Source organism: Dokdonella fugitiva (genome assembly GCF_014138265.1).
Lineage (GTDB): Bacteria > Pseudomonadota > Gammaproteobacteria > Xanthomonadales > Rhodanobacteraceae > Dokdonella_A > Dokdonella_A fugitiva_A.
Map to the genome: position 1 here is coordinate 1,084,987 of NZ_JACGXL010000001.1, position 112,561 is coordinate 1,197,547.

General features: G+C 69.3%; 108 protein-coding genes, 1 tRNA gene and 1 pseudogene (2 of these 110 running past the window's edge). 56 read left to right on the forward strand and 54 right to left on the reverse strand.

The features are described 5' to 3' along the window. Nucleotides 1–213 carry the start of a MerR family transcriptional regulator gene (locus FHW12_RS04955; protein ID WP_182529847.1) on the reverse strand. It extends 252 nt beyond the left edge of the window, so only the first 213 of its 465 coding nucleotides appear in the window; it begins with the start codon at nucleotides 211–213; its stop codon lies off the left edge, out of view. A 75-nt stretch (nucleotides 214–288) separates the two neighbouring features. Here FHW12_RS04955 and FHW12_RS04960 point away from each other — a divergent pair, with 75 nt between their 5' ends. The 3 genes from FHW12_RS04960 to FHW12_RS04970 all read left to right on the forward strand — a co-directional run bounded on the left by FHW12_RS04960 (nucleotide 289) and on the right by FHW12_RS04970 (nucleotide 2,195). Then, the gene (locus FHW12_RS04960; RefSeq protein ID WP_182529848.1) at nucleotides 289–1,155 is read left to right on the forward strand and encodes a class I SAM-dependent methyltransferase; all 867 of its coding nucleotides are present in this window, start codon (nucleotides 289–291) and stop codon (nucleotides 1,153–1,155) included. Then, on the forward strand, nucleotides 1,155–1,655 hold the full coding sequence (locus FHW12_RS04965; RefSeq protein ID WP_182529849.1) for a DUF2938 domain-containing protein: 501 nt from the start codon (nucleotides 1,155–1,157) through the stop codon (nucleotides 1,653–1,655). The genes FHW12_RS04960 and FHW12_RS04965 overlap by 1 nt, the downstream gene beginning before the upstream one ends. Before the next feature lie 96 nt (nucleotides 1,656–1,751). After that, nucleotides 1,752–2,195 (forward strand): hypothetical protein, encoded by a 444-nt coding sequence (locus FHW12_RS04970; protein WP_182529850.1) that lies wholly within the window; start codon nucleotides 1,752–1,754, stop codon nucleotides 2,193–2,195. Between the two features lie 7 nt (nucleotides 2,196–2,202). On the opposite strand, the gene FHW12_RS04975 is transcribed toward FHW12_RS04970, so the two are convergent. From FHW12_RS04975 to FHW12_RS05010, 8 genes are all read right to left on the reverse strand, one after another. Beyond that, nucleotides 2,203–2,865 carry a hypothetical protein gene (locus tag FHW12_RS04975; RefSeq protein WP_182529851.1) on the reverse strand — a complete coding sequence of 221 codons (663 nt, stop codon included), beginning with the start codon at nucleotides 2,863–2,865 and terminating at the stop codon, nucleotides 2,203–2,205. Continuing rightward, entirely contained in the window at nucleotides 2,862–3,014 is a 153-nt protein-coding gene (locus FHW12_RS04980; protein WP_182529852.1) for a hypothetical protein, read from the reverse strand. Before FHW12_RS04980 ends, FHW12_RS04975 begins: the two co-directional genes overlap by 4 nt. Nucleotides 3,015–3,134: 120 nt before the next feature. Beyond that, nucleotides 3,135–3,917: a LytR/AlgR family response regulator transcription factor gene (locus tag FHW12_RS04985; RefSeq protein ID WP_182529853.1), complete on the reverse strand. Its 783-nt coding sequence runs from the start codon at nucleotides 3,915–3,917 to the stop codon at nucleotides 3,135–3,137. Next, nucleotides 3,914–4,990 carry a sensor histidine kinase gene (locus FHW12_RS04990; RefSeq protein WP_182529854.1) on the reverse strand — a complete coding sequence of 359 codons (1,077 nt, stop codon included), beginning with the start codon at nucleotides 4,988–4,990 and terminating at the stop codon, nucleotides 3,914–3,916. The genes FHW12_RS04985 and FHW12_RS04990 overlap by 4 nt, the downstream gene beginning before the upstream one ends. Nucleotides 4,991–5,045: 55 nt before the next feature. Next, entirely contained in the window at nucleotides 5,046–5,900 is an 855-nt protein-coding gene (locus FHW12_RS04995; protein WP_259392821.1) for a DUF2306 domain-containing protein, read from the reverse strand. A 180-nt stretch (nucleotides 5,901–6,080) separates the two neighbouring features. Further along, a complete protein-coding gene (locus FHW12_RS05000) occupies nucleotides 6,081–7,793 on the reverse strand; it encodes a cellulose-binding protein (RefSeq protein WP_182529855.1) in 1,713 nt (570 codons plus the stop codon). A 90-nt stretch (nucleotides 7,794–7,883) separates the two neighbouring features. After that, nucleotides 7,884–9,428: a choice-of-anchor Q domain-containing protein gene (locus FHW12_RS05005; RefSeq protein WP_182529856.1), complete on the reverse strand. Its 1,545-nt coding sequence runs from the start codon at nucleotides 9,426–9,428 to the stop codon at nucleotides 7,884–7,886. A 271-nt stretch (nucleotides 9,429–9,699) separates the two neighbouring features. Beyond that, nucleotides 9,700–11,742: an amidohydrolase family protein gene (locus FHW12_RS05010; protein WP_182529857.1), complete on the reverse strand. Its 2,043-nt coding sequence runs from the start codon at nucleotides 11,740–11,742 to the stop codon at nucleotides 9,700–9,702. 151 nt (nucleotides 11,743–11,893) lie between these two features. On the opposite strand from FHW12_RS05010, the gene FHW12_RS05015 reads away from it, so the two are divergent. From FHW12_RS05015 to FHW12_RS05040, 6 genes are all read left to right on the forward strand, one after another. After that, the gene (locus FHW12_RS05015) at nucleotides 11,894–12,256 is read left to right on the forward strand and encodes a hypothetical protein (protein WP_182529858.1); all 363 of its coding nucleotides are present in this window, start codon (nucleotides 11,894–11,896) and stop codon (nucleotides 12,254–12,256) included. Between the two features lie 14 nt (nucleotides 12,257–12,270). Beyond that, complete coding sequence (locus FHW12_RS05020; RefSeq protein WP_182530149.1) at nucleotides 12,271–12,681, forward strand: VOC family protein; 411 nt, start codon at nucleotides 12,271–12,273, stop codon at nucleotides 12,679–12,681. 78 nt (nucleotides 12,682–12,759) lie between these two features. Further along, entirely contained in the window at nucleotides 12,760–13,119 is a 360-nt protein-coding gene (locus FHW12_RS05025) for a low molecular weight protein tyrosine phosphatase family protein (RefSeq protein WP_182529859.1), read from the forward strand. Nucleotides 13,120–13,154: 35 nt separating this feature from the next. Next, nucleotides 13,155–13,655, forward strand: a complete 501-nt coding sequence (locus FHW12_RS05030) for an AAC(3)-I family aminoglycoside N-acetyltransferase (RefSeq protein ID WP_182529860.1) — start codon at nucleotides 13,155–13,157, stop codon at nucleotides 13,653–13,655. Next, entirely contained in the window at nucleotides 13,652–13,996 is a 345-nt protein-coding gene (locus FHW12_RS05035) for a gamma-glutamylcyclotransferase family protein (RefSeq protein WP_220484302.1), read from the forward strand. Before FHW12_RS05030 ends, FHW12_RS05035 begins: the two co-directional genes overlap by 4 nt. A gap of 301 nt (nucleotides 13,997–14,297) precedes the next feature. Beyond that, on the forward strand, nucleotides 14,298–14,735 hold the full coding sequence (locus FHW12_RS05040; RefSeq protein WP_182529861.1) for an ACT domain-containing protein: 438 nt from the start codon (nucleotides 14,298–14,300) through the stop codon (nucleotides 14,733–14,735). Here the strand turns inward: FHW12_RS05040 and FHW12_RS05045 are convergent. Further along, the gene (locus tag FHW12_RS05045; protein WP_182529862.1) at nucleotides 14,728–16,287 is read right to left on the reverse strand and encodes a choice-of-anchor Q domain-containing protein; all 1,560 of its coding nucleotides are present in this window, start codon (nucleotides 16,285–16,287) and stop codon (nucleotides 14,728–14,730) included. The two genes, FHW12_RS05040 and FHW12_RS05045, sit on opposite strands and share 8 nt — an antisense overlap. A 191-nt stretch (nucleotides 16,288–16,478) precedes the next feature. Between FHW12_RS05045 and FHW12_RS05050 the strand changes: the two genes are divergently transcribed. The 3 genes from FHW12_RS05050 (at nucleotide 16,479) to FHW12_RS05060 (ending at nucleotide 18,233) form a co-directional block, all read left to right on the forward strand. Next, on the forward strand, nucleotides 16,479–16,886 hold the full coding sequence (locus FHW12_RS05050; RefSeq protein WP_182529863.1) for a hypothetical protein: 408 nt from the start codon (nucleotides 16,479–16,481) through the stop codon (nucleotides 16,884–16,886). Nucleotides 16,887–16,997: 111 nt separating this feature from the next. Further along, entirely contained in the window at nucleotides 16,998–17,345 is a 348-nt protein-coding gene (locus FHW12_RS05055) for a hypothetical protein (protein WP_182529864.1), read from the forward strand. Between the two features lie 417 nt (nucleotides 17,346–17,762). Continuing rightward, nucleotides 17,763–18,233 (forward strand): hypothetical protein, encoded by a 471-nt coding sequence (locus FHW12_RS05060; RefSeq protein ID WP_182529865.1) that lies wholly within the window; start codon nucleotides 17,763–17,765, stop codon nucleotides 18,231–18,233. A 710-nt stretch (nucleotides 18,234–18,943) separates the two neighbouring features. On the opposite strand, the gene FHW12_RS05065 is transcribed toward FHW12_RS05060, so the two are convergent. Beyond that, nucleotides 18,944–19,906 (reverse strand): integron integrase, encoded by a 963-nt coding sequence (locus FHW12_RS05065; protein ID WP_259392886.1) that lies wholly within the window; start codon nucleotides 19,904–19,906, stop codon nucleotides 18,944–18,946. Nucleotides 19,907–20,522: 616 nt separating this feature from the next. Here FHW12_RS05065 and FHW12_RS05070 point away from each other — a divergent pair. The 3 genes from FHW12_RS05070 to FHW12_RS05085 all read left to right on the forward strand — a co-directional run bounded on the left by FHW12_RS05070 (nucleotide 20,523) and on the right by FHW12_RS05085 (nucleotide 23,935). Further along, complete coding sequence (locus FHW12_RS05070) at nucleotides 20,523–20,894, forward strand: hypothetical protein (protein WP_182529866.1); 372 nt, start codon at nucleotides 20,523–20,525, stop codon at nucleotides 20,892–20,894. Between the two features lie 1,938 nt (nucleotides 20,895–22,832). Beyond that, the gene (locus FHW12_RS05080; protein WP_182529868.1) at nucleotides 22,833–23,312 is read left to right on the forward strand and encodes a hypothetical protein; all 480 of its coding nucleotides are present in this window, start codon (nucleotides 22,833–22,835) and stop codon (nucleotides 23,310–23,312) included. 122 nt (nucleotides 23,313–23,434) lie between these two features. Continuing rightward, on the forward strand, nucleotides 23,435–23,935 hold the full coding sequence (locus FHW12_RS05085) for a hypothetical protein (RefSeq protein WP_182529869.1): 501 nt from the start codon (nucleotides 23,435–23,437) through the stop codon (nucleotides 23,933–23,935). Nucleotides 23,936–24,050: 115 nt separating this feature from the next. On the opposite strand, the gene FHW12_RS05090 is transcribed toward FHW12_RS05085, so the two are convergent. From FHW12_RS05090 to FHW12_RS05105, 4 genes are all read right to left on the reverse strand, one after another. Beyond that, nucleotides 24,051–24,692 carry a lysophospholipid acyltransferase family protein gene (locus FHW12_RS05090; RefSeq protein ID WP_182529870.1) on the reverse strand — a complete coding sequence of 214 codons (642 nt, stop codon included), beginning with the start codon at nucleotides 24,690–24,692 and terminating at the stop codon, nucleotides 24,051–24,053. A 79-nt stretch (nucleotides 24,693–24,771) separates the two neighbouring features. Next, nucleotides 24,772–25,725, reverse strand: a complete 954-nt coding sequence (locus FHW12_RS05095; protein ID WP_220484303.1) for a phosphatidate cytidylyltransferase — start codon at nucleotides 25,723–25,725, stop codon at nucleotides 24,772–24,774. Then, a complete protein-coding gene (locus tag FHW12_RS05100) occupies nucleotides 25,722–26,339 on the reverse strand; it encodes a CDP-alcohol phosphatidyltransferase family protein (protein WP_310735143.1) in 618 nt (205 codons plus the stop codon). Before FHW12_RS05100 ends, FHW12_RS05095 begins: the two co-directional genes overlap by 4 nt. A 96-nt stretch (nucleotides 26,340–26,435) precedes the next feature. Beyond that, complete coding sequence (locus FHW12_RS05105) at nucleotides 26,436–28,655, reverse strand: AsmA family protein (protein WP_182529872.1); 2,220 nt, start codon at nucleotides 28,653–28,655, stop codon at nucleotides 26,436–26,438. A 204-nt stretch (nucleotides 28,656–28,859) separates the two neighbouring features. On the opposite strand from FHW12_RS05105, the gene metX reads away from it, so the two are divergent. The 5 genes from metX (at nucleotide 28,860) to FHW12_RS05130 (ending at nucleotide 32,234) form a co-directional block, all read left to right on the forward strand. Then, complete coding sequence (metX, locus tag FHW12_RS05110) at nucleotides 28,860–29,981, forward strand: homoserine O-acetyltransferase MetX (protein ID WP_182529873.1); 1,122 nt, start codon at nucleotides 28,860–28,862, stop codon at nucleotides 29,979–29,981. 155 nt (nucleotides 29,982–30,136) lie between these two features. Next, nucleotides 30,137–30,442: a hypothetical protein gene (locus FHW12_RS05115; RefSeq protein ID WP_182529874.1), complete on the forward strand. Its 306-nt coding sequence runs from the start codon at nucleotides 30,137–30,139 to the stop codon at nucleotides 30,440–30,442. Between the two features lie 8 nt (nucleotides 30,443–30,450). Continuing rightward, on the forward strand, nucleotides 30,451–31,320 hold the full coding sequence (locus FHW12_RS05120; protein WP_220484304.1) for a hypothetical protein: 870 nt from the start codon (nucleotides 30,451–30,453) through the stop codon (nucleotides 31,318–31,320). Between the two features lie 200 nt (nucleotides 31,321–31,520). Beyond that, entirely contained in the window at nucleotides 31,521–32,099 is a 579-nt protein-coding gene (locus tag FHW12_RS05125; RefSeq protein WP_182529876.1) for a cysteine dioxygenase family protein, read from the forward strand. A 51-nt stretch (nucleotides 32,100–32,150) separates the two neighbouring features. Then, nucleotides 32,151–32,234: transfer RNA gene (locus tag FHW12_RS05130), tRNA-Leu, on the forward strand. Between the two features lie 333 nt (nucleotides 32,235–32,567). On the opposite strand, the gene FHW12_RS05135 is transcribed toward FHW12_RS05130, so the two are convergent. The 3 genes from FHW12_RS05135 to FHW12_RS05145 form a co-directional block, all read right to left on the reverse strand. After that, complete coding sequence (locus FHW12_RS05135) at nucleotides 32,568–32,891, reverse strand: hypothetical protein (protein WP_182529877.1); 324 nt, start codon at nucleotides 32,889–32,891, stop codon at nucleotides 32,568–32,570. A 160-nt stretch (nucleotides 32,892–33,051) separates the two neighbouring features. Further along, on the reverse strand, nucleotides 33,052–33,315 hold the full coding sequence (locus tag FHW12_RS05140) for a hypothetical protein (protein WP_182529878.1): 264 nt from the start codon (nucleotides 33,313–33,315) through the stop codon (nucleotides 33,052–33,054). A gap of 9 nt (nucleotides 33,316–33,324) precedes the next feature. Then, on the reverse strand, nucleotides 33,325–33,504 hold the full coding sequence (locus FHW12_RS05145) for a hypothetical protein (protein ID WP_220484305.1): 180 nt from the start codon (nucleotides 33,502–33,504) through the stop codon (nucleotides 33,325–33,327). Between the two features lie 335 nt (nucleotides 33,505–33,839). Here FHW12_RS05145 and FHW12_RS05150 point away from each other — a divergent pair, with 335 nt between their 5' ends. Further along, nucleotides 33,840–34,241 (forward strand): DUF2946 domain-containing protein, encoded by a 402-nt coding sequence (locus tag FHW12_RS05150; protein WP_182529880.1) that lies wholly within the window; start codon nucleotides 33,840–33,842, stop codon nucleotides 34,239–34,241. A gap of 66 nt (nucleotides 34,242–34,307) precedes the next feature. After that, complete coding sequence (locus FHW12_RS05155; protein ID WP_182529881.1) at nucleotides 34,308–35,303, forward strand: transporter; 996 nt, start codon at nucleotides 34,308–34,310, stop codon at nucleotides 35,301–35,303. Nucleotides 35,304–35,359: 56 nt separating this feature from the next. Here the strand turns inward: FHW12_RS05155 and FHW12_RS05160 are convergent, their stop codons facing one another. Further along, entirely contained in the window at nucleotides 35,360–35,578 is a 219-nt protein-coding gene (locus FHW12_RS05160; protein ID WP_182529882.1) for a hypothetical protein, read from the reverse strand. A 415-nt stretch (nucleotides 35,579–35,993) separates the two neighbouring features. Between FHW12_RS05160 and FHW12_RS05165 the strand changes: the two genes are divergently transcribed. From FHW12_RS05165 to FHW12_RS05195, 7 genes are all read left to right on the forward strand, one after another. Continuing rightward, complete coding sequence (locus tag FHW12_RS05165) at nucleotides 35,994–36,218, forward strand: DUF2188 domain-containing protein (RefSeq protein WP_182529883.1); 225 nt, start codon at nucleotides 35,994–35,996, stop codon at nucleotides 36,216–36,218. 405 nt (nucleotides 36,219–36,623) lie between these two features. Beyond that, nucleotides 36,624–36,941: a hypothetical protein gene (locus FHW12_RS05170; protein ID WP_182529884.1), complete on the forward strand. Its 318-nt coding sequence runs from the start codon at nucleotides 36,624–36,626 to the stop codon at nucleotides 36,939–36,941. A gap of 430 nt (nucleotides 36,942–37,371) precedes the next feature. Beyond that, complete coding sequence (locus tag FHW12_RS05175) at nucleotides 37,372–38,193, forward strand: SH3 domain-containing protein (protein WP_182529885.1); 822 nt, start codon at nucleotides 37,372–37,374, stop codon at nucleotides 38,191–38,193. 94 nt (nucleotides 38,194–38,287) lie between these two features. Further along, entirely contained in the window at nucleotides 38,288–38,446 is a 159-nt protein-coding gene (locus FHW12_RS05180; RefSeq protein ID WP_182529886.1) for a DUF3309 family protein, read from the forward strand. Between the two features lie 86 nt (nucleotides 38,447–38,532). Further along, nucleotides 38,533–39,489, forward strand: a complete 957-nt coding sequence (locus FHW12_RS05185; protein WP_182529887.1) for a GGDEF domain-containing protein — start codon at nucleotides 38,533–38,535, stop codon at nucleotides 39,487–39,489. Between the two features lie 442 nt (nucleotides 39,490–39,931). Then, nucleotides 39,932–40,651 (forward strand): Crp/Fnr family transcriptional regulator, encoded by a 720-nt coding sequence (locus FHW12_RS05190; protein WP_182529888.1) that lies wholly within the window; start codon nucleotides 39,932–39,934, stop codon nucleotides 40,649–40,651. A 166-nt stretch (nucleotides 40,652–40,817) separates the two neighbouring features. Further along, the gene (locus FHW12_RS05195) at nucleotides 40,818–41,039 is read left to right on the forward strand and encodes a DUF1328 domain-containing protein (RefSeq protein ID WP_182529889.1); all 222 of its coding nucleotides are present in this window, start codon (nucleotides 40,818–40,820) and stop codon (nucleotides 41,037–41,039) included. Here FHW12_RS05195 and FHW12_RS05200 read toward each other — a convergent pair. Further along, complete coding sequence (locus FHW12_RS05200; protein ID WP_182529890.1) at nucleotides 41,036–41,311, reverse strand: hypothetical protein; 276 nt, start codon at nucleotides 41,309–41,311, stop codon at nucleotides 41,036–41,038. The genes FHW12_RS05195 and FHW12_RS05200 overlap by 4 nt on opposite strands. A 289-nt stretch (nucleotides 41,312–41,600) precedes the next feature. Between FHW12_RS05200 and FHW12_RS05205 the strand changes: the two genes are divergently transcribed. The 3 genes from FHW12_RS05205 to FHW12_RS05215 all read left to right on the forward strand — a co-directional run bounded on the left by FHW12_RS05205 (nucleotide 41,601) and on the right by FHW12_RS05215 (nucleotide 43,775). Beyond that, entirely contained in the window at nucleotides 41,601–42,353 is a 753-nt protein-coding gene (locus tag FHW12_RS05205; RefSeq protein WP_259392823.1) for a Crp/Fnr family transcriptional regulator, read from the forward strand. Between the two features lie 90 nt (nucleotides 42,354–42,443). Then, nucleotides 42,444–42,893: a hypothetical protein gene (locus tag FHW12_RS05210; RefSeq protein ID WP_182529892.1), complete on the forward strand. Its 450-nt coding sequence runs from the start codon at nucleotides 42,444–42,446 to the stop codon at nucleotides 42,891–42,893. 27 nt (nucleotides 42,894–42,920) lie between these two features. Beyond that, nucleotides 42,921–43,775, forward strand: coding sequence for a BON domain-containing protein (locus FHW12_RS05215; RefSeq protein WP_182529893.1), 855 nt, complete (start codon nucleotides 42,921–42,923; stop codon nucleotides 43,773–43,775). A gap of 104 nt (nucleotides 43,776–43,879) precedes the next feature. On the opposite strand, the gene nhaA is transcribed toward FHW12_RS05215, so the two are convergent. The 8 genes from nhaA to FHW12_RS05255 form a co-directional block, all read right to left on the reverse strand. After that, nucleotides 43,880–45,232 carry a Na+/H+ antiporter NhaA gene (gene nhaA / locus FHW12_RS05220; protein WP_182529894.1) on the reverse strand — a complete coding sequence of 451 codons (1,353 nt, stop codon included), beginning with the start codon at nucleotides 45,230–45,232 and terminating at the stop codon, nucleotides 43,880–43,882. 204 nt (nucleotides 45,233–45,436) lie between these two features. Then, a complete protein-coding gene (locus tag FHW12_RS05225) occupies nucleotides 45,437–45,709 on the reverse strand; it encodes a hypothetical protein (protein WP_182529895.1) in 273 nt (90 codons plus the stop codon). Between the two features lie 7 nt (nucleotides 45,710–45,716). After that, nucleotides 45,717–46,016: a hypothetical protein gene (locus FHW12_RS05230; RefSeq protein ID WP_182529896.1), complete on the reverse strand. Its 300-nt coding sequence runs from the start codon at nucleotides 46,014–46,016 to the stop codon at nucleotides 45,717–45,719. A 210-nt stretch (nucleotides 46,017–46,226) separates the two neighbouring features. Further along, nucleotides 46,227–46,487, reverse strand: a complete 261-nt coding sequence (locus FHW12_RS05235; RefSeq protein WP_182529897.1) for an RNA recognition motif domain-containing protein — start codon at nucleotides 46,485–46,487, stop codon at nucleotides 46,227–46,229. Beyond that, nucleotides 46,484–47,500 carry a fatty acid desaturase gene (locus FHW12_RS05240; protein ID WP_220484306.1) on the reverse strand — a complete coding sequence of 339 codons (1,017 nt, stop codon included), beginning with the start codon at nucleotides 47,498–47,500 and terminating at the stop codon, nucleotides 46,484–46,486. The genes FHW12_RS05235 and FHW12_RS05240 overlap by 4 nt, the downstream gene beginning before the upstream one ends. Nucleotides 47,501–47,526: 26 nt before the next feature. Beyond that, nucleotides 47,527–47,823: a hypothetical protein gene (locus FHW12_RS05245; RefSeq protein WP_182529899.1), complete on the reverse strand. Its 297-nt coding sequence runs from the start codon at nucleotides 47,821–47,823 to the stop codon at nucleotides 47,527–47,529. 252 nt (nucleotides 47,824–48,075) lie between these two features. Continuing rightward, nucleotides 48,076–48,321, reverse strand: a complete 246-nt coding sequence (locus FHW12_RS05250; RefSeq protein ID WP_182529900.1) for a hypothetical protein — start codon at nucleotides 48,319–48,321, stop codon at nucleotides 48,076–48,078. A gap of 127 nt (nucleotides 48,322–48,448) precedes the next feature. Next, nucleotides 48,449–48,847, reverse strand: a complete 399-nt coding sequence (locus tag FHW12_RS05255; RefSeq protein WP_182529901.1) for a hypothetical protein — start codon at nucleotides 48,845–48,847, stop codon at nucleotides 48,449–48,451. Between the two features lie 149 nt (nucleotides 48,848–48,996). On the opposite strand from FHW12_RS05255, the gene FHW12_RS05260 reads away from it, so the two are divergent. Further along, entirely contained in the window at nucleotides 48,997–49,326 is a 330-nt protein-coding gene (locus FHW12_RS05260; protein WP_182529902.1) for a hypothetical protein, read from the forward strand. 17 nt (nucleotides 49,327–49,343) lie between these two features. Further along, entirely contained in the window at nucleotides 49,344–49,631 is a 288-nt protein-coding gene (locus FHW12_RS05265) for a hypothetical protein (protein WP_182529903.1), read from the forward strand. Between the two features lie 54 nt (nucleotides 49,632–49,685). On the opposite strand, the gene FHW12_RS05270 is transcribed toward FHW12_RS05265, so the two are convergent. Next, complete coding sequence (locus FHW12_RS05270) at nucleotides 49,686–50,075, reverse strand: hypothetical protein (protein ID WP_182529904.1); 390 nt, start codon at nucleotides 50,073–50,075, stop codon at nucleotides 49,686–49,688. A gap of 183 nt (nucleotides 50,076–50,258) precedes the next feature. Here FHW12_RS05270 and FHW12_RS05275 point away from each other — a divergent pair, with 183 nt between their 5' ends. Beyond that, complete coding sequence (locus FHW12_RS05275; protein WP_310735164.1) at nucleotides 50,259–50,795, forward strand: DUF924 family protein; 537 nt, start codon at nucleotides 50,259–50,261, stop codon at nucleotides 50,793–50,795. A gap of 19 nt (nucleotides 50,796–50,814) precedes the next feature. On the opposite strand, the gene FHW12_RS05280 is transcribed toward FHW12_RS05275, so the two are convergent. The 3 genes from FHW12_RS05280 to FHW12_RS05290 all read right to left on the reverse strand — a co-directional run bounded on the left by FHW12_RS05280 (nucleotide 50,815) and on the right by FHW12_RS05290 (nucleotide 57,072). Beyond that, a complete protein-coding gene (locus tag FHW12_RS05280; RefSeq protein ID WP_182529906.1) occupies nucleotides 50,815–53,097 on the reverse strand; it encodes a beta-N-acetylhexosaminidase in 2,283 nt (760 codons plus the stop codon). An 84-nt stretch (nucleotides 53,098–53,181) separates the two neighbouring features. Further along, a complete protein-coding gene (locus FHW12_RS05285) occupies nucleotides 53,182–55,902 on the reverse strand; it encodes a TonB-dependent receptor (RefSeq protein WP_182530153.1) in 2,721 nt (906 codons plus the stop codon). A 93-nt stretch (nucleotides 55,903–55,995) separates the two neighbouring features. Continuing rightward, complete coding sequence (locus FHW12_RS05290) at nucleotides 55,996–57,072, reverse strand: glucokinase (RefSeq protein WP_310735144.1); 1,077 nt, start codon at nucleotides 57,070–57,072, stop codon at nucleotides 55,996–55,998. 276 nt (nucleotides 57,073–57,348) lie between these two features. On the opposite strand from FHW12_RS05290, the gene FHW12_RS05295 reads away from it, so the two are divergent. The 8 genes from FHW12_RS05295 to FHW12_RS05330 all read left to right on the forward strand — a co-directional run bounded on the left by FHW12_RS05295 (nucleotide 57,349) and on the right by FHW12_RS05330 (nucleotide 64,850). Further along, nucleotides 57,349–58,620 carry a sugar MFS transporter gene (locus FHW12_RS05295; RefSeq protein WP_182529907.1) on the forward strand — a complete coding sequence of 424 codons (1,272 nt, stop codon included), beginning with the start codon at nucleotides 57,349–57,351 and terminating at the stop codon, nucleotides 58,618–58,620. Between the two features lie 70 nt (nucleotides 58,621–58,690). Continuing rightward, the gene (locus FHW12_RS05300; protein WP_310735145.1) at nucleotides 58,691–59,728 is read left to right on the forward strand and encodes a LacI family DNA-binding transcriptional regulator; all 1,038 of its coding nucleotides are present in this window, start codon (nucleotides 58,691–58,693) and stop codon (nucleotides 59,726–59,728) included. Then, complete coding sequence (locus FHW12_RS05305) at nucleotides 59,725–60,789, forward strand: SIS domain-containing protein (protein ID WP_428993610.1); 1,065 nt, start codon at nucleotides 59,725–59,727, stop codon at nucleotides 60,787–60,789. Before FHW12_RS05300 ends, FHW12_RS05305 begins: the two co-directional genes overlap by 4 nt. Continuing rightward, on the forward strand, nucleotides 60,789–61,910 hold the full coding sequence (gene nagA / locus FHW12_RS05310; RefSeq protein WP_182529909.1) for an N-acetylglucosamine-6-phosphate deacetylase: 1,122 nt from the start codon (nucleotides 60,789–60,791) through the stop codon (nucleotides 61,908–61,910). Before FHW12_RS05305 ends, nagA begins: the two co-directional genes overlap by 1 nt. Nucleotides 61,911–62,094: 184 nt before the next feature. Further along, on the forward strand, nucleotides 62,095–62,472 hold the full coding sequence (locus tag FHW12_RS05315; RefSeq protein WP_182529910.1) for a YciI family protein: 378 nt from the start codon (nucleotides 62,095–62,097) through the stop codon (nucleotides 62,470–62,472). Then, nucleotides 62,469–62,879, forward strand: a complete 411-nt coding sequence (locus tag FHW12_RS05320; RefSeq protein ID WP_182529911.1) for a VOC family protein — start codon at nucleotides 62,469–62,471, stop codon at nucleotides 62,877–62,879. Before FHW12_RS05315 ends, FHW12_RS05320 begins: the two co-directional genes overlap by 4 nt. Nucleotides 62,880–62,929: 50 nt before the next feature. Further along, the gene (locus FHW12_RS05325) at nucleotides 62,930–63,460 is read left to right on the forward strand and encodes an SRPBCC family protein (protein ID WP_182529912.1); all 531 of its coding nucleotides are present in this window, start codon (nucleotides 62,930–62,932) and stop codon (nucleotides 63,458–63,460) included. Between the two features lie 127 nt (nucleotides 63,461–63,587). Further along, entirely contained in the window at nucleotides 63,588–64,850 is a 1,263-nt protein-coding gene (locus FHW12_RS05330; RefSeq protein ID WP_182529913.1) for an RNA polymerase sigma factor, read from the forward strand. A gap of 4 nt (nucleotides 64,851–64,854) precedes the next feature. Here FHW12_RS05330 and FHW12_RS05335 read toward each other — a convergent pair whose 3' ends face one another. The 7 genes and pseudogenes from FHW12_RS05335 to FHW12_RS05365 all read right to left on the reverse strand — a co-directional run bounded on the left by FHW12_RS05335 (nucleotide 64,855) and on the right by FHW12_RS05365 (nucleotide 74,636). After that, entirely contained in the window at nucleotides 64,855–68,040 is a 3,186-nt protein-coding gene (locus FHW12_RS05335; RefSeq protein ID WP_182529914.1) for an efflux RND transporter permease subunit, read from the reverse strand. 10 nt (nucleotides 68,041–68,050) lie between these two features. Continuing rightward, a pseudogene (locus FHW12_RS05340) lies at nucleotides 68,051–68,860 on the reverse strand (efflux RND transporter periplasmic adaptor subunit); the annotation flags it as partial. Between the two features lie 128 nt (nucleotides 68,861–68,988). Beyond that, nucleotides 68,989–70,272, reverse strand: a complete 1,284-nt coding sequence (locus tag FHW12_RS05345; protein WP_182529916.1) for a TolC family protein — start codon at nucleotides 70,270–70,272, stop codon at nucleotides 68,989–68,991. Between the two features lie 55 nt (nucleotides 70,273–70,327). Further along, nucleotides 70,328–70,648 carry a hypothetical protein gene (locus tag FHW12_RS05350; protein WP_182529917.1) on the reverse strand — a complete coding sequence of 107 codons (321 nt, stop codon included), beginning with the start codon at nucleotides 70,646–70,648 and terminating at the stop codon, nucleotides 70,328–70,330. 101 nt (nucleotides 70,649–70,749) lie between these two features. Further along, the gene (gene serS, locus FHW12_RS05355) at nucleotides 70,750–72,027 is read right to left on the reverse strand and encodes a serine--tRNA ligase (RefSeq protein WP_182529918.1); all 1,278 of its coding nucleotides are present in this window, start codon (nucleotides 72,025–72,027) and stop codon (nucleotides 70,750–70,752) included. Nucleotides 72,028–72,073: 46 nt separating this feature from the next. Next, nucleotides 72,074–73,255, reverse strand: a complete 1,182-nt coding sequence (locus FHW12_RS05360) for an MFS transporter (RefSeq protein WP_182529919.1) — start codon at nucleotides 73,253–73,255, stop codon at nucleotides 72,074–72,076. A gap of 100 nt (nucleotides 73,256–73,355) precedes the next feature. Then, entirely contained in the window at nucleotides 73,356–74,636 is a 1,281-nt protein-coding gene (locus tag FHW12_RS05365) for an MFS transporter (RefSeq protein WP_182529920.1), read from the reverse strand. Nucleotides 74,637–74,708: 72 nt separating this feature from the next. Here FHW12_RS05365 and FHW12_RS05370 point away from each other — a divergent pair, with 72 nt between their 5' ends. Continuing rightward, nucleotides 74,709–75,314 carry a TetR/AcrR family transcriptional regulator gene (locus tag FHW12_RS05370; RefSeq protein ID WP_182529921.1) on the forward strand — a complete coding sequence of 202 codons (606 nt, stop codon included), beginning with the start codon at nucleotides 74,709–74,711 and terminating at the stop codon, nucleotides 75,312–75,314. A 48-nt stretch (nucleotides 75,315–75,362) separates the two neighbouring features. Here FHW12_RS05370 and FHW12_RS05375 read toward each other — a convergent pair whose 3' ends face one another. From FHW12_RS05375 to FHW12_RS05395, 5 genes are all read right to left on the reverse strand, one after another. Beyond that, complete coding sequence (locus FHW12_RS05375; RefSeq protein WP_182529922.1) at nucleotides 75,363–76,700, reverse strand: replication-associated recombination protein A; 1,338 nt, start codon at nucleotides 76,698–76,700, stop codon at nucleotides 75,363–75,365. A 62-nt stretch (nucleotides 76,701–76,762) separates the two neighbouring features. Continuing rightward, nucleotides 76,763–77,188 carry a hypothetical protein gene (locus FHW12_RS05380; protein WP_182529923.1) on the reverse strand — a complete coding sequence of 142 codons (426 nt, stop codon included), beginning with the start codon at nucleotides 77,186–77,188 and terminating at the stop codon, nucleotides 76,763–76,765. Nucleotides 77,189–77,344: 156 nt separating this feature from the next. Further along, nucleotides 77,345–78,346, reverse strand: a complete 1,002-nt coding sequence (locus FHW12_RS05385) for a copper resistance protein B (RefSeq protein ID WP_182529924.1) — start codon at nucleotides 78,344–78,346, stop codon at nucleotides 77,345–77,347. Further along, nucleotides 78,343–80,091 carry a copper resistance system multicopper oxidase gene (locus tag FHW12_RS05390; RefSeq protein WP_182529925.1) on the reverse strand — a complete coding sequence of 583 codons (1,749 nt, stop codon included), beginning with the start codon at nucleotides 80,089–80,091 and terminating at the stop codon, nucleotides 78,343–78,345. Before FHW12_RS05390 ends, FHW12_RS05385 begins: the two co-directional genes overlap by 4 nt. A 99-nt stretch (nucleotides 80,092–80,190) precedes the next feature. Continuing rightward, nucleotides 80,191–80,586, reverse strand: coding sequence for a hypothetical protein (locus tag FHW12_RS05395; RefSeq protein WP_182529926.1), 396 nt, complete (start codon nucleotides 80,584–80,586; stop codon nucleotides 80,191–80,193). A gap of 66 nt (nucleotides 80,587–80,652) precedes the next feature. On the opposite strand from FHW12_RS05395, the gene FHW12_RS05400 reads away from it, so the two are divergent. The 4 genes from FHW12_RS05400 (at nucleotide 80,653) to FHW12_RS05415 (ending at nucleotide 82,796) form a co-directional block, all read left to right on the forward strand. After that, nucleotides 80,653–81,504, forward strand: a complete 852-nt coding sequence (locus tag FHW12_RS05400) for a 23S rRNA (adenine(2030)-N(6))-methyltransferase RlmJ (protein ID WP_182529927.1) — start codon at nucleotides 80,653–80,655, stop codon at nucleotides 81,502–81,504. Nucleotides 81,505–81,599: 95 nt separating this feature from the next. Next, nucleotides 81,600–81,884 (forward strand): hypothetical protein, encoded by a 285-nt coding sequence (locus FHW12_RS05405; RefSeq protein WP_182529928.1) that lies wholly within the window; start codon nucleotides 81,600–81,602, stop codon nucleotides 81,882–81,884. A gap of 44 nt (nucleotides 81,885–81,928) precedes the next feature. Continuing rightward, nucleotides 81,929–82,390, forward strand: coding sequence for a YciI family protein (locus FHW12_RS05410; protein WP_182529929.1), 462 nt, complete (start codon nucleotides 81,929–81,931; stop codon nucleotides 82,388–82,390). 4 nt (nucleotides 82,391–82,394) lie between these two features. After that, on the forward strand, nucleotides 82,395–82,796 hold the full coding sequence (locus tag FHW12_RS05415) for a GFA family protein (RefSeq protein ID WP_310735146.1): 402 nt from the start codon (nucleotides 82,395–82,397) through the stop codon (nucleotides 82,794–82,796). A 15-nt stretch (nucleotides 82,797–82,811) separates the two neighbouring features. Here the strand turns inward: FHW12_RS05415 and FHW12_RS05420 are convergent, their stop codons facing one another. The 3 genes from FHW12_RS05420 to FHW12_RS05430 form a co-directional block, all read right to left on the reverse strand. After that, nucleotides 82,812–84,983, reverse strand: coding sequence for a hypothetical protein (locus FHW12_RS05420; protein ID WP_182529930.1), 2,172 nt, complete (start codon nucleotides 84,981–84,983; stop codon nucleotides 82,812–82,814). Further along, nucleotides 84,980–87,211 (reverse strand): FG-GAP repeat protein, encoded by a 2,232-nt coding sequence (locus FHW12_RS05425; RefSeq protein WP_182529931.1) that lies wholly within the window; start codon nucleotides 87,209–87,211, stop codon nucleotides 84,980–84,982. Before FHW12_RS05425 ends, FHW12_RS05420 begins: the two co-directional genes overlap by 4 nt. A 215-nt stretch (nucleotides 87,212–87,426) precedes the next feature. Next, entirely contained in the window at nucleotides 87,427–89,769 is a 2,343-nt protein-coding gene (locus FHW12_RS05430; protein WP_182529932.1) for a winged helix-turn-helix domain-containing protein, read from the reverse strand. 294 nt (nucleotides 89,770–90,063) lie between these two features. On the opposite strand from FHW12_RS05430, the gene FHW12_RS05435 reads away from it, so the two are divergent. From FHW12_RS05435 to FHW12_RS05460, 6 genes are all read left to right on the forward strand, one after another. Beyond that, nucleotides 90,064–95,022: an alpha-2-macroglobulin family protein gene (locus FHW12_RS05435; RefSeq protein WP_182529933.1), complete on the forward strand. Its 4,959-nt coding sequence runs from the start codon at nucleotides 90,064–90,066 to the stop codon at nucleotides 95,020–95,022. Between the two features lie 71 nt (nucleotides 95,023–95,093). After that, on the forward strand, nucleotides 95,094–96,386 hold the full coding sequence (locus tag FHW12_RS05440; RefSeq protein ID WP_182529934.1) for a hypothetical protein: 1,293 nt from the start codon (nucleotides 95,094–95,096) through the stop codon (nucleotides 96,384–96,386). Nucleotides 96,387–96,389: 3 nt separating this feature from the next. Then, a complete protein-coding gene (pbpC, locus tag FHW12_RS05445) occupies nucleotides 96,390–98,765 on the forward strand; it encodes a penicillin-binding protein 1C (protein WP_182529935.1) in 2,376 nt (791 codons plus the stop codon). A 68-nt stretch (nucleotides 98,766–98,833) separates the two neighbouring features. Continuing rightward, a complete protein-coding gene (locus FHW12_RS05450; RefSeq protein ID WP_259392892.1) occupies nucleotides 98,834–99,595 on the forward strand; it encodes an HvfA family oxazolone/thioamide-modified RiPP metallophore in 762 nt (253 codons plus the stop codon). 1 nt (nucleotide 99,596) lies between these two features. Continuing rightward, the gene (locus tag FHW12_RS05455; RefSeq protein WP_182529936.1) at nucleotides 99,597–100,472 is read left to right on the forward strand and encodes an HvfB family MNIO-type RiPP peptide maturase; all 876 of its coding nucleotides are present in this window, start codon (nucleotides 99,597–99,599) and stop codon (nucleotides 100,470–100,472) included. Beyond that, on the forward strand, nucleotides 100,456–101,232 hold the full coding sequence (locus FHW12_RS05460; protein ID WP_182529937.1) for an HvfC family RiPP maturation protein: 777 nt from the start codon (nucleotides 100,456–100,458) through the stop codon (nucleotides 101,230–101,232). Before FHW12_RS05455 ends, FHW12_RS05460 begins: the two co-directional genes overlap by 17 nt. Nucleotides 101,233–101,267: 35 nt before the next feature. Here the strand turns inward: FHW12_RS05460 and FHW12_RS05465 are convergent, their stop codons facing one another. Both FHW12_RS05465 and FHW12_RS05470 read right to left on the reverse strand, forming a co-directional pair. Then, nucleotides 101,268–102,173 carry a sensor domain-containing protein gene (locus FHW12_RS05465; protein WP_182529938.1) on the reverse strand — a complete coding sequence of 302 codons (906 nt, stop codon included), beginning with the start codon at nucleotides 102,171–102,173 and terminating at the stop codon, nucleotides 101,268–101,270. Beyond that, the gene (locus FHW12_RS05470; protein ID WP_182529939.1) at nucleotides 102,170–102,529 is read right to left on the reverse strand and encodes a PadR family transcriptional regulator; all 360 of its coding nucleotides are present in this window, start codon (nucleotides 102,527–102,529) and stop codon (nucleotides 102,170–102,172) included. Before FHW12_RS05470 ends, FHW12_RS05465 begins: the two co-directional genes overlap by 4 nt. A 135-nt stretch (nucleotides 102,530–102,664) precedes the next feature. Here FHW12_RS05470 and FHW12_RS05475 point away from each other — a divergent pair, with 135 nt between their 5' ends. Next, the gene (locus FHW12_RS05475; protein WP_182529940.1) at nucleotides 102,665–104,236 is read left to right on the forward strand and encodes a tetratricopeptide repeat-containing sulfotransferase family protein; all 1,572 of its coding nucleotides are present in this window, start codon (nucleotides 102,665–102,667) and stop codon (nucleotides 104,234–104,236) included. Nucleotides 104,237–104,239: 3 nt separating this feature from the next. Here FHW12_RS05475 and FHW12_RS05480 read toward each other — a convergent pair whose 3' ends face one another. Further along, the gene (locus FHW12_RS05480) at nucleotides 104,240–106,006 is read right to left on the reverse strand and encodes a glucan ABC transporter ATP-binding protein/ permease (protein WP_259392894.1); all 1,767 of its coding nucleotides are present in this window, start codon (nucleotides 106,004–106,006) and stop codon (nucleotides 104,240–104,242) included. 121 nt (nucleotides 106,007–106,127) lie between these two features. Between FHW12_RS05480 and FHW12_RS05485 the strand changes: the two genes are divergently transcribed. After that, on the forward strand, nucleotides 106,128–106,841 hold the full coding sequence (locus tag FHW12_RS05485; protein WP_182529942.1) for a PDZ domain-containing protein: 714 nt from the start codon (nucleotides 106,128–106,130) through the stop codon (nucleotides 106,839–106,841). 78 nt (nucleotides 106,842–106,919) lie between these two features. Here the strand turns inward: FHW12_RS05485 and FHW12_RS05490 are convergent, their stop codons facing one another. The 4 genes from FHW12_RS05490 to FHW12_RS05505 all read right to left on the reverse strand — a co-directional run. Continuing rightward, nucleotides 106,920–111,314, reverse strand: coding sequence for a beta strand repeat-containing protein (locus FHW12_RS05490; RefSeq protein ID WP_182529943.1), 4,395 nt, complete (start codon nucleotides 111,312–111,314; stop codon nucleotides 106,920–106,922). 67 nt (nucleotides 111,315–111,381) lie between these two features. Beyond that, nucleotides 111,382–111,891: a GNAT family N-acetyltransferase gene (locus FHW12_RS05495; protein ID WP_182529944.1), complete on the reverse strand. Its 510-nt coding sequence runs from the start codon at nucleotides 111,889–111,891 to the stop codon at nucleotides 111,382–111,384. 8 nt (nucleotides 111,892–111,899) lie between these two features. After that, nucleotides 111,900–112,418 (reverse strand): phage tail protein, encoded by a 519-nt coding sequence (locus tag FHW12_RS05500; protein WP_182529945.1) that lies wholly within the window; start codon nucleotides 112,416–112,418, stop codon nucleotides 111,900–111,902. Nucleotides 112,419–112,427: 9 nt separating this feature from the next. Further along, nucleotides 112,428–112,561, reverse strand: partial view of a phage tail protein gene (locus FHW12_RS05505; protein WP_182529946.1) — the 3' portion only. 385 nt of this gene lie beyond the right edge of the window; the window shows 134 of its 519 coding nt (coding positions 386–519); the start codon falls outside the window, past its right edge; the stop codon is at nucleotides 112,428–112,430.

Consider the following 112,561-nt stretch of genomic DNA (forward strand, 5'->3'; position numbering starts at 1 on the left):
CGTCGCGAAGATCGACGCGATCTCCTCGAGCGCGAAGCCTGCCGCGCGCCCGAGCGCGACGAGCGCGAGTCGCTCGAGCACGGCCTCGTCGTACTGGCGGCGCAGGCCGCGCCGGCCGATCGGACGGACCAGACCGATCTCTTCGTAGTAACGCAGAGCCGACGCCGACACGCCCGAGCGTCGCGACACCTCGCCGATGTCCAGTTCACGCACGGGCTTGACCTCAAGTCGACTTGAAGTCGTACCTTGCTCTCCCTGCTTCGCGCAAGCAAGCACCGGAGACCGATCATGCATCCCGAACGCCCAGAATCGATCGACCAGGCCGCACTGTGGAACGGCAGCGCCGGACAGGCCTGGGTCGACGCCCAGGCGCTGCTCGACGCGCTGTTCGAACCGATCGAGCGCCGGCTCGTCGACGACGCGTGCCGCCGATCCGCACGCCGCGTGCTCGACATCGGCTGCGGCAGCGGCGCGACGACACTCGCGATCGCTCGCGTGCTGGCTGCCAGGGGCCGCTGCACCGGCGTCGACATCTCGCAGCCGCTGATCGCTGCCGCACGCGCTCGCCCGGGCGCAGGCGCGGACGTCGACTTCGTGTGCGCGGACGCGCAACGCCACGCGTTCGACGCCGGCGCACACGACCTGCTCGTCTCGCGTTTCGGCCTCATGTTCTTCGACGATCCGGTCGCCGCGTTCGCGAACCTGCGCCACGCCGCGACGCACGACGCCGCGCTGTGCGGCTACGCTTGGCGCAGCGCGGCCGAAAACCCGTTCATGACGACCGCCGAACGCGCCGCTCGCCCCTGGCTGCCGCGGATGTCCGTCGCCGATCCGCATGCACCGGGGCAGTTCGCGTTCGCCGAACGCGACCGCGTCGCGCGCATCCTCGCCGGGGCCGGCTGGGCCGACGTGGAGATCGACGCGCTCGACGTGCCGATGCGCTTGCCGACCACGTCGCTCGAGCACTATTTCACGCGGCTCGGACCGCTCGGGCGCACGCTGGCGGACGTCGACGCGACGACGCGTGCGCGCATCGTATCGGCCGTGCGCGAGGCGTTCGAGCCGTTCGTGCACGGCGACGACGTGCGCTTCGACGCAGCATGCTGGCGCATCGTCGCGCGATCGACCACGGTGGCAGGCAGTGGAGTCCGGTGATGAACCGCATCGACCAATACCTGATCCATGCCGTCCCGATCGGCCTCGTCGCGACCGCCTTCATGGACCTGTTCGCGCTTGCGCGTCGGCGCGTGTCCGGCACGCCGCTGCCCGACTACGCACTGGTCGGCCGCTGGATCGCGCATATGCGCCGCGGCCGTTTCCGTCATGCGGCGATCGCGAAGACGCCTGCGGTTCGCACGGAACGCGGGCTCGGCTGGGCAGTGCACTACGCGACCGGCATCGTGTTCGCGGGCGCACTGCTCGTGCTCGCGGGCATCGACTGGGCGCGCGATCCGACCCTGTTGCCTGCACTCGCGATCGGCATCGGCAGCGTCGCCGCGCCGTTCCTGCTCATGCAGCCCGGCATGGGCGCGGGCATCGCCGCGCGGCGCACGGCGGACCCGACGACCGCGCGTGTGCGCAGCCTGGTCGCGCATGCGGTGTTCGGTGTCGGCCTGTACCTCGCCGGCTCGGTGCTGCGATTCGTCGCGGCGTGACGTCTCGATGTCGGCGTGCGCGATACGGTTTCGCCCTTGTGCGCCACCGCGACGGCCCCAAGCTTTCGGCTCGTCCCTGACCCGACGATGTCCGTCATGCCGCCAGCAGTACCCGTCACCGGCACCGGTGCCGCGAATGCACGCACGCGAGACGTGCCGTCGAGGGCGTTCGTGGCGCTCGTCGCGGTCTACTTCGTCGCGAGCCTCGCCCACTTCGCGCACAACGCCGAGTACATCTCGATCTACCCGAACATGCCCGCCTGGCTCACGCGCGAGAAGGTCTACCTCGCCTGGCTCGCGGTCACCGGTGTCGGCGTGGCCGGGCTCGGTCTCGTGCGGTCCGGCCTGCACGCGCTCGGGCTCGCATTGGTGAGCGCGTACGGCGCACTTGGCGTCGACGGCCTCGGTCACTACACGCTCGCGCTCTGCTCCGCGCACACGCTCGCGACGAACGCGACGATCCTGTTCGAAGTCGCCAGCGGGTTCACGCTCATGCTGGTCGCCGCCGTCGCGGCGACGCGACGCGCCACCGCGCGATGACGACGGATCAGTGGACCGCAGCGGCCACGCGCGGACGGCGGTGCACTTTCACGAGCCAGTAGACCATCACCGCGAGCACGAGCAGCACCGGCGCGACGAGCAGCGGCAGCTTGCGCAGCGGCTCGGGTATGAACTTCGCCTGGCCGAGGAAGGCCGACGTCGTCGCGATCCACATCGCGTAGCTCATGCGCCAGAGATGGCGCGCGAGTCGACGCGCGCCTTCGATCCGGCCCGCCTGGAGCATGCGCAGGTCGCCGAACGCGGCGAGCAGCGCGACGGTGCCGAACATGAACAGCGGCGGCGCGGGAATGCCGTCGACACGATGCGTCGTCGACGACAGGGCTTCGGCGCCGAGCGCGAGCGCGTGCGCACCGACGGCGACCGCGACGAGCATGAGCCCGGTCGCGCGCAAGCGCATCTGCGGCACGGTGCGGCGCACGGCCAGCACGCCGGTCGCGACGAGGTAGAACGTGAGCACGGCGGCGACGACGTTGACGCGGTTCGGCGAGAAGAATTGCGCGATCACCGCCGCGGTCGTCGTCATCGTCGCCATCGCGACCGCGAACATCCAGCCGCTGCGCCGATGCAGCGGCGAGCCCTTCGTCGCATAGAGCGCGACCGCGCCAGCGACGAGCGCGAGCAGCCCGGCAATGATATGGATGGCTTTCATGGCGTCCCCTGCGCGACCGTGATCGCTGCAGGGTCCGGCGCGGCCGCGCGCGCGACAAGGCGGCATGTGACGGACCACGAGGCGGAGATGACGAACGACGACAGAGACGGATGATCGTCGGCCAGAATCGCGGCTTCCACCTTCCACATGCGCGGGCCTCCAGTTCGCGTACCGCCGGCGCGCATTTGTGGGAGCGCCGGAAGGCGCGATGCCTTTCGTTCCGTCCAGGAAAAAGCATCGCGGCTTCCGCCGCTCCCACATGTGACCTGCTACATCTGGCGGAACAGGTGCAGGTAGCTGCGGCTGACCGGCAGCACGCCCTTGCGCCCGCGCAGGTGTACGTCGGCGGTCTCGTTGTCGCCGCGCGTGACGTGGCTGACCGCGCGCAGGTTGACGACGACGGAACGATGCACCTGGGCGAACTGCGCCGGGTCGAGTTGCACGAGCAGCTCCTTCAGCGGCGTGCGCACGAGCGCCTCGCCGGGCTGGCCGTCGTCGCCGCGCCAGGCGACGAGCGTGTACTTCGTGTCCGAACGCAGGTAGTCGATATCGTCGATCGCGATGAGCCGCAAGGTCTGCCCGACCTGCGCGCGGATCCAGCGCAGCGGTGCCGGCGCGGCGCCGCGCTGCAACTGCGCGGCGAGCTGCTGCAGCAAGGCTTCCGTATCGATCGCGGGCTGTGCCGCGCGCAGGCGCTCGCGCACGCGTGCGACGGTCTCGGCGAGGCGCTCCATCTCGACCGGCTTGACCAGGTAGTCGAGCACGCCCTGCGCGAACGCCTGCACCGCGTACTGGTCGTACGCGGTGACGAACACGAGGTGCGCGCGGCAGCCTATGTGGCGCGCGGCTTCGATGCCGGAGATGCCCGGCATGTGCACGTCGAGGAAGCAGACGTCGGGCATGCGCGCGTCGAACAGGCGGATCGCCTCGCGCCCGTTGCGCGCGAGCGCGACGATCTCGAGTTCCGGCCACGCCTGCGCGAGCTGGCGCGCGAGTGCGTCGCGCAGCAACGGTTCGTCTTCGGCGATCAGCGCGGTCGGGCGGGCGTTCATGCGCGGGCCTCGCGCGCGGGCAGGTCGAGCTCGGCTTCGACGCCGTGCGGCACGACGCCGTCGAGGCGCAGGCGGGCGGCTTCGCCGAACACGAGCTGCAGGCGCTCGCGCAAGGTGTCGAGCCCGGTACCGAGGCCGTCGCCGCCAGCGCCGAGGCCGACGCCGGTATCGCGCACGCGCACGAGGCAACGGTCGGCGCGCCGACGCACCTCGATGTCGATGCGCCCGCCCTCCTCGCTCGGATCGATGCCGTGGCGCACCGCGTTCTCCACCAGCGTGAGCACGCTCATCGGCGGCAGCACGAGGCCGCGCGCGAGCGGGTCGACGTCGAGCGCGAACTGCAGGCGGTCCGGCATGCGCATGTGCATGACCTCGAGGTAGGCGCGCACGAGTTCGATCTCCTGGCCGAGCGTCGTCGACGGCTCGTGCAGGCGCGGAACCGCCGCGCGCAGGTAGGCGATCAGGCTGCCGAGCACGCTCGACGCCTGCGGCGAACCGCGGTCGACGAGTTCGCGCACGTTGGCGAGCGTGTTGAACAGGAAGTGCGGCTCGACCTGCGCCTGCAGCAGGCGCAGGCGCGCGTCGAGTGCCCGGCGTTCGTATTCGCTGCGCTCGAGTTCGAACGCGAGCGCCTGCTTCTGGGCGACTTCCTTGATCTGCCGCAGCAGCGCGGCGACGGCGATCCACGGCGAGGTGAGCAGGGCGAGCATCGTCATCGCCGAGTAGCCGCCGAGGCGATCCTTGTCCTTGTACCAGGGCGGATCGAGGCCGAGCGTCGTGAGCCAGTACGCGATCGCGACGACGAACGGCACCGCGATCGCGACCGTGATCACCTGCAGCGCCCAGCGCGCGAACCAGCGCGGCAGGCGCCGCGGCCAGCGCTCGAAAACGCCGAACACGCACAGCAGCGCAAGCGCGATGAAGAACACGCGACCGTACAGGATCGCGTACGAAACCTTCCATCCCGGCGCGAGCGGCAGGCTGATCACGGCGGCGGCGATCAACACGGCGCGCACGCGCCGCCAGCCGAAGATCGGCGCTGGCGGCTCGTCGATGGGCGCGTTCGTGTTCATGGCACGAGCATAGTGCAGCCGGGCCGCGCGTGGCGGCCGCACCGCGCCGGCCGCATCAGATGCGCGGCAGCCAGAGGATCGCGCCCGCGGCCGCGATGCCGCCTGCCATCACGAGCGTCGCCGCGCCGAGTCCGAATGCCATCGCGAGCTGCACGCGCGCGCTGCCGCGCTGCGCGCGCAGGTAGAGTTCGAGCAGCGCGAGCGGCACGAGGTACTGCGCGAACGCGAGGAACGACAGGAACGGCCCCGAGAACGTCTTCGGATCGAAGCCGGCCGGCCCCTGGTTCGCGACGATCCACGCCATCAGGCCGATGCGGAAGAACCAGACGCCGCCGACCGCGAGGAACAGGCGCAGCGCCCAGCGCCGATGCACGTCGTAGCGGCGCGCGCGCGCGGCACGCACGGCGAGGAACGCGAAGACGAGGATGAGCACGGCGTCGAGACTGATGCCGAGGTGCTGCACGAACTGCTCCGGCTTCGGATGGCTCCACACCATGAACAGGCCGCCGAGTGCGGCGATGACGCCCGCCGTCGCGAACACGCGACCGTTCCAGCGATGCACCGCAGGCCACCGGCTGCGGATGCGCGGCACGAGCTGCAGCGCTCCGCCCGCGACGACCGCGAGGGCGAACACGAGGTGCGATGCGAACACGAGGTTGCCGACCGTGTCGCCGGGCGCGTAGGCGCCCTTGACCACCGCATTCCACGCTTCCGGCCGGCCGGCGAGCGCGCTGCGCGCATAGAACGTCACGATGTAGAACGCGAACAGCAGCTGGCCCGCGACTGCAACCACCCACCAGGTCGCGGCGACGCCGCGCAGGGCCCTGCCGCCCGCCCGTGCTGGCGCTTGCGGCATCGCAACGGCTTCGGCGGGTTCGAGCGTATCGGCGGTGGCGACTGACGGCGGCATGCGAGCATCCTCGATGAGATGCGCGCAGCCTAGCGACGCCTTGCTCGCGCACGAACCCGCGTGCGACGAGCGACGGTGGCGACGGCACGAACGACGTCCCTGCGCGACGGAACGCGCGGCAGGGATCCGCCCTTCAGCCCGCCCGGCGTACCCGTCCGTGGTCCCGCGCCCGGTTTCGCATCATTGCGTGCAGCCGCTCCACCAGCACGGATTCGCATCGATGAAGCCGAGCAGCGCCTGCTGCTTGGGCGTGTCCTGCGCATCGAGGTATTCGACCGCACCCCAGCTGCCGAACTTGCCGTAACCGCTCGACGCCGTGAAGTTCATGAACAACTCGCCGCCGTGCTCGCGCCAGTCGACGAGGTGCTGCGCGTACGCGGCGCCCATGCGCGCGTCGCGATTGGCCGACGTGAACAACGCGGTGATCGCGTCGTTGTTTTCGACGCCGAGGATGCCGACGAGATGCTGGCCGCCTTCGTAGCTCACCAGACGCAGGCTGCGCGCGACGGCGGCGCCGTGGTGCGCATCGATCCAGCCACGCACGTCGGCCAGCGCACCTCCGGGAGGGCCGCCCGCGACCTGGCCCCCGTTCGTGAGCTCGGCGAACAATGTCGTCGTCGTCCAGCCCTGCACGGTCGCCGCGGTATCCGGGCCGTCGAGGTAGCCACCGAAGTACGGCGCGATCGCGACGGCATCGATGCCGTGCGCGCTGCACGGTGCGCCCGCGCTCCACAGCGGGCAGTCGGCCGACTGCGTCTGCGTGTACGCGTTCGCGGCCTGGGCGCCGAGCACGCAGGTCACGCGCGAGGCTTCGCCGCCCCACGCGGCCTTCCACAGGTCGCACATCTGCGCGGTGCGTTCGCCGTGCCAGTTGAGACGCCGATCGAAGCCGGAGCCGACGTTGCCATACTCGGCCGTGCCCATCGCCTCGACGTACGCGCCCTGGCCGAACTGGCCGTTCCACACCTCGTTGGAGTACTCGACGTAGACGCGCAGGTCGCGTCGCAACAGCGCCTTCACGCGGAGGGCGAACTGCGTGATGTAGTCGTCCGTGGCGCGGTGCGGCATATTGAACCACGGCTGCGCGTCGGTGCGATTGGCGAGTTCGACCATCATCTCGAGCGGCACGCCGTGCTCGGTCCAGCGCACGTCGTCGAGCATCGGGCGGTCGACGAAATCCTGCTGCGCGGAATTGTTGGTCTGCATCCAGTCCATGAAGCGCAGCACCTTGTTGCGTCGGACCAGCGACAGGAAATCCGGATGGAACAGCTGCGACGGACCCGAGTGCTCGTCGTAGCCGGGCATCCAGACGTGGATGTCGCGCGGCGGGTCCGCCGCGTCGATCGCATCGAAGCGCATCATCCAGCCGCCCGATCCCGCGTCGACGTCGAGCACGTCCCGTCCAGGCGTCGACAGCGCCGCGTTGCGATGCGCGGCGAAGAAATAGCTGATCGTTCCCTGGCCTTGGTAGGTGACGACGTAGCGGCCACTCGGATAGTGGCCCGGAAAGTCGCCGAAGAAGAACAGGGTCGCGACCGCGTTGTACGACGTACCCGCGCATCCCGGTCGGCTCGCCACCGGCGCGAGCGTGCGCAGGTAGCCGTTGGCATCGAGGTCGAGGCAGTCTTCCTCGCCGGTGTCGAACACGCCGCTGCCGGTGGTGTCCTGGGTGATCCAGGCGCGCGACTGCTTCATCGCGTCGACGAAGTTGTAGCTGGTCGAATAGTCGACCACGCCGTCGAGGTTCGCGCCGAGCGGCGAATCGTAATTGAGCGGATGCTCGAAGCCATTGCGGAACAGCGTGTCGAACGCGCGCGCCTCGCGCACGCCGGCGAACATCGCCAGCAGCGCCAGCACGACGTGCGCGCCCCTTCCCTGCGTGATTGCCCGCATCGCGTCGCCTCCCCGGTTCGATCGTGCGGCGATCCTAGCCGCGCGCGCGGAGCGGGACTGTGAGCCAGCGCCGCATTGCAGCGCGCCGGCTCACGGCGCGGCGGAACCGGCTTCGACCGCGCCCGCGTCGCACGCGCTGCCGCTGCGCCGCGCATAGCCGCGCTGGTCGACCGGCATCGACAGGCAGCCGTAGTCGGTGCCCGCGTCGATCGCGATGCTGCCGGCGGCGGGGAGATAGGTGAGCGTAGGGCCGCCGTGGTCGCCGAGCGTGCCGAGCGCGAGCGCCGCCTTGGTCGCGTGCACGATGTTCATCGCCGCATCGAAATGGCAGCGATCGTCGCCGGTGCCGACATTGCCTTCGGCATGGTCGAGCACGAGTCCGCTCGCGCAGCTGCCTTGCACGATGCTGTTGTAGATGCGCAGTTGCGCCTGCGCCGCGCTGCCGTAGCCGCCGATCGCCGAGCCGTTGATGCCCGTCGCGAAAACCTCGGGAGCGACCACCGTCGTGCCGATCAGGCGCAGGATCGTCTGCGCCGGACTGCCGCGATAGCCGACCGCGCCGCCGCGCGGGCCGCTCGCCGCGATGGCCGTGCTGAACGTGTTGCCGGAGAAGGTGCTCTGCGTGATCACGAGTGCGGCGCCGCTCTCGACGAGCGCCGCGCCGCCGGCGTCGGCCGTGCCGCGGTTGCGCTCGAACGTGGAGCGGTCGACGCCGACGATCGCACCCGCGCCATGCACCCACAACGCGCCCGGCTGGGCGGCGCCGTCGAGCGCGACGTTGCGCGCGAACGTGCTGTCGCGCAGCAGCACCGCGGCGTCGCCGCTGATCTCGACGGGCTCGCTGTTGCCGGTGTACGTGAGCCTGTCGACGACGACGCCGGGCGAATCGCCGGCGATGACGAAGCCGTAGCGCGTGTCGCGCACGGTGACGTCGGCGAGTTCGACGTCGCCGAGCGAATCGATGCGCAAGCTCGAACTCGCGTAGGTCGCGCCGTCGACGGCGACGCGCTCGAGGCTCGTCGTGTACGGCGTCGGGTTGCCGGCATGGTCCTGCGCGATCGACAGCTTGCCGAACGTGCTGTCCTCGACGATCACGTCGATCGCACCGTCGACGACGACCGACCCGGCGACGTGCGTCGCGCGGATCGTCGTGCCGCAGCCGTACGCGTCCTCGATCCACACCTTCGCCGCTACGTTCGGCAGGTCGACGCCGTCGAGGGTGATGCAGGAATTCGCGAGCCCGCGCAGCTCGTAACCGCCGCTCGCGTTGAGCGAGAGGTCGCGCAGGCCGAACCACATCGGCGTCGCCTCGTCGATCTGCAACGCGGGATACAGCGCCGCGGTCGTCGTGATGCGCGTCGAACCGGCCCCGACGCCGGTGATCGTCATCGAGTTGCGCACGCTCAGCGTGCTCTTGAGGATGTACGTGCCGGTGCCGAGCTGCACGACGTCGTGGGTCGGATAGCGGCCCGATTCGGTCACCGCCTCGCGCAGCGAGCAGTCGGTCGGGCGGCAGCCGTCGGGCACCGGGTCGTCCGTGCGCGTGACGACGTAGGTCACGTTCGGCGGTGCTGCGTGCGCGCCGTGCGCGACGACGGCGGCGAGGACGGTGGCGACCAGGGTGATGCGCGGCATGACGGCTCCGGAGGTGGGAAGCAATGCTTCCTCACACGCAGTGCCGCATCGCGAAGGGCCAGTCGACGCGCGGAGGGCGGACGGAACACGTCTATCCGCCGTCGGGACTCCCGGCGTGCGGTCGTCGGGATGCCGCGCGTGACTCCCCTCACCCGCCGCGCTGCACGCGTCGACCTCTCCCGCGCGCGGGAGAGGCGAACACCGGTGCGCTGCTTCGCCGCGCGAACCACTTCGTCGCGAACGGCCTCGTCGCGAACGGCTTCGTCGAGCGCTACTTCGCCGCAGGCGGCGGCGTCGCCGGCAATGTCACCTTCGGCGCAGGCGCGAACGGCTCGATGCCGAACTTCGGATACGCCTCGGCCGGGTAGTAGAACGTGCCGTCCTTGACCACCATCGCGATCGTCTTGATCGCCTTGAGGTCCTTGGTCGGGTCGCCGGGCACGAGGAAGAAGTCGGCGAGCTTGCCCTTCGCGATCGAGCCCGTTCGCTGGTCCTGGCCGAGGTACTGCGCACTGTCGAAGGTCGCGCGCTTGAGGATCTCGGGCGCGCTCATGCCGGCCTTCTGGTACAGCTCGAGTTCGCGGTGGTAGGTGAACGAACCGCCGGTGTCGGTGCCGAACACGATGAACACGCCGCGTTCGTGCAGGCGGCGCACGACGTCGACGAGCTTGTCGAACGCACCGCGGTACGCCTCGTCGTCGCCGGGCGCCGACGTGTCGGCGAGCTGCTTCATCGCGTCGCGACGCGCGCCGACCGGCAGGTGGCCGAGGTAGTCGACCGCGCCCGGCGGCACCTGGCCGTCGCGATTGAGCAGCAGCATCTCGTGGATGCCGAGCGTCGGATCGATCGCCTTGTGGCCCTTCACCATGAGGTCGATCGTGTGCTGCACCTTGGGGCTGTCGAGGTCGAGCGCGGGCAGGCGCTTCAAGGCGGTGAGGCGGAACAGGGTGCGCGTGTCCTCGCCGGGGCCGATCACCCAGCCGAGCGCGAACTGGTTGATGTGCGTCATCTCGTCGTAGCCGGCCTCGATCATCTGGTCGGCGGTCGCGAACGCGGGCACGTGGCCGGCGACGCGCATGCCGAGACGATGCGCCTCGGCGACGATCGCGGGCACCCACGCCGGGTTCATGCTGTTGTAGACCTTGATCTGCCAGTAGCCGCGCGCGCCGTACCAGCGCACCGCGTCGATCGCCTTGTCCTGGCTGTCGACGACGAAACCGTTGTTCGCGCTGAACGGGCTCTTGCCTTCGATGAACCCCGAACGCACGACGCGCGGGCCGGCGGTCTCGCCCTTGTCGATGCGTTGCACCAGCGCGTCGAGCACGGCGTTGTCGTTGCCCATGTCGCGCACGGTCGTGATGCCCGCGAGCAGGTTGAGCAACGCGGCATTCTGGCCGAGGTGCGCGTGCATCTCGACCATGCCGGCGACGAGCGTGCCGCCGCCACCGTCGATCGTGACTTCGCCCGGGGTCGCGGGGCTGCCGAGCGGTTCGATCGCGGCGATCTCGCGTCCGTTGACGAGCACCGCGACGGGATCGCCGAGCGCACTCGTGACCGGATCGAACACGCGCACGTTGCGGATGCGCACCGGCGCGCCGTACGAATGCGCGATCTCGCGCTGGATCGTCGCGTAGCGCTCGGTGGTCCAGTCCGCGGCGAGCTTGCGCAGGCGCACTTCCTCGCCTTCGTAACCTTCGCGCACGAGGATGAACGACGGCGACACCGCGGCGAACAGGCGGTTGTCCGCGTCGAGCAGCATCGTCTCCGGTTGCGTGTCGATGCCGGACAGGTCGTAGCGCATGACCTGCAGCTTGCCGCCCTTGCCGTCGACGTCGAGCGTCGCGCCTTTCTCGAGTCGCAACGTGCCGCCCGGCAGCGCGGGCATGCTGAGGTCGTGCCGCTTCAGCAGCGCGCGCGCGTACACCTCGTCCGACCACGGGCTGCCGCTCTGCGAGACGTAGATCGCCGGCGCATCGACCTTCGCCGTGCCCTTGCCGGTCGAGTCGACCCAGCTCGCGTTGGCGCCGCTGCGCTCGAACCGCTCGTCGACCTTGCTGCCGAACGTGGTCGTGCCCTTGATCGCCCACGCCTGCGGCAGGCCGTCCTCGCCGAGCGTGACCGTCTCGGCGATGGTCGGGCCGCGGCCGTTGTTCTTCACGTCGTAGTCGATCGTGCTGGTGTCGCCCTTCGTCGTCACGAACACGTGGCCGACGTTCTTGCCGCCGAAGATCGCCGTGTAGCGCGCGCCGTCGGCCGCGACGGCCGGCAGGGGCGCGAGCGCGCAGAGGACGGCGAAGGCGAGGCGGTGCTTCATGGCGTGTCTCCGGCGCGGCGGGGGTGCGGCATTGTGACGGAGCCGCCGCCGCGCCTCCACCCGACGAACGTCACGCCACCCGCTTCGCCGCGTTGCCGCAGCGCCGCATCGGATCGACAATGCGGCTCCCCCGCTGAAGGACGTCGCACCGATGCGCCTGGATCACCGGTTTGCCGTCGCCGTGCTCGCGCTGTTCGCGTCCGCTCCTGCCGGCGCGACCTCGTCGCTGTCGTTCGACGGTGGCGGCTATTCGATCGAGCTCGAAGTCGGCGACAGCACGCGGCCGGTGATCGCTTCGGTGCGCTTCCACGCGCCCGGTGATCGCGAGGGCGTCGTGCTCGCGCGCGATCGCGTCACGGTCGAGGCGTTCGATGTCGTGCGCCGGGTCCTCGTCCTGCATCATGCGGCGGGCAGGGACGGCGTCGCTGCGTTCACGCTCTCGGTGCACGGCGCGGAGGCGGTGTTCGAGACGGGCACACGCCGCACGACGTCGATGTTCGACTGGTCCATGTAAGGAACCGAGGCGTGATTTCCCTGCTCGTGAACATCGACGTCGACGACCTGCCGCGTGCGGTCGCGTTCTACACCGGCGCGTTCGACCTGCGCGTCGGCCGACGCTTCGGCGCGGACGGCGTCGAACTGCTCGGCGCATCGGCGCCGATCTACCTGCTCGTGAAAGCCGCGGGCAGCCGCCCGTGCGCGCACCTGGACGCGCCACGCGACTACGCGCGGCACTGGACGCCCGTGCATCTCGACCTCGTCGTCGACGACATCGAGCGCGCGACCGCGCGCGCGGTCGCGGCCGGCGCCACGCTCGAGCAGGTCGCGCGCACGCACCGCTGGGGCAAGCTCGCGCTGCTCGCCGATCCGTTCGGCAACGGCTTCTGCCTGGTTCAATTCCTCGGCCGCGGCTACGACGAGATCGCGACGCAGGCGTGAGCCGCGACGAGCGCTCCGCCACGCGCATCGGGCGCGTGCTTTCGCCGGCTCCGCTTGCGCCGACCGTCACCGTCTCGCATGCTCGCACGCATCGACGTTCCCTCACTCGCCATGCACGTCCTCTTCATCTGCACGCGCAACCGCCTCCGCAGCCCGACGGCGGAGCAGGTGTTCGCCGATCGCGCCGGCGTCGAAACACGGTCCGCCGGCCTGGCTCGCGACGCGGACACGCCGGTCTCGCCGGAACTGCTCGCCTGGGCCGATGTCGTATTCGTGATGGAGAAGGTGCACCGGACCCGGCTGACGCAGAAGTACCGCCCCCACCTCGGTGGCCGGCGCGTGATCTGCCTCGACATCCCGGACGACTACGACTACATGGACCCGGAGCTCTTTCGCCTGTTGAACGCGAAGGTGCCGCGCTTCCTGCGCACAGACTGACCGCGCCGTCGCGGTCCGCAACGAGAGGCGACGCCATGCCCGAAGCGATCGCGATCGACGTGCTCGAACCCCGATCCGTCGCGCGCCTGCGCGACATGCTCGCGATGTTCGGTCGCGCGTTTGACGACCTGCCGACCTATACCGCGCGCCAGCCCGACGACGCCTACCTGCGCGAACTCCTCGCGAGCCCGACCTTCGTCGCGATCGCCGCGCTCGCGGGCGACGCCGTGATCGGCGGACTCGCCGGCTACGTGCTGCCGAAGTTCGAGCAGGCGCGATCGGAGTTCTACCTCTACGACCTCGCCGTCGACGCACGCTGGCGCCGCCGCGGTGTCGCGACCGCACTGATCGCGCGGCTGCACGAGATCGCCGCGCAACGCGGCATTTACGTCGTGTTCGTGCAGGCCGACCATGGCGACGATCCCGCGGTCGCGCTGTACACGAAGCTCGGCACGCGCGAGGACGTGATGCACTTCGACCTCGACAACCCCGGCGATGCCGGTGCGCGCGCCGACGCCACGGAGCCGCCACGATGATCGAGCGCCTGTTCGTCTACGGAACGCTCGCGCCCGGCAAGCCGAACGCGCACGTGCTCGCCGACGTGCGCGGTACGTGGCAGCCCGCGAGCGTGACCGGCCGCCTGCTGCCCGAAGGCTGGGGCGCGGCGCTCGGCTATCCCGGCATCGTCCTCGACGACGACGGCGACCTCGTGCGCGGTCTCGTCTTCAGTTCGGACGAACTCGCCGCCCATTGGCCGCGCCTCGATGCGTTCGAAGGCGAAGGCTACGAGCGCGTGCTCACGGTCGCACGGCTCGACGACGGTGCGACGGTCGATGCCTACATCTATCGCCTGCGCGAAGGCCCGCCCGGTCGCTGACGGATCTCATGGTTTGTCACCTCTCCCACGCGTGGCAGAGGTCGCGCCGCAGGCGCGGGTGAGGGAACACGAAGCCGTGCGCCGCAGGGAACGCGCTCGCGGCGAACCGACCATCGTTGGGCGATGTGCGTACGCGCGACGCCGCGCTCCGTTTTCCCTCACCCTACCCTCTCCCGCAAGCGGGAGAGGGGAAGAACCGGTCCATTCGTTCGAGCGATACGTCGGACTGCAGGCACGGCTTCTCCCCGCTGCTTCGGTAAGGAACAATCCGCGCGTGACGTCACGGGAGCCATGCCGAACCATGCCTGCGATCGCCGATCTCGACACGCTCCTCGCGCAGATGCAGCCGGCGCTCGATCCTGGCCGCTACGCGTTCGTCGTGCTGCCGCCCGGCATCTCGCCCGATCCCGCGAGCGTGATCGCGACGATGCGCGAACCGGAAGGCCTGTCCGCCGTGCTCGCCGAACACGAAGCGATCGCGCTCGGGCTGCCGATCACGTTCACCGCGGCGTGGATCACCCTCACCGTGCACTCCGACCTCGCCGCGGTCGGCCTCACCGCCGCGTTCGCCGACGCGCTCGCGCGGGCGGGCATCAGCTGCAACGTCGTCGCGGGCGTGCATCACGACCATCTGTTCGTGCCGGTCGAGCGTGCGCAGGATGCGATGGAGGCGCTGCACGCGTTGCAGCATTCGGCTGCTGCGCGAGAGGATTCGGCGCCCCGCGCGACGTTCAGTTGAACCCGTTCGCGAAGATGCCGTCGCCGCTCTCGATCGCACCCGCGTCGCAGGATCCGCCGGCGGGGCGCGGCAGGCCGCGCTGGTCGGCGTCGAGGCAGCCGAGCGAGACGCCCGCGTCGACGACCACACTGTTCGCACCCGGCAGCATCGTCGCGGTCGGGCCGCCGTGGTCGCCGAGCGCGCCGAGCGCGACGTCCGCGCGCGACACGCCGAGCCGGTTGCCGCTGCTGCCGAAGCCGCAGTTGTCGCCGGACGTCTTCACGTTGCCGATCGCATAGTCGGGCACCGCATCGGCGCGGCAACTGCCGACGAACACGCTGTTATAGACGTTCAGGGTCACGCCGCTGCCGCTGCCGCGCCCGCCGAACGCCCAGCCTTCCATGCCGGCCGGCGCGACGTTCGGCGCGTCGATCGTCACGTTCTGCAAGGTGAGCACGGTGTCGTTCGACGCGGCGCGATAGCCGACCGCGCCGCCACGCGCACCGGCTGCCGCGGCGGTCGCAGTGAACGAGTTGCCGTGGAACGTGACGTTGCGCAGCGACAGCTCGGCGCCGCCTTCGACGAGCACCGCGCCGCCGGTGTCGCCCGTGCCGGTGTTGTCGGCGAAGGTCGAGTCGGCGACGACGACGTGCGAGCCACCGGACGTGATCCACAGCGCGGCCGGCTCGTCGGGCTCGTTGACCTCGGTCGCGCGGTTGTCGCGGAATTCCGCGTGCACGAGCGTGAGGTCCGCGCCCGAGACCACCTGCATCGGCGCCTGGTTGCGCAGGTAGCGCAGGCCGTCGATCGTGAGCGACGCCGGCGCCTCGTCGATGTAGAAGCCGTAGCGCGTGTTCTGCACGGTGACCTGGTCGAAGAACACGTCGCCGGCCGAGTCGAGGCGCAGCGCGCTGTTGTCGCGCGCGCTGCCGTCGACGACGACGCGCGACAGGCCGAGCTGGTAGGTGACGCCCGGATCGGCCTGCAGCAGCGCCAGGCGCCCGAAGCGGCTGTCGTTGATCCAGGCGATGCGCGTGCCGTAGAAGCCGAAGAGACCGGCGATCTGCGCATCGTCGACGTTGACGATGCCGCCCTCGGCCGCGTACTCGAGGTAGATGCCGCCGTCGGGATTGGGCAGCGCGACGTGGTCGAGCGCGAGCGTCGCGCTCGCCTTGCCGGCTACCTCGTCGCCGCCGAGCGCGTCGAGCGAGAGATTCATCAATCCGAGCGTCGGCGGCGCGACTTCGTCGAGATGGAACAGCGTATCGACGGCGACGGACGCCGCCGTCACGTTCGTCTGCGCGATGCCCGCGCCGATGATGCGCACCTCGCCTTCGACTTCGACCGTCGAGCCGAGCACGTAGGTGCCTGCGGCGAGCATCACGTCGTCGAGCCCCGCGGACGCATTCGCCGCGAGCATCGCTTCGCGCAGGGAACAATCGCCGGGGACGCAACCGTCGGGCGCGGGATCGTCGGTGCGCGTTACCGCGTAGCTCTCGTACGCGCGGGCGTTGCCGGACAATGCGCCGAGGGCGAACAACGCGAGGGCGCGAACGAATGCCGATGAAGTCACGGGCCGCTTCCCGTCACGGCGCCGATCGCGCCTTGCCCGATTCCACGGAGCATCGCGGCGCTGGGGGCCATGAGCTACCCGTGCACGTCGCACGGGCGTGCTTCGGCGGGCATCTTGCTGCAACATGGCGTTGCGTGGCGACGACGGCCTGGTGTATTCGACGAAGTCATTCCGCTCGGTGAAGGCGCCCCATGAACGATGCAGTATCAGGTTCCGGACTCGTGTTGCCCGGCGTTCTGGCGGCTCTCTTCGCCTGCTCGCTCGCGCCCATCTTCTGGCCGGCTGCCGTCGCCGTTCGTCGTCGGCCGACGCTGCCGCGTCGAGGCCTGTTCGTATTCGTCGTCGCTGCGCTCTGCCACGGAACGCTGGGCGTGCTTGCGGCGCTGATCGTCCTGCCGGTCAGCGCCCTGCTCGTCTACGTCGTACCGCAGGTCGAAGCCGCCGGCGCGCATTCCGGCGAGCCGATCGCCTCCATCGCGCGTCTCGTCGCGGAGTACTGGTGGATCGCGTATGGCCCTGCTTTGGTCGTACTGGCCGGGACGATGACGCGCTGGCTCGCCGCACGATGGACACGCATCGTCTCGGCCATGGCGAGCTGACGGTCTCGAGCGTCGCATCGCAGGCCGCGCGCTTGCACAGGCGCCACGGCGTACCGACAATCCGGACGGTACACGCCGGTCGACGGCGTCAGTGCTCGATCCGTAGGACGCATGGACTTCACGGCCTTGTTCATCATCGGCGCCGGGGCGATCGTCGTCGGCGCATTGCTCCTCGCGATCGCCCTGCCGTTGGCCCGGCGCTACGCGCGACGCGTGCCTCCGACGCGACGCACGTACGTGACCCGGAGCGGCGTGATCTTCTACCTCGTCCAGACACTGGTTGCACTCGCCATCGTCGGCATCGGGCTGTTTCAACCGGAGACACTGCTCGGCCGGGCCGTGACAAAAGTCGGTGCAACGACGGTCATGGTGCTGGCGTGCCTGTGCCTGTGTCCGATCGCGCATCTGCTGCAGCGGCGCGGCGTGCTGCTCCTCTATCGCCGACCTTCGCAGGAGTGAAAACGGACGCGGCACGCAGCCCATGGCTCGCGCTCGGCGGCACCGCCTCGTTCCTCGCGGCGGCTTTGCATCTCGCCTGCATCGCGTGTGAATCCTCGCGGTATCTCGCGCTCGGAGCAGGCGGGTCGCTTGCGCAGTAAGGGCGCGCCCTGCGCACGATCGCGCCGTTCGTCACGGGGGATTGCCGGTCGCCCACAGGGTGGGCTCCTACCGTCGAGGCGACCTCGCAGCGCGCATCCCTCGCCGTTGTAGGAGCGCACCCTGTGCGCGACCGCACCGTCGCATCCATCGACGTCCCCAGTCGCAACCCGTGAGACCGCCCCCTGGTCCAATCCCTCCATGCCGCAAGGCATCCGGTCGGCAAGCACAGGGCTTGGCCGGTCGGTCAATCGGAAAGACAGACAGGAGAGCACCACCATGACGCAGAACCTCGTTTCGCTCAGCTTCGACGACGCCCAGCTCCAGGCCGTGGACGCGGCCCTTTCGGAACTGGAAACCCGCCTCGCCGGATTGATCGCGCTGAGTCCCGCCCAGAAGCGCACGATGCGCCGCATGGGCGAGAAGTCCGAGGCGTTCTGCCGGCAGGCCTTGCGCGTGCTGGAGCAGAACCCGCAGATGGTCCCCGCCAACGTCGGCCTCGCCGACGCGCAGGCGGATCTCGCCACGATGGACCACCTGCGCCCGCGCCTGGTGCGCCTGTCGCGACTGAGCGAACGTGCGAACGACACGGACGCTGCGCTCGGCAGCGACGTGATGGACGTCGCGCTGCAGGCCTATAGCCTGCTCAAGGTCACCGGCCGCACCGAAGGCCTGACCGCGCTGCGCAAGGAACTCGGCAGCCGCTTCGCCAAGTCGCCGCGCAAGCCGAAGGACGCGAAGACCGCGTAGCACCGTCCACTGGGTCATCCCCTGCAAGAACGTCCGAGCCGCAGCGATGCGGCTTTTTTCGTGCCCGGAATTGGGGTTGCGCGACACGAGGCAGCGCCGCGGACGTGTGGGTGAGCGCGAACCTGCATGCGTGCCGGTTTTACCGACTCGACGTCGCGCCGACGCCTCTCCGGAATACCGGCGACCTCCTCCGTAAAGTCGCCGGCCTGAACCAAAGCAGGTTTCCGCTGATGCGGAATCCGCCTCACCTGATCCATAGCAGGCTTTTCCTGACACGAAAGAGGCGTGCCCGCTATCCGGAATCCCGGCGACCTGCTCAATAAGGCCGCGGACCTGATGCAAAGGAGGTTTCCGCCGATGCGAAGCACGAAGAACCTGCGTTCGGTCAGCAAGAACCTGCTATCGATCAGCTCGGGCGCATTCCATTGATGCTTTTCTGATCAACGAAGGCGCTTTGCAGATATCCACTCCTGCCATGGGGCCCCGGGATGCCGTGGGCCCGCCGTCCGCCTAGGCATTGCGCCCGCTCATTCGAACGTATACGTCGTAACGCCCGCATGCGGGGTGTCGTGCGGAAAACCTCGGCGGCCGCGCCTGGGTTCCAGCGGATCGCTCTGCCATCCCACCGATGACGAAGTGCGATGTCGTGGATTCGCCCAGCCGACATCCGCACCCGATACGCTGCGCCGGTCGTGTCGCGGACGAGCCACTCAATCCAGCGGACTGACGACGCCGCGTCCACCGCGATTCAACACGTGCGTGTAGATCTGCGTCGTCGACACGTCCTTGTGGCCGAGCAATTCCTGGATCGTGCGCAGGTCGTAGCCGCCTTCGAGCAGGTGCGTCGCAAAGCTGTGCCGCAGCGAATGGGCGCTCAGCGGTTTCGTGATCCCGGCGACCTGGCGTGCGCGGGCGAGCGCGCGTGCGAGGACCGCGTCGTCGAGATGATGGCGCCGCTCCGTGCCGTCGAGCGGATCGCGCGATCGTTGCGCCGCTGCGAAGACGAACTGCCAGCCGAACTCGCAGGCCGCCCGCGGGTACTTGCGCGCCAATGCATGCGGCAGTCGCGTTGCGCCGCGGCCGTCGGCAAGATCCAAGGCGTGCAATCGGCGAGCACGCTCGATCTCGCGCTGCAGCGATTCGATCAGCGAACGCGGCAGCACCGTGCGACGGTCCTTGCCGCCCTTGCCGTCGCGCACGAGGATCTCGTTGCGCGCGAAGTCGATGTCCTTCACGCGCAGGCGCAGGCATTCCATCAGCCGCATGCCGGTGCCATAGAGCAGGCTCGCGAGCAACCAGGTACGCCCGTCCATCGCCGCGAGCAACCGGCTCACCTCGTCCTTCGACAGCACCACGGGCAGACGACGCGGACGCTTCGCGCGCACGACGTTGTCAAGCCATGGCAGGTCGACGCGCAGCACCTCGCGATACAGGAACAGGATGGCCGACAGCGCCTGGTTCTGAGTGCCCGCCGCGACGCCACCTTCCGTCGCCAGCGAACTGAGGAACGCCTCCACCTCTGCGGCACCGAGTCCGCGCGGATGCTGCTTGCCATTGGCCAGGATGAATCGGCAGATCCACCCCAGATATGCCTGCTCCGTGCGCAAGCTGTAGTGTTTGAGCCGCATCCTGCGTCGAACGTCGTCCAACAGGCGCGGCGCCCGCGATGGCATCGAGCCATCCGTTACACCCGTGTTTCCGAATGCGTAATCCATTACGCCCTCACCTCGGGGATGTTGCGCGGCAGTGTCGTTGCTGCAGCCAGCTGCCCGCGATCGGCCAGGTGATTGATTGCGCGTAGGAAAACGGCTTGACCGGCCGCCCGTCAACCAGCACGATGCCGTGCAACGCCCCGCTTACGGGGTCTATTTGTAGTTAGGTGTCGCTGGGCAAGGTATGACTTGGCGCAACGAACAACCTAGAGAGTCGCCGCCTCATAAGCCAGCCGGGTCAAAGGTAGTGGCTGTTTTGAGGGCTCTAACGTTCATCTTCTTGTTTATTGCTGCAGCAGCTGCTGCTCTCTCGGTCTCGGCGGTCTATTCGCTCAACGATCTTCACAACTGCACTGCAGGGCAGTTGTTGCATATGGCATGGCTGGATTTTCGGTACTTCGTCGTTTGGCCACTCATTCCAGCTGCCGTCGCTTTCGTCGCTTGGCGGGTATCCGAGAGGCATTCCGGAGGCGTCACCTAACTATTCGTTCAAGCGGACCGCTGCGGAGTGAGCGCGTCTGTTCTATCATGCGCGTGCGGCCGCAGCGGCCGTTTAACTCAAGCGTTAGACCCCAGAATGGAACTCGTCGCGCTCTTGAACTCCCTGAAGCCGGAGGAGCTTCGCTTCATCGCAGCGCTCGACTACGGTCAGGATGAGGAGCAGCACTTCCAAGCACTTAGCACGGTCATCGAGCGCGGCGGGCGTTTCGTACAAGGCGAGCACTGGCACCCGTACGAGGTTGTTGAACTGGGAGCTCACGCGCTAGTGCCCGGTCACGAACGGGAATTTGCGGCCTGCGCACTTCTGGTCATCGCCGCGGTCGCATCGGGCTTTGATCTGTCCACGGACCTCGCAGATAAGTTCGACAATTTGGCGGAAGCATATGGCAACCTTGCTCCGCCGCTGCGTGAGTCCATTTTGTCGGCGTATGTCGCGGCTGGGCTCTAACAGTCCGTCCAAGCCGACGCCGCTTCGCGGCGCGGCTTAACTCAGGTGTTAGGCGTCATGACAAGGCTCAATCGCAATCTGCTAAGAGCGGCATCATGTCTCCCGGCCTTTGTGTCTGGCTGGTATTTCCTTAGGACTTGGTTCGCGCCAGACGCCTGCCTAGATTTAGGAGGCAGTTTCGACTATGCGGCATGGCGCTGCAGCCACGTCGAGGATCACGTCTTCATCGACATGCCGGCATACCATTTCGCGTCGTTCTGGTAGCTTCTCCTGAGCCTTATCTTTGCACTGGCGGTATTCGTCTGGCTCCGGCCCCGTCGAATGCCGCCTAACAATTCATTCAAGCCGAACCCGCTTCGCGGGTTGGCTCAATTCTGGTGTTAGGCTTGCATGAAACGCCTTCTCGCCCTGAGCGCCTTCTTTTTCACCGCGCGCTCCGCATTTGGCTACTCGTGTCCGAACGAAGAAGCCATAGCCGCACACAACGTCCCGTGCGTATCTAGCACAAAAGCCGCATGCCTTGATCCCTCGCAGGCAGAAGCTATTGCGCGTTCAACATTTCGCCTCAAGCACGTTGCGCTTGCTAGCAGCACCAACCTCGAATCGTTGTTCTCCTGCTCGGGCTCCACTTGTGCGTGGGTCGTGCTTGCTCCTGGTGGCTTCGGCGTCACTATCAACGACGCAACATGTCAGGCAACATTTCACCCCGCCCTGTAGCGCAAGCCTAACTATGTGTTCAAGCCGATCGCCGTACAGACGTTGCGTTCTTTCCAACCGCTGCCGCGCGGCGGCGGCTTAACCCGTAGAGGTATGCATGGAATGCTTTTCTCATCCGAACGAAAGCGCCGTTGGTCTGTGCAAATCTTGCGGCAAGGGTGTCTGCCGCATGTGCACTATCGAGGTCGAGCGCGGCCTCGCATGTTCCGAGGCTTGTAAGTCTTATGCTCAGGCATTGTCTCGGCTTCAAGTCACCTCTATCCGTAACATTGGGCTGTATTCCGTCCAGCGCTTAGTGCAGCCGCTCATGGCACTGGTGTTTCTCTGTACTGGCTTCTACCTCTTGTACTGCTATCCAACAGATGCTTTTACTTGGTTCGTGCTCGCTAGCGGTGCCGTGCTTACACTGGTAAGTGTGGTGTCCTGGCTGAGGCTTGGTCGCCAAAGGTAACTTCGTGCAACCCCTAACAATTCGCTCAAGCGGACTGCCGGTGTCGGTCTGCGCTAGGATCGTGGCGTTCGCGGCAGCAGCCGCTTAGCTCAAGCGTTGGACGTATTCACATGGCTAGCAGGAAGCGTCTACGGAGCGTGTGTCACAGCATCGCCCACCATGCCGTCAGCGGTTTGTCGTACATCCATCCTCATGTGCTTCGCGCTTGTCGCAGCGGCGGCATTTCCAGCATGGAGGTCAACTTGCTCGATACAGAGCCATGCCCAAAGACGTTTTGGCGTATCGAACCGTTGCGAGCGTCACTCAGCGGCGTCAAGAAAAAATTCGAGACCATTCTTTCCTCTGAGGGATTTAGCAGCGCCGATATCGTCGTTGCTACGCTGCGCTTCTCTCCAGACCATTCCATGCATGATGATCATTGCAGCGTCTGTCATGCCGTCGTTCAAGGAAGAGAAGGTGATCCTGTGGAGTGCACCATAGACTACCTGGGAAGAAAATGCGTCCAACATTCGGTTCAAGGCCCGACGTCCCCGCCTTCGGCGGGTCCGCGACCTTAACCTAGGCGTTAGGCGGCATGAGGCCCTCTCTCACTTTTCGCATCAGCAACCTGGGCGGGCGAACCACGCGCACGAGGGCGATACTCCCGCCGGGTCGTCACCGCTGGTTATCGCGTCGCCATCATTTCAGCCGATGCTGTAGCAAGGCCAACCAAGTGTTCGAGCCTCGCACCTGTGCGTAACGCAATGGATAGACCTCCGGAGTTCGCGCCGATGTACACGCCGCGCGAACGCATTCGATTCGTGGCCTTCGGCGTGGCTGCCGGTCTGTTGGCCATCGGCATTTCGAAGCTTTGGTTCTTCCCCTGGCTCCACGCGTTCGCCGCGTCGGCGCCGTGCCGGACGGTGTTCGGTCACGGCGGCACCGCCGCGCTCCTGTACGGCGTGTTCGTGGGCCTGCCCGGTTTCATCGGACTCGTCATGGCCGCTACTTTCGGGCGCCGTGGCATGAGGATTCTTCGCGATGGCCAGGTTCCACCGCTCGGCGAAAAATCGTTTCGATTGACGAGGATTCGGCGTGGCGGCCGTGCAACGGTCATCGGCTACTTGCATATCGTGATGTTCGTACCGTTCGTCGCGCTCGCGCTCTGGGGGTCCGTGCAGGCGACGGCACTGACCAGGCAAGTGCAGCGCAAGGCGGTCGACTGCACGGCAGCGGCGAATCCTTTCCGCGCACTCGCGCGGTTCGCGTAACGCGTAGCCTTGCCGGCGGCGACGCGCAGGCCCAGCGATCGCAAGCGCTCGATCCGTGTCCGCGTACACTCGGCCGGGGCGGAGCGGCAGCGGTGACATTGAACGGATATATACTTCGTCGCATGAAGGCCTTCCTGCGCGCATTTTCGATCCTGCACGCGTTGATGGCGGCGCTGTTCGCGCTCGCCGCGGTCGGGCTCATCCTGGTGGCGGGCAAGATCGGCTTCGGCGTGCTCGCGGGCGACATTGACCTCGGCGCGGCAGAGCGCATCATCGAGGCGATGGGCGTCCTCGCGGCGGCGGTCGTCGCGTTGCAGATTGCACAGACGATTGCCGAAGAAGAGGTCGTGCGCGATGCGCACGTGAGCGGACCGACGCGCGTGCGCCGCTTCCTTTCGCGTTTCCTCGTGGTGGTGGTCGTCGCGCTCGCGATCGAAGCGCTCGTCGCGACGTTCCGCGCGCACGAAGATTCCGCGCAGCTCGTGCACGTCGCGGCCGTGGTCGGCGCGATCGGCGCGCTCCTCGCGGGCTGGGGCGTATTCGTCCACCTGAATCGCTCCGCGGAAGAACTCGAGCCCGAGGCGATGCAGGAAGCGAAGAGCGAAGACAGCAAGCTCAAGTAGCAATCCCATATCGCGCGGCGGCGATCGAAGCGCTGGGAGAATCGCAGGCCGCGCGACAGCAGGACGCGCCCCCGACTGGGGATGCCGCGGAGCCGGGGCCCGCAAGCGACGGCCGTCACGTCCAGTCCGCGTGCTTCTCCTCGAGCGCAAGCTGCGCCATCGCGTGGCGGTAGCGTTCCATGTACGCAATGCGGTCGCCGTCGAAGTGCAGCGGCTCGCCGACGAAGATGTCGACGAAGAACGGCACGATCATCCATTCGCCTTTCGGCAGGGCCTTGCCGAGTCCGTAGGTGTAGACGGGGACCACGGGGACGTCGGGCCGGCGTTCGGCGATGCGCGCGAGGCCGGTCTTGAATTCGGCGAGTTGCTCGGGTTCGCCGCGCGAGCCTTCCGGGAAGAACACGAGGATCTCGCCGCGTTCGAGCGCGGCGGCGATCGGCGCGAGCAGGTCTTCCTTGTCGTGCGTGCGCTGGCGGTTGAGCGGGACGATGCCGACGACGTTGAGCGCGAACCACGCGAGCAGCTTGTTGCGCAGGAAGTAGTCGGCGGCGGCGACCGGGCGCACCTTGGGCAGCAGGCGCAGCGGCAGCAGGCTGATCATCGCCATCGCGTCGAGATGGCTGTTGTGGTTGGCGGCGAGGATCGCCGGCCCGCGCTTGGGCAGGCGTTCGCGATGGCGCACGTTGAGGCCGAGCACGAACAGCACGACGAGGCGCACGAGCACGCCGTAGAAGAACAGTCGCAGCAGGTAGCCCATCGTTGCCGTTGCTCCGGTGCATGCCACCGTGCGTCGCCGCCATCCGCTTTCGCGGGAACGACGCCGGGTGGAGGCTGCTTCAGAAATAGAAGAACGCCATGAAATGGAAGAACAGCGGCGCGGTGAACAGCAGGCTGTCGATGCGGTCGAGGATGCCGCCGTGGCCGGGGATCATCGTGCCGGTGTCCTTCACGCCGATGTCGCGCTTGACCGCGGAGATCGTAACGTCGCCGAGGAAACCGCCGAAACCGATCATGAGGCCGACCGCGATGGAGTCGGTGTGCGTGAGCGGCGTCAGCACGGGCGCGAGCAGGAACGCGACGAGCGTGGTCGTGAGCGCGCCGCCGACGAGGCCTTCGACGGTCTTCTTCGGGCTCACCGATTCGATCACCTTGCGCCGGCCGAGCGTGCGGCCCCAGATGTACTGCAGCACGTCGTTGAGCTCGGTGAGCAGCACGACGAACAGCAGCAGCGCCGCGCCGTGCGCACCGACCGCGGGCTTGCCGTCGGGCAGCACGAGCAGGTAGGCGAGGTGGCTGAGGCCGAACACCATCGTCATGAGGCCCCAGTGGATCGTGCCGGCCGCGCGCAGGAAGTCCTTGGTCTCACCGCGCAGCACCATGCGCATCGCGATGAACAGGAACGCCCACACCGGGATGAAGATGAGGAACATGTGGTACCACTGCTGCCACACCCACCAGTACTGGATCGGCACGCACAGGTACGCCCAGAACAGCACGCGCCGGTCGGCGCGGCGGGTCGGGATCAGCGACAGGTATTCCTTCAGCGCGAGGAACGACAGCAGCGCGAAGAAGCCGATCGCGATGCCGCGGCGGAACAGCAGGGCGACCGCGAACACGCCGACCAAGACCCACCACGAGTTCACGCGCGCGGCGAGTTCGACGTGCTTGCCGGCGTCGCCGCGGCGCATGAGCGCGACGACGATGGTCGCGACGACGAGCAGCGCGACGATCGCGCCGAACGTCCACAGCACGCTCGGCGGGATCCACAGGTGCAGCGATTCGAGGCTCAAGCGGCATCTCCTTTCGTGCGCACTTCCAGCAGCGCGCGGCGCGCGCGCGTGACGATCGCGAGTGCTCCGAGCGCGACGGCAATCCACAGTGGCCAGCCGAGCCACGCGAGCGGCGCCCAGCCGAATCCGTACACGAGGCCGATCGCGCCGACGACGAACGCGCGGTCGCTCTTGCCGAAACCGTCGTAGCGGCGACTCGCGCCGATCTGCACGCCGATCACGCCGGTCATCTCGACGACGACCCCGAGCAGCACGAACACGACGATCGCGGCCACCGGGAAGCCGGGCCGCAGGGCGAGCGGCAGGTACATCGCGGCGTCGCCGACGACGTCGCCGAGTTCGTTGAGGATCGCGCCGAGTTTCGACTGCTGCGCGTGCTCGCGCGCGAGCATGCCGTCGATCGCGTTGAACGCCATGCGCAGGAACAGCGCGACCGGCAACAGCAGCAGGATGCGCGGATCGTCGACGAGCGCGAGCGCGGCGCCGACCGCCGCGCACAGCACGACCGCGAGCACGGTGACCTGGTTCGCGGTGACGCCGGCGCGCGCGAGCGCGTTCACGAGCGGGCGCAGCAGCCCCTGGAAGGCCGGTTTCAGCTGATAGATGCTCGGCACGCGTGCGTGTCCATCGGACGCCGGGCCGGCGTCCCTCCCCGCGCCCATCCTACCCGAGCGCGACGCGGACGCGTCAAGGATGCCCGCACGCAGCGGTCACTTGCGCGCGGCTCTCGCCTTCGTTGCCGCCTTCGCGCGCGGTTTCGCTTCCGGCTTCGCGCCCTTCCTGCCGACCTCCGCCAGCAGCGGCGCGCACTGCTTCTCCTCGTCGCTGCCGGGTGCGATCAGCGGCACGACCGCGGCCGCCGGCGCGGCCGCGACACCGAGGCCGATCGCCGCGCCGACGCGCAGCAGCAGCTGCTTCTTCTCGACGCTGACGTCGACGTGCTCGAAGGTGCCGGCGACGCGCAACGGCGAGCGCAGGGTGAGCATGCGCAAGCCGCTCGCGCGCGGGCGCAACACGAGGTCGAGCTTTTCGTCGCCGAGGTCGATGGCGCCCTCGATGTCGATGCGCGCGTTCTCGGTGTCGAACACGAACAGGTCGGCGACCGCACGCCCGTCCTCGACCGTGAACACGGCCGCCGCGCAATCGATATGCACGGGCGGGTCGCCGCGCAGCTTGGCGAAGAACGTGTTGAGCACGTTGAGGCCTGCCTTCTCGATCGTCGACTCGCTGACCTCGCCGTCGGCCATGACGACCTTGAGCGAACCGTCGGCGCTGCCGAGGATCGCCGCGATCGAATTGCCGGTGCCGTCGAGCTCGATGTCGCCGTTGACCTGGCCGAGGCTCTTGGAGAGACCGTCGCTCGCCTCGAACAGGCGCGCGAGCGCGAGCCTGCGTGCGGCGAGTTTCACCGAGCCCTTCGCCGGGTGCGGCCCGGAATCGATGCGCACGCGACCGTCGACGCGACCGCCGGCCATGCCGAAGCGCAACGGTTCGAGCGTGAGCACGCCGTCCTGCATGCGGATGCGCGTGTCGACGTCGCTGATCGGCTGTTCCTCGTTGCGGATCACGCGCTTGCCGCTGAAATGCACGTCGGCGTCGGCCGCGTGCCAGTGCTGGACGTCGAACGGCTCGGTCGGCAGCACGCGGCCGGCCGGCTGCGCGGCGTGGTCACCGCGCGCGGCACGGTCCTCGGCGCTGCCGGCGCCGACCACGGCGCCGAGGTCGCGCAGGCGCAGCAGCGTCGAGTCGACGTCGCCGCTCAAGGTCGGACGTGGCTCGCCGGAGCGATAGGTGAGCGTTCCAGCCAGATCGCTGCCGCCGACGCGCGCGCTGAAATCCTCGTAGCGCAGCGAGGTCCGGTTCGGACGGAAATGTCCGGCGAGCCGGCCGACCGTCGCGTACGGCGGCGATTTCGGCAGTGCGATGCCGAGGATGTCGTAGAGGTTCGCGAGGTTGCGCCCGCTGATCCACAGGCGCATGTCGACCGCGTCGGGACTGGTCGGGTCGGTGACCGTGCCGGTCAACGCGATCTGCGTGGAACCGACGTCGATGTCGGCGCGCAACGGGAACGGTTCCGGCTTGCGCAGCGCGAGCACGCCGCCGAAGCGACCCTTGCCCGACAGGGCCATGCCGGCGAGCGTGCCCTTCACGTCGAACGCGAAACGATAGGGCGGCGGCTTCACCGCCTTGCCGCGTTCCTCGCGGCGCTGCTCGCGTTCGCGGGCCGCGTCGCGCAGGCGTTCGGCCGCGGCCTTGCCGACGCGCTGGATCACCTCGCGGCGCGTGCTCGGGTCGTCGCCGTCGACGCGCTCGCCGAATTCGACCGGCGCCGCGAGCGGTTCGATCGTCGCGTGGACGTCGAGCCGGCGCTGCGCGTCGTGCACGTCGACGTCGCCGGCGCCGAAGACGATGTCGCCGAGCGCGACGCTCCACGCGCCTGGGGCGCCGTCGGCGGCGTCGAAGGTCCAGTTGTCGCTGCCGTCGGCGCGTCGCTCGACGTCGATGCGCGGCCCGCTGATGCGGATCGTCGGCAGGTCGATGCGGTGCCACAGCAGGGGCCACGCGCGCACGTCGGCATCGAGGCCGTCGAGCTCCGCGGCCGTGGGCGCGCGTGCCCAGTCCGCGTTCGCCACGCGCACCCCGGATGCGCGCACGTGGAAGCCCGGCGACCAGACCGTGTCGTCGCCGTCGGCGCGTTTCCATTGCCAGGCGACCGCGAGATCGCCGTCGATCGTCACCGTGCGACCGAGCGCGCTGCCGGCATGACCGGCGAGCCAGGGCTTGGCGCGATTCCAGTCGAACGTCGCGACGAACGCGAGCAGCGCCAGCGGCAGCAGCACCACGGCCGCTGCAGCGACGAGCACTACGCGCCCGAAGCGCGCGGCGCGCGGCGTGGATGCCGTGCCTGGCCCCGGCTCAGGCGTCGACATGCGGGGTGCTCGGGCCCGGAGCGACCTTCAAGGCCCGGTGCCGGGGCGGCGATGCGGGCAACACGGTACGGCGGCAGGTCGGCATGCATCCTCGCGGCGCGGGATCGGTGGCCCGATGCTAGCCCGCGTAGTCTGAGCGCTGCCCGACTTGGCGGACGCGGCCGCCGCCGCTACATTGCGCGTCCGCTCCATCGTGTGTGCCGCATGTCCGACGCCCGCCAGTGGTTCGCCCTGCCCTCGCCGTTCCGCATGAAGCGCGGCGGCGACATCGTCGGCGCGCGCCTCGCCTACGAAACCTGGGGTGCGCTCTCCACCGCGCGCGACAACGCGCTGCTGGTCCTCACCGGCCTTTCGCCGAGCGCGCACGCGGCCTCCAACGTGGCCGACCCCTCGCCGGGCTGGTGGGAGGAGATGATCGGACCGGGCAAGCCCATCGACACGAACCGCTGGTTCGTGATCTGCGTGAACACGCTCGGCAGCTGCAAGGGCTCGACCGGCCCGGCCGACGTGAACCCGGCGACCGGCGAGGTGTATCGCCTCGACTTCCCCGAGCTCACGCTCGAGGACGCCGCCAACGCGGCGTTCGAACTCGTGCGCGGGCTCGGTATCGAACGCCTCGACTGCCTGCTCGGCAATTCGATGGGCGGCATGACCGCGCTCGCCTACCTCGCGCAGCACCCCGGCAGCGCGCGCCGCCACATCAGCATCTCGACCGCGCCGCAGGCGCAGCCGTTCGCGATCGCGATCCGCTCGCTGCAGCGCGAGGCGATCCGCCTCGACCCGAACTGGAACCAGGGCCGCTACGACGACGACCACTACCCCGAAGCGGGCATGTCGATCGCGCGCAAGCTCGGCGTGATCACCTATCGCTCGGCGATGGAATGGGTCGGGCGCTTCGCGCGCATCCGGCTCGAGTCGGACCAGCGCGACGACGATCCGTTCGGCTTCGAGTTCCAGGTCGAGTCCTACCTCGCCGGCCACGCGCGCCGCTTCGTGCGCGGCTTCGACCCCAACAGCTACCTCTATCTTTCGCGCGCGAGCGACTGGTTCGACCTCGCCGAGCATGCGGCGACGGGGCCCGGCCCCGGCAGCGTCGAGTCGGTGCTGAAGGGACTCGCGGTCGAACGCGCGCTCGTGATCGGCGTCGAAACCGACATCCTGTTCCCGCTGCCGCAGCAGGAGCAGATCGCCGACGGCCTGCGCGCCGGCGGCGCCGAGGTCGAGTTCGTCGCGCTCGACAGCCCGCAGGGGCACGACGCGTTCCTCGTCGACATCGCGCGTTTCGGCGCGGCGATCTCCGCGTTCCTCGACCGCACGGCGCGCTGACCGCCGCGTCGCGCGGCGATCCTTCCCACCCGGATGCTCCGCCGCCGCGGCCGGCCCGTCGCAGCGCGTTGTCCCCTCGCGGCACGCGCTTCCGTTGGCTTGGACAGGCGCGGGCGGAACGCCCGGCGTCGACCGCTCCGCCGACGGGATCGTCCATGCGCACACGCACGCCGTCCACCTTTCGCGCCACTCGCCAGCGACGCGTCATCGCCGTCGCCGCGTTCGTCGGCCTCGCGACCTGCGGCCTCGCCGCGGCGCAGGTCGTCGCGAACGTGATCGCCGGTGGCGGCGGCGTCAGCCATTCCGCGGGCGGTTGCCGCACGCTCGAAGGCAGCGTCGGCGAACCCGTGGTCGGCGTGTCGTCCGGCGCGGGCTTCTCCGTACATGCGGGTTACTGGGCCGGAGCGGGCGGCGCGCATCGCGATTCCCTCTTTCGCAACGGCTTCGAGGAATGCCAATGAACCGACCGATGCCCCTCCCCGCGCGGCTTCGCCTGCGGAGCGCGCTCCTCGCGCTCGCGCTCGCGGCGACGCCGGCCTTCGCCGCTCCGCAGTTGCCCGACTTCGTCTACCAGGGTCGCCTGCAGGAGAACGGCGCGCCGGCGGACGGCCACTTCGATCTGTCCTTCGCGCTCTACGACGCGCCGAGCGGTGGCAACCAGGTCGGCGTCGCCATCGATGAAATCGACTACCCCGTCGACGACGGCGTCTTCAGCATCTCGCTGGGTTTCCCGGGCGCATTCACCGGTACGCAGCTCTACCTGCAGGTGTCGGTCGAAGGAATACCGATGCTGCCGCGCCAGCCGGTCGCGACGACGCCGGTCGCGCAGTTCACGCTGAGCGGCACGACCGGACCCGCGGGCGGCGACCTCGCGGGCACCTATCCGAATCCGTCGATCGCGTTCGGCGCCGTCACCAACGGCAAGCTCGCCGCCGGCTCCGTGACCGGCTCGAAGATCTTCGATGGCGCGGTCACGGCCAGCAAGATCGCGACGGGCGCGGTCGGTTCCGACGAGATCGCCAACGGCGCGGTCGGCACCAGCCAGATCGCGAGCGACAGCGTCACGCGCGGCAAGATCGCCGGCGGCTACTCCAACGGCGCGATCGCGATCACGGTCTCCGCGCACGACTGCAACGACTACAACATCAGCGTGCCGGGAACGCAGGCCGGCGACATCCCGATCTTCGTGACGCAGGCGGGCGCGACGATGCCGGGCGGCATGATCGTCACGGCGCTGAATGCGCCGAGCGCCGGCACGGTGAAGCTGCGTGCGTGCAATACGACCGGCGCCACGCTCTCCTCCGGCGACGTGCCGGTCTACGTCATCACCCTGCGCTGACCGCTCGACCGAGGCCGCCTGCGCGGTGGGCAGGATCGTCCCATGCGCGATCCATGGACGGATCCACCTCCGGGCATGCGGGAACCGCCGTCCGACGCAGGCCGCTCGCGGGATCGCGGCGCGCGCAGGACCCACCATCGCGACACCCTGCTAGAATCTGCGCCACCGACTCAACGCCCTGTCCGTCCGGGTATACCACCATGCTCTCGCTCGAATTCCCCGGCGCCCGCCAGCTGATCGCCGCGATCGACGCAGCCGTGCTGCTGCCCGACGAGGGCGCGACGACCGACGCGCTGCGCCACGCGCTGTGCAAGCTCATCCGCGACCCGAACGTGCAACTGCCCGCGTGCGTGTTCGAGCGCGAGGACGACCACTACGCGCGGCGCGAGCTCTACCGCAGCGAAGAACACGGCTACAGCGTCGTCGCGATGACCTGGGGCCCGGGCCAGGGCACGCCGATCCACGACCACGCCGGCCAATGGTGCGTCGAGGGTGTCTGGCAGGGCTTCCTCGAGATCACGCCGTACGAGCTCGTCGAATCGCGCGACGGCCGCTACCGCTTCGAGCCGCGCGGCACGATGAACGCGGGCGCGGGTTCCGCGGGCAGCCTGATCCCGCCGCACGAGTACCACACGATCCTCAACCCGAGCGACGACGCGAACGCGGTGTCGCTGCACATCTACCGCCGCACGCTCGAGAACTGCCTCAAGTTCTACCCGACCGGCGCCGGCTGGTACCGCTGCGACGAGTGCCAGCTCGCCCTCGACAGCACGCACTGACGGCTTTGCCGTATACTGCGCGACCCCGCGCGGGCGCCTCGCGCGGTCCGTGCCGAAGTGGCGGAATCGGTAGACGCAGCGGACTCAAAATCCGCCGCCCTTAAAAGCGTGTGGGTTCGAGTCCCACCTTCGGCATGACCCAACGGTTTCGCTGCACCCGGTCCCGTCCCGCAGCGTACAGAGGTCGGATCGAAAGCCTGCAAAACGCGGGCTGTCCCCAAGCGTCCGGCAATACCCGGGTTCCGGTCCTTGCAGCCGGCGCGCAATGCGAGGGTCTCGTGCGTGACCCGGAGCCTCCTCCTCCGAAGAGTTCGCCCACGCTCGCTTCTGCGCGGCCTTCTTCGAGACGCCGTGTTTCTCGTATCCCTCCTCGATGTGCTAGGCCTGGCGCTTCTGCTTGGAGCCATAGCTCGATTTGTCCCCGCGTGGCCTGTTGACCTCCGGCGCTGGGCGCTGATCGAAACGAACTCAGGAAGCGTGCAGACAGGCATCCTGCCAGTGCACCAGAATCCCGATCGAGGCCAGTCGCGGCGCTACGCACGCGCGCAGGTCATCTGCAATGTCCTCGACGTCGATGTACTCACCGTAGATGCCGACGATTTCATCCACCGAATGGTCGGCTGCGTAAGCGGTGGGCTGCGCAATGACGTTGCCCTGGCGGTCGATGAACACCGTTGTCGGTACGCCGAAATTGCGAATCGCCTTGCGCGCGTCCTTGGCGAGGCGTCGAGGTTCAGCCGAGATCATCCCCAGTTTCGCCGGCGAGAAAAGCGAATCGATCATGTCGTGCATGGCGAGTCCTCAATGTTCATGGCGGGAACGAACCCTAGCCAGCTGAACAATCGCTCGACAACAGGAAAAAATTTCCGTTCATCTTCGCGTTCAGATTGGCTCGAAGAACGGCGACCGCCATCACGGCGATTCGAGATGCTTTCACGAGCCACGCACGCCTCTAGTCGGATCTGGCCAGCGTTGCCTCGCAATAGCCGCGCAACCGCACGAGCGAGAGCTGCGCGTATTGCGACATGACTGCCGCAGGCCCGAGGCGAAGCTCGTGCACAGCGTCCAGGCATTTGGACTTGAGCACGGCGTCGTCGGTGCACGTCAAGATCACGCTGAGGAGGTCACAGATGGCGTCTTCCGGCACATATTCGCCTTCCGCCCTGAGGAGCAGGTCGAGGGCTTCACGGTGATACTGGAACCGATCCGCAGCCATGCCCATAGCTCAGATGTCCAGCGCTTGCACCTTACTCAAAGCCCGGCGGAACTCGGCCCATTCGAGGAATGTCGGCGCGTAGACGGTCGCGCTCGGCAACGCCTGCACCTCGCTCACCTCGTAGACCACTCGACCGCCGTGTTGGTCGAAAGCTTCGATGTGCGCAGGAGTGCCGTCGACATTGAGCACGATTCCGTGCGCTGGCCCGCCCACCAGTACGATTCGCACCAAGCCCCCAGAACTCAGTCCGTGGGCGTACATTACATCCGCCAACGGGCCCATGTGTAGTCCAGCGGGTTCCGCGGCAGCAGGGACGATCGGCGTGCGATTGGGCCGACGCGTCGACCACGAACCTGCGGCGTGATCGCAAGCCCGGTGCCTGATGCACCGACGCGCGCCGGACGCTGCCGGACGACGCAACCCGACGCAGCCGGCGCGGTACTCATCCAGGACGGCGGCAGCTCTGCGGCCGGGGCGGCCATATGCCGCATCTCCGCCTGCGGGCCTCGGGGATAATGGGCGACGTGGACATCCGACGGTTCCGACGACAGCGCTGGAGTGCGTGGCTGGCGATCTTCGCCATGCTGCTGCTCGCGCTCGCGCCGACCGTATCGCAGGTGCTCGGAGCGCATGCTCCGCATCACGCGCACGCCGGGCACGCCATTGCCGCGTCCGCGCACGCGGACCATGCGGCGCTCGCGTCGCACCTGCAGCTGCAGGCCGACGACGACTGCGCCGGGGATTGCTGGCGCAAGTGCGGCTACTGCGACTTCCTCGCCCACGCGCCCGCGCTCGCCACCGTCGCCCACGCGATCGTCGTCGCGCCGCTGCGAGCCGCGGCGCCGGCGACACGGCATCGAAGCGAACCCCGCGTCGTTCGACCGTACTCCCTCGCGCAGCCGCGCGGCCCGCCCGTCCTCGCCTAGCACGACCATCGATCGTTTCCACGGATCGCCGCTGCCTGCGGTCCGTCCACGTGCTTCGAGGACACCATGAAGAAGATCCCGATCCGACGCGCGCCGCTCGGCGCGTTGCTGTTGTGCGCCCCGCTCGCGAATGCGTGCGACCTCTGCTCCGTCTACACCGCCGGCATGGCGCACGGCGAAACGTCCGGCTGGCTCGCCGGCGTGTCGGAACAGTTCACCCGCTACGACGACCTGCGCGAGGAGGGGCATGCCCTTCACGACGACGCGGGCCAGTATCTCGACAGTTCGATCACGCAGCTGTTCCTCGGCTACGGCATCACCGATCGCCTGACCGTGCAGGTCAACGTGCCGTACATCCACCGCTCGTTCGAACGCCCCGAGCACGGCGGCATCGACAAGGGCACCGAAGCGGGCCTCGGCGACGTCACCGCGTCGGCGCAGTACACGCTCGTGCGCACCGACGACGGCGATCACACCTTCGTCTGGCGCGTCCTCGGCGGCGTCAAGTTCGGCACCGGCGACAGCGACCGCATCGCGGAGGAGCTCGATGAAGGCGACGACGAAGGCCATGCCGATGCGCCCAAGCACGGCGGCCACGACGACGACGGCCCGATCAACGGCATCCACGGCCACGACCTCGCGCTCGGCTCGGGCTCGACCGACTTCGTGGCCGGAACGTCCGCGTTCTATCGAAGCGGACGCTGGTACGGCAGCGGCGACGTGCAGTACGCGATCCGTCGCACGGGCGACTTCGACTACCGCTTCGGCAACGACCTGCAGTGGACGCTGTCGGCGGGACGTTACCTCGTGCTCGAGCACGATCGCACCGTGTCGCTGCAGGTGAACCTCTCCGGCGAGGACAAGGACTACGACGAACTCGCCGGCGCGAAGCTCGACGACACGCATTCGCGCGTGCTGTTCCTCGGGCCGCAGGTCGATTTCACGTTCGGTCCGCGGGCATCGCTCGAACTGCGCGCGGAAGCACCGATCGACACCGACAACAGCGCGATCCAGACGACCGCGAGCTGGCGCCTGCGCGCCGCGCTCGTGACCCGGTTCTAGTCGTTGCGCAGGCCGCCTCCTCCGTGGAGATGGCGGCCTCGCGCCGTGCGCGATCGTCAGACGCTGAGTGCCTGGATTTCCGTGAGCGCCCGCCGAAAAGCGGGCCAGTCGATCAACGTCGGTGCGTAGACGACGGCGCCGGGAATGGACGAGCGTTCCCACGGCTCATAGCGCTCGGACCGGCCGTCCATGTCGTGCGCCAGGATGCGCTCGGGAAGCGCATCGAGCTCCAGCACGATGCCGTGCGCGGGACCACCAACGAACACCAGGCGCACCGGGATTCTCCAGCAAAGACTCGTGTCTCCGCTTTATGCCAATGCCGATGGCGCAGCGCCAGCACATGCCACAAAGTTCAACGATTTAAAATGCGATATGCATCACATCGCGTGCCTGGGAGGATGGCGCTCGGCTCGAAAGGAGAGCGTTCGTCGAACGACGGACCGATGCGCTTCGTGCCTTCGCGGCACGGACCTGCGCATTCGCAACCTCGAATGACGAATGTCATCGACGAAACCGCGCGCAGGCTGGCCGGAACGACGCAGCCGTCGCCATGCTCGCTGTTCGTTCGTGAACCGGATGGATCGAGGAACGTCTTGCAGAGACGAAATTCCTGCGTTCAGGAACCCTTGGGCACCATGCTGACCTGCCTCGCCATGCTTGCCGGAGAACACGCCCATGCAACGATACGTCATGCATCTGGCCCACACGAATTTCGACGGGCTCTGGCATCTGCACCGCGACGGCATGGCGCTCGCCGCCTACGAAACGAAGGCCGAAGGAGAGGCCGCGGGCCAGGAGCAGGCACGCGAGCTGTGGTCCTCAGGACAACCTGCGCAATTGGTCGTGCATCGGAAAGACGGTTCGATCGAATGCGAGTACACCTACGGCGACGATCCGGAGCGTTCTTCGGATTGAACATCGGCGTCGCCGAACGGCTACGCCTGGATCGATATCCCGGTCGACTTCCCGCTCGGCGTGAAGCTGCAGCGCGTATCGCCCGTGCCGTGCTCGAGGAACTTTCCGCGGGCCTCGACAGGAAGCCGGTCGTCCTGCCACGCGGCCATACCCACATCGCCAGCGCGCACCGCGACCGCGATCTGCCCGGACGTAAACGCTTGTCGGCGTCCGGCGCGGCATGCCGCGCCCCCGAATGCGCGGGGAGCGCGCGCGACTACGCTTCGTCGGCCGGCATCACATCGCGCCCGCGGTTCACGATCGCGAGCCTATGCTTGCGGAGTCCAATAGGGACGGCCGCCGCGAACGACGATGTCGAATCGAAGGAAACAGGTGCGTGCAACGACGGATCTCGCCCAGCTCGCCATGCTGGCGCCCGTCGTGGTCGCGCAACGCACGGCGAAGATGGCGCAGCGAGGAACGAACGCGAATGCGCGTGAAGGGCGCCGGATGGTCACCGAAAAGATCAGTGCGTCGAGCGAATCGCTGTTCCATGTCGCGATAGCTGTGGCGCGCACGCAGGCGCGGTTCTCCTCGCTGTTGCTGCGCACATGGTTCATGCCGACGGCGAGCAGCATGGTGTCGTCGATGCGGGCATCGGCCCTTGATCTTTCCAGCAGCGCCGTGTCGCCCTACCTGCGCAAGGTCAAGGCGAACGCCAAGCGGTTGCGTCGCGCCCAGTGAGGCCGGCCGCCCGTTCGCGGCAGAATCACGCCGCAGCGTGGTCCCGCGCGTGGAGAAGGTCCGCAAGCCTCCACGTACCGACCCGCTCCACCTCGTAACTCGTCCAGCGCGAACGGAAGACCTGCCGCGTGTACGTCCCTTCGATCGCGATTTGGCGATGATCGAGGACGAATTCCACCGGCTGCCCTTCGTGCGGCAGGGCGATGGAACTTGGGATCCACGGGGTATGCATATCGCGCTCCAGTGACCAGGATTCCGCAGAGCTGGCGAAATCCGACCGCTCGCGAATGGGCCTTCAGTATGCGCACGGAAGCGAAAGGCTTCCGTGCGATAGCGAACGCATGCGCGGTGCGCTATGCGCGCCAGCGCACCGCGAAATCCTCCGTGATCGCGCTACAACGGGGATCTCGATTCAACGAGGACGGCGAACATGAAACGTATCTTGTGCACGACAGCCCTGCTCTTTTCGATCTTCGCGCTCCGCCCGGCCTTCGGCGGTGACGGTTACGTGACCGGTGACGCGACCCTCCGCGCCGGTCCCGACAGGAGCTATCCGAACGTCGCGATGCTTCCCGCAGGCGCCGAAGTCGTCATCGAAGGCTGCGTCGACGGCTGGTCCTGGTGCGACGTGACCGCCGGGAATGATCGCGGCTGGGTGGCGGGATACCTCCTGCAGGAAGACTACGAGGGACGGCGTGTCCGCATACCGGAATACGGCGTACGCATCGGCATTCCCGTCATCGCCTTCGTGTTCGGTACGTACTGGGACGACAACTACCGCAACCGTGCCTGGTACGGCGAACGCGATCAGTGGAGGCGCATCACACCGCGCCACCATCCCGGAACGGTGCCGGGCTACCGGTACGAAGACGGGCGCGGGGATCATCACAGCCAGCCGCGACGTGCCTCGACGGATGCCTATGCCCCGCGGCGCGCCGCGCTCGCGGCCCCGCGTGCAACGAGGCAACACGAACCGACCCGCGTTCGCGAAACCCGCGTCGACACGCAACACAGACGGGGTTCGTCGCACGTAACGTCCATCGAGTCGAAGGCTGCGACTCGCAATGCGGACACGTCGGCCGGGCCACGGGCGCGGGATTCCAGAACATCCCAGCCGGGAAGGATCGCTGCCCGCAACGTTCCGCTGCGTGACAACCGCGGCAAGCACGAAACGGCGGATTCAAAAGTTGCGCGCGAGCCGGCGCAGCACGGGAAGTCGACGGACAAGAATGATGACAAGCAAAAGAAATAGTCGGAAAGCGACCCGTCCGGTCGCACGCTTGCGAAGTCGATGCGGGTTGTTCGATCGGTACGGCGGATGGGAACGAGAGCGCTAGGAGAACGAAATGTCGATTGGCCTGATTCTCTTGATCGTCCTGGTCCTGCTGCTGGTCGGAGCCATTCCGACATGGCCGCACAGCCGGGGATGGGGCTACGTGCCCAGCGGCGGACTGGGACTGCTGCTGCTCGTCATCGTCGTGCTGATACTGAGTGGACGCCTGTAGGACTTCCAACGCACGCGCTCGCTTCACCTCGGAGCGCTGACGCGTGCAGCATTGGCTCGCAGCTGCGAATGGACGACGGAGGAATCATGGCAACGGATGCAATCCACGCAGGGGATACGACCCCGGGGTTCGATGACCCGGCGTCGCAAGAGCCGTTTGGTTCGCATCTGGAACGCATCGAGGCACTGCCGACACTGGGCCCTCGGGTGCGAACGGCGCTGCGGATCAGGCGCGGGATCGACGGCTGCGTGGATGCGCTGCTGACGCTTGCAAATCGTTTGCGTGACGGCCGCATGGGAGGCTCGGAGCGAATACGGGCGACCCCGATGCATGCCGAGGACAGCGTGGCGGCGTGCGTGGCCGGGTTGCAGTCACTGCGCGCCCAGTTGGAGGCGAGTCTTTGCCTCGGCCATCATCTCGACAACGAGCTACGGCTCGCACGGAGAATGCTGCAGCGGATGCGCGAAGATCTCCGCAGGGCAGAGATGCGTTGCAAGCAGGCTTCGCATGCGGCACTCCACGATCCGTTGACCGGGCTGCCGAACCGCACTTCATTCGAGGAGCGATCCCGCCGGGCGCTGGCCTTGCACGGGCCGCGCGCGCTCGCGTTCAGCGTCGCGTACATCGACCTCGACGGATTCAAGGCGATCAACGACGTCCATGGTCATGCCATCGGTGATCGACTGCTCAAGGTCATCGGTCGGAGGCTCATGCATGCCGTGCGCGCGGAGGATTCCATCACCCGCCACGGCGGAGACGAGTTCGCTTGCCTGCTGCTCGACATCCAGAGCGAGGCCCACGTCACTTCGATCGCGCACAAGCTCTTCGACGCGATATCGGCGCCTTGCATGCTGGGGACTCTCACGCTCCATGTACGGGCGAGCGTCGGCGTAGCGCTCTATCCGAAGGACGGCGCCACCGTCGAAGCACTCCTGCAGAGTGCGGACATCGCCATGTTCTGGGCGAAGAAGCATAGGCTCGGCCATGCCTTCTTCAGTCATGTTCCGACGGACCGCCTTTCGAAGCCGACGGCATCCGGCTGATCCAGGGCGCCCGCGGGCGCGTGTCCCACGCAACAGTCATGCCGGCGCCGAATCGACATTGCGGCGCAGATGAACGAAAACCACGGCGACGAGTCGATCGGTGCACACGATGACTCGCATCGCTCCATCCGCAGCCGACCGCGACGCGGGCATCCATCCGCAAGCAACCCGGCCGGCTCGAAGTGCGATCTTCGAGGCGCGCCGGCCGGGCCGCACCTCCGTGGCGCCGGGCGACGGATACCGCGCCGACCCCACGCTCCCTTGGCGCGCGCGAAGGATGTCCGCCCGCCGGTGTTTCCGTCCGTGCGGTTGCCAACATAACGGAACGCCGCGTGTACGGTTTCGCACATATCGCTCGTATTGGCTCCCCGGATGATCTAGGCTGGCAGCGTCGCCGTCTGTCGACGTCAGGAAAGACACTGCGGAAAGGATCCGATCATCCATGTCCGCCACCCACGACCCGCGCCAGAACCACCTCATGCGCGCGCTGCCCGCGTCCGAATGCGAGCGCCTCATTCCTCACCTCGAACTCGTGCCGATGCCGCTCGGCGACGTCTTGTACGAATCAGGCAGCCAGCTGCGCTACGTCTATTTCCCGACGACGTCGATCGTGTCGCTCCTGTACGTCCTGGAAGACGGCGCGTCGGCCGAGATCGCCGTGGTAGGCAACGACGGCATGGTGGGCGTCGCGCTGTTCATGGGTGGGGAGACGACGCCGAGTCGGGCGGTCGTGCAGAGCGCAGGGCACGCTTATCGGCTCAGAGGACAAGTCCTGAAGGACGAATTCCATCGCGCCGCGGCGCTGCAGCATCTGTTGCTGCGATACACGCAGGCGTTGCTCACGCAGATGGCGCAGACGGCGGTGTGCAACCGGCATCATTCGATCGACCAGCAGTTGTGCCGGTGGCTGCTGCTGAGCCTGGATCGCCTGCCTTCGCCGCATCTTGCGATGACGCAGGAACTCATCGCCAACATGCTCGGCGTGCGTCGCGAAGGCGTCACCGAGGCGGCGGGCAAGCTGCAGGTCGACGGCCTGATCAGCTACAGCCGCGGTCGCATCACCGTGCTCGATCGGCCGCGCCTCGAGGCGCGCGCCTGCGAGTGTTACCAGGTGGTCAGGAAGGAATTCGACCGCTTGCTGCCCGATGTCGTCATGGCGTGAGGCGATCGCGCTATTCGACCGGCGGCGAATGACCTATGTGCGTCTACGCACGGACGTCATGCCTTCCCGACCGTACATTCCGTCGACCGCGTGGCCGCTGCGACATACCGCGCACGACGCCACGCGCCAGTGCGCCCTGCAATGCGCGCCACTTCCGGAGTCCGGCATGCTGCACAACGCGCTCGTTTTCCTTGTGGCGGCCGTCGTCGCGGGGCTGTTCGGATTCACACGCATCGTCGGTACTCCGTTCGGTGTCGCCAAGATCCTTTGCGTGACGTTCGCCATCCTTTGCATCGTTTCGTTGTACCTGATGCGACGCGCCCGCGCGCGCGCGCGAGCCGTGGATCGCGGGCGCGCCGAGGCGGACACGAACGGCTCGCAAGGCTAGTCGGCGATCCATGATCTCGCCCGCTCGCTGCGCACGGCCCGCAGGTCATCCTCGATGTCCTCGATCGGGGTGCCGACGCCGTACGTACCCATGATCAACGACTCGACCATCGAAGGTATGTCGGCCGGCCGCTCCCCGTGGATGATCGACAGGTCGTCGATCCAGAACGTCAGGGTCGACGATACGCAGGCATCGAGGATGCGACGTGCGCTGGCACCCGGATCGTCACGCAGCGAAGCGACCCCTCTCGCCTGGAACACATGGTTGCGCATTCGGTTGTCCATTCGTGATGGGTTACCGACTCGACGATGCCCATCCAGGGATGCTGCGCGGGACCCGCCGCCGGTGGCAAGCGAGCGTGTCGAACGCCCTCAGTCGCACGATACGCGTGAATCGGCGGCCGGTTCGTGCGGTGGCGTACGCAACGGAAACGCCGAGCGGAATCACCCGCACGACTACGTGCGATGGCGGACAGACGCGCGCGATCCGTAACAGCTAGGCTCCCGGTCCATCGTCGACGGCAACGCGGCGGCAACCAGGAAAATGCCTGCAATGCCGGTCATGCAACGCACCACACCATCCAATCGGCTGCTCGCCGCGCTGCCGGCGCACGAGCGCGAGCGCTGCCTCGCCGCATGCATGCAGGTCGAACTCGTTTACGGCGGCAGCCTCCAGGAGGACGGCGAACGGATCCGTCACGCCTACTTTCCGACGGGTGGATTCATATCGCTGCTCGCGACCGTCGACGCCCGCGCCACGCTGGAAGTGGGCATGATCGGCGACGAGGGCATGTACGGCCACGAGCTGGCCCTCGGTGGCGATGTCGCATCGCTGCGCGCGTTGACCCAGGGTGCGGGCAGCGCGTGGCGAATGCCGGCTTCGAAATTCTTGCGCTGCCTGCGGGACATGCCCTCGTTGCACAAGCTCGTGGATCGCTACGCGTACGTGCAATCACGCCAGATTGCGCGAAACGCCGCGTGCGCGCGCTTCCATGTGATCGAGAAGCGGCTAGCACGTTGGCTGTTGATGACCGCGGACCGCGCGCACGCCGACACGTTCTACGTCACCCAGGGTTTCCTGGCGTTCATGCTGGGCGTGCGCCGCGTCGGCGTCACGGAAGCCGCGGGCGCCCTGCAGTCGCGCGGATTGATCCGCTACCGGCGCGGCAAGGTCGCGATCATCGATCGCGAGCGCCTCGCGGCGGCGGCGTGCACCTGTTATCGCTCGGATCTGGAGACCTATCGACAGGGCATGGACAGATGGATCAGGAAGACCGGCGTCAGTCGCGCGCCACATGCCCAACCTTCCCGATGATGATGCGTGCGGCAGCGAACCGACGCGCACGCGAGTCGCGCGCATGCTGCATCCGTGGGCAAGCACGGCTCGCACTCAAAGGCCCTTTCGATGAATCCCGACGCACCCCATGACAAAGCCTACCGCGACGCGCAAGCCGACCAGGCGTTCACGTCCGAAGGCGGCTACGTCGCTCACGACGCCGATGAAGCATCCTCGCCTTCCGACCGCATCCGCCTGATGACGCAGCACTCGATTCACTACGACGGGCGTCGCTACCGCTACGGCGACTATCGGTACGATCGACTCGCGGATGCCATCGCCTATTCGCGACTGATGACGTCGCGATACCTGACGCGGAGCGGCGGCGCCACGGTGATCGATGAAAGCATCGAGCTGCCCGACGCACCGACCCGGCAACTCATGGCGGATCTTTCGATCTCGTTGAAGGGCGGCATGTTCACGTTCGACGGATTCCGCTACGACCAGCTGAGCGATGCCGTGAACCATGCGCGCCTGCGCCGCCGCCGCGAGGCCTATGCGCGCGCGCGAATCGATTGATGGTGTCACCAGGACTACGGACCTACCATGCGCACGAACCGCAGCATTCGAATCGCCTTCCTGTCGACCGCACTGCTCTGCGCGGGATTCGCGGCCAGCGCCCGCGATGCAACGACCCTGGCCAACACCCTGGTCACCGCCGATCTTCGGCGGGAGACGCAGATCCTCACGATCTATGCGATGAATCCGATCCTCCAGGATTGCGTGCTGAGGGTGACCGTCGCGGGTGCGAACGCGTCGCTGGTCGGCAAGGTCGGCGGCGATGCCGAAAGGCAACTCGCCGAGCAGATCGCGATGAGCATCGACGGCATCACGCACGTCGACAACCTGATCGGGTTCACCGATGCACTTCCGTCCCAACAATCGAACAGCGGCATCCGCTTCCGGCAGAAGATCGACGACGCGACGATCACTGCTTCCATCCGCTCGAAGCTGCTGTGGCGCGCCGAAACGAGCGGACTCGATATCGATGTCGCCACCACGAATGGAACGGTGCGCCTCGACGGATCCGTCTACCGGCGCGAACAACGTGACATCGCCGCGCGTGTCGCAGCCGATACCGGAGGCGTCCGCGCCGTCGACGACGGCATCGTCGTCTTCAACCACTCCCCGCTCACGGAGGACGCTCGATCCGCGCAGACCGCGATCGCTTCGCGCAGCGGGCTTCCCGTTTCGGACACGTGGGTCGCCGCGCGCGTCGAATCCGCGTTCTCGTTGTCCCCCAGCGTGAGCCACTACCGCATCGCCGCCTCCGCGATCGGCGGCGTCGTTTCGCTGCGAGGTCACGCGGGGACGCGCGAAGCGCGCACGAGCGCCATCGAGATCGCCGGCCATACGCGGGGCGTGCTCAGCGTCGATGCGAGTCGCCTGATCGGGGAATGACTCCAAATCGACCGGGCGGTCGTGCCCGGTCGAGGTGCCGCCTGGGGCGATCTCGAACGCACGTAAGGGAGCCCGTCGTCGACCCCGTGAAGCGCTGCTTCCGATCAATGCCGCTTCGATCGGTCGGCGCGAGATGCTTCCGCCATCCGATGGCGCTTTGAAGTCAGCCACGTCAGCGTCGCCAGGCCGCATACCGCCGACAGCGTCGATGCGGACAGGATGCCGATCTTGGCGGACCCGAGTTCATCGGCCCGCAGTGCCAGCTCGGCGATCAACAGCGACATGGAGAATCCGATGCCGGTGAGCATCGCGCCTCCGCCGATCAGCGCCCACGTCAGGCGCGCGGGACGGGAAGCCCAGCCGAGCGCGTTCGCGGCATAGGCGAAAGAAAGGACTCCCAGCGGTTTTCCGCAGAACAGGCCGATCGCCACGGCGGTCGCCAGCGACCAATCGACGGCCACCTGCGACATCGGCAGCCCCGCGCTCGCGAGCGCGAACGCAGGCAGGACCAGGAAAGCCACCCAGGGATGCAACGCGAGCTCCAATCGTTCGAGCGGCGAAAAGGCCTCGCGCGCCGCGATTCCGGCGCGCCGAAGATCCTGCCGATCCCCGCTATCACCAGCCCGGTCATCCCCCGGCGGATAGGCGACGACCTTGCCCAGGATCGCCTTGAGGCGACTGTCGCTTACCCAGCGGCCCGTCGGCGTCATCAGGCCGAGGAGCATGCCGGCTGTCGTTGGATGGATGCCGGATCGATCCAGCGCAAGCCAGGCCAGTACGCCAGCGACGATGTATGCGACCACGTGGCGAATGCCCATGCTCCGCATGAGCAGCACGCCGAAGAGGGAGACGGCCACGCAGCCCAGCGCAAGCCAATCGATTCCGCCCCCGTATCCGATCGCAATGACGACGATCGCACCGATGTCGTCGAATATCGCGAGCGACAGCAGGAACAAGCGCAGGCTGGGCGGAATGCGCGAGCCCAGCAACGCCAAGCATCCGACGACGAAAGCGGTGTCGGTCGCCATGACGACGCCCCACGCGCGACCTTCCATCCCGCCGCCCCGCAGCCACGTGAACAACACCGCCGGCACCACCATCCCGCCGATCGCCGCGGCCATCGAAAACGCCGCCGATCGCAGGTTGCGCAGCCCGCCGAATACCATCTCCCGCTTGAGCTCCAATGCGATGACGAAGAAGAACAAGGTCATTCCACCGTCGATGATCCAGTGCTTGAACGAGCGGGAAAACTCGGCATCACCCCAACGCAAGGCGACCGTGGTCTCCCACAGCTCCATGTAGGTGTCGCGCCATCCGGAATTGGAGAGAGCGAGAGCGATCACCGTGCACAGGAGGAGCACCGAACCCGCGGCGGCTTCGACGCGGAGAAATTGTGCAAAGGGGCGCATGAACCGATCCATGGGTTCCGCGGGAAGCCTGTCGAGGCTGCGTTTCATGCGAACAGACACGATACCGCCAAATGGGCGCCGCGGCTGGAATCGATCACGTGGACCCGCGCAGATCCACACCGCGCGGCACCCGCTGAGGCGAGATGAACGCGCGGCGTGCCCGGCCTTCTTTCCGATCAATGGGGAGATGCGTCGCGCGCTCGACGCGCTCATCGCCGAGTCGATACGGACATGCAATGCGTCGAGTATCGCTCAGCGTCCTCGAAGATAGTTGCATCGCTGCCACATGCGCAGCCACGCGCACACGGGCGCGAAGTTGATGTCGAGGCTGTGCGGGAGGCCCGCGGCGACCTCTTCCGCGAGGCGATCGATACCGTGCACCTTGTCGAGCATTCGTCGCTCGACCGCGTCTTCGGGCACCACGGCGAGCACCATGCCGTTGACGTGAACCTCGAGCCGGCCGCCGCGGCGCAGGTAGAACGTCGCCGGCCCCGCCTGGTGCTTGCTGAAGATCAGGCCGCTCATCGCGCGCTCACGCCGGGCTGCCCATCGTCAGGTAGTGCTCGCCGGAAATCACGCGGAAGCCGGCGAGGTTGCACGACGCGAGTTCGGCAAGCACCGTGCGCGCGACCTGCGCCGCGTGCAGCATGCCCGAAGACAGGTCCACGCAGATGTCGACCCACGCGTAGCCTTGCGGCGCAGTGACCCGTTGCATCATGCGGAACCCGGTCGACTCCTTCGGCAGGTGCATGACGAGCGGGACGCGCGCCTCGACTTCGATCGTCGCGACGACGCTCCAGTTGCCGCTCGATCCGGCGAATGACGCGTGCATGTCGGTAGCCTGCGCAGCCGCATGATCAGTGCGGCAGGGAACGATCGGCCACCGGGACGGCGCGCTGGGGACGGTGGATGCGAATGCAGCCCGTGATCGGGACGCTGCTTCGCTGCGCGCCAAGGCAGTTGAATGATTCGCCCGACCCTACGCGCTCACCACAGGCTTGTCGAGCGGAAATATTTTCCCACCATCGCGCGCGACTGCGACTCAGCGGCGACGATGACTCTTGCGCTCGTCGTGCAGGGCGACACGGATCGTCGCACCGTCCTGGGTGGAACCGTTCAACGCAGCGATCGCGTTGCGCGCTTCGTGCCCTTCCATCTGCAGCTCCGCGAATCCGCGGCATTCGCCACTGAACAGGTCGCGCGCCATGCGCAGGCCGAACACGCGGCCGTGCTGGGCGAAGAGCGAATGGAGCGAACTGTCGGTCATCGACTTGGGCAAGCCGCGGACATCCAATGTGATCATGAACTTCTCCTGTTTGATTCGACGGATGCCGCACCCATGCGCGGCTCCCGGATGTCGCGAAAGGACACGAGGCGCCGGCGCTCTTCGTCCCACAGGGCGAGCCGCACGCAGCGGAAGCCTTCGAGGACCCCTATTCGATTGACGTCGGCAAGTTCGGGCAACGCATCGGCGGCGTCGCGGAAACGGTAGAACGGCACGCGACTCGACAGGTGATGCAGGTGATGCATGCCGATGTTCGCGGTGAGCCAGCGAAGGACGCGCGGCAAGTCGTAATGGGAACTTCCGGCGAGGGCGGCGTCGCGCGCGTTCCAGCGCGGCGCGTCCTCCCAATAGGTGTGTTCGAACTGGTGCTGCACGAAGAACAGCCAGACGCCGATCGTCGCCGCGAGGACGAGGACGGGCAATTGCACGGCGAGGAACGCGCCGACGCCGAGCGTGGACATCGCGAGCGCGATCAGCACGCCGGCCACGACATTCGTACCCATCGTGCTGATCCACGGACCCGCTCCGTCGCGCATGAAGCCCGCGGGTATGCGGTTCTGGACCAGGAATACGAACACCGGGCCGATGCCGAACATGACCAGCGGATGCCGGTACAACCGGTATCGCAAGCGCGCCCACGGTCCGCGCGCGCGATATTCGGCGACGGTGATCGTGTCGACGTCGCCGGTGCCGCGCTTGCCGAGGTGCCCTTGCGTCGCGTGATGGATCGCGTGGGCGCGGCGCCAGTGTGCATACGGCGTGAGCGTGAGCACGCCGAGCGACCGGCCGACCGCGTCGTTCGCCTTGCGCGACGCGAAGAAGCTGCCGTGCCCGCAGTCGTGTTGCAGCAGGAACAGCCGGACGAGAAAACCGGCGGTCGGCGCGAGCGCGAGCGCGTACAGCCACCATCGCCCACTCGACCAGCCCCAATACGTCGCGATCCAGCTGCTCGCGAACAGCAACGCGGTCAACGCGAGTTCGTACGTCGCGCGCGCATTGCTCGGCGTACGGAATGCCTCGAGCTTCCGCACCCAGTTACCGGACGAATCGACGAGGGCTACCACTTCGGGCGTGGAACGCTGTCTAGCCGGAACAGCGTGATGCGCGCACCGGGAAACCGCGCTTCCAGAGTCGTCAGCAGGCGCGCCTCGACCGTCGCCAGGTCGAAGCGATTGGGTGGCCCCCACAAGGAATACCGATGCCCCGAACGATCCTCGTTCGGGCGCGTCTGTTCGCGCGAAACGGTGACGTCATTGCAGCCGCATGCCGCCGACCAGAGACGCTTCAGCGCGACCGGCCCGATCGACAGGCCACGCGCGAGGCGAAACTGGAATTGAGGCACGTGAGCATTCATCGCCGCTCCGGAAGGTGAAGCGCAACGGACGATCGAAGGCGTATCGCCGTGCTGCGGCAGGAGTGAAACCGGCTCGCGCGCAAGCGACGAGCACTCTCACCATACACCCATCCCGTGCAGAAAGCCCGTGAATTGTTCGGATCGCGTACCCACGCGAAACGAGCGCGAGCACGTGCATCGCGCACGCCGCCGCGCGATATCGCGCGCATTTCCTCGAGCGAAGCCCGTGCCTTGGGCGCAATCCCCGCATGATTAGCTCGCGATGCGCTCGCCGAGCGGGAACCGCAGGCGCGATCGCGCTGCGCGCTGCTTCCAGCCGTCGAGGTCGATCCATACGGGCTCGCCGCGACCGACGCCGACGGAGGATCGCGTGTAGTAGACGCGCCCGTCCGCGACGCGATCGACGATCGCGCATTGCCACGACCGGTTGCGCGGGTAGCGGAACCAGACCACATCCCCCGTACGGGGCTCCCACCGCGGATCACGATGTCTGTCCATGGGGCGATGCTCACGGACGTCCGTCGCGCAGGTTGAGACAACGGACCGCATCCTTGCGTCATGTCGTGCGATCGGCGTGCGGCGGCCTGCCCTGTCCTGTCCTGTCCTGTCGGGCCGATCCCGCGGCTCAGTCGGCCACGAGCCAATGCTCGCCCGCGATGATCGTGAGCGGTACGCGGTCGCAGCCCGCGAACATCGCGAGCGTGCGCATCAGTGTGCACGCCGCGACGGTCCCGCGCGATTCACCGCGCGCGAAGTTGACGAAAAGTTCCCACCTCGACGTCGACGCGCTGTTCGACGCCAGCAGTGCGCGATACCGGCTCGGCGCGGCATCGCAGGCGAGCTTCACGACCGGGTGGGCGATCGGTGTCTCGACGACGCCGATCGGGCGCCATTGTGGCTGCATGTCGTTCCTCCGGGCGTCTCTGCCCACGCGAAACCCGACGATGCCCGCGCGCGCGTGAAACGAGCGTTCAAGAATGATCAGAGGAATGTCATGCGCGCGGCGGGAAAAGCTGGAGCGCAACGATCGGCCTCGACGACCGGCACGAATCCGCGCTTCCGGCGGGGCCGGCGCGTGGGAATTTTTTTCCCATTGCCGCACCCTGTCGTGAAGCGTACGTTCGGCCGCACGGGAAGCCCGCACCGCGCGGGCATCCGGCAGGAATCGTCGCCGTGGGCATCGCCATGAATCCGAAAGCAGGATGGCAGCAGGTCGTCGTGTTCGAGGCGGACAGCGATGCGCAGTCGGCGGTGAACGCGTTCATTGCGCGCTTCCGGCCCGGCGACGACCATGGCGTGTGTCGCATCGAGCAGGCCACGCGCTCGCCCGCGGGCTTCCAGTGGTACGACGGCTACATCGATTTCAGCATCGGCGAACGGCGTGCGATCCATCTCGCGTCACGGCTCGTCGACGAACTCGGGCGCGCGGAACTGCCGCTCTATCGACTGGTCGCGGGGCGCGAGTGGCTCGATCTCGCGGCCGCGCAGAAAGCACCCGACTGACGACGGAGGAATTCCCCATGCATGCTCGCCTTCGCTCGCCGGGCCGCGGCGCCCTTCGCATCGGTCGGCTGTCCGAGGGTGCGGCCGTGCTCGCTCAGCGCGTGCACGACCAGCTCGCGAAAGGCGATCGCACCGTGTTCGCCGCCGACGACGGCGTCGTCTACGTCGACCAGCCCGAGCGCACCGACGGCATCCCGCTGCACTGGATCGCGGGCACCTTCACGCTCGGCCAGTCGTATCCCGACCTCGTCGAGGACATCGCGTTCCTCAGCAACAGTCGCAGCAAGGACTGGATCATCGGCTGACGCGGCAGCCACTCGCGCGAGCACCGCCACGCCGGATCATCCAGGGCGGATCGCTCAGACCGGATCGATCGAGCCGCCGTCGTGCGAGGGCGCGAATCCTGGGAGCGGATCGGGACACGGAAGCTGCTCGAGCTGCGCCAGATCCGGATCGACGACGTCGTAGTCGCCGAGCGGTCGCGTGCCGTCGGCCATGCGCCAGCCGAGGACGCGCCAGCCACCGTCGCGATCGACCGCGTCGCTGGCGAAGCGCGCCGGCTCCGCGCGGAAGCCGAGGACGTTCCAGACGTCGCGCGCGTCGTCGACGAGCACGAGCTCGATGCGTGCGCTGCGCAGCGGGAGTTCGCCGCCGCCCTTGCCGAGCATCGCGTAGCAGCGTTCGATGCGCCGCGAGCCCGCGACGGCGAGCGGAACGCGGCGCGGGGAAATCGGATTCGTCTGTTGCATGGCGGCCTCCTGTTCTGCGGGACGCCGAGGCTCGGCGAGCGCCGTCTCAAAACCGGCGACAGGCGTCCATGCATGCATCGGCCGCGAACGGCCAGCCCGATCACCGACGGGCATCGCTGGCGTATCGGGCTGGGCGAGGATAGATTCACAAGCCCGCTTGGCCGACGCGACGCCCCGCACGTGATTGCCGACCCCTTCGATCTCGTCTCGTTCTGGAAGCAGGCCGGCACCGCGAAATGGTTCAGCCGCGACGACGCGTTCGACGCGGCGTTGCGCGAGCGCTATGCCGCCGCGCACCACGCCGCGGCGCGACGCGAACTCGACGGCTGGCGCGGCACCGCGGACGGCTCCCTCGCGCTCGTGCTGCTGCTCGACCAGATCCCGCGCAACCTGTTCCGCAACAGCGCGCACGCCTTCGCGACCGACGGCCTCGCGCGCGAGGTCGCGTCGGCGGCGGTGGACGCGGGTCGTGACCGCGCGGTCGATCGCGACCTGCGCCTGTTCTTCTACATGCCGTTCGAACACTCCGAGGCGCTCGCCGACCAGGATCGTTCGCTCGCGCTGTTCGGTGCGATGGGCGACGACTACTACCTCAAGTACGCGACCGCGCACCGCGACGTGATCGTGCGCTTCGGCCGCTTCCCGCATCGCAACGCCGCGCTCGGCCGCGCGAGCACGGCCGATGAGCAGGCGTGGCTCGACGCGGGTGGCGGGTTCTGAGCCGCGTCGCAGCGCGACGTCACCGCGGCGGCAGCAGCTCGACCGTGTCGATCGCCCACAGCGGATCGTGTCCCTCGCCGCTGAACACGAAGCAGAGGTCGTGCGCGCCCGAGCGTGGCGGCAGCTCCGCTTCGAGCACGCTCACCGCCGGATTCATGCGTGCGCGATCGAGCGGCAGGCTCGCCAGCAGCATCCCCGCGCAGCCGTCGCGCACGAGCAGTTCGCCCGCAGGTGTCGACGGCGCCGGCCGCGGCACGATGTTCGCGACGTCCTTGTAGAGCTGGAAGTTGTAGGGCAGCTGGCCGACCGCGACGCGGATGCGCGCGGCGTCGTCGAGTGGCGCGCGCGCCCAGGTCCAGCACGGATCGAACAGGTCGACGTCGTAGAAGGCGCGCGGTCCCGGCGTCGGCGCGTCATCCTCGATGCGCAGCACCAGCTTGCCGCTGCATTGCGCAAGCTCGCTGCTCGCGCGCCGATGCGCGGCATCCGCCCTGCGCTCGGTGATGTCGCCGGCACGACGGCCATCGAGCCAGGTCGCGGCGCGGATCGTCGCGCCCGCGGGCGGCGTCAGCGCACCGCCCGCATCGATGGCTGCGTGCACATCGGGCGCGCGCCCGTCGAGTGTGTAGCGCATCGGCAGGCCGGCCTGGTTCGACAACACGATCCCCTGCGCCGTGTCGGTGAAACGCACCTCGAACGCACTCTGCGCCGCGGCGACGCCGTGCGCGCGCCAACGCTCCATCTGCGGCACGAGGCGCGCGACGAACCGCGACCAGTCGCGCGCCTCGCGCGGCGACCACAGCGCCTCGGCGAGTGCGGCGAGTCGCGGGAACGCCGCGTGCTCGACCATCGCGGTCGTGCGCATGTGTTCGCTCCAGAGGTTCGCCTGCGCGCCGAGCACGTGCGCCGCCGCGGCCGCGTCCATGCCGGCCGTCGCGTCGAATGCGTAGATGTCGGCGAGCGTGCGCAGGTCGGGCCGGCCCGACGGCTCGTCCGCGGCATCGCTCTGCAGGTGATCGAAGTAGAGGTCGGGCGAGGGCGCCATCACCACCGGATGCCCTGCATTCGCTGCTTCGATGCCACCCTTCGTGCCGCGCCACGACATCACCGCGGCGTCGGCCGGCACGCCACCTTCGAGGATCTCGTCCCAGCCGATCAGCTTGCGGCCGCGCGCGGCGAGATGCTGCTGCATGCGGGCGATGAACCAGCCCTGCAGCGCGTTCTCATCGGCGAGGCCGAGTTCGCGCATGCGCGCCTGCACGCGCGAGGATGCCTTCCACTGGTCCTTCACCGCCTCGTCGCCACCGACATGGATGTACGTCGACGGGAACAGCTCGATCACTTCGTCGAGCACGTCCTGCATGAACGCGATCGTCGGCTCGTCGACGTTCAGGATGTAGCCGTGCACGCCCCAGTCGGGCGAAACGACCGGTTCGTCCGCCGATGCGCCGAGTTCCGGATAGGCAGCGATCGCGGCCTGCATGTGCCCGGGCATGTCGATCTCGGGCACGATCGTCACGTAGCGCTCGGCCGCGTAGCGCACGATGTCGCGGATCTCGTCCTGCGTGTAGTAGCCACCGTAGCGCACGGGCTTGCCGGCCGCGTCGGTGCCCGCGGCGCCAGCCGGACGACGCCACGCGCCGACCTCGGTGAGGCGCGGATGACGCTTGATCTCGATGCGCCAGCCCTGGTCGTCGGTGAGATGCCAATGGAACGTGTCGAGCTTGGCGAGCGCGAGTTCGTCGATGAAGCGCTTGACGAACTCGGGCGGCTGGAAATGCCGCGCGGAATCGAGCATCGCGCCGCGCCACGCGAAGCGTGGTCGATCTTCGATGCGCACCGCAGAGACTTCGATGGCGCGTGCCGGACTCATCTCCGGCGTGAGCAACTGCCACAACGTCGTGGTTCCGCGGAACAGGCCGCGTGGCTCGCGTGCGGCGAGTTCGATGTGCGTGCGGTCGACGACGAGACGATAGCCCTCGCCTTCCGGCACGGTCGCGTCGCCGGGCCGCAGCGCCAACACGACCGCCGCATCACCCGCACCGGCCTGCGCCGCGACGTCGAGCTGCAGGCCGCGATCGCGTGCGACGCGCGCGGCGAACCCGCGCGCGATCGCGAGCGCCTCGTCGCCGCCGGCGACCTCGAGTCGCGCACCGTCGCGCAGCACGTAGCGGCCGCGCCCGACCTCGAGCTGCGCGGGCCACGGCAGCAGCGCCGGCAGTACCGACGGCGCACGCGGTACCGGCGGGTTCGAGCTGCATGCGGCGACGAACAACAACGCGAACACGGACCATCGGCGCATGCGAACCTCCCGCTGTGAAGCCACCCTACACAAAAAAAGACGGACCGGGATGAGCCGGCCCGTGAACTTCGCACGTTGGAGTCGTCAGAAGTTGAAGCGCAGGTTCGCCATGTAGCGACGGCCGGTCGTGTACTCGCCGAACAGCTCGTCCTTGTTGCCGACCGCGTACTGGTGGTACTTCTCGTCGAGCAGGTTCATCGCGTCGAACGTGACCATGAAGTTCTGGTTGAACTTCCAGCCGAGGCTGAGGCCGAGGTCGGCGTAGTCGTCGACGACCGCGGGCGGCGCGCCGGCCACGTAGCCGCCGGCGAGGTAGTGGTCGCGCCAGTTGTAGTTCACGCGCGCGCTGAACGGTCCGTTCTCGTAGTACGGGCCGACGCTGATCGAGTTCTCCGACTGGTACGGCATCGGCGTGCCCTGGCTCGTCTCGCCGTCCGCGTAGGTGTAGTTCGCCACCATGCCGAAGCCGGTGCTGCCGAACGCCTGCTGGTAGGTGAGCGTGAAGCCCTTGATCTTCGCCGTACCCGCGTTGCGCGGGCGCGAGACGCTGTAGTCGCAGAAACCGTCGGCGGTGCAGCCGTGGCTGCCGACGAGCGAATCCCACTGGGTCGGATCGGTGTCGCGGATCGAGTTGTAGTGGCGCTCGGTCGACGGGATGGTGTCGATGTAGTTGAGCACGTGCTTGAAGAAGATCGAGCCCGCGATCACCGACTGCTCGGCGAAGTACCACTCGGCCGACAGGTTGAAGTTCACCGACTTATACGGCTTCAGGTCGGCATTGCCGCCGCTGCCGGTGAGTACGGTGTCGTTGAGGAACGTGTTGTTGACCATCTGGTTGTACGGTGCCCAGGCGATCACTTCCGAACCGGACAGGCGCAGCACGACGTCCGGCGCGGCGTCGTAGGCGACGTTGAACGACGGCAGCCAGTTGTTGATCGACGAGTTCTTCGTCTGGTACCAGCCCGGCAATGCCGGCAGCACCGGCGCGACGCTGCCCGGCAGGTTGTAGCCGGAGCCTTCCTGCTCGGTGTGCACGTAGCGCAGCCCGACGTTGCCGCGCCATGCGTCGTTGCCGAAGTCGAGCTGCGCGTACGCGGCCGAGTTCTTCTGCGTCAGCGCCCAGGTGTTGTTGAGATAGCTGCCCGGGTCCGGATGCGCGAAGTCGAGGTGGCTGTTGCGGATCCAGTTGAGGATGTTCTGCTCGCCGACCTGGAGGTGGTTCGCCTGGTCCGGCGAGAAGCCCGAGAACTCGCCGAGGATGTCGGTCGGATCGATCACGCCGACGTCGGCGAGCGTGCCCGGCGTGACGCCACCGTAGACGTTGAGGCCGTAGTTCTCGTCGTGCTTGGCGTAGCGCACGCCGACGAGCAGGCGGTTGATGAGGCTGCCGGTGAAGTCCTTGCTGAAGTCGAGCTGGCCGTAGCTGTCCTTCGCGTGCGCCATGAACACGCCGTTGTTGCCGAGCCAGCCGCCGCCCCAGTTGGCGGGATCGCGGCCCGCGGCCGGGTCGTCGAACGTGTAGCCGTGGCGGTCGTCCCAGCTGAAGCCGCCGAAGTAGACCGGCTCGAGCAGGTACTGGCTGATCTTCGGGTTGTCCGACTTGGTCGTGCCGAGCTGGCCGGAGAGGTTCCAGCCTTCGCCGTGGTAGGCGGCGCGCAGGTCGAGGCCCTTGGTCGTCACTTCGGACGAACGCAGCTGGTTGTCGTAGATGATGCCCGCGCCCTCGCCGGCGGAATGGCCGCCGGTGACGAGGCCGTTGTTGCCCTGCGTGAAGCTGTCGACCGCGGCCATCGTGGCCGTGTTCCAGTGCAGGAAGTTGTAGACCGACTGGTTGTAGTTGTCGAAGCTTTCCTTGATGTACATGCCGCTCAGGGTCGCGTCGAACCGCTCGTCCGGCTTGAACTGCAGGTTGACGACCGCGCTGTTGCGCTTGCGCGTCTGCTGGAAGTACGCCGCGTTGATCTCGTCGGGGACGAGCGCGTTCGCGTCGAGCGCGCCGCTCGCGACCTGTGCCGCGATCGCCGGGCTCGCCGCCGCGTAGTCGGACACCGGGTGGTAACCGAAGATCTCGATGCCCTGGCGGTCGACCTTTTCCTCGTAGTGCTGCGCGGCGATGTTGAAGCCGAACGTGCTCTGGTCGTTCTTCCAGCTGTACAGCACCGACGCGTTGGGTTTGCCGTCCTCGGCCTGGTCGTTGTAGTTGTAGCCGATCGAACCCGCGATCGAGTTCGCGTCGAGGTCGAGCGGCAGGCGCGTGTGCATCATGACCGTGCCGCCGAGGCTTCCTTCCGGCAGGCGCGCTTCGGACGACTTGTACACCTCGAGACGACCGAGGATTTCCGGCGCGAGCAGCGTGTAGTCGAAGCCGCGGTTCGGCTGTTCGCCGTACAGCCAGATCGCCTGCGCGACCGGATGGCCGTCGATGAACGACAGGTTGAGGCTCGGGTCGGTGCCGTCGATGCTGACGCGCTCGCCCTGGCCGAAGCGGCGGTCGAGCGTGACGCCGGGGATCATCACCATCGCTTCCGCGACGTTCGTGTTCGGGAACTTGCCGATGTCCTCGGCGGTGATCGCATCGACGATCGCGTTGGCGTCGCGCTTGGTGTCGAGCGACGCCTTCAGGCTCTCGCGGATGCCGTGCACGACGATCGCTTCCATCTCCTGCGCGCGCGTGCCGTCCTGCGCGGTGCCGGCGGCGCCGTCGGCGGACGCATCCGCGGTGGACGCGTCGGCGTCGGCCGCGACCTCCGCGGCATGCGCCGCGGCGGCGAACGCGAATGCGGCAAGGATGCTCGCCGACAGCATCGTCTTTCGGTATGTCCTGATCTTCACGGTGAACCCCTCCTCCAGTGGTGTGGTCCGCGGACGCGTTCGCTGCGCGCCGCTCGCCGGCTCGTGTCAGTCCGTCGTCGTTTTCGTCCCAGTCCGTTCCGTGGCCACCGCGCCCGCTGCGCGACGGCCGCCGTTGTCGCGGTCGAAATACCAGCTCGCGGCGCCGATGACGCCGAGTTGCGCATGGTCGACCAGTCGTATCGAAGTGCGCGCGAGCGCCTCGCGCATCGCACCCTTGTCGAGGAAGCGCTCGATGAAGCGGCTGCGCACGAGCAGCTCCTTCATCTGCGGCAGCACGCCGCCGGCGAGGTAGATGCCGCCCTGCGCGCCGTACAGCAGCGCGAGGTCGCCGAGCACGCTGCCGAACCAGCCGCAGAACACCTCGACCGTCTCGCTCGCGAGCGCGTCGCTGCCGGCGAGCGCGGCGGCGCTGATCTGCGCCGGCGTCTGCGCGAGCGGCGACGCGCCGCGCAGCGCGCGGATCGCCGCGTAGAGGTTGGTCAGGCCGGTACCCGAGAGCACGTGCTCGATCAGTACGCGCGGGCTGCGCTTGCGCAGTTCGCCCAGCACCTCGAACTCGAAGTCGGTGGTCGCCGCGAGCGTGGCCTGGCCGACCTCGGTAGCGAGGATCACCGGCCGGCCATCCTGCGCGATGTGCACGGCGCCGCCGAGGCCGGTGCCGGGCCCGACAACGAGCATCGGCCCGGGCCGGTGCTCGGCCGGGCCGCCGAGCAGCAGCGCGCTCGCGTCGTCGACATGGCCGACCGCGTAGGCGACCGCCTTGAAGTCGTTGACGACCGCGAGGTCGTCGAGATCGAGGCGCGTGCGCAGGTCCGAGATCGACACCGGCCACGGCAGGTTCACGTTGACCACGGCGTCGTCGACGACGAAGCCGGCGATCGCGAGCGCGGCCGACGACACCGGCGTGCGCACGTAGCTCGAGCGGAACGACTGGATGATCGCGGCGAGGCTCGGGAAATCCGCGCAGGCGTACTTGCAGTAATCGCCGATCGCGAACGCGCTGCCGCGATCGTCCGCGACCGGCACGATCGAAGCGATGCGCGCGTGGGTGCCGCCGACGTCGGCCGCGATCAGCGGCTGGCCGGCGACACGCGATGCGATGCGGTAGCGGTTCTCGTTCACCCCATTCCCCGGAACTGGCTGGCGCGGCCGGCCACCCGCAGGTGGCCCGGCCTCGGACGGGACGCAGTCTCGGCGCGCTTGACAACGTTGTCAACTTGCACTGCAAAATGATGTCAGGGGCATCCGCAGCTAGTATCCGGAGGCCGCGGTTCTGGCAAAGGGGGCGGGAATTCTCCCGCTAAAGCAGCTGTCGGGCGCTGGGCTGACCCGCGCGACGACACGATGACAACGTTAATACGCCAAGGCCAAACCGGTCAGGCGAACAGGAGAGCCTCGATGGCTGCCACCGCCGCGAATACGTCCGTGCCGAGCCGGCACGCACCGATGCTGATCATCGGCCTGCTGTTCTTCATCTTCGGTTTCGTGACCTGGATGAACGGGCCGCTGATCCAGTTCGTCGAACTCGCATTCGAGCTCGACACGGTCAACGCGTTCCTCGTGCTGATGGCGTTCTACCTGTCCTACTTCTTCCTCGCCCTGCCGTCGGCGGCGATCCTGCGCCGCACCGGCATGAAGCGCGGCATGGCGATCGGCCTGTTCGTAATGGCGCTCGGCGCGCTCGCGTTCGGCCAGTTCGCGGTGCAGCGCTGGTATCCGGGCGCGCTCGGCGGCCTGTTCGTCATCGGCGCCGGCCTCGCCCTGCTGCAGACCGCGGCGAATCCGTACATCAGCATCCTCGGCCCGATCGAAAGCGCGGCGCAACGCATCGCCTTCATGGGCATCTGCAACAAGGTCGCCGGCATCCTCGCGCCGTTCGCGCTCGGCGTGTTCGTGCTGCACGGCCTCGGCGACCTCAAGGCGCAGGTGCAGGCGGCCGACCCGGCCACGCGCAGCGCCCTGCTCGACGCGTTCGCGGCGCGCGTGCACCTGCCCTACCTCGGCATGGCGGTCGTGCTCGCAGCCCTCGGTGTCTGGATCGTCCACTCGCCGCTACCGGAGGTGCGCTCGTCCGAAGCGAACGCGGCCGGCGCCGGCGGGCGCGACAGCTTGCGCGCGTATCCGCACCTCTGGCTCGGCGTGCTCTGCCTGTTCGTCTACGTCGGCGTCGAGGTCATGGCCGGCGACGCGATCGGCACGTACGGACGCGGCTTCGGCCTGCCGCCGGACTCGACCAAGCTGTTCACCTCGTTCACGCTGTTCGCGATGCTCGTCGGCTACGTCTGCGGCCTGATCCTGATCCCGCGTTTCGTCTCGCAGCAACGCTACCTCGCGATCTCGGCCATGCTCGGCGTCGCGTTCGCGCTGTGCGCGTACGCGACGAGCGGCTACGTCTCGGTCGGCTTCGTCGCCGCGCTCGGTTTCGCCAACGCGATGATGTGGCCGGCGATCTTCCCGCTCGCGATCAAGGGACTCGGGCGGCTCACCGAGATCGGCTCGGCGCTGCTGATCATGGGCATCGCCGGCGGCGCGCTGATCCCGCAGGCGTTCGCGATCCTGCGCGAACACCACGACTTCCAGGCCGCGTTCGTCGCGATCATGGTGCCGTGCTACCTCTACATCCTCTACTACGCGATGCGCGGCCACCGCGTCGACCTCGGCGCGCACTGACGATGGACGCACGTTCCGCGCGCGCCCCGTCTCCACTACGATGCGGCGTCACGGGCGCCGGAGACCAGCAGTGAGCCGTCCCACCATCAAGGATGTCGCGCGACACGCGAACGTGTCGCTGAAGACCGTCTCGCGCGTGATCAACGGCGAGGCGTCGGTGCGCGACGACACGCGCGAGCGCGTGCAGCGCGCGATCGACGAACTCGACTACGCGCCGGACCAGGCCGCGCGCAACCTGCGCGGCGCGACCTCGCACGCGCTCGGCCTCGTCTACGACAACCCGAACCCGTACTACGTGATCAGCGTGCAGAACGGCGTGCTCGCCGCCTGCCGCGACCAGGACTTCGGCCTGCAGATCCACCCGTGCGACTCGAACGCGCCCGACCTCGCCGACGAGCTGCGCGAGCTCGTCGCCCATGCGCGCCTTGCCGGCCTCGTACTCGCGCCGCCGATGTCCGAGCGCATGGAACTGATCCGCTACCTCGCCGAGCACGGCATCCGCTTCGTGCGCATCATCTCGGCGGCGGAAGACCCGAACGACGGCTACCCGTGCGTCTACGTCGACGACCGCGATGCCGCCTACGACATCACCGAACATTTGATCCAGCTCGGCCACCAGCGCATCGGCTTCCTCTGGGGCGGCGCCGAGCACCGTTCGAGCCCGGAGCGCTTCAAGGGCTACGAGGCCGCACTGAAGGACTACGGCATCCCGCTCGACAAGAAACTCGTGATCCCGGGCGACTACTCGTTCGACGACGGTTTCCGCGGTGCCCGCCGCCTGTTCGCGCTGCGCGAGCCGCCGACGGCGATCTTCGGTTCCAATGACGAGATCGCGGCGGGCGTACTCGCCGCGGCGAAGGCGAACGGCATCGACGTGCCGTACGAACTGTCGATCGCCGGCTTCGAGGACAGCCCGTTCTCGCGCCAGTCGTGGCCGGCGCTGACCACCGCGAAGCAGGCGACCGAGGACATCGCGCGCCACGCGGCGCTGCGCCTCATCGCCGAACTCAAGCCGGCGGGCAGCGGCGTCCTCCATGTCAACCGCGGCTTCAGTCCGCAGCTCGTGATCCGCGACTCGACCGCGCGCGTGCGCACGACCACGCCATGAGCGCCGTGCCCGAGGACACCATGCCGACCAATCCACCCAGCGCCGCCGAGGCGACCCGCATGTACCGCGAAGTGCGCGAATCGGCCGGCGCGATCGCGCGCCAGCTCGAGGCGAACCGTGCAGTGGTCGGCGAACTCGCCGCGCTGCTGCGGCGCGAGCGCCCGCGCCTGGTCGCGACCGGCGCGCGCGGCAGTTCCGACAATGCGGCAACGTTCGCGAAGTACCTCATCGAGACGCGCCTCGGCGTGACGACCACCTCGGCCGCGCCGTCGGTGCAGTCGATCTACGCGGCGCGGCCGGAACTCGACGGCGCGCTGTTCCTCGCGATCTCGCAGTCCGGCAAGAGCCCCGACCTCGTCGCCCAGGCCACCGCCGCGCGCCGCGCGGGCGCGCGCGTGGTCGCGATGGTCAACGTGGTCGACTCGCCGCTCGCGGCCGCGGCGGACGTCGTCGTTCCGCTGCACGCAGGGCCCGAACTCAGCGTCGCCGCGACCAAGAGCTACCTCTGTTCGCTGTCCGCGCTGCTCCAGCTCGCCGCCGAATGGGGCGAGGACGCGCACCTGCGCGACGCGCTCGCACGCGTGCCCGATGCGCTCGACGCGGGCTGGAACGAAGACTGGTCGGCGCTCGTCGACGGCCTCGCTGACGCGCGCAACCTGTTCGTCGTCGGCCGCGGCTTCGGCCTCTCGGCGGCGCAGGAAGTCGCACTCAAGTTCAAGGAAACCTGCGGCCTGCACGCGGAAGCGTTCAGCGCGGCCGAAGTGCAGCACGGCCCGATGACGCTCGTCGATCGCGGCTTCCCGGTGCTGTTCTTCGCGCAGCACGACGACAGCTTCGACAGCACGATCGCGGTCGCCGAACGCTTCCGCGAGCGCGACGCGCGCGTCTGGGTCGCCGCGCCCGGCGGTGGCGACCTGCGGTTCGCGGCAATCACCGATCCCGCCTGCGCGCCGCTGCTCGCGGTGCACCGCTGCTACGGCGCGATCAACGCGCTCGCGCTGCGCCGTGGACGCGATCCCGACGCGCCGCCGCACCTGCGCAAGGTGACCGAGACGCGCTGATGCCGACCGCGCTCCTCAATGCCCGCGTGCTCGTCGACGACGGCTTTCGCGACGACCTCGCGGTCGTCGTCGATGCCGGCGTCATCGTCGCGGTCGAGCACGCACGCGACACGCACGGCACGACCGAACGGCTCGACCTCGGTGGCCACTGGCTCGCACCCGGCTTCATCGACGTTCAGGTCAACGGCGGCGGCGGCGTACTGTTCAACGACGCACCGACGGTCGAGACGATCCGGCGCATCGGCGCCGCGCACCGACGCTATGGCACGACCGGCTTCCTGCCGACCCTGATCAGCGACGACGCCGAGACGATGCGCGCGGCCATCGATGCGGTCGACGCGGCGATCGCCGACGGCGTGCCCGGCGTGCTCGGCATCCACCTCGAAGGCCCGTACATCGCGCCCGCGCGGCGCGGCGCGCACGACGCAAGCAAGTTCCGCGCGCTCGACGACGATGAACTCGAACTCGCCTGCTCGCTGCGCCACGGCGTCACCGTGCTCACGCTCGCGCCGGACCAGGTGCCGCCCGCGCGCGTGCGCGAACTCGCCGCACGCGGCGTGATCGTCTGCATCGGCCACACGGCGGCCGACTACGCGCAGGCGCGCGCCGCCCTCGACGCCGGCGCGCGCGGCTTCACCCACCTCTACAACGCGATGTCGCCGCTGCAGGGGCGCGAACCGGGCGTGGTCGGCGCCGCGCTCGAGGATCGCGCGAGCTGGTGCGGGCTCATCGTCGACGGCCACCACGTGCATCCGGCTTCCCTGCGCGTCGCGCTCGCGGCGAAACCACGCGGCAAGCTGCTGCTCGTGACCGACGCGATGCCGCCGGTCGGCGCCGAATCGGACACCTACGAACTCGCGGGCGTGACGATCCGCTGCCGCGACGGCCGCTGCGAGACGCCCGACGGCGTGCTCGCGGGCTCGGCGCTCGACATGGCGAGTGCGGTGCGCAACACGGTCGCGACGCTCGGCGTACCGCTCGGGGACGCCGTGCGCATGGCCTCGACCTGGCCGGCCGAGTTCCTCGGCGTCGCCGACCGCCGCGGGCGCATCGCGCCCGGCCTGCGCGCCGAACTCGTCGAACTCGACGCCGACCTGCGCGTCGTGCGCTGCTGGCCCTGAGCCCACCGACGCCTCCGTAGGGGCCCAACCCGCGGGCGACCGCCGCAACCCGGTATGCCGTGGCGTGTCGGCTCCACCATTGCCACTCCCGGCGTGTCGATTCCCCGCCTTCCCGTTCGTCATCCTCGATGAAGGCCGGTGCAGTCCCGCGGGGCGCCCGGCGCCCGCGAACGAGGAGACGGCGATGCGAGTCATGGTGATGGTGCGGGCGACCGATGCGTCCGAGCGCGGCGAGCTGCCGAGCCAGGAACTCCTGGCGGCGATGGGCCGCTTCAACGAAGACCTCGCCAACGCCGGCATCCTGCTCGCGGCCGACGGCCTCAAGCCGAGTTCGGCCGGCGCGCGCGTACGCTACGCCGGCAAGACGCGCACGGTCGTCGACGGCCCGTTCGCACAAGCGAAGGAACTCGTCGCCGGCTTCTGGCTGTGGCAGGTGCGCTCGCTCGACGAGGCGATCGAATGGGCACGACGTTGCCCCAACCCGTTCGAGGGGGGGCTGTCGGAGGTCGAGATCCGCCCGCTCTACGAAGCCGAGGACTTCGGCGCACAGGTGCAGCCGTGAGGATCGAGCCGTACCTGTTCCTCGAAGGCCGCTGCGACGAGGCGATCGCGTTCTACCGCCACGCGCTCGACGCCGAGCTGCTCATGCTCATGCGCTACGGCGACAGCCCCGACCCGCACGCACGCGGCCCGGTCGATCCGGCCAAGGTCATGCACGCGGCGCTGCGCGTAGGCGACACGCTGCTCATGCTCTCCGACGGCCTCGCCGGCGGCGCGCCGCACTTCGAGGGGATCGCCCTGTCGCTCGCGATCGACGACGATGCCGGCGCGCGCCGGTGCTTCGACGCGCTCGCCGACGGCGGCAGCGTCACGTCACCGCTCGCCGCGACGTTCTTCGCCCGTTCGTTCGGCATGCTCACGGACCGTTTCGGCGTGTCGTGGATGGTGCTGACGCCGAAGCCGATGTAAACCCGCACACGACGCCGCCGCGTCGCCCGCCTCGTCCCAGGAGACCCGCCATGCTCGTCCTCGTCGCGATCCTCGTCCTTGCCCTCGCGGCCCTGCTCGTCTTCGCGTCGACCAAGCCCGCCGTGTTCAGCGTGCGTCGCGGCACGGTGATCCGCGCCACACCCGAACGGGTTTTCGGCTACGTCGACGACTTCCGTCGCTGGCCCGAGTGGTCGCCGTGGGAAACGCGCGATCCGGCAATGCAGCGCAACCTGGGCGGCGCATCGAGCGGCGCCGGCGCGATCTACGAATGGAACGGCAACAAGGACGTCGGCCAGGGCCGCATGGAGATCGTCGAGTCGACGCCGTCCTCTCGCATCGCGATCAGCCTCCACTTCATCAAGCCGTTCGAAGCGAACAACATGGCGACGTTCACGTTCGCCGCGGACGACGACATGACGGTCGTCGACTGGGTCATGCACGGGCCGAACCGGTTCGCCTCGAAGGTCATGCAGGTGTTCATGGACATGGACCGGATGATCGGCAAGGACTTCGAAGCCGGCCTGGCCAAGCTCAAGGCGGCCGCCGAGGCGGCGAGATGAATGGCGCAGCGATGAAACGATCGTTCGAACCCGCCGCGACCGCGATCGCCGCGACGCGACGATCGGCATGCCGATGCGCACTTCCGGTGCTTGTGCGGCCCGCGCGGAGGTGGTCTGATCGGCGGCCATGCCGACCGACCCGCTCCACCGCACGATCGACGCGATCTGGCGCATCGAATCGCCCAAGCTCATCGCGAGCCTCACGCGCATGGTGCGCGACATCGGCCTCGCCGAGGAGCTGGCGCAGGACGCCCTCGTCGCCGCGCTCGAGAACTGGCCCGCCGCGGGCATGCCCGACAATCCCGCGGCGTGGCTCATGGCGACCGCGAAGCGTCGCGCGATCGACCAGATGCGTCGCCACCAGCTGCAGGAGCGCAAGCACGAACAACTCGGCTACGACCTCGTCGCCGAACAGGAGGAAGGTCACGCCGACATCACCGATGCGCTCGACGACGACATCGGCGACGACCTGCTGCGTCTCGTCTTCACGTCCTGCCATCCCGTGCTGTCCAAGGACGCGCGCGTAGCGCTCACCTTGCGCGTGCTCGGTGGCCTGACCACCGACGAGATCGCGCGCGCGTTCCTCGTGCCCGAGGCGACGATCGCGCAGCGCATCGTGCGCGCGAAGAAGACGCTCGCCGCGGCCGACGTGCCATTCGAGGTACCGCGCGGCCCCGAACTCGCCGAACGCCTGGCCGCAGTGCTCGAGGTGATCTACCTCGTGTTCAACGAAGGCTATTCGGCGACCGCTGGCGACGACTGGATGCGCCCGGCATTGTGCGAGGACGCGCTGCGCCTCGGCCGCGTGCTGCAGGGCCTCATGCCGGAACAGGCCGAAGTGCACGGCCTCGTCGCGCTGATGGAGATCCAGGCTTCGCGTGCGCGCGCGCGCGTCGGCCCGGGCGGCGAACCGATCCTGCTGCTCGAGCAGAACCGCGCGCTGTGGGACCGCCTCGCGATCCAGCGCGGCCTCGCCGCGCTCGCGCGCGCGGACCGGCTCGGCGGATCGCTCGGCCCGTACGCGCTGCAGGCCGCGATCGCCGCCTGCCATGCGCGCGCGCGCGTCGCCGACGAGACCGACTGGCCGCGCATCGCGGCGCTCTACGGCGTGCTCGCCGGCGTCACGCCGTCGCCGATCGTCGAGCTCAACCGCGCGGTCGCGGTCTCGATGGCGAACGGTCCCGCCGACGGCCTCGCGATCGTCGACGCGCTCGTCGGCGAGCCGTCGCTGCAGAACTACCACCTGCTGCCGAGCGTGCGCGGCGACTTCCTCGCCAAGCTCGGCCGCAACACCGAAGCGCGCGACGAGTTCGAGCGCGCGGCGTCGCTCACGCGCAACGAACGCGAACGCGCGCTGCTGCTCTCGCGCGCCGCGGCGTGCGGCGCGTGAGCGGCTAGGCCGGATCGCTGCCCGCGCGTCGCCGGGCGCCGTCGCGCTGCAGGCAGCGGTAGAGCGCAGGCAGCACGAGCAGCGTCAGCAACGTCGACGACACGATGCCGCCGATCACCACGGTCGCGAGCGGTCGCTGCACCTCCGAGCCGGCGCCGACGTTGAACGCCATCGGCAGGAAGCCGAGCGAGGCGACCAGCGCGGTCATCAGCACCGGGCGCAGGCGCCCGAGCGCACCGTCGACGATCGCGTCGTCGAGCGGATCGCCCTGCTCGCGCAGGCGGCGGATGAACGCGATCATCACGAGGCCGTTGAGCACCGCGACGCCGGACAGCGCGATGAAGCCGACGCCGGCCGAGATCGACAGCGGTATGCCGCGCAAGGCGAGCGCGACGACGCCGCCGGTCAGCGCGAGCGGCACGCCGCTGAACACGACCACCGCGTCGCGCAGCGAACCGAAGGCCATGAACAGCAGGCCGAAGATCATCACGAGCGTGACCGGCACGACCACGCCGAGGCGTCGGCTGGCCGAGATCAGCTGCTCGAACGTGCCGCCGTACTCGACCCAGTAGCCGGTCGGCAGCGCGACCTCCGCCGCGATCCGCTGCCGCAGCTCGCCGACGAAACCGCCGAGGTCGCGTTCGCGCACGTTCGCGCTGACCACCACGCGGCGCTTGCCGTTCTCGCGGTTGACCTGGTTCGGGCCGAGCTGCGGTTCGACCCGCGCGACTTCGCGCAACGGCAGCGCGCGCGGGGAACCACTGGCCCAGGCCGCTGCGCGACTCGATTCGTCGGCGTTGGTCGACACCGGCAACGGGATCGGCAGATCGGCCAGCGCCGCCGGGTCCTCGCGCAGGTGCTCGGGCAGTCGCACGACGATGTCGAAGCGGCGATCGCCGTCGAACAGCTGGCCGGCGACTTCGCCGCCGACCGCAGTCGCAACCGTGGCCTGCACGTCGGAAAGATTGAGGCCGTAGCGCGCGAGCGCGTCGCGGTCGGGCACGACGGTCAGCAGCGGCAGCCCACCGACCTGCTCGGTCCTGACGTCGGCCGCGCCGGGTACCGCGCGCAGCACGCGCTCGATGCGTGCCGCGGTGCGCGCGAGCCGGTCGAGGTCGTCGCCGTAGACCTTGACCGCGACGTCGGAGCGCACGCCGGAGATCAGCTCGTTGGTGCGCATCTGGATCGGCTGGGTCAGCTCGTAGTTGTTGCCCGGCAGGCGCGTGATCGCCGCTTCGATCTCGGCGACCAGCGCGCTCTTCGGCTTGCGTGGATCCGGCCACTGTGCACGCGGCTTCAGCATCACGAACGTGTCGGCGACCGACGGCGGCATCGGATCGCTCGCGACTTCGGCGGTGCCGACCTTGGAGAACACGCGCATGACTTCGGGGAACGCCGCCAGCGTCGCCTCTAGCGTCTCCTGCATCGACACCGCCTGGCTCAGGCTCGTGCCGGGGATGCGCAGCGGCTGCACGACGAGATCGCCTTCGTCGAGGCTCGGCACGAACTCGCTGCCGAGGCGCGTCGCGAGCACGCCGCAGGCGACCACGCCCGCGGTCGCCGCGGCCACCACCGGGATGCGCCAGCGCAACGACCAGGCAAGCAGCGGCGCATAGCCGCGCCGCGCCCACGCGACGAGCCGGTTCTCCTTTTCCTCGACGCGGCCGCCGAGGAATATCGCGATCGCAGCCGGCACGTACGTCAGCGACAGCGCCATCGCCGCACCCAGCGCGAGCACGACCGTGATCGCCATCGGCCGGAACAGCTTTCCTTCGACGCCGCCGAGCGCGAACACCGGCAGGTACACCGCGGCGATGATGCCGATGCCGAACAGGCTCGGCCGGATCACTTCGGCGGTCGCGCTCGCCGCGAGTTCGAAGCGTTCGTCCGCGCCCATCGTGCGGCCGAGCCGCTGCTGCTGCTCGCCGAAGCGGCGCAGGCAGTTCTCGACGATGATGACCGCGCCGTCGACGATCAGGCCGAAATCGAGCGCGCCGAGGCTCATGAGGTTGCCGGACACGCCGCCGCGCAGCATGCCGATGACGGTGAGCAGCATCGCCAGCGGGATCACCGCCGCAGTGACCAGCGCCGCGCGCGCGTTGCCGAGCAGCAGGAACAGCACGGCGATCACCAGCAGCGCACCCTCGGCGAGATTGCGCGCGACCGTGCGAATCGTGCGGTCGACGAGCGCGGTGCGGTCGTACACCGCGGTCGCGCGCACGCCCGCGGGCAGGCTCGCGTTGGCGTCCGCGAGCTTCGCCGCCGCGGCCTGCGCGACCTCGCGGCTGTTCGCGCCGACCAGCATGATCACCGTGCCGATCACCACCTCGTGCCCGTTCTGCGTCGCCGCGCCGCTGCGCAGCTCCGGACCGTCGCCGACGGTGGCGACGTCGCGCACGCGCACCGGCATGCCGTCGCGGCGATCGAGCACGATGCGGCCGATCGCCTCCGCGTCGGCCGTCTGGCCGGGCACGCGCACGAGGTACTGCTGGCCGTTGCGCTCGATGTAGCCGGCGCCGACGTTCTGCGTGTTCGCGCCGATCGCGGCGACGACGTCGTGCAGCGTGAAGCCGAGTGCGATCAGTCGCGCCGGGTCGGGCGTGACATGCACCTGGCGTTCGTAGCCGCCGATCGTGTCCACTTCGGTCACGCCGCGCGTCGTGCGCATCTGCGGCCTCACGACCCAGTCCTGCAGCGTGCGCAGGTCGGTCGCGCTCCACGGCGTGCCGTCCGGCTTGCGCGCCGCCGGGTCAGCCTCGACCGTGTACATGAAGATTTCGCCGAGGCCGGTCGCGACGGGCCCGAGCCGCGGCTCGAGCCCGTCCTGCAACTGCGCGCGCACCTGCTGCAGGCGTTCGGCGACCTGCTGCCGCGCGAAGTACAGGTCGGTGCCGTCGACGAACACGACGGTGACCTGCGACAGCCCGTAGCGCGACAGCGAACGCGTGTAGTCGAGCCCGGGCAGGCCGGCCATCGCCGCCTCGATCGGATAGGTCACGCGCTGTTCGCTCTCGAGCGGCGAATAGCCGGCCGCCTCGGTGTTGATCTGCACCTGCACGTTGGTGATGTCGGGCGTCGCGTCGATCGGCAGCCGAGTGAAGCTCCAGGCACCGGCGACGAGCAACGCGAGGGTGAGCAGCAGCATGAGCCAGCGCTGCCGGATCGAGAATCGGATGATGCGTTCGAGCATGCGTGCGACCTCAGTCCTCGTGCTCGGCGCTGGACTTGCCGATGTCGGCCTTGACCAGGAAGCTCTGCACCACCACGACCTGCTCGCCTGCCTTGACGCCCGCGAGGATTTCCGCGCGCTGCGCATCGCGCCGGCCGAGCTTGACGACACGCGTCGAATAGACGTCGCCTTCGCGCACGTAGACGACGTCGTCGGCGTCCACGGTCTGCAGCGCGCCGAGCGGAAGCGCGATCGCGACCGGCTGGCGGTCGACCGTCACGCGTGCGCGCACGGCCGTGCCGGGTCGCCAGCGACCGTCGTCGTTGCGCAGCGTCGCGCGTGCGATCGTGCTCTGGCTCGCCGACGCGGTCGCCGGCAGGATCCGCTCGAGCTTCGTCTCGGCGACCGCGCCGTCGTCCATGCGCGTGACGACGACCGCGGTGCCCGCGCGGATGTGCTGCGCGTCGGCGCCGAACACGTGCAGGTCGACCCACAGTTCCGACAGGTCGGCGATCTCGTACAGCGGCGTGCCTTCGCCGGCGACGCTGCCGACGCTCGCCCCGCGTTCGAGCACGACGCCACCGATCGGCGCGCGGATCGTGTAGGGGGTCAGGCTCAAGTTGCTCTCGATCGTCGCGAGCGGCTCGCCCGCGCGCACCGCGTCGCCGACGCCCGCGCGCAGGCTGCGGATCGGCCCGGGAAAGCGCGCGGTGACCTTGGCGACGCGTCCCTCGACCGGCGTGAGCAGGCCCTGGATCTCGTGTTCGTCGGCGATAACGCCCGGCGCCGCGGCCGCGACTTCGATGCCGGACGCGGCGGCGACCTTCGGCGCGATCACCGTGCTCGCCGGCGCGTCGTCGTGGTGGGCTTCGCTGCTTTCCGCCTGGGCCGGCGCCGCTGGCTGCGGCGCGCGACCACAGGCTGCCAGCAGCGCGAGCAGCAGGCATGGCAGGATCGATGCGCGCATCTTCATCGGTGACTCTCCGTGGCGTCCGTCGCCGTTCGTGCCGCGAGCAACATCGGTTGGCCGGTCAGGCGCTGGATCTCGATCAGCGCGCGTTGCGCGTCGACCGCGACGTCGAGCTGCTGGCGCAGCTCCGCCGTGCGCGCCGACTGCAGCTGCGCCCATTCGAGATAACTCGCCGCGCCGCCGCGATAAGCGCGTTCCGCGGCGGCCTCGGCCTTCGCGAGCAGCGGCAGCACGTCGTCGCGCACGCGTTCGACCTCGAGCTGCGCCGCGCGATAGCGACCGTGCGCGTCGATCAGGGTCGACCGCAGCGCGAGGTCCTTGCCCTCGCGTTCGACGTCGAGGGCCGCGAGTTCCGCCTCGGCCGCGTGCCGTGCAGGCAGAGCGCGCTCGCGCGCGCCAAGCGGGATCGACACGCTCGCGAGCAACGCGGTGTCATCGCCGGCCTCGAGCCGGCGCACCCCGACTTGCCATTGCACGTCGGCGGCGCCGTCGCTGCGTGCGAGCTGCAGGCGCGCCTCGCGGATGCGCCGCTCGTCGGCGAACCGCGCCAGCTCCGGTGCCTGTTCGAGCAGCGCGGCGAGCGCGGATGCATCGGCGATCGGTGGCAGCAGGGTCGGATCGGTGGTAGCGACGTCGAACCGCGGTTCGCGTTCGCCCCACAGTGCCGCCAGGTGCCGGCGCGCGGCGTCCAGCCGCTGCACGCCACGATCGCGGTCGAGCCGCGCGCGCGCGAGCGCCGCGCGCGCGCCGAGCACGACCGATTCGGGCGATGCTCCCGCGCGCAGGCGCGCTTCGGCCGCGGCGACCGCGCGTTCGCGTTGCGCGACGTCGAGTTCGGCGATGTCCTGCTGCGCGCGCACGGCGACGATCGCGAGGTAACGCCGCGCGACGTCGGCGAGCAGGTCGAGGCGTCGCGTCTCGCGCTCCACCGCGAGCGCATCGATCCGGCTCTGCGCGAGCGCGCGGCGCGCATCGAGCTTGCCGCCGCGTTCGAACACCGAAGCGAGCGTCAGCGACAGTTCGGCCGCGCGCACGCCGCGCGTCGCGCCGGTGCCGAACGCGTTCTCGAGCGTCGCGCCGGCGGTGACCGCGGGGCGCAGCGATGCGCCCGCGAGATCCGCGGCGAGGACGTCGCCGCGCAGGCCGACCCAACGCAGGTCGGGATGCCGCTCGGCGACGCGCGCGAACGCGTCGTCGAGCGTGATGACGGAATGCGCCTGCGCCGATGCGATGCCGCACCGTGCAAGCGCCAGGGCGGCCGTCGCCGCCAGACGCAACCACATGGGGAATTCTCCGATGCCTCGAGGGACGAGCCGGCCAGGCCGGCACAACGACTCGTCAGGCGGCGATCGGCGGGCGCAGCGCGACCGGATACGGCGTCGGCCGGAACGTGCGCGAAGGCATCGCTGTCGGTGCCGCGGCGATCGGCGCGATCGGCGCGACCTGCACGGCCGGCGCCGCGGCGGTCACGTGCACGCAGCACTGGCCGCAATGCTGCATCGGGCAGCAGTCCGCGTCGCCCGCATCGGGCGGCGTCGCCGACATCACGGCACCGGCGGGCGCCGCCGCGAGCTGCAGGTCGGTGATGTCGCAGGCGGCGGCGAGCATCGGCTTCGCGACGAGGCCGAACGCGACCAGCGCCAGCAGGAGCAGGCGCAAGGCGAACGACGCTGGCGGGCGCGACGACACGGGCGGCGAGGTTAGCGGCGCACGCGACGGTTACACAATTGCATCGCGCCGTTGCGGCCGCCCGTGCACGATCAGGCGATCCGCTCGGCGCCACCCATGTAACGGCGCAGCGCTTCGGGCACGCTGATCGAGCCGTCGGCGTTCTGGTAGTTCTCCATCACCGCGATCAGCGCGCGGCCGACCGCGACACCGGAGCCGTTCAGGGTGTGCACGAGCTCGGGCTTGCCGGTGTCCGGATTGCGCCAGCGCGCCTGCATGCGGCGCGCCTGGAAGTCGACGCAGTTCGAGCACGACGAGATCTCGCGATAGGTGCCCTGCGACGGCAGCCAGACTTCGAGGTCGTAGGTCTTGGTCGCGGTGAAGCCCATGTCACCCGTGCAGAGCAGCATGCGCCGGTACGGCAGGCCGAGCTTCTCGAGCACGACTTCGGCGCAACGCGTCATGCGCTCGTGCTCGTCGAAGCTCTCCGACGGCTTCGCGATGCTGACCAGCTCGACCTTCTCGAACTGGTGCTGGCGGATCATTCCGCGCGTGTCGCGTCCGTGCGAACCGGCTTCGGCGCGGAAGCAGAGCGAATGCGCGGCCATGCGCAGCGGCAGCGCGTCGGCTTCGACGATGTCGTCGCGCACGATGTTGGTGAGGGAAACTTCCGCGGTCGGGATCAGGTAACGCTTCGTCTCGCCGACCTGGGTCGCGAACAGGTCTTCCTCGAACTTCGGCAACTGGCCGGTGCCGTGCATCGCATCGCTGTTGACGATCAGCGGCACGTTGCATTCGAGGTAGCCGTGTTCCTGCGTGTGCAGGTCGAGCATGAACTGCGCGAGCGCGCGATGCAGGCGCGCGAGCTCGCCGCGCAGCACGGTGAAGCGCGCGCCGGACAGCTTGGCGCCGGCGTCGCCGTCGAGCCAACCCTTGTGCGCGCCGAGCTCGACGTGGTCCTTGACGGTGAAATCGAACGTGCGCGGCGTGCCCCAGCGGTGCTGTTCGGTGTTCGCATGCTCGTCGCCACCGACCGGCACCGACTCGTGCGGCAGGTTCGGGATGCCGAGCGAAAGCGCGGCGAGCCGCTCCTGCACGTCCGCGAGCGCCTGCTCGTTCGCCTTGAGGCGGTCACCGATGCCGGCGACTTCGGCCATCAGCGCGGCGGTGTCCTCGCCCTTCGCCTTCGCCTGGCCGATCGCCTTCGAACGCGTGTTGCGCAGGTTCTGCAGCTCCTGCGTCTCGGTCTGCACGCGCTTGCGTTCGGCCTCGATCGCCTCGAACGCGGCGGTGTCGAGCGTGTAGCCACGCGCGGCGAGGCGCCGGGCGGTGTCGGCGAGATGGCCGCGCAGCAGGGCGGGGTCGAGCATGGGTGATCCAGGCGTGGGAAAGCCGGGAATTATAGGGGAGATCGTCTCAGTCCGCGGCGGCGGCGGTCGGCCCGACCCACGTGCGCAGCAGCACGACGCCGGCGAACGCGCAGGCGGCGCCGAACGCGAACGCGGCGAACGGCGAGACGCCCGACCAGATCTCGCCGAACAGCAGCGAGGCAGGCAGCAGGAGCAGTCCGGAAACGAGGTTGTACCAGCCGTAGGCGCTGCCGATCCGCTCGCGCGGGACGAGGTCGGCGACGAACGCCTTCTCGGTGCCCTCCAGTGCCGCCGTCACCGCGCCGTAGCCCGCGAACGCGAGCCAGAGCGCCCAGTCCGCCGCGGGCAGCAGGCCGATCGCGAGATAGGCGACCGCGTACGCGAGCCAGGCGACGGTGAGCACGCGCGCCCTGCCCCAGCGGTCCGACAATGCCGACAACGGCGTCGACAACAGCGCCGCGACGAGCGAGAACAGCGCCCACATGAGGGTCGTGCGCGTCGCGCTCGCACCGAGTTCGTTCGCGCGCAAGAGCAGGAACATGTTCGACGAATTGCCGAGCGTGAACAGCGCGAGCGCGACGAGGTAGCGGCGGAACGGCGCCGGCAGGTCGGCCAGCGTCCAGCGCAGCGGTTCCTTGCGCGGCGCGGCCGCGCGTTCCGGCTCGGGCACGGCGAAGGCGAGCACGAGCACGACGATCGCCGGCACGACCGCGAGCAGGAACACGCTGCGCAGGCCGATGCCGGCGGCGAGCAGCGCGGCTGCGGCGAGCGGGCCGATCACCGCGCCGAGGTTGTCCATCGCGCGATGGAAGCCGAACGCGAGGCCGCGCTGGCCCGGTTCGATGCTGAGGCTGATCAGCGCGTCGCGCGGCGCCGAACGCAATCCCTTGCCGACGCGGTCGGCGAAGCGGCAGGCGAGCACGCCGAGCCAGCCCGTCGTGATGCCGATCAGCGGCCGCGCGAACCCGGCGAGGCCATAGCCGGCGATGACCCACGCGCGCACCTTGCCGCTGCGGTCGGCGAGCGCGCCGACGAACAGCTTGAGCACGCTCGACACCGCCTCGGCGATGCCCTCGATGAGGCCGAGCGCCTTCGGCCCGGCCATCAGCACGGAGGCGAGATAGAGCGGCACGAGCGGATAGATCATGTCGCTCGCGGCGTCGTTGACGAGGCTGATCAGGCTGACCAGCCACACCGTACGCGGCAGCGCACGCACGCCACGGATCATCGCTTCGGTTCCTGCGCGGCCATCGTCGACCCTCCCCGGCGGACGCCGCGAGTATCGCCGATCGGGGCTTGCGCGTATCGAGGCGACGTGTGCGCGGCGGTCAGGCGCCGGCGAGCACGGCACCGCCGCGACTGCGCCCGCGCACCTGCAACGCGAGCACCGCGGCGACCACGCCGGTCGCGCCGGCGATGATGAACGCGTAGAAGTAGTCGCCCTGCACCGTGCGCATCGCGCCCGCGAAGAACGCCGCGCACGCGGCGCCGAGCTGGTGGCCGGCGACGACCCAGCCGAACACGACCGGCGCGTCGCGTTCGCCGAACGCGTCGTTGGCCAGGCGCAGGGTCGGCGGCACGGTCGCGATCCAATCGAGGCCGTAGAACACCGTGAACACGCCGAGGCTGTAGAACGAGAAATCCGAGAACGGCAGGAACACGAGCGAGAGCCCGCGCAGGCCGTAGTAGGCGAACAGCAGCTTGCGCGCGTCGTAGCGATCGGTGAGCCAGCCCGACAGGGTCGTGCCGACGAGGTCGAACGCGCCCATCGCGGCGAGCAGGCCGGCGGCTTGCACCTCGCCGAGGCCACGGTCGCTGCACATCGCGATGAAGTGCGTGCCGACCAGGCCGTTGGTGGTGAAGCCGCAGATGAAGAACGTGCCGAACAGGAACCAGAAGTTGCGGTCGCGCGATGCCCTTGCGAGCGTGCCGAAGGTCGCCTGCAGCAGGCTGCCGGACGGCGCCGGCGCACGCGCGATCGGCGCATCGGCCGGTGCGCCGTACGGGCGCAGGCCGACGTCCGCGGGGTGTTCGGGCAGCAGCCACAGCGCGAGCGGGATCAGGATCGCGCACGCCGCCGCCACGGTGCAGACGACCGTGCGCCAGCCATCGTGCTGCGCGAGCGCGGCGAGCAGCGGCAGGAACACGAGCGTGCCGGTCGCCGCGCTCGCAGTGAGCAGGCCCATCATGAGTCCGCGCCGTTCGACGAACCAGCGGTTGACGACCGCGGCGCCGAGCACGACTGCGACGCAGCCGGTGCCGACGCCGGTGAGCACGCCCCAGGTGAGCACGAGATGCAGCGGCGAGGTCATGAACGCGCTCGCGGCGCTCGCCGCCGACATCAAGGCGAGCGCGGCGACGAGCACGGTGCGGATGCCGAGGCGCTGCATCAGCGCGGCCGCGAATGGACCGGCGAGACCGTACAGGAAGATGCCGATCGCCGCCGACAGCGAGATCACGTCGCGGCTCCAGCCGAACGCGTGCTCGAGCGGCACGATCAGCACGCCGGGCGTCGCGCGCAAGCCGGCGGCGACGAGCAGCGACAGGAACACGACCGCGGTCGCGACGAATGCGTAGTTCTGGCCAAGCCGGCGCGCGAGGGCTATCATGATGTTACTGACCGGTACGTCCAAGGAGACACGGATGTTACTGACCGGTACGTACGACCGTCAAGAGCCGCCATGAAACGTCCACGAACCCCTGCCCGCCCGACCCCCGATAGCGCCCCGCCGCGCGCCGCCGAACGCATCCGCGAGAGCGCGCGCGAACTGTTCTACCGCGAGGGCATCCGCGCGATCGGCGTCGACGAAATCGTCAGCCGCGCCGGCGTGACCAAGCCGAGCCTGTATCGCAGCTTCGCCTCGAAGGACGAACTCGCCGCGGCCTACCTCGAGGATTACGACGGCGCGTTCTGGGAACGCTTCGACGCCGCTGCGATCGACCATCCCGGCGACCCGCGCGCGCAACTGCTCGCCTATCTCGACGGACTCGCGCAGCGCGCGACGAAGTCGGGCTATCGCGGTTGCGGGCTCACCAACGCCGCGGTCGAGTATCCCGAACCCGGCCATCCCGCGCGCAAGGTCGCCGAAGCGCACAAGCGCGCACTGCGCGAGCGTCTCGTCGCGATGGCGAAGCAGATGGGTGCGCGCGACGCGCAGGTGCTCGGCGACGGCCTGCTGCTGCTGCTCGAAGGCGCGTTCGCGAGTGGTCAGCTGTTCGGCAAGGGCGGGCCCGCGCGTTCGCTCGTCGCCGCCGCCGAGCGCCTCATCGACGCGAGCATCGGGTAGGCGCGAGCGAGCGCCCGGTTCCCCTCGTGGGGGCGGTGCGCACGCGCGCTATGCGTCGCGCGCCTTGCGCCGGGCGGCACGCATCGCTTGGAGCTTCTCGCGGAACTTGCCTTCGAGCCCGCGTTCGGTCGGTTCGTAGAACGTGCTGTCGGCGAGCGCGTCCGGCAGGCACTGCTGGTCGAGTGCGACGCCGCCTTCGACGTCGTGGTCGTAGCGATAGCCGGCGCCATAGCCGAGGCCCTTCATGAGCTTCGTCGGCGCATTGCGCAGATGCATCGGCACCTCGAGCGTGCCGGTGTCGCGCACGACCTCGCGCACGCCGTTGAACGCCGCGTAGGCCGCGTTGCTCTTCGGCGCGACCGCGAGATAGAGCGCGAGTTCGGCGAGGCCGAGCTCGCCCTCGGGGCTACCGAGGCGATCGTAGGTTTCCCATGCGTCGAGCGCCATGCGCCACGCGCGCGGATCGGCGAGGCCGATGTCCTCGACCGCCATGCGCGTCATCCTGCGCGCGAGATAGGCACGGTCGACGCCGCCGTCGAGCATGCGCGCGAGCCAGTACAGCGCGGCGTCCGGATCGGACGAACGCACCGATTTGTGCAGCGCCGAGATCTGGTCGTAGAACTGTTCGCCGCCCTTGTCGAAGCGGCGCGTACGGTCGGCGAGCACCTGTTCCAGCGTCGCCGCGTCGACGACGCCGTCCTGGGCGAGCTCGGCCGCGATCTCGAGGAAGGTCAGCGCACGGCGCACGTCGCCGTCGGCCGCGCGCGCCATCGCCTCGAGCGCGTCGTCGTCGACGCGCAGCGCGACGGCGCCGAGGCCGCGTTCGGCGTCGGTGAGCGCGCGCCGCAAGGCGGCGACGATCGCCTCGGCCGGCACCGCGTCGAGCACGTGCACGCGGCAGCGCGACAGCAATGCGGAGTTGAGCTCGAACGACGGATTCTCGGTGGTCGCGCCGACGAACACGATCACGCCGCGCTCGATGTACGGCAGGAAAGCGTCCTGCTGCAGCTTGTTGAAGCGATGCACCTCGTCGACGAACAGCACGGTGCGGACGCCCTGCTCGTAGCGCACCTGCGCTTCGGCGAGCGCGGCGCGCACTTCGGGCAACCCGGACAGCACGGCGGAGATCGCGCGGAACTCCGCAACGGCGTACTTGGCGAGCAGCAGCGCGAGCGTGGTCTTGCCGCAACCGGGCGGCCCCCACAGGATCATCGAATGGACGTGGCCCGACTCGATCGCGCGCCGCAACGCCGTGTCCGGCGCGAGCAGGCGCGGCTGGCCGACGACCTCGTCGAGCGATCGCGGCCGCATGCGCTCGGCGAGCGGCTTCAGGCCTTCGGGTTCGGCGAACAACGTCCGGGTCGGCGACGGGGTTTTGCGCGGCATGGCGCATGATAGCGCCGCCGCGCATCGACGGCGCCGCGAAGCGGCGGCGTCCCCGTCCTGCGTCAGTGGCTCTTCAGGAATACTTCGAACGCCTCGTGGAAATTCGCCGGCTCCTTTTCCCCCATGAAACTGAAAGCGAGATTGATCGGCCGCCAGACACGACCATCGAGCAGTTTCACCGCGAGGAACGGATAGTCGTAGAAGCTGTCGGGATCGCCGCTCGGCTCGGGCTTGAACCATCGCGCGGGTTCCGTATTGCGCAAGACTTCGCCGGCATAGGCGCCGAACGCGTACATCGACTTGCCGACCTGATGCACGTCGGCACCGCCGGCCTTCCATTCGTTCATGACCTGATCGACGAGTGCCAGCCGCGACGGGTCGTAGCTCGTCATGTCGACGTTGTACTGCGCCTTCATGATCCGCACCGTGTCCCCGGCGTAGTCGCGCACGGTCTCGATCGAAGGCTGGAAATGCAATGGAATGGCCACGTACGTTCGCTCCGCCACGGTCTCGCCCGCATTTCCGGGCGACCGGCGATCGTCACCGCTCCGGCGTCGCCCGGTCAAGCGCATTCGCGGGCGCGGATCGCGCGACGATCCCACGCCCGCGACGGGATCGCCGATCGACGGATCGGCGATCGAAGATCAGAACCAGAACCGTACGCCGGCGACCCATTGCGTCTCGGCGACCGCCTCGCCGTCCGCTCGCGCCGCGTCGGCCGTGGCACCGAGGCGCCAGCGGCGTTCGATGCCGACATACGGCGCCAACTCGCGGCGGATCTCGTAGCGCAGGCGCAAGCCGAACGCGGCATCGGACAGTCCGGCGCCGATGCCGGCGGCAGGATCGCTGCGACCGTACGCGTTGAGCTCGACGCGCGGCTGCAGCACGAGGCGCTGCGTGAGCAGGGCTTCGTACTCGACTTCTGCGCGCAACGCGGTCCTGCCCTGCTCGCCGACGTAGGCGGTCGCGCTCACCTCGAACCAATACGGCGCAAGCCCTTGCACGCCGAACGCGGCCCAGTTGCGATCGGTGCCGCGGCCGAGGTCGCGGCGCACGCCGACCTGGGTGTCCCAGTACGGCGCGATCGCGTGTCCCCAGAGCAGTTCGACGTCGGCGTGTTCGGTGCGCCCGTGCAAGCGTTCGCCTTCGCTGCGCAGCCACGCGCGATCGCCGTCGCCGCCGTAAGCGAGGCGCGCGCTCCACGCGAGCGCCGTGCCCGCGTCGGCATGCGCGGCTTCGAGACGGTCGAACGCGACGATACCGTAAGCTGCGCGATCGTCCATGCCCATCACGTCGACCATTTCGGCCGGCGACATCGCACCCATCGCGTGCTGCGGCGGTGGCGGCGCGACGTGGCCCGATGGTGGTCGTAGATCGATCGCGGGCGTGGATGCAGACGACGGGTTCGTCGCGTCGTGCATGCCCGCATGATGGGGCGCCATCGCAGCCATGCCCGCGTGATCCACGCCGGCATGATCCGCGTTCGCGCGGTGCGTCGCGTGCGCTTTCGACGACGCACGCCCGGGCGCGGGCATCGCGTGCGCGGCGTGGCCGCTCGCCACGTCGCCATCGCGCGCGGCCGGTTCCTGCGCCTGCGCGAGCGACGCCGCGAATGTGAAGGCGAAACCGTATCGGACGAGGTTCATGCAACCACCACTTCGCGGAACATGCCCGCTTCCATGTGGTAGAGCAGGTGGCAGTGGTAGGCCCAGCGCCCGATCGCGTCGGCGCTGACGCGATAGGCGATCTTCTGCGCAGGCTGCACGACGAGCGTGTGCTTGCGCGCGAGGAATTCGCCGTCGGGCGACTCGAGCTCGCTCCACATGCCGTGCAGGTGGATCGGGTGCGCCATCATCGTGTCGTTGACGAGCACGATGCGCACGCGCTCGCCGTGCCGCAGGCGCAGCGGCTCGGCGTCGGAGAACTTCCTGCCGTCGAAGCTCCACACGTAGCGTTCCATGTGCCCGGTCAGGTGCAGCTCGATCTCGCGGCCGACGTCGGCCGCGATCGGCGCGGTGACCGAACGCAGGTCGGCGTAGGTGAGCACGCGACGGCCGTTGTCGCGCAGGCCGACGCCGGGGTCGTCGAGGTTCGTGCGCGGCGTGTCCACGCGCATGTCGACGAACGCACCCGACTCTTCCGGCGCGTGGCGCGACGCGGACGCGGCGCCATGCCCCATCGACGCGTGGTCCATGCCCGCCATCGACGCGCCGCAGCCGCCTTCCATGCCCTTCATGCCGGGCATGCCGTGGTCCATCGCGCCCATCATGTCGCCCATCGTCAGCAGAACGCGCGCGTCGAGTGCGGGCACTTCGGCGGCCATGCCCGCGCGCGGCGCGAGCGTGCCGCGCGCGTACCCGGAGCGATCCATTGCTTGCGCGAAGATCGTGTAGGGGGCATCGTCCTTCGGTTCGACCAGCACGTCGCAGGTCTCGGCCGGTGCGAGGCGGAACTCGTCGACCACGACCGGTTCGACGTCCTGGCCGTCGTGTGCGACCACGCGCAGCTTCAGGCCTGGTATGCGCACGTCGAAGAACGTCATCGACGCGCCGTTGATGAAGCGCAGGCGCACGCGTTCGCCGCGCTCGAACAGGCCGGTCCAGTTCGACGCGGGTGGCGCACCGTTCATGAGGAACGTGTAGGCGTGGCCCGACACGTCGGCGAGGTCGCTCGGGTTCATGCGCATCTCGTTCCACATGCGCCGTGCGGCGAGCGCGGCGGACACGCCTTGCATGCTCGCGTCACGCAGGAAATCGCCCGCGGTCGGCTTGCCGAAGTTGTAGTAGTCGCTGTGTTTCTTCAGCGTCGCGTAGATGCGTTCGGGATCGGTGTCGGTCCAGTCCGACAGCAGCACGACGTGCTCGCGTTCTGCCGGAAAGCGCTCGCCGCCGCGCGGTTCGACCACGATCGGGCCGTACAGGCCGAGCTGCTCCTGGAAGCGCGAATGGCTGTGGTACCAGTACGTGCCGGCCTGGTTCACCGTGAAGCGGTAGGTGTAGCTGCCACCGGCCTCGATGCCCATGAACGAGAGGCCGGGCACGCCGTCCATGTCGGCCGGCAGCACGATGCCGTGCCAGTGGATCGAGCTGCGCTCGGCGAGTGCGTTGCGCACGCGCAAGGTCACCGTGTCGCCTTCGCGCCAGCGCAGCAGCGGGGCCGGCAGGCTGCCGTTGACGACGACCGCCCGACGCGCATGGCCGGTGAAGTCGACCGTGGTCGCGCCGATCTCGAGGTCGAAGCGCGTACCCGACAGCACGCCCTGAGCACTGCGTGCGCGCAGAGGCGCGAAGCCGCACGCGGCAAGCAGGGCGCCACCGGCGACACCCTGGACGAAACGCCGCCGCGACGGCAGCGCGGGAAGCCGGCTCGTGCCGGCAGGAAGAAATCGCATTGCTGGACAATCCCATCGATTCACGCGGTGCATTGCGCTAGAAAAAACCACGCGCACGCGAACGGCGACGCCGCCGCGCACGTCCTCTCGTCGACGGGATCAGGCGATCGGCGGTCGCAGTGGCGGCGGATTGACGCGGCCTGGCGCGCGCGCGCCAGGCAATACCATCGGCGATGCCGACGCGAGCTCGCTGCGCGCGCAGGCGAGCGGCGCGACCGCACCGACCGCGTGAGCGAACGCGCAGGCGCAGGCGACGCGGCAGCAACCGTCGGACCCGGGGCCGTGCTTGGCGGGCATCGTCGTGCCGTCGTGGCCGCAGCCCTCGCCGGCATGGGTCGACACGGCCGCCGCCATCGCGGCGTGCAGCGGCGTCGCAGCGGCGAGGTAACCGCCGAGCGCGAGCGAGATCGCGAGCAGGCAGGCGAGCACGCGCACCGCACGCAAGCGCGCGAGGCGGGACAGGCGAAGCCGGCGGGTGGCGAAAACGTGCGTCACGGGCGAGAATGGTACGCGCCCCCTGCAAGCCCCGCAAAGCCCTCTCCCTGACGCCCGGCTCGCACGATGAATTATCGCCACGGGTTCCACGCCGGCAATTTCGCCGACGTGTTCAAGCACGCCGCGCTGATCGGCCTGCTCGACGCGCTGCAGGCCAAGCCTGCCGCGCTCTGCTATTTCGACACGCACGCGGGTCGCGCGCTGTACGACCTGCACAGCGAACAGGCGCGCAAGACGCAGGAACACGCGGACGGCATCCAGCGCGTGCTCGGCGCCACCCGCCTGCCGCGCGCGCTGCAGCGCTACGTCGACCTCGTGCACGCGTTCCAGCCGGCCACCGCCGCCGGCATCGCGTTCTACCCGGGTTCGCCGCTGATCGCACAGCGACTGCTGCGCGACGACGATCGTGCCATCGTGTGCGAGCTGCACGAGGAGGAAGCCGCCGCCTTGCGCGAAGCGCTCGCCGGCGACGCGCGGTTCGCGATCCACCAGCGCGACGGCTACGCGGCGACGAAGGCATTGCTGCCGCCGCCGCAGAAACGCGGCCTCGTGCTCGTCGATCCACCGTTCGAGGCGCAAGGCGCCGAGTTCGAGCGGATCCAGGACGCGCTCGCGCAGGCGTGGACGCGCTGGCCCAACGCGACCTACGCGGTCTGGTATCCGATCAAGCTGCGCGAGACGATCGTGCCGTTCCACCGTTGGCTGCGCGACGCGGCAGGCCGTGCCGACGTGCTCGTGGGCGAACTGCTGCTGCATCCGGACAACTCCGGCCTGCGCCTCAACGGCTGCGGTCTCGCGATCGTCAACCCGCCATGGCAGTTCGACCGGGCGCTCGAGGAATGGCTGCCCGTGGTGCGCGAGCTGCTTGCGCAGAGCCGCTACGGTTCGTCGCGCGTGCAATGGATCAAGCGCGACTGAGCGCATACGGGATGCGCTGTCCCGGAAGTCATGCCTGACGACGGCATCGCCGGGCGTTACCATCGCCCGCAACGCAAGCGATATCGGCGCACGCCATGGCCACCGCCCGCCCCATCCACGTTCCGACGACCCTGCTCGCCTCGCCCGTTGCGATCTCGATCGCCGCCTTCGCGTTCCTCGTCGCGTTCCCGCACAACCTCGTCGCATGGAACATCGGCGCCTGGACCGTCGTCGCCGCGACCGCCCTGCTCGCGCTGCTGCTGCCGTTCGCCGCCTGGTCGCTCGCGAAGGACGCAGCGACGCGTACCTGGCCGCGGATCGTCGCGTTCGCGGCCGGCGCGCTCTATCTCGTGGTACTCGGGATCGGCGCGATCACCTGATCGTTCGAAGCGTCCGCGGCACGTCGCCGCGCAAGGGAGGTTCCATGCGGAGCATCGTCCTGGGCTTGCTGCTGGTGCTGTCGACCACTCCGGTGGACGCCGCGGATGCACCGAAGGCGGCCGAACCCGTCGCCGATCCCACGCTCGCCAAGCAGCTCGGCGCCGACGAACGCGGCATGCGCCACTACATCCTCGCGATCCTCAAGACCGGCCCCAAGCGCATGCCGGACGGCAAGGCGCGCGACGAGATGTTCGCGGGGCACTTCGCCAACATCACGCGGCTCGCCGATGCGGGCAAGCTCGCGGTCGCCGGCCCGTTCGGCGACAAGACCGACTGGCGCGGGATGTTCGTGTTCGCGGTCCAGACACCGGAAGAAGCCGCGGAGCTCGTCGCGACCGATCCGGTGATCGCGAGCGGCGAGATGGTCGCCGAATACCACCGGCTGTATGCGTCGGCCGCACTGATGTCGGTGTACGCGACGCACCTGAGGATCGCGCCGAAGTAGCGCCGTGCGCACCGCGTCCTGCAGCTGCGGCCAGTTGCGCATCGAGGTCGACGGCGAGCCGCTCGGCATCGGCGTCTGCCATTGCCTCGCCTGCCAGCGCCGCACGGGCAGCGTGTTCGCCGCGCTCGCATCGTTCGCGCCGCCGTATCGCGTCCACGGACAGGCGACCGAATACGTGCGCGCCGGCGACCACGGCTCGCGCTTCCGCTTCTGCTTCTGCCCGGTCTGCGGCACGACCGTGTTCCACACCGAGGAAGGCTGCGAGGCACGTTCGGTATCCGTCGCGATCGGCGCGTTCGCCGACCCCGCGTTCCCGCCACCACGCGCCTCCGTCTACGACCGTCGTCGCCACCCCTGGGTGAGCTTGCCACCCGGCGTGGATGCCTTCGACGAGGATCCGCCCTGAGCCCTGCGGCGCCCGTCAGGGCGCCGTGACCTCGAACGTGACCGGCACGATCACGCGCGGATGCGCGTTGTCGCCGTTGTCGATGCACAGGTCCGCGCTGTAGGTGCCGGCAGCGAGCGACGTCGCGTCGAACGTGAGCGTGACGTCGTTCGCCTCGCCCGGCATCGCGGCGCCGCCGCCGACGTCCCAGTGCAGCCATGGCACCGCGTCGCGCACGTTGCACGGGCCGAGGCTCGCGATCGCGAATGCGCTGAGGCCGTTCGAGCGCCCGTCCGGGCCGACCACGTCGACCGCGGTCGCGTGCCCGGTCGCGGTGTCGACCGTGTAGATGCTTTCGGCCTGCTGCGCGGCGTCGCCGGCGAGTAGGTAAAGCGTGCCGGTGGCGTCGTCGAAGTCCATGTCGGCGCCGGCGACCTGGAAGCCGAGCGGTCCGATCACGCTCGCGTGGGCGCTGTTTCGATCGATCGCGACGAGGCTGCTGCTGACGCCGTCGATCCCATAGAGCAGGCCTTCAGGGCTCACCGCGATCGCCTGCACCTGGGTGCCGAGTTGCGCATCGTCGATGCCGCCGATCGCGCCGACGATCGTCGATGCGCCCGTCGCGGGATCGATGCGCAGCAGGTGCGAGGTGCGTCGTTCGAAGCCGCCGAACGAAACGCCCCAGAAGCGGTTGCTGGTCGCGTCGTAATGCATGCCGACCCAGTCCTCCTCGGGCGCGGGCGCGGTCCAGCCGATGTGCACGAACTGGTCGATGCAGGCGCAATCGGTCGTCTGCACCGCGAGCAGTTCGTCCTGCCAGTGGTCGATCGCGTAGACGGTGCCGAAATCGTTGCCGCCGAAGTCGGCCGCGGCGATGCGGCGCATGCCGTAGAACACCGGCACGATCGGATCCGGGTGCAGCACGTCGAACGTGACGAGCGGCGGATCGGTCGGCCACTGGTCGAACGCATAGGCGGGCAAGGTCGCACCGAGCGGTCCCGGTCGAGTCGACGATGCGCGCGCCGGCGCCCCCGTCGCCGCGGCGCCCATGCCCCAGCCGAGCGGCAGCGTGCCGATGTTGCCGATCGCGAGCATCGCGGTCGTCGTCGCTCCCGCGTTCGCGCTGGCCGAGATCGTCGTGGGCGTGACCTGGATGATCGGCTTGCCGACCGTGAGTTCGGCGCTCGCCGACGCGGTGTACGCGCTCACCGGGATCGGCGAGTAGCGCACGACGAGTCCGTCCTGCAGGCGCGCAGCGTTGCGCGAATAGGTCTGCGCGGGCAGCGCGCCGGAGTTGAGTCCGGCGGTCGCCCACAGGCCGTGGTCGTACTGCGCATCGCCGAACGACGTGTCCTCGTACTGGAAGTCGATCGTGCCGTCGGCCTCGTGCAGCACGAGTTCGAACGTCACGCCGTCGGGCGTCGCCGGGAAGCGCAGGTCGTCCTTCCACTCGACGACGAAGCGGCGATCGGGCGCGTCGCCGAGCGTCTGCGCGTAGACCGTGCCCGGCGACTGGAAGAACGTGTCCCACCAGGGCAGCAACGCGGGACCAAGCGTCGTCGCCGGCAGCGGCGACGGCGTGTACGGCAGGTAGCCGGCGTCGACACCGAACAGGATACCGCCGTTGATGCCCACGGTGACGCGATCGGCGGTGATGCCGTAGTAGGTGAACGGGAAGCCGATCGCCACCGGCGCGGTCGCGTTGCGCGACGGATCGATGTCGAGCGGCGTGCCCGTCGCGGCGATTTCGACGAACGCGTACTGCGGACCTTGCGCACCATCGTCGAAGCCGTCGCCGAACACGCGATCGGGATCGTTCTGCGCGACGCTGTAGTCGGGCGCGACCGGGAACGCGGTCCACTGCGTCTGCAGCACGCGTGATTCGAGCGCGGTCGCGATTCGGTTGTAGCGGTACGTGCCACCCGGCGCGATCGCCTGCGGCTCGAGGATCTTGAAGCGACCGATGTCGTCCTGCTCGGCGGTCACGAACGCGAGCGTTTCGCCGGTCCCGTTGGTGATCGTGTAGCAATAGTTGACCTCGGTTCCGGTCATCACGCTGAGGCTCGGCTGGTCGCCGCAGCTGCCCGGCGTGGTGTCGGTCGACAAGGTCAGCGCAAGGTGGAGGCCGGGCGTGCCGGCGACGGCCGGCCCGGCGCACAGCGCGAGCAGGAACGCGGCGGGGAATCGTAGCGTGCGGAAGGCATTCATGGCGTCTCGAAACCGTCGGCGAAGATGAGGTCGGGGTTGCCGCCCGTGACGTTCAGGGTGACCGGCACCGCGACCGTCGCGTGCGAGGCGTCGGAGGTCTGCACGCACAAGGTCGCCGTGTACGTGCCCGCGGCGAGCGCACCCGCGTCGACGCCGACGCTGACGTCCGCGGTCGTCGCGGCGGCGACGTCGCCGCCGGCCGGCGTCGCCGCGAGCCACGGCACGTCGCCCGCGGCGCTGCAGGCGGCTTCGCTTTCGCCGATCGCGAACGAGAGCGTGCTGCCGGTTTCGCCGGCGTTGCCGACGTGCAGCGTATCCGATGCGTTGCCGCCCGGCGCGAGCGTGAAGGCGAATTGCAACGGCGAAACCTGCGCGAGCGCCTGCGGCACGTCGCTGCAGCCGAACGACACGGTGTCGATCCACCAGCCGCTGCGCGACGCACTGACGTCGCTCGCGATGCGCCAGCGCAGCCGCACCGGCTGGCCGATCGCGGTCGCGGGATAGTTCGCGCGCGTGCTGATCCAGCCGCCGCTGTCGCCGGTCCAGGCGGCGCGCCCGGCGATCGCGCTGGAGCCGATCATCGTGTCGGCGTAACCGCCTTCGACGAAGCTGCCCCCGGCGTCGACGAAATCGACCCAGGCGCCGCCCGCGATCGCGATCTCGAGCACGCCGCCGTCGTAGGTCGGCTCGAGGTCGTAGTGCTGGCGGAACGCGAGCATCGCACCGGCCTGCGGCACGAACGTCGGCGCCTCGAGCATCGTGTCGGACGGCGACGACGGATCCGCGGCGAATGCGGCGTTCGGCGCGGTGTCGGCATCGGCGACGGTCTGCCAGGTGTTCGCGCCCTGCGCGACGGCGACGCTCCAGCCCGACGGCAAGCCGGGCGCGGCGACGCCGTCGAACGCCTCGACCAGCGGCGTCGTGCACGTGCCTGCGCCGGCATCGAACACGTAGCCGGCGCCCGGCCAACCGTCGGCGCCGCTCGCGAATTCCGCGCCGATCAGCGCGGTGCTGCCGTCGAGCGCGGCGCCGATGCCGAATTCCGCGCCGTCCGACGCGTCGGCGGCGACGAGCTTCGCCTGTTGCGACCAGGCGCCGCCGGATCGCGTGTAGACGTACGCGGCACCCGCGTTCTGCGCGACCGCGAGATCGGAGAACAGCGAACCGGCGATCGCGACGCCGCCCGACAGCGCGACCGACGTGCCGAACCCGTCGCCGTTGAACGCATCGCCGGCGACGAGCTTGCCCTGCTCGCTCCAGCTTGCACCGCTACCGACGAACACGTACGCGGCGCCCTGCCCGGCCATGCCGTTCGAGGAGGCGCCGATGATCGCCTGTCCGGCGTCGAGCGCGACCGCTCCGCCGAAACCGTCCCACGCTTCGCCGTCGCTCGCGACGAGGCGCGTGCGCTCGCTCCAGCTGCCGCCGTCGCGCGTGTAGACGTACGCGGTGCCTTGCCCCTGGTTCGCGCCGACCGTCGCCGACACCGCGCCGACGAGCACGCTGTCGCCGCGCACCGATACCGCGCGGCCGAACTGCACCCACGCTGCGCCGTCGGAAGCGGCGAGTTTCGATTCGAGGTTCCAGCCGCCGTCGAATGCGTAGACGTACGCGGCGCCCTGGCTCGTGTTGCCGTTCACCGTCGCGTTCTGCGCGCCGACCACGACGGTATCGCCGTCGATCGCGACTGCGTTGCCGTAGCCGTCGAACGCGGCGCCGTCGGTGGCGGCGAGCTTCGCCTGCTGCGTCCACGTCGTGCCGGAGCGCTCGAATACGTACGCCGCACCCTGCCCGGCGACGCCGCCGATCGCCGCGAAGCGCGCGCCGACGACGATGCGCTCGCCGGAGATCGCGAGTGCGAAGCCGAACTCGTCGCCGGCGACGCCGTCGTCGGCGACGAGGCGCGCCTGCTGCGTCCACACGCCGCCGTCGCGCACGTAGACGAAGGCGGCGCCCTGGCCGTCGTTGCCGCCGACATCGGCGCCCGCCGCACCGACCACGGCGGTGTCGCCGTCGAGCGCGACCGCGCGGCCGGCGTAGTCGTTGCTCGCGGCGACGTCGGCAAGCAACTTCGCCTGCTGCGTCCAGCCGGCGCCACCAGCGACGACGCCGCCGTGCACGGGATCGGGCGGCGCGGCCGTGGCGATCGAAGCGAGCAGCGAGGCGATGAACGCGAGTACGAGGACGACGGCGTCGCGACGGGCGCGGCGGATCGGTTGGTGCGGCATCATTCCCTCCGGGATCGACAAAGGAGCCACCGGCGAGCGTCGGATCGCGACGGGGAGCTCCCGCCGGCAGCAAGGCCGCAACGATCGCGCGCCGCGCGCGGGCGCACACTCGAAAGCCGTTGCATTCGCATTACGAAAAAATTTGCCCGATGGGACAGCCGCTTGCAGGTGGGCCGCAATGCGAAGCGAACGCCGTGCGTGCGACGGCGCGCGCTTCAGGCGTCGGGCGGATGACGCAATGCGGTCGGGATCGTGCGTTCGCCGGCGAGCCGCTCCGCCTGCGCCAGCGCGCCGTACCACGGTGCCGACGCATGCAGGCGGTGGAACAACTCGACCTGCAGCAGCGCGCAGCGGTAGTCGCGATCGGCCCACGCCGACACGCGGCCGATCGTCGCCTGGGCGTCGGCATCGCGCCCGAGCGCGAGTTGCCAGCGCCCGTACGCATCGACCGCGGCGACGAGATCGTCGGCGACGCCGCCGGCGTCGGCATGCGCGAGCGCGCGCGTGAACGCAGCATCGGCCGCCTCGCGCCGGCCCGCGGCCGCATCGATCACCGCCTGCGCGAGCGACTCCCAGGCGAGGCTGCGCTCGTCGCCGGCCACGGCCTCCGCGTCGAATGCCGCTTGCGCGCCGCGACCGAGCGCGACGAGCGCGCGGCTGCGCGCCGCATGGAACCAGGCCCGCAACGCCGCGACGTCGGGCGTGCGCTCGCCCGCGAGCGCGGTGGCGGCGATCGCTTCGGCGTCCTGCCAGCGTCCGTCGTCGACCGCCATCGAGGCGCGCACGCGCGCGATGCGCAGCGCGGATTCGGGATTGCGCGAAGCCGGCTCCTGCGCCGCCTCGCCGACGAGCACGCCTGCCTCGGCGAGGCGACCGAGCGCGTACAGCACGTCGATGCGATCGGCGAGCATCTGCATGCGCAACTGCGGATCGCGCACGCGCGCGCGCAAGGTCCAGGCGCGGTCGCTGAGCACGAGCGCGCCCGCGTGGTCGAGCAGGCGTTCGCGGCAGGCGAACAGCATCGACAGCGTGTGCAACTGCTCGTTGACCGCATTGAAGCGCTCGAACACGGCGGCGGCGCGCTCGAGTGCGGGTTGTGCCGCGTCGATGCGGCCGCGTTGCAGCTCGAGTTCACCCGCGACCATGTCGAGGCGCGCCTGCCCCGGCGCATCGCCGGCCTGCTGCAGTTCGATCCGCGCGCGCGCGAGATCCTGCAGCGCGTCCGCGTAGCGGCCCTGTGCGGCGCGCGCGGCACCGCGGCCGCCGTACGCCTGGCCGAGCTCGAGCGGCCGGTGCCAGGCTTCGACTTCGGCGATCGCGGCCGCGAAGTCGCGCTCGGACTGCGCGTAGTCGCCGCGGTTGAGGTGGATCGTGCCGAGTCCGGTCAGCGCACCTGCGCGCAGGGCCGGATCCTTGGCGGCCGGCTCGTCCTCGAGCAGCGAGGTGAGCGCCTTGGCCACCGCGTCGAGGTTGCCGGCGCGGAAATCGACCTGGGCGAGGCGGTAGCGCAGCTGCGGTTCCGCCTGCACGAGCGCCGGCGCGCGCAGCAGGATCGCGCGCGCGACCTCGAGCTGGTTCGCGAGCATCGCCGCGTTCGCGCGCTGCAGCGTCTCGTCGAGCGCCGCGTCGGGCCCCGGCTCGTCGGGTGCGAGGCGGCCGAGGCGCACGAGCAGGCGGTCGCCGGCGGCGCGCAGGGTCGACAGCGCCTCGCGTCCGTCCGCTTCCACCGCGATCGGTTCGCCGTACGCCGGGCGGGCGTGCAGCGCGACGTGCCACCCTTGCGCCGTGACCGTCGCAGCGCCGTCGACGAGCAGGTCGACGCCGGTCGCGGCGCGCAGGTGCACGTCGTCGCCGGCGGCGCCATCCGCGTGCAGCGCCGCGAGCACGGCCTCGCTCGGCGGTACGCGCAGGCCGCCCGCGCGCAGGCGCGTCGCGAGCGCGTCCATGCCGCCGAGGCGCAACCAGTCCTGCGGCGGCGTCGCGGTGACGTCGAGCGGACGCACGAGCGCGCCCGGCGTCGCCGCCTCGGCCGGCGGTGGCGGAGAGCGCCAGCGCGTCCAGGCGACGAATCCGAATGCACACACGAGCAGCGCGGCCACGACGGCGAACCAGCGCCTGCGAGGCGCCTCATGGCGTGGCGGCTCGACCGGCGCCTGCTCGCGCGGCTCGGGTTCGTGCGATGGCGGCGTCGCAGGCATGGGCGACGGCGCGTCGGCGCCGTCCGCGGCCGGCGTCGCCAGCGTGCGCACTTCGGCCAGCCAGCGGTAGCCGAACTTCGGCATCGTGCGGATGTAGTGCTGGTCGTTGCCGTCGTCGCCGATCGCGCGGCGCGCGCGCAGCACGATCTGGCCGAGCTGCGCGTCCGAGACGTCGACGCGGCCCCACAGCGCCGCGACGAGCTCGTCGCGGCCGACCGCGCGCTCGCGGTTCTCGATCAGGTACAGCAGGCAGTCGAATACCCGCGTCGGCACGGTCACCGGCACGCCACCGCGGCGCAGTTCGCGCGCGGAGCGGTCGAGGCGGAAGTCGTCGAAGAGGTAGGTGATCGGCGATGGCATGCGTGGAACCGGCGCGGCCGGGCGCGAGCGCCGGACCCGCGCCGCAACGGCGGCGCGTCCGCGATCATAGCGTCGCCGCCGCCGCGCCGCGTGCTGCACCGCGACTAGCCGCGTGCGGGCCGACCGTGCGGCCGTCCACGGCCGCACTGCCAACCGCGACACGTCGCGTGCGCGCTGCCGCGCACGGGCGCCGCGTCGACCGCGTTCCGCCCTCGTCCGCCCCGGTGCCGCCATAATCTTCCGCCATAAATCGGCCGCGTATACTTCACGCGCCATCTACCCGGGGAGTCCACAATGGATCTGCGTTCGCCCGCGTCGCGCCTGCGACTCGTCGGCACGGCGTTGCTCGTCGCCGTCACCCTCGCCGCCTGCAACCGTTCCGCCGACCAGGTGCCGGAAGTGCAAGGCAAGAAGCCCATCGCGGCCGAGGCGGCCAAGCCGGCGAAGGCCGAAGGCTTCGCACTCGCCTCCGCGCGCGCCGAGCAGCACGACGGCCAGCTCGCGCTCGCGCTCGAATTCAGCCAGCCGCTGGTCGGCACGCAGGCGTTCGACACGCTGATCGGCGTGACCGATCCGAAGGGCGCCGCCGTGGAGGGCAGCTGGTCGCTCGACGAGGACGGCAAGACGCTGCACTTCCCGTTCATCCAGGCCGACCAGAGCTACGCGGTCAAGATCAAGGGCGAGCTTGCCGCCGCCGACGGCAAGACGCTCGGCAGCGAGCTGTCCAAGGACGTCTACACCGGCCCGATGGAACCGAACGCGGCGTTCGCCTCGCAGGGCAACGTGCTGCCCGCGCGCGAGACGCGCGGCCTGCCGGTGATCTCGGTCAACGTCAAGGACGTCGACGTCGAGTTCATGCGCGTGCGCGACGAGGAAGTCGCGAACTTCTTCGCCGCCTACCAGAAGAACGGCAAGCGCAGCTCCTACGAACTCGATCCGCGCTACGGCTGGGGCCGCGAGGGCTCGCCGATCACGCAGATCGCCGACTCGGTCTACTCGAACCGCTTCGCGCTCGCCGGCAAGGACAACGAGCGCGCGGTCAACTACCTGCCGATCCAGTCGATCTCCGAACTGTCCAAGCCCGGCCTGTATTTCGCGGTGATGAAGCGCGCCGGCACCTTCAACGAGGAGTTCGAGACGAGCTTCTTCTTCGTCAGCGACATCGGCCTGCACACGCGCGCTTACGCGCAAGCACTGTTCGTGCACGCGGCGTCGCTGAAGAGCGGCGCGCCGCTCGCGGGCGTCGAATTGTCCGTGCTCGACGGCAAGGGCGAGTCGATCGTCGCCGGCAAGACCGACGGCAACGGCAACGCCCAGCTCGCCTACACGCTCAAGGCCGACCAGGTGCTCGTCGCGAAGAGCGGCAACGACGTCTCGCTGCTGCCGTTCAACCAGCCGGCGCTCGACCTGTCCGACTTCGCGGTCGCCGGCCGCAAGCAGGCGTGGTTCGACGTGTTCGCGTGGGCCGACCGCGACCTGTACCGCCCGGGCGAGACGATCGCGCTGTCGGCGCTCTTGCGCGACTTCGACGGCAACCTGATCAAGCCACAGCCGCTGTTCATCACGCTCAAGCAGCCGGACGGCCGCACCTACGCCGAGACGAAGCTCGAACCGAAGGACCTCAACTACTTCGAATGGTCGCGCGAGATCCCGGTCGACGCGCCGACCGGACGCTGGCAGGTCGAGTTCCGTACCGACCCGAAATCGAGCCAGGTCACGCAGGGTCTCACGTTCCGCATCGAGGAATTCCTGCCCGAGCGCCTCAAGCTCGATCTCGCGAGCGAACAGGCCGTGCTCAAACCCGGCGAGCCGCTCAAGCTCGCGGTCGAGGGCGACTACCTCTACGGCGCGCCGGCCGCGGGCAACCGCTTCACCGCGCGCCTCACCGTCGCCGCCGACCAGCATCCGGTCGACGCGCACAAGGATTTCTGGTTCGGCGATCCGACCGTCGAGTTGCCCAAGGAAGCGAAGGACGTCGTCGACGAAGCGCTCGACGAGCACGGCAAGCTCGAGCAGGACATCGAGATCCCCGAAGGCGCGAAGCCGGCGACGCCGATTGCCGCGATGCTCTCGGGCAGCGTCTACGAAAGCGGCGGCCGCACCGTCACGCGCACGCTCAAGCGCACCGTATGGCCGGCCGAGGCGCTGGTCGGCGTGCGCCCGCTGTTCGACCTCAAGGAAGGCTCCGACGCGCGTGGACGCGCGGGCTTCGAACTGATCCGCAGCAACGCGGCGGGCGACCTCGTAGCAGGCCAGCACCTCAAGCTCACGCTCGTGCGCGAGCACCGCGATTTCCACTGGACCTTCGACAAGGACAGCGGCTGGCACTTCGAATACGTGCAGCGCTACGAGGACAGCGAGAAGCGCGACATCGACGTCGAGGCGGGCAAGGTCGCGAAGTTCGACGTGCCGGTCGACTGGGGCAACTACCGCGTCGAGATCCTCGATCCGGCGACCGGCCTGACCACGCGCCTGCCGTTCTTCGCGGGCTGGAGCTGGAACGACGACAACCGCGGCAAGGAAGCGCGTCCCGACAAGGTCAAGCTCGCGCTCGACAAGCCGAACTACCACGAAGGCGACACGCTCAAGGTCACGATCACGCCGCCGCAGGGCGGACCGGGCCTGCTGCTGGTCGAGTCGGACCATCTCATCTATTCGAAGAACATCGACGCGCAGCCGGGCGCGGTGTTCGAGATCCCGGTGACGAAGGAGTTCGAGCGCCACGACGTCTACGTGACCGCGCTGGTGTTCCGCGGTGGTTCGGCGACCGACAAGATCACCCCCGCACGCGCGGTCGGCGAAGCCTGGGTGCCGATGGATCGCGCCAACCGCAAGATCGACGTCGCGGTCGACGCGCCGAAGCAGATGAAGCCCGAGACCGACCTGCCGGTCGCGGTGAAGGCGCCCGCGCTCGCGGGCAAGAAGGCCTACGTGACCGTCTCCGCGGTCGACGTCGGCATCCTCAACATCACGCGCTTCGCGCGCCCGGACGCGAACGCGTGGTTCTTCGCGCAGCGTGCGCTCGGCATCGACGCGTACGACCTGTACGGCCGCGTGATCGAGAGCTTCGACGGCAACACGGCCAAGCTCCGCTACGGCGGCGACATGGCGCTCGGCGCGCTGCCGCAGGCGCGCCGGCCGACCGCCAAGGTGCTGACCGTCGATCTCTTCTCCGGCGTCGTGGCGCTCGACGCCAAGGGCGAGGCGAAGGTCGCGCTGAAGATGCCCGACTTCAACGGCACGGTGCGCGTCGTGGCGCAGGTGTTCGGCGAGAACCAGTACGGTGGCGCCGATGCCGAGACGATCGTGCGCGCGCCTTTGGTCGCCGAGATCTCGACGCCGCGCGTGCTCGCGCCGGGCGACAAGTCGGCGCTCACGCTCGACCTGCAGAACTTCTCCGGCAGCGAGCGCGAGTTCGCGGTCAAGGTGTCGACGCAGAAGCCGCTCGCGATCGACAAGGGCGAGCGCAAGGTCAAGCTCGCCGACGGCGCCAAGACCACGCTCAATTTCCCGCTCAGCGCGCTCGACGGCTACGGCGTCGGCAAGATCGCCGTGCAGGCGTCGAGCGGCGAACTGAAGATCGACCGCCACTTCGAGATGGTCGTGCGCGCGGCGTGGCCGAGCGTGATGCGCTCGAGCGCGCGTTCACTCGACGCGCTCGCCCCGGTCACGCTCGGCGGTGACGCGATCGACGGCCTGCTCGCCGATTCGGTCGCCGCGCGCCTGACCGTGTCGAGCCTGCCGCCGCTGCCGTTCGCCTCGGCGCTGCAGGACCTCCTCAAGTATCCGTACGGCTGCATCGAGCAGACCACCAGCAAGGGGTACGGCGCGTTGCTGCTCGACGACAAGACCGCCGAGAACCTGCACACCGACGGCCTGCCCGCCGAGCAGCGCAAGGAGCGCGTCGACGGTGCGATCGGCCGCATCGCCTCGATGCAGATCCCGTCGGGCCACTTCTCGATGTGGGGCGGCGACAGCTACGTCAACGAGTACATCACGCCGTACGTGGTCGAGTTCCTCGAGGACGCGCGCGACGACGGCTTCCTCGTTCCCGACGAGATGCTGCAGAAGGCGCTCAAGCGCCTCAACGACGACCTGCTCTCGGGCGGCCACCCGTTCTACGGCTACGAGCACAGCGACCACTTGCGCTTCGCCAACGAGGCGTACTCGGGCTACGTGCTCGCGCGCGTGAACCGCGCGCCGCTCGGCACGTTGCGCGCGTTGTACGACAACGACAAGGGCAAGTCGGTCACCGCGCTGCCGCTCGTGCACCTCGCGATCGCGCTCAAGCTCATGGGCGACGAGCCGCGTGCGCAGAAGGCGATCGCCGACGCGTTCGCGATGAAGGTCGAGCGCCCGTGGTACCTCGGCGACTACGGCTCGAACCTGCGCGACACCTCGCTCATGCTCGCGCTCGCGCACCGCTACGGCCTGTCCAAGCCGGAATACGACGGCCGCGTGTTCGACATCGCGCGTTCGCTCGGCAACGAGGAACACCAGGCGAGCGACCAGCAGCGCAAATACGGCTACCGCTGGCTCTGGCTCAGCACGCAGGAGCAGATCGCGATCGCGCGCCTCGGCAAGACGCTGATCAAGGACGGCGACAAGGTCGTGTCGGGTTCGCTCGCGATCGGCGCGAACACGAGCGAGATCAGCCCGGACCGCCTGTGGAGCCGCACGTTCGCCGGTACCGACCTCGCCGCGGGCGTGCGCTTCACGCCGCAGGGCGACCTGCCGCTGTACGTGAGCACCGACATCGCCGGCATCCCGAAGACCGCACCCGCGCCGGACGACCACTACGTGTGGATCCAGCGCCAGTTCTACACGCTCGACGGCAAGCCGTGGGAACCGGGCCCGCTCAAGGAAGGCGACAGCCTCATCGTCGGCCTCAAGCTCGAGGCGCGCGAGGCGATGCCAGACGCGCTGCTGGTCGACCTGCTGCCGGGTGGCCTCGAGATCGAGAATTTCAACCTCACCGACGCCAAGCAATGGGCCGACGTCGTCGTCGACGGCATCACGATCACCGATCGAGCGCAGGCGGCCGAAGTGCGCCACGAGGAGTTCCGCGACGACCGCTACGTCGCCGCGCTCAACCTCGGCAAGGGCCAGACCGCGCACGTCTTCTACCTCGTGCGCGCGGTGACGCCGGGCACGTTCCAGGTACCGCCGCCACTGGTCGAGGACATGTACATGCCGCAAGTGCGCGGCATCGGCAAGAGCACCCCGGCATCGGTGAGAGTCGTCGAACCTTGAACATGAGGGACGCGGCTGCGGCTGCGGCGGCGGGCGCGGGTGCGCCCGCCGCCGTGCGAGCGGTATCGGCCGTGGCGGCGCGCAGGCCGGTCACCGTCCTGCTGGCGATGCATGTGGCGCAGCTCGCGTTCCTGTTGTGGCTCGTCCATTCGATGGGCTTCTGCTGCGATGCGTCCTACTACGATGACGTCGCATCGCGGTTGTTCACGCAAGGCCTGATGTACACGGACATCTACAGCGGCTACCGCAGCTACTTCGTACCGTTCGTCCTCGGCGCCCTGCGCTGGCCCGCACAGTGGTTCCCGAGCGTGGACGCAACGACGTGGATGCGCGTGTCGTTATGTTGCGCATACTCGCTCTGTTCCTTCGCGACGACGCTGCGCGTCGTGCGTCGCGCCGGCTGGCGCGACGCCGTGACGATCGCACTGCCGGTATTCTTCAATCCGCTCGTCCTGCACCAGGTGCCGCTGCCGATGCAGGAAGCGGTGATCGCCCTGCTGGTGCTGCCGATGCTCGTGTTGCTACTGGCGACGCGGACCACGCTCGCGCGCCGCTGCGCCCTCGCGATCGTGTGCGGCGGCGTCGCGTTCCTGATCCGCCTGCCGATGGCGTGGCTGATCATCGCCTGCGCGGCGTACCTGCTCGCCTGCTTGCGCTGGGAAGGTCTTCGCTGGCGGACACCCGGCGCGCCGTCCGGATCCTTGTCGATCGCCGCTGCCGTGCTCGCCCTGGCCGCGCTGCTGGGTCCGCAGCTCGTCATCTCGCACGCGCGATTCCACAGTTGGGCCCCCTATCCGAACGACGCTTCCTACGCGCGCCAGTGGATCTTCGGCGTCGACGACTACCGGCGCGACACCGTCATCGAAGACGACCATTCGGCCGTCGACTACGCCACTCCCTATCGGGCACTGTCGAACGATCGCAAGACGCTCGCGTTCTACGTCGAAACGATTCCGGACGGCCCCGTGCTCGCGCTCACGCATGCGTGGATCACGCTGCACCCCTGGGGGTGGCGCACGTATCCCCGGCGTGCGGAGGCCGAACCCTCGCTGGCGGTGCTCGCGTTTTCCGCCACGCTGGTGTTCCTCGCGTTGTCCTATTTCGGCGGCGTCCGGTCGCGTCCGGAAGAGCGACCGACGATGGTCATGCTGTTCGCGCTGGTCTCCCTGTCGACGGCATCGGTCGCCTTCGCTGCAGCGGAAACACGCTTCGGACTCATCGGCTACACCGCGGCGGGCGTCGCGGCGGCGCGATTGCTGGCGGACAGCGGCGGGCGCGAGCGGGCGCTGCATGCGCTGCCGGGCCTCGCCGCGTACGTCGGCGCCTGCCTCGTCATCGCCATGCTGCTCGCCCACACGCGCTGACGCATGCGAACGCGCACCGCGCCCTCTCCTGCGTCACCCCGCCGCTGGCGACGGCGCCTGCGCCACGCCACGGCATGCGTCGTGCTGGTCGCAACGCTGGTGTTCCTGCTCGACCGCCTGTTCCCGCTGCCGCTGCCCGACGGGTTGGGCGGCAGCACGGTGGTGCTCGCGCGCGACGGCACGCCGCTGCGTGCGTTTCCCGACCGCGACGGCGTCTGGCGCTATCCGGTCGCGGTCGAAGACGTGTCGCCGCTCTACGTCGAGGCGCTGCTCACCTATGAGGACCGCTGGTTCTGGCGCCATCCGGGCGTGAATCCGTTCGCGCTCGCGCGTGCATTCGCGCAGTGGATCGTGCACGGCCGGCTGGTTTCCGGAGGCTCGACGTTGACGATGCAGGTCGCGCGCATCCTCGACGGCATGCCGCACAGCGCGCTCGGCAAGTTGCGCCAGATCGCGCGCGCGCTGCAGCTCGAGGCGCACCTGTCCAAGCGCGAGATCCTCGCGCTCTACCTCGAGCGCGCGCCGTTCGGGGGCACCATCGAAGGCGTCGAGGCGGCATCGTGGGCCTACCTCGGCAAACCCGCCTCGCGCCTCTCGCGCGCGGAAGCCGCGTTGCTCGCCGTGCTGCCGCAGATGCCGAGCCGGCTGCGCCCGGACCGCAACGCGGATGCCGCGCGCGTCGCGCGCGACAAGGTGCTCGCGCGGATGGCCGACCTCGGCGTGTGGACGCCCGCCGAAGTACACGACGCGCGCGTCGAGTCGGTCGCTGCGCGCGCGCTGCAGCCACCGCTGAGCGCAGCGCTGCTCGCCGAACGCCTGCATGCGGAACGACCGGGCGAACGGCGCATCGCGACGACGATCGACGCGGAGCTGCAGCATGCGCTCGAAGCGCGCGTGAGCGACTACCTCGGACGCCTGCCCGAGCGCACTTCGGCTGCGCTGCTCGTCGTCGACAATGCGACGCTCGGGGCGCGTGCGTACGTCGGCTCGGCGGAGTTCGGTGACGAACAGCGGCTCGGCCACGTCGACATGGTGCGTGCATGGCGTTCGCCCGGTTCGACCCTGAAGCCGTTCCTCTACGGACTCGCGCTCGACGACGGCCTCATCGATTCGGAGAGCCTGCTCGTCGACGCGCCGCAGTCGTTCGGCGGCTATCGCCCCGGCAATTTCGATCTCGCCTACAACGGCCCGATCGGCGCCGCCGAAGCGCTGCGCCTGTCGCTCAACGTGCCTGCGGTCGACCTCGTCGACCGCATCGGTCCGATCCGCTTCGCCGCGCGCCTCGCCAACGCCGGACTCGACCTGCGCCTGCCGCGCGGTGCCGCGCCGAACCTGTCGGTGATCCTCGGCGGTGCGGGCGTGCGCATGGAGGACCTCGTCGGCGCATACACCGCGCTCAATCGCGGCGGCGTCGCCGGTCGCGTGCGCTACGCCCGCGACGACGCGACGATCGATCGACGCATCCTGTCCGACGGCGCGGCGTGGATCGTGCGCGACATCCTCGAGGCGAATCCGCGTCCCGGCTACGCCCCGGGCACGTTCGATCCCGGCTCGCGTCCACGCGTCGCCTGGAAGACCGGCACGAGCTACGGCTTCCGTGACGCCTGGGCGGTAGGTGCTACGCGCACCTACACGATCGCGGTGTGGATCGGCCGCCCCGACGGCACGCCGCTGCCGGGCCAGTACGGCGCGGTCACCGCGCTGCCGCTGATGTTCCAGATCGTCGACAGCCTGCCGCGCAGTGCGGTCGCTGCGGCACCGTCGCCGCCGCCGCCGGGCGTGAGCGAGCGCGAGGTGTGCTGGCCGCTCGGTCTCGCCTACGACCCGGCGCATCCCGAGCTGTGCCACCAGAAGCACACCGCGTGGGTGCTCGACGGGGTGATCCCGCCGACGCTGGCCGAGCGTGATGCGACGAGCTGGAGCGCCGGCCTGCTGCATGTGCGCGTCGACGCCGCGACCGGCGAACGCCTCAGCGCCGGCTGCGAGCGCAGGCGCGCGCGCGAGGTCGACGTCGCGCGCTGGCCCGCCCTCGTCTATCCATGGCTGTCGCGCGACCTGCGTCGGCGCGCGAGCCTGCCGGGCCTCGCGCGCGGCTGCGCCGAGGACGGCCTCGCCGCGACCTTGCCGCTGCGCATCGACGGCATCGGCGCGGACGCGGCGATCGCCCGCGCGCCGAACAGCAGCACGCCGGCGACCCTGCACCTGCGCGCACTCGGCGCGGCCGGCGACGTGCAGTGGCTCGTCAACGGCCGCCTTGCCGGCAGCACCCGCGGCGGCGCCGCGTTCGAACATGCGTTCGAGCACACCGGGCCGCAAACGATCACTGCGCTCGCCGACAGTGGCGCCTGGGCGCAATTGCAGGTGCGCGTGTTGCGCTGACGAATGGTTGGGTGGGCCGACGAAAGAAGTGGCCACCACGCCCGGTCTGTCGCGGCGACCCGGTGGCGATGGTGCTGCGCTGCATCGTTGCCGGCGTCGTGCAAGGAAACGCCCGCGATCGCGGTCTTGATCGGCGTACCGGCACATTGCAGCGCAGCAATCGACGAAGCGTTCGCCCGCAGCGGCGAAGCGTGACATCGGGAGCGACCGTTGCGGGTCGAATACGCCGCGTTAACGCGAACGCGATTAACGTAGAGAGGCCAGTCGCCGGACGCTCGGCGCAAACCAGGGGCATGCGCCCCATCATCCATACGGAGATCACTCGAATGTCCAGCAAGATCGGCAACACCCTCAGCGTCGCGATCGGCGCAGCGTTCATCGGTTCGCTTTCGCTGAGCCAGCTCGCCGCGGCCAGCCCGGCGTTCCAGGCCAGCGACCTTGCGACGGGCTACATGCTCGCGGCCGCCGGCGAAGGCAAGTGCGGCGAAGGCAAGTGCGGCGTCGAGAAGATGGACACCAACAAGGACGGCAAGGTGTCGATGGAAGAAGCGAAGGCGGCGAAGATGGCCGACCTCGAGAAGCACTTCAAGGACGTCGATACGAACGGCGACGGTTTCGTCGACAAGGCGGAAATGGACGCGCACCATGCCGCGATGAACAAGAAGGGCAAGGAAGCGTCCTGCGGCGGCGACAAGAAGAAGGCCGAAGGTTCGTGCGGCGGCGACAAGAAGAAGGCGGAAGGTTCCTGCGGCGGCGACAAGAAGAAGTCCGCCGAGGGTTCGTGTGGCGGCCACAAGGACGCCGAGGGCAGCTGCGGCGGCGCCCGCTGAGATGCCCATCCGTAGTCCCGCGCTGCACGGTGCAGGACTCGGCCTGCGGCGGGCCCTGTTGGGCCCGCTGCAGGAACACCTCGCGACCGCCGCCGAGGCGGAGCCGCGCGCGATCGATTTCTTCGAGATCGCACCGGAGAACTGGATCGGCGTCGGCGGCAAGCTCGGCCGCAGCCTGCGCGAGCTGACCGAACGCCATGCGTTCGTCTGCCACGGCCTGTCGCTCTCGCTCGGCGGACCCGAGCCGCTCGACGAAACGCTGCTCGCACGCATCCGCCGCCTGCTCGATGCGCACGGCATCGGGGTCTATTCCGAACATCTGTCGTACTGCTCCGACGACGGCCACCTGTACGACCTCATGCCGATTCCGTTCACCGACGAGGCCGTGCACCACGTCGCCGCACGGATCCGCCAGACGCAGGACGTGCTCGGCCAGCGCATCGCGGTCGAGAACGTGTCGTATTACGCGGCACCGTCGCAGGCGATGACGGAGATCGACTTCGTCAACGCGGTGCTGCGCGAGGCCGACTGCGACCTGCTGCTCGACGTCAACAACATCCACGTCAACAGCGTGAACCACGGCTACGACGCCGGCGCGTTCCTCGACGCCCTGCCCGGCGAACGCGTCGCCTACATCCACGTCGCCGGCCACTACGTCGAAGCGCCGGACCTGCTGGTCGATACGCACGGCGCGGCGATCATCGACCCGGTCTGGCAGCTGCTCGCGCGCGCGTACCGCAACTTCGGCGTGCGGCCGACGCTGGTCGAACGCGACTTCAACTTCCCGCCGCTCGCCGAACTGATCGGAGAGGTGCACACGATCCGCACGATCCAGGCCGACCACGGGAGCGCGAGTCGCGATGCGCGCAGCGCCTGAGGCCGGCTCCACCCGCGCGGCGCAGTACGCGTTCGCCGCGCACATCCGCGATCCGCTGCGCGCGCCGGCACCGCCCGACGTCGAACCGCGCCGCATGGCCGTCTACACGGAACTGTTCTTCAACAACGTGTCGAACCTGCTCGCGGCGAACTTCCCGGTGATCCGGCGCCTGCACGACGACACGGCCTGGGAAGCGCGCGTGCGCGCGTTCTACCGCGACCATCGCGCGCGCACGCCGTTGTTCACCGAGATCGCGCGCGAGTTCATCCGCCATCTCGAAGCACGCGCCGACGCCGGTGCGGGCGATCCGCCGTTCCTGGTCGAACTTGCGCACTACGAATGGAGCGAACTCGCGCTCAGCCTCGACGAAGCCGACGTGAACGCGCCCGGTTGCGACCGCGCCGGCGACGTGCTCGCCGGCGTGCCCGTTCTGTCGCCGGTCGCGCGCCTGCTCGCCTACCGCTGGCCGGTGCACCGCATCGGGCCCGACTTCATCCCCGACGAACCCGCACCGCAACCGGTGCTGCTGCTGCTCGTGCGCGACCGCGACGACGAGGTGCGCTTCATCGAGATCGACGCGCTCTCGGCGATGCTGGTCGAGCGCCTCGGCGCGAACCGGCACCGCACGGGCGCCGGCTGCATCGACGACCTGCTCGCCGAACTGGGCCGCGCGGGCGATCCGGCGCTGCTGGCGTCCGGTGCGGCGATCCTGAACCACCTGCGCACGCGCGACGTGATCCTCGGCACCGCCGTCGCCTGAGCGGTCGCGTGGCCGCGATCGACCGTGACCGCCCGCTAGCCCGACGCCGACTTCACGAGCAGGTGCTTGGCGAGCGCGCCCTGCAGGTGGCCGACGCCGCGCGCGAGGTGGAGCACCGCGAACGGCAGCACGATCCCGAGCAGCAGCGCGAGCGGCATGATCACGAGCGGCGGCACGACCGACTGGCCGTCGAGGTAGATGCCGCCCTCGATGACGCCGAACTGCGCCAGCACGAGCGCGAACGGCCCGGCGATCATGCCGATCGACAACGTGATGCCGACCACCGCGAGCGTGAAGTAGAGGATGCCGAGCGGCAGCATGAGCACCATGTACAGCAGCGTCGACCACGTGCGCGGATCGGTGAACATCGCGGTGATGCGCGCGCGCCAGGACAGCTCGCGGTCGGTGTACGGCGGCCGCCGTGGCATGCGCTCGCCGAGCATGACCTCGATGATGCGTCCCTCGACGAGCGCGAGCACGCGCACGGTACCGAAGAACAGTACTGCGAACGCGATGCCGAAGATGAGGATCGACAGGCCGAGCGAGAGCGACAGGCCGGTCACCGCCCAGGTGAAGTAGAAAATGCCGGTCGCGAGCGACAGCAACATGTAGAACAGTGCGGCGTACGCGCGCGGATCGCCGGCGACGCCGAAGAAGCGGCCGATCGCGCTACGCCGCGGCGGCGGCGGCGGCGGGCGCAGCGCCTGCTGCACCACCTGCTCCTTGTCGACGTAGATCGCGGCGACCTCTTCCGGCGCACCATAGCTGTTGGCAATCTTCGCGAGCACGTCCGCTTCGGACTTGCCCGGGTTCTCGGCGAGCTCGGCGCGCAGGTGGTCCTCGGCGTCGTAGAGCGCGTCCTGGATCAATGCCGGGTCGGCGCCGCCGAGCGCGGCGCGCAGCTGGTCGAGGTATTCCCTGATCGTACGTGGCGTGCTCATGTGCCCTCCAGCACGGTGTCGACGAAATCGCGGGTCGCGGTCCAGGCGTAGCTCCATTCATCGAGGACGCGGCGCCCGAGCGGGGTGATGCGGTAGTAGCGGCGCGGCGGGCCCGCGACCGACGGCTCGACCTCGCTCGCGAGCAGGCCGGCCGAATCGAGGTTGCGCAGCACCGGGTACAGCGCGCTCTGCTTGCCGCTGAGCACGCCCTCGCCGGTCTCATCGAGCTGCTTGGCGATCTGGTAGCCGTACATCGGCGACCGTGCGCGCGCGAGCACCGCGAGCAGCACGAGCGAAACGATGCCGGCGCTCAGCTCCTTGTGGAACTTCCACAGGTGGGTTTCGGTGGCGACCATGCCATGCCCTTCATGTCTGCATAGGCTCAGGTGGACTATAGTGTTTACTTCGCACTAGCAGACGGGCCGGAAGTCATGCCCACGCCCGGCCGCCCGGGGCATGGTCTAATGGGCGTTTCCCCGCACGGCCCGCACATGATCGATCGACTCGACGGCCTTTCCGGAATGGCACGCCAGCTGCTGCAGGAGGCGACCGCGGCGCTGCAACGACGCGACGCGGCGACGACCCTGCAGCGCGCGACCGCGCTGCGCGCGCTCGCGCCGAAGCATCCGGAGTCGCTGCGCCTGTTCGCGGCGATCGCGCGACTGCAGGGCCGCGCCGACGACGCGGTCGCCCTGCTCCGCGAAGCCGTGGCGGCGCGTCCGGACGACATGCTCGTGCTCGGCAACCTCGCCCACGCCCTGGCCGAACGGAACCTGCTCGACGAGGCGGCCGACCTGCTGCGCCGCTGCGTCGCGCTGGAGCCCACGCAACCCGCGCATGCACTCGCACTCGCGCAGATGCTCGAGCGCATGAACGACGCCGAGGCCGCGTCCAGGGTGCTCGGCGAACTGCTGGAGCGCGAGCCGACGTCCGTACCCGCGCGGCTCGCCCTCGCACGCATGCATTTCATGCTCGGCCGGACCGACGACGCGGTGGCAGAATATCGCCGCGTACTCGCCGACGCGCCGGACACGGTGGCTGCGTGGTACGGCCTGTCCAACCTGCGCGAACCGCCGTTCGACGCGCGCGACGTCGCGGCGATCGAACGCCTGCACGCGCGCACCGACCTGCCCGACCACGCGCGCGCTTCGATCGGCTTCGCGCTCGCGCGCGCCTACGAGGCGAGCGACCGGCACGCGGATGCGTGGCCCGTGCTGGTCGCGGCGAACACGACCTGGCGCCGGCGCCAGCACTGGGACGGCGCGAGGATGTCGCAGCACGTGCGCGCGACGACCGCCGCATTCGAGACGCTGCCTGCGCGCGACGACGACCAGCGCGGTACGGGCCTCGTGTTCATCGTCGGCCTGCCGCGCACGGGTTCGTCGATCGTCGAACAGATCCTCGCCGCGCACCCGGACGTGGCCGCGGGCGGCGAGCGACTCGACGTGCCGACGATCATCCGCGAGGAATCGGAGCGGCGCGAGCGCGATTTCCCGGGTTGGGTCGCCGAAGCGAGCGACGACGACTGGGCCCGCCTCGGCCGCAGCTACCTCGAGCGCATCGACGCGCAGCGCGGTGGACGGCGCGTGTTCACCGACAAGGGCCTGCTGAACTGGATCTACCTCGGTGCCTTGCAGCGCATGCTGCCGGGTGCACGCTTCGTCGACTGCCGGCGCGACCCGCTCGAGACGTGCCTCGCCTGCTACCGGCAGATGTTCGCGCGCGAGCTCGGCTTCACCTACGACATCGAGGACCTCGCGCGCTTCTGGCACGACTACGACGAGGCGATGCGCCACTGGCGCGCCCGACACGGCGACGCGGTACTCGAGGTATCGCACGAGCGCCTCACCGCGGAGCCGGAACCGCAGATCCGCCGTCTGCTCGAATTCTGCGCGTTGCCGTTCGACGAGCGCAGCCTGCGCTTCCACGAGTCGGCGCTGAGCGTGCGCACGCTCAGCGCCGACCAGGTACGCGAGCCGTTGCGCCCGAACACCGCGCGCGCGCACCTGTACGGTGCACAGGTCGACCGCCTGCGCGCACTGCTCGCCGCGCGCGGGGACTGACCGTCATCCGCCTTCGTCCTCGGCGAAGATCGGCGTGTCTTCCGCATCGGCGACGAACTGGCCCTGGCCGTCGAGTTCGGCGAACAGGCCGCCGAGCGCGACGAGTTCGTCGTAGCGGCCCTGTTCGACGAGTTCGCCGTTCTTGAGGACCAGGATGATGTCCGCGTTGCGCACGGTCGTGAGCCGGTGCGCGATCACGAACGTCGTGCGGTTGCGCGTGAGCGTGCCGAGTGCGCGCTGGATGCGCGCTTCGGTCGCGTTGTCGAGCGCGCTCGTCGCCTCGTCGAGGATGAGGACCGGTGCGTCCTTGAGCATCGCGCGCGCGATCGACAGGCGCTGGCGCTCGCCGCCCGACAGCGAGCGGCCACGCTCGGCGACGAGGGTCGCGTAGCCTTCCGGCTTGACGACGATGAAGTCGTGCGCCTCGGCCGCGCGCGCGGCCGCTTCGATCTCCTCCTCCGTTGCGTCGGGGTCGCCGACGCGCAGGTTGTCGGCGATCGAGCGGTAGAGCAGGCCCGGATCCTGGAACACGACCGCGATCGCGTGGCGCAGCGAGTGCAGGCTCACCGTGCGGATGTCGATGCCGTCGATCGTGATGCGGCCTTCGCTCGGATCGTAGGCGCGGTACAGCAGGCTGAGCGCGGTGGTCTTGCCGGCACCGGTCGGGCCGACCAGCGCGACGGTACCGCCCGCACGCACGCGGAACGAGAGGTTCCTGAGGGCCGGATGCGACGCGTCGTAGCCGAACGACACGTTCTCGAACGCGACTTCGCCGCGCACCCGCGGCAGGTCCGGCACGCCCGGCTGCTCCTGCAGCGTCGCCGGCGTGTCGAGCACGGCGAAGAAATCGCCGAGCGAGTGGGTCTGGAAGAAAAGCCCGGATACGAATCCGGCGAACTGCTCGAGCCGACCGATCAGCATCATCGCGAAACCGACGAAGCTGACGATCGCGCCGACCGTCACTTCGCCCTTGAGGTTGAGCGAAGTGCCGAGCGTGAAGATCGCGACGATCGTGAGCGTGCTCGCGGCGCGGTTCGCGACCGACAGCCAGGCCCAGCCGCGCAGCACGGGATACTGTGCCGCGAGTGCGCGCCTCATCATGTCGCGGATCGCGGCGACCTCGGCGGTCAGGCGCACGAAGCTCTGCACGACGAGTACGTTGCCGAACACGTCGCCGGCGCGCTCGGAGATCTCGTGGTGCAGTTCCTCGACCTCGCCCTGCGCCTTGTGCGTCTTGCGCATCGCGATCGCGTTGAACACCGCGAAGCTGACCATGAGCATGATCATCAGCAGCGCGAGCTTCCAGTTGATGCGCAACGCGAGCGGCACCATCACGACGATCGACAGCAGGGTCGCGAGGTGCTCGCGGAAGAAGCCGAGCCAGAGGCCGAACAGGTTCGCGCTACCGCCGTGCATGATGCGCAGCAGGCGTCCCGTGTGGTGCTGGCCGTGGAACGAGAGCGGCAGCGCGATCGCGTGCTCGAAGAAGCTCGCGATCGCCGCCTGGCGCCGCCGGTGCGCCAGGCGGTCGGCATACAGCGAGACCCACACGCTCGCGACGACACCGCCGAGGCCGACGCCGGCCCATGCCCAGATCAAGCGCCAGGCGCCTTGCTTCTCGGGTGCGGCGAGCGCATCGACGACCTTGCCGAACAGCCACGGCTCGAGGAAATACACGCCGGCGAGGGCGAGATTGGCGAGCGCGAGCGTCGTCGCGAGCCATTTCTCGGGCGCGAGCAGCGCGATGACGCGGAAATAGATGCGCAGCATGGACACGGGCACGATTCCGTCGGCACGTTGCATGAATCGTAGCAAACGCGCGTACACGCGTCGGCTTGACCCGCGGTGGCACAGGGCGAGAATCAGGGTTCCCCTGCCAGCGGACGTCGCCATGCTCCGTCGCCTCGCCCTGTTCGCCGCGCTCGCCCTCGCCGGCTGCGCGGTCGCACCTTCGCACGGTCCGCCCGGCTCGCCCGATGGCGAGGCACGTCGCGCCGGGATCAGCTACGAACCCGCGCCCGGCCGCGATGCGCAGACGGTCGCGCGCATGCGCGCGGTCGCGCCGCCCGAGGCGGCGACGATCCAGCCGGCGCGCGACGGCGAGGACGCGCGCCTTGCCGCGCAGGGTTACGTGCGCATCGGCCGCGGTCGCTTCCCGGTCGAACGGATCGGCCGCGATCGCGAAGGCGACGCGCGCGACGAGGCGTTGCGCCAGGCATCCGCGAACGGCGCCGAGCGCGTGCTGCTCGCGCCTCCGCGCGACGGCGTCGACGCGGCCTGGATCGCCGACTACTACGTGCGCTTCCGGCTGCCGTTCGGCGCGTCGTTCCGCGACCTGCGCGAGCGCGAACGCGAGACGCTCGGTGCGCAGGGAGGCGTCGCGATCGGCGCGGTCGTCGGCGGCACACCGGCATCGCGCGCGAACCTGCTCACCGGCGACTACGTGCTCGCGCTCAACGGCAAGGCGGTCGCCGATCGCGCCGACTTCCAGCAGCAGCTCCAGCGCAACGCCGGTCGCACCGTCACCCTCACGCTCGTGCGCAACGGCGAGACCCTGCAGCGCGCGGTGAAACTCGGCGCGATGCCCGCCGGCACCGACGAGTGACCCTGCGCCGATGGCGCGGCGGTCGCCGCGCCGTCGCGGGCCGGTGGAGCGCACGCTCCAACGGCCCGCGAAACCTCGTTACTCGCCGCAGGTGCGCGGCGAGGTCTGCGCGACGATCGCGGGCGACACGCCGTCCGGCAACGCGAGTTCGAGCGAAAGCTGCGCGCCTTCGAGCAGCAACACGGAATGATCCCCCGTGGTCGCGATGCCGAGCGCGAGCGAAGCACCCGCGCGCGTCGGTGCCCACGCGGTCGCGCGTTCGGCGCCATTCCGATCGACCGCCACCAGGCGTATCGACGGCGTCGCGTCGATGTTGAGGCGGTCGATGCGGAAGCCCGTCGCCGCCTCGCCACGCGCGACGAGCACGGTCTCGACGGCCGCCGTGGGCGGCGTGTGCGGCAGTTCGAACATGCGCGTCGTGCCGAGGTCGAAGTGCTGCACTTCGTCGGCCGCGGGTGCGCAGGCGAGCGTGCTGTCGTCGGCGGCGCCGGTTTCGGCGCCGTCGCCGTAAGGCACGTCCATGCCGGTGCGGAAGATCACGATCGTGTCGTGATCGGTCGCGCTCGCCGGCGACGGACCGCCGACGTTGACCGTGTAATCGATCAGGCCCGTCGGTGCGTCGACGCGCACCGGCGCAGTGACGACCCAGGTCAGCGTGCGGCCCGGCGGCAAGGCGACGCCGGTGTCGTTCAGCGCACCGGACCCGCTCGCCTGGCAGACCGCACCACCACCGGCACCGTGGCAAGCCCACGACGTCGACACCGTGTCGATCTGCGGCGGCGAGGTGTTCGCGACGCTCACGCCGGTGGCCATTCCCTCGCCGTCGTTGGTGACGCGCACGAGATAGGTGAGCAGCATGCCGTAACGCACGTAGTCACGATTGTCGGTGACGCTCACGACGAGATGCGGAACCGGCGGCGCGCAGGTCACGGCGACGTTCGTGACGTCCGCGCCCGCGAGCGTGCCGCTGCCGTTGGCGACCGTGCACACCTGGGTCGGCCCGGTCGGCTGCTGCGAGACCGTGACCGCGTATGCACTGAGGTCGTCGAGCGGCTGGGTGAACACGAACGGACCGTTCGCCGCGATCGGCAGGTCGTTCGCGCCGTTGAGGCGCAACGCGAGGCCGGAGCCGACGAGGCCGCTGACGCTGCCGCCGATCGTGTGCGTATCGATCGCGAAGTTCGCGACCACCGTGCAGTCGGCCGTGACGGCGTTCGTCGTGTAGGCGTTGCCAGCGAGGTTGCCGCCGCAGGTGCCGGCGACGCCGACGATGTGGTAACTCGATGCCGGCGTGAGCGTGAACGTCGTCGTCGCGCCGTGATCGATGCTCTGCGGCGTCGACGGGCTGATCGTGCCGTTGCCGGTGCCGACGCTCGGCGTCACCATGTGCGTGTCGATCGCGAAGCTCGCGATCACGGTGCAGTCGGCGGTGACGGCGTTCGTCGTGTAGACGTTGCCGGCGAGATTGCCCCCGCAGGTGCCGGTCACGCTACCGACGTGGTAGTTCGCAGCCGGCGTCAGCGTGAAGCTCGTCGTCGCACCGTGGTCGACCGTCTGCGGCGTCGACGGCGCGATCGCACCGTTGCCGCCGTTCACGCTCGGTGTCACCACGTGCGTGTCGATCGCGAAGCTCGCGACGACCGTGCAGTCGGCAGTCACGGCGTTGGTGGTGTAGACGTTGCCGGCGAGGTTGCCGCCGCAGGTGCCGGTCACCGTGCCGATGTGGTAGTTCGCGGCCGGCGTCAGCGTGAAGCTCGTCGTCGCGCCGTGATTGACCGTCTGCGGCGTCGACGGCGCGATCGCGCCGTTGCCGCCGTTCACGCTCGGCGTCACCGTGTGCGTGTCGATCGTGAAGCTTGCGATGACCGAGCAGTCGGCGGTAACGGCGTTGGTGGTGTAGACGTTGCCGGCGAGGTTGCCGCCGCAGGTACCGGTGACCGTGCCGATGTGGTAGTTCGCCGCCGGCGTCAGCGTGAAGCTCGTCGTCGCACCGTGGTTCACCGTCTGCGGTGTCGACGGCGCGATCGCGCCATTGGCGCCGTTCACGCTCGGCGTCACCACGTGCGTGTCGATCGCGAAGCTCGCGATCACGGTGCAATCGGCGGTGACGGCATTCGTCGTGTAGACGTTGCCGGCGAGGTTGCCGCCGCAGGTACCGGTGACCGTGCCGATGTGGTAGTTCGCCGCCGGCGTGAGCGTGAAACTCGTCGTCGCACCGTGGTTGACCGTCTGCGGCGTCGACGGCGCGATCGCACCGTTGCCGCCGTTCACGCTCGGCGTGACCGTGTGCGTGTCGATCGCGAAGCTCGCGATCACGGTGCAGTCGGCGACGATTGCATTGGTCGTATAGACGTTGCCGGCGAGATTGCCGCCGCAGGTGCCGGTCACGCTGCCGACGTGGTAGTTCGCGGCCGGCGTCAGCGTGAAACTCGTCGTCGCGCCGTGGTTGACCGTCTGCGGCGTCGACGGCGCGATAGCGCCATTGCCGCCCGTCACGCTCGGCGTCACCGTGTGCGTGTCGATCGCGAAGTTGGCGATGACCGTGCAGTCCGCGTTCACCGCGTTGGTCGTGTAGACGTTGCCGGCGAGGTTGCCGCCGCAGGTGCCGGTCACGCTGCCGACGTGGTAGTTCGCGTTCGGCGTCAGCGTGAAGCTCGTCGTCGCACCGTGGTTGACCGTCTGCGGCGTCGACGGCGCGATCGCACCGTTGCCGCCGTTCACGCTCGGCGTGACCGTGCGCGTGTCGATCGCGAAGCTCGCGATCACCGTGCAGTCGGCGACGATCGCATTGGTCGTGTAGACGTTGCCGGCGAGGTTGCCGCCGCAGGTTCCGCCGACGCTCGCGACGTGATAGTTCGCATTCGGCGCCAGCGTGAAGCTCGTCGTCGAGCCATGGTTGACCGCGACCGGCACCGACGGATTGATCGTGCCGTTGCCACCGGAAACGCTCGGCGTGACCATGTGCGTGTCGATCGCGAAGTTCGCGACGACCGTGCAGTTCGCGACGATCGCGTTCGTCGTGTAGGTATTGCCGGCGAGGTTGCCGCCGCAGGTGCCGCCGACGCCGGTGATGTGGTAGTTCGCCGCCGGGGTCAGCGTGAAGCTCGTCGTCGCACCGCTGTTCACCGTCTGCGGCGTCGACGGCGAGATCGCGCCATTGCCGGTGCCGACGCTCGGCGTCACGACGAACGTCGCCGGCACGAACGTGGCGACGCAGGTGCGCGCGCTCGTCATCGCGACGGTCGTGACCGGATTTGAGCCGCCGACGCAGGCGCCGGTCCAGCCGCTGAACATCTGGTTCGCGTTCGGCGTCGCGGTGAGCGTCACGGTCGGCTGCAGCTCGCCGTCGTAGTAGGCGATGCACGTGCCGGTGCAGTTGCTGATGCTGCCGATCGTCGGCACCGGTGTCGCACCCGCCGACACGCTGCCGCTACCGTTGACGTTCACGGTCAACGGAAACTGGCGGTATTCGACCGCGCCGATGTCGCAGTTGTTGCCTTGTGGGCGCGTGAAACCGCGCTGGTCGGTCGCCGTGCACGGCGTGCCGCTCTGCTCGAGCAAGGGACTGGCCAGTTGCGGCAGTCGCGTCGGCGTCGCGCCGCCGTTGTTCGCGAGTGCGCCGAGCAGCGGATTGGTTCCGTCCGCGAGATCGCTCGCGACGTAGCCGATGCCGTCGCCACGCGCCTGCACGAGGTTGCGGCCGCCCGAAGTCAGGCCGCCGCCGAACGCACCGTGCACGTCCGGATTGACCGGCGTACCGCCGCCGGTGACGCCGCCGCCGATCACGCTCGCAGTGAGGGTTAGGGCCGCGCTGGCGCTGCCCTTGTAGAGGTTGCCGCCGCTTTCGCCGGCGCTGTTCGCGCTGATCGTGCTGGACGTGATCGACGCCGTGCCTTCGTTGAAGCTCACGCCGCCACCGCTGCATGCATTCGCGGTGTTCGAGGTGATCGTGCTGTTCGAAATCACCAGGGTCGAACCGGCGGTTTCGCTACGGATCGCGCCGCCACCCGCACACCCGGCATCGGTGACCGCATTGCCGCTCAGCGTGCTCGTGCGCACGGTCAGGGAACCGGCGTTGTAGATCGCGCCGCCGGCGTCGCCGGCGTTGTTCGCATTGAAGACCATGCCGTCGAGCGCGAGCGAGCCGAGGTTGTTGATCGCGCCGCCGCGACCGCCCGCGCCCGCGTTCGCCGCCGTGAGGGTGAGGCCCGACACGTTCACCGTCGACCCCGCCAGCACGGCGAAGATGCGGCTGCTGTTGTTGCCGCTGACGGTGACTTGGTTCGCAGCGGGGCCGGTGATCGTGGTGCCGGTCGGGATCGTGATCGGGCCCGTGGTCAGCGTGATCGTGCCGGTCACGCCGAACGTGACCGTGCCGCCGGCGGCGACGACGTTGCGAAGGCTGCCGGCGCCGGAGTCCGCGGTCGTCGTGACGGTGCCGGCCAGCAAGGGCCCCGCGCCGAGCAGGAGCACGAGGCTCGTTGCGATCCGTCCCAAGCGAAGTCGCGTCGATGCGAAGTTCATAGGTGCTTGCCCCTGTTCAAGCAGCCCGCTCCGCGTGCTGCGCACGCGGCCGGCGTTCCATCAAGCGGTAGATCGGTCCGGCATCGCCATGGAACTCGAAGCCGTGGCGGAGATACAGATGCTGCGCCGGATTCGCGTGCTCGACGTGGATGCGCATGGTGAGCGCGTGCGCATCCGCTTCGCGCGCGAGCGCGTCGAGCAGGCGCGTGCCGATGCCGCGGCCGCGATGCTCCGGCAGCAAGGCGATGTCGATGATGTCGAGCGCGCCGGGCCGGCGCTCCACGTACAGGCGCCCGACGTCGCGCCCGTCGCAGGTGACGACCTGGAAGCGCGTGGTGTCGTAGTTGCGCCAGTAGTCGGTGCGCTGCGCCTCGTGCTGCATGCGCAGGAACGCGTCCTGTTGCGCGTCACCCCAGCCGAGCGGCGCCAGTTCCTCCAGGCGCGTGCCCGCGTAGACGCGATAGAGGAACGCATCGTCGTCGGGACGCAGGTCGCGCAAGGCGAGGTCCGGCGGCGATGGCGCCATGATGGTATTCACGAGCGGGACGGGTAGATGCCCTGCATCGCGATGCAGAAATTGATCACGAGGTAGGGCTGCAGGTTGTTGTGCGGCTGGTTGCCACCGGCCAACGACGTGCTTTGCGGCGACAGCTGCGCATTCGGGGCGGTGCCGCCGATGTAGATGCTCTGCGCACCTTGTGCGAGCGACGCGCCCGCCGCGTTCGCGCGGTCCGCGCGCGAACTTTGCGCGCCGAGCAGGTGGTTGTGCTGCGGGATCTGAGCCGAGATCAGCGTGACGCCTTCGCTGCCGCCCTGCTCGCCGATGTCGCGCAGCGACAGGCCAGGCCCCTGGCCGATGTGCATGGGCGAGCGCGACTGCAGGTTGGGCAACGCGAAGTTGGTCGTGCCGTTGCCACCGTAGAAGGTGCCGAGCAGCGAGAACAACGCGGTGTTCTGCGCGATCGACAGGATCTGGCCGTTGCACAGGGCCCAACCGCGCGGCGCGAAATTGCAGCCGAACATGCGGATCTCACCGAGGAAGGGTTGGGACATGGCCGGTGCTCAGCTGCGGGAAGGAAAGATGCCTTCGAGGGCGATCACGAAATTGACGCACAGGTACGGCTGCAGGTTCGGATGCGGCAGGCTGCCGCCGGCGAGCGCTACTTCCTGCGTCGACATCGACACCGCGTTGCTCG

Coding starts and splice junctions, on each gene's coding strand:
- FHW12_RS05000 (WP_182529855.1), bottom strand. CDS start 7,793: ATGCGGGCAATCACGCAGGGAAGGGGCGCGCACGTCGTGCTGGCGCTG.
- FHW12_RS05400 (WP_182529927.1), top strand. CDS start 80,653: ATGAATTATCGCCACGGGTTCCACGCCGGCAATTTCGCCGACGTGTTC.
- FHW12_RS05135 (WP_182529877.1), bottom strand. CDS start 32,891: ATGCACGACATGATCGATTCGCTTTTCTCGCCGGCGAAACTGGGGATG.
- FHW12_RS05385 (WP_182529924.1), bottom strand. CDS start 78,346: ATGAACCTCGTCCGATACGGTTTCGCCTTCACATTCGCGGCGTCGCTC.
- FHW12_RS05270 (WP_182529904.1), bottom strand. CDS start 50,075: ATGCAACAGACGAATCCGATTTCCCCGCGCCGCGTTCCGCTCGCCGTC.
- FHW12_RS05460 (WP_182529937.1), top strand. CDS start 100,456: ATGCGCGCAGCGCCTGAGGCCGGCTCCACCCGCGCGGCGCAGTACGCG.
- FHW12_RS05080 (WP_182529868.1), top strand. CDS start 22,833: ATGTACACGCCGCGCGAACGCATTCGATTCGTGGCCTTCGGCGTGGCT.
- FHW12_RS05435 (WP_182529933.1), top strand. CDS start 90,064: ATGGATCTGCGTTCGCCCGCGTCGCGCCTGCGACTCGTCGGCACGGCG.
- FHW12_RS05365 (WP_182529920.1), bottom strand. CDS start 74,636: ATGATAGCCCTCGCGCGCCGGCTTGGCCAGAACTACGCATTCGTCGCG.
- FHW12_RS05215 (WP_182529893.1), top strand. CDS start 42,921: ATGCGCACGAACCGCAGCATTCGAATCGCCTTCCTGTCGACCGCACTG.
- FHW12_RS05015 (WP_182529858.1), top strand. CDS start 11,894: ATGCGCCTGGATCACCGGTTTGCCGTCGCCGTGCTCGCGCTGTTCGCG.
- FHW12_RS05025 (WP_182529859.1), top strand. CDS start 12,760: ATGCTCGCACGCATCGACGTTCCCTCACTCGCCATGCACGTCCTCTTC.
- FHW12_RS05055 (WP_182529864.1), top strand. CDS start 16,998: ATGGACTTCACGGCCTTGTTCATCATCGGCGCCGGGGCGATCGTCGTC.
- nagA (WP_182529909.1), top strand. CDS start 60,789: ATGCCGACCGCGCTCCTCAATGCCCGCGTGCTCGTCGACGACGGCTTT.
- FHW12_RS05330 (WP_182529913.1), top strand. CDS start 63,588: ATGCCGACCGACCCGCTCCACCGCACGATCGACGCGATCTGGCGCATC.
- FHW12_RS05040 (WP_182529861.1), top strand. CDS start 14,298: ATGCCTGCGATCGCCGATCTCGACACGCTCCTCGCGCAGATGCAGCCG.
- FHW12_RS05115 (WP_182529874.1), top strand. CDS start 30,137: ATGCGCACACGCACGCCGTCCACCTTTCGCGCCACTCGCCAGCGACGC.
- FHW12_RS04995 (WP_259392821.1), bottom strand. CDS start 5,900: ATGCCGCCGTCAGTCGCCACCGCCGATACGCTCGAACCCGCCGAAGCC.
- FHW12_RS04980 (WP_182529852.1), bottom strand. CDS start 3,014: ATGTGGAAGGTGGAAGCCGCGATTCTGGCCGACGATCATCCGTCTCTG.
- FHW12_RS05455 (WP_182529936.1), top strand. CDS start 99,597: ATGCCCATCCGTAGTCCCGCGCTGCACGGTGCAGGACTCGGCCTGCGG.
- FHW12_RS05195 (WP_182529889.1), top strand. CDS start 40,818: ATGCTGCACAACGCGCTCGTTTTCCTTGTGGCGGCCGTCGTCGCGGGG.
- FHW12_RS05070 (WP_182529866.1), top strand. CDS start 20,523: ATGGAACTCGTCGCGCTCTTGAACTCCCTGAAGCCGGAGGAGCTTCGC.
- FHW12_RS04975 (WP_182529851.1), bottom strand. CDS start 2,865: ATGAAAGCCATCCATATCATTGCCGGGCTGCTCGCGCTCGTCGCTGGC.
- FHW12_RS05190 (WP_182529888.1), top strand. CDS start 39,932: ATGTCCGCCACCCACGACCCGCGCCAGAACCACCTCATGCGCGCGCTG.
- FHW12_RS05165 (WP_182529883.1), top strand. CDS start 35,994: ATGCATCTGGCCCACACGAATTTCGACGGGCTCTGGCATCTGCACCGC.
- serS (WP_182529918.1), bottom strand. CDS start 72,027: ATGCTCGACCCCGCCCTGCTGCGCGGCCATCTCGCCGACACCGCCCGG.
- FHW12_RS05405 (WP_182529928.1), top strand. CDS start 81,600: ATGGCCACCGCCCGCCCCATCCACGTTCCGACGACCCTGCTCGCCTCG.
- FHW12_RS05425 (WP_182529931.1), bottom strand. CDS start 87,211: ATGCCGCACCAACCGATCCGCCGCGCCCGTCGCGACGCCGTCGTCCTC.
- FHW12_RS05010 (WP_182529857.1), bottom strand. CDS start 11,742: ATGAAGCACCGCCTCGCCTTCGCCGTCCTCTGCGCGCTCGCGCCCCTG.
- FHW12_RS05140 (WP_182529878.1), bottom strand. CDS start 33,315: ATGGCTGCGGATCGGTTCCAGTATCACCGTGAAGCCCTCGACCTGCTC.
- FHW12_RS05085 (WP_182529869.1), top strand. CDS start 23,435: ATGAAGGCCTTCCTGCGCGCATTTTCGATCCTGCACGCGTTGATGGCG.
- FHW12_RS05225 (WP_182529895.1), bottom strand. CDS start 45,709: ATGAGCGGCCTGATCTTCAGCAAGCACCAGGCGGGGCCGGCGACGTTC.
- FHW12_RS05185 (WP_182529887.1), top strand. CDS start 38,533: ATGGCAACGGATGCAATCCACGCAGGGGATACGACCCCGGGGTTCGAT.
- FHW12_RS05420 (WP_182529930.1), bottom strand. CDS start 84,983: ATGAATGCCTTCCGCACGCTACGATTCCCCGCCGCGTTCCTGCTCGCG.
- FHW12_RS05295 (WP_182529907.1), top strand. CDS start 57,349: ATGGCTGCCACCGCCGCGAATACGTCCGTGCCGAGCCGGCACGCACCG.
- FHW12_RS05470 (WP_182529939.1), bottom strand. CDS start 102,529: ATGGTCGCCACCGAAACCCACCTGTGGAAGTTCCACAAGGAGCTGAGC.
- FHW12_RS05030 (WP_182529860.1), top strand. CDS start 13,155: ATGCCCGAAGCGATCGCGATCGACGTGCTCGAACCCCGATCCGTCGCG.
- FHW12_RS05360 (WP_182529919.1), bottom strand. CDS start 73,255: ATGATCCGTGGCGTGCGTGCGCTGCCGCGTACGGTGTGGCTGGTCAGC.
- FHW12_RS05345 (WP_182529916.1), bottom strand. CDS start 70,272: ATGTGGTTGCGTCTGGCGGCGACGGCCGCCCTGGCGCTTGCACGGTGC.
- pbpC (WP_182529935.1), top strand. CDS start 96,390: ATGCGAACGCGCACCGCGCCCTCTCCTGCGTCACCCCGCCGCTGGCGA.
- FHW12_RS04970 (WP_182529850.1), top strand. CDS start 1,752: ATGCCGCCAGCAGTACCCGTCACCGGCACCGGTGCCGCGAATGCACGC.
- FHW12_RS05495 (WP_182529944.1), bottom strand. CDS start 111,891: ATGGCGCCATCGCCGCCGGACCTCGCCTTGCGCGACCTGCGTCCCGAC.
- FHW12_RS05200 (WP_182529890.1), bottom strand. CDS start 41,311: ATGCGCAACCATGTGTTCCAGGCGAGAGGGGTCGCTTCGCTGCGTGAC.
- FHW12_RS05060 (WP_182529865.1), top strand. CDS start 17,763: ATGACGCAGAACCTCGTTTCGCTCAGCTTCGACGACGCCCAGCTCCAG.
- FHW12_RS05230 (WP_182529896.1), bottom strand. CDS start 46,016: ATGCACGCGTCATTCGCCGGATCGAGCGGCAACTGGAGCGTCGTCGCG.
- FHW12_RS05375 (WP_182529922.1), bottom strand. CDS start 76,700: ATGCCGCGCAAAACCCCGTCGCCGACCCGGACGTTGTTCGCCGAACCC.
- FHW12_RS05265 (WP_182529903.1), top strand. CDS start 49,344: ATGCATGCTCGCCTTCGCTCGCCGGGCCGCGGCGCCCTTCGCATCGGT.
- FHW12_RS05475 (WP_182529940.1), top strand. CDS start 102,665: ATGATCGATCGACTCGACGGCCTTTCCGGAATGGCACGCCAGCTGCTG.
- FHW12_RS05280 (WP_182529906.1), bottom strand. CDS start 53,097: ATGCGCCGATGGTCCGTGTTCGCGTTGTTGTTCGTCGCCGCATGCAGC.
- FHW12_RS05285 (WP_182530153.1), bottom strand. CDS start 55,902: ATGCTGTCGGCGAGCATCCTTGCCGCATTCGCGTTCGCCGCCGCGGCG.
- FHW12_RS05180 (WP_182529886.1), top strand. CDS start 38,288: ATGTCGATTGGCCTGATTCTCTTGATCGTCCTGGTCCTGCTGCTGGTC.
- FHW12_RS05390 (WP_182529925.1), bottom strand. CDS start 80,091: ATGCGATTTCTTCCTGCCGGCACGAGCCGGCTTCCCGCGCTGCCGTCG.
- FHW12_RS04985 (WP_182529853.1), bottom strand. CDS start 3,917: ATGAACGCCCGCCCGACCGCGCTGATCGCCGAAGACGAACCGTTGCTG.
- FHW12_RS05120 (WP_220484304.1), top strand. CDS start 30,451: ATGCCCCTCCCCGCGCGGCTTCGCCTGCGGAGCGCGCTCCTCGCGCTC.
- FHW12_RS05210 (WP_182529892.1), top strand. CDS start 42,444: ATGAATCCCGACGCACCCCATGACAAAGCCTACCGCGACGCGCAAGCC.
- metX (WP_182529873.1), top strand. CDS start 28,860: ATGTCCGACGCCCGCCAGTGGTTCGCCCTGCCCTCGCCGTTCCGCATG.
- FHW12_RS04965 (WP_182529849.1), top strand. CDS start 1,155: ATGAACCGCATCGACCAATACCTGATCCATGCCGTCCCGATCGGCCTC.
- FHW12_RS05205 (WP_259392823.1), top strand. CDS start 41,601: ATGCAACGCACCACACCATCCAATCGGCTGCTCGCCGCGCTGCCGGCG.
- FHW12_RS05315 (WP_182529910.1), top strand. CDS start 62,095: ATGCGAGTCATGGTGATGGTGCGGGCGACCGATGCGTCCGAGCGCGGC.
- FHW12_RS05035 (WP_220484302.1), top strand. CDS start 13,652: ATGATCGAGCGCCTGTTCGTCTACGGAACGCTCGCGCCCGGCAAGCCG.
- FHW12_RS05430 (WP_182529932.1), bottom strand. CDS start 89,769: ATGCCATCGCCGATCACCTACCTCTTCGACGACTTCCGCCTCGACCGC.
- FHW12_RS05235 (WP_182529897.1), bottom strand. CDS start 46,487: ATGATCACATTGGATGTCCGCGGCTTGCCCAAGTCGATGACCGACAGT.
- FHW12_RS05500 (WP_182529945.1), bottom strand. CDS start 112,418: ATGTCCCAACCCTTCCTCGGTGAGATCCGCATGTTCGGCTGCAATTTC.
- FHW12_RS05125 (WP_182529876.1), top strand. CDS start 31,521: ATGCTCTCGCTCGAATTCCCCGGCGCCCGCCAGCTGATCGCCGCGATC.
- FHW12_RS05170 (WP_182529884.1), top strand. CDS start 36,624: ATGCTGGCGCCCGTCGTGGTCGCGCAACGCACGGCGAAGATGGCGCAG.
- FHW12_RS04990 (WP_182529854.1), bottom strand. CDS start 4,990: ATGAACACGAACGCGCCCATCGACGAGCCGCCAGCGCCGATCTTCGGC.
- FHW12_RS04960 (WP_182529848.1), top strand. CDS start 289: ATGCATCCCGAACGCCCAGAATCGATCGACCAGGCCGCACTGTGGAAC.
- FHW12_RS05335 (WP_182529914.1), bottom strand. CDS start 68,040: ATGCTCGAACGCATCATCCGATTCTCGATCCGGCAGCGCTGGCTCATG.
- nhaA (WP_182529894.1), bottom strand. CDS start 45,232: ATGAAACGCAGCCTCGACAGGCTTCCCGCGGAACCCATGGATCGGTTC.
- FHW12_RS05305 (WP_428993610.1), top strand. CDS start 59,725: ATGAGCGCCGTGCCCGAGGACACCATGCCGACCAATCCACCCAGCGCC.
- FHW12_RS05090 (WP_182529870.1), bottom strand. CDS start 24,692: ATGGGCTACCTGCTGCGACTGTTCTTCTACGGCGTGCTCGTGCGCCTC.
- FHW12_RS05005 (WP_182529856.1), bottom strand. CDS start 9,428: ATGCCGCGCATCACCCTGGTCGCCACCGTCCTCGCCGCCGTCGTCGCG.
- FHW12_RS05050 (WP_182529863.1), top strand. CDS start 16,479: ATGAACGATGCAGTATCAGGTTCCGGACTCGTGTTGCCCGGCGTTCTG.
- FHW12_RS05410 (WP_182529929.1), top strand. CDS start 81,929: ATGCGGAGCATCGTCCTGGGCTTGCTGCTGGTGCTGTCGACCACTCCG.
- FHW12_RS05465 (WP_182529938.1), bottom strand. CDS start 102,173: ATGAGCACGCCACGTACGATCAGGGAATACCTCGACCAGCTGCGCGCC.
- FHW12_RS05105 (WP_182529872.1), bottom strand. CDS start 28,655: ATGTCGACGCCTGAGCCGGGGCCAGGCACGGCATCCACGCCGCGCGCC.
- FHW12_RS05245 (WP_182529899.1), bottom strand. CDS start 47,823: ATGAATGCTCACGTGCCTCAATTCCAGTTTCGCCTCGCGCGTGGCCTG.
- FHW12_RS05250 (WP_182529900.1), bottom strand. CDS start 48,321: ATGGACAGACATCGTGATCCGCGGTGGGAGCCCCGTACGGGGGATGTG.
- FHW12_RS05325 (WP_182529912.1), top strand. CDS start 62,930: ATGCTCGTCCTCGTCGCGATCCTCGTCCTTGCCCTCGCGGCCCTGCTC.
- FHW12_RS05480 (WP_259392894.1), bottom strand. CDS start 106,006: ATGCTGCGCATCTATTTCCGCGTCATCGCGCTGCTCGCGCCCGAGAAA.
- FHW12_RS05155 (WP_182529881.1), top strand. CDS start 34,308: ATGAAGAAGATCCCGATCCGACGCGCGCCGCTCGGCGCGTTGCTGTTG.
- FHW12_RS05370 (WP_182529921.1), top strand. CDS start 74,709: ATGAAACGTCCACGAACCCCTGCCCGCCCGACCCCCGATAGCGCCCCG.
- FHW12_RS05450 (WP_259392892.1), top strand. CDS start 98,834: ATGGTGCTGCGCTGCATCGTTGCCGGCGTCGTGCAAGGAAACGCCCGC.
- FHW12_RS05175 (WP_182529885.1), top strand. CDS start 37,372: ATGAAACGTATCTTGTGCACGACAGCCCTGCTCTTTTCGATCTTCGCG.
- FHW12_RS05065 (WP_259392886.1), bottom strand. CDS start 19,906: ATGCCATCGCGGGCGCCGCGCCTGTTGGACGACGTTCGACGCAGGATG.
- FHW12_RS05485 (WP_182529942.1), top strand. CDS start 106,128: ATGCTCCGTCGCCTCGCCCTGTTCGCCGCGCTCGCCCTCGCCGGCTGC.